Below are 114,712 nucleotides of genomic sequence, written 5' to 3'. Positions count from 1 at the left end.
GAAGCTCGGCTGTTGGCCCGCTTAAGAAATCCTCGATGGACTCGGCGGCCCCGGCTCGGCAGATTGGTGATCAGCAAGATCGGCCGGATCGTCCGCATGTGCAAGATCATCCGTCGGATCCGCCCCTTCCTCAGCCCGTACGTCCGGCCACCGATCCGTGGCCGGCCGCCCCTCTCCGTACGCCGGGAGCTCCGCCCATGAAGGCACTTGTCAAGCAGCACGCCGAACCCGGACTGTGGCTCATGGACGTTCCCGAGCCGGAGACCGGGCCCGGCGATGTGCTGATCAAGGTCCTTCGCACCGGCATCTGCGGCACCGACCTGCACATCCGCTCCTGGGACGGCTGGGCGCAGGGCGCGGTCAAGACCCCGCTGATCCTGGGCCACGAGTTCGTCGGCGAGGTCGCGGCGGTCGGCGCGGACGTCCAGGACATCGCGGTCGGCGACCTGGTCAGCGGCGAGGGCCACCTGGTCTGCGGAAAGTGCCGCAACTGTCTGGCCGGGCGCCGCCACCTGTGCCGCTCCACCATCGGTCTCGGTGTCGGCCGCAACGGTGCGTTCGCCGAGTACGTGGCGCTGCCCGCCTCCAACGTGTGGGTGCACCGCACCCACGTCGACCTCGACGTGGCGGCGATCTTCGACCCGTTCGGCAACGCCGTGCACACCGCGCTGTCGTTCCCGCTGGTCGGCGAGGACGTGCTGATCACCGGCGCGGGCCCGATCGGCATCATGGCCGCCGCCGTCGCCAAGCACGCCGGCGCCCGCAACGTCGTCATCACCGATGTCAGCGAGTCCCGCCTGGAGATCGCCCGCAAGGCCGGTGCCACCCTCGCGCTGAACGTCGCCGAGTACGACATCGCGCACGCCCAGAAGCAGCTCGGCCTCAAGGAGGGCTTCGACATCGGCCTGGAGATGTCGGGCCGCCCCGAGGCGATGCGCGACATGGTCGCGAACATGACGCACGGCGGCCGCATCGCGATGCTCGGCCTGCCCGCTCAGGAGTTCGCCGTGGACTGGGCGAAGATCGTCACCTCGATGATCACGATCAAGGGCATCTACGGCCGCGAGATGTTCGAGACCTGGTACGCCATGACGGTGCTGCTCGAAGGCGGTCTCGACCTCAGCCCCGTGATCACCGGCAAGTACGGCTACCAGGACTTCGACGCGGCCTTCGACGAGGCCGCCACCGCCCGCAGCGGCAAGATCATCCTCGACTGGACCGTCTGAATCCCGGACCGGCCGGACACCCCCTAGGAGCCCCGAGCATGTACGCGAACGTCCGCGACGACCTCCAGAAGACCCTCGACGAGATCAAGGAAGCCGGTCTCTTCAAGCCCGAGCGCGTGATCTCCACCCCGCAGAGCGCCTCCGTCTCCGTGCCGTCGGGCGACGTACTCAACTTCTGCGCCAACAACTACCTCGGCCTCGCCGACCACCCCGAGGTCATCGCCGCCGCCAAGGACGCCCTGGACCGCTGGGGCTACGGCATGGCCTCGGTCCGCTTCATCTGCGGCACCCAGGACGTCCACAAGGAGCTGGAGGGCCGCCTGTCGGCATTCCTCGGCCAGGAGGACACGATCCTCTACTCGTCCTGCTTCGACGCCAACGGCGGCGTCTTCGAGACCCTGCTCGACGCGCAGGACGCGGTCATCTCCGACGCTCTGAACCACGCCTCGATCATCGACGGCATCCGCCTGTCCAAGGCGGCCCGCTTCCGCTACGCCAACCGCGACATGGCGGACCTGGAGGCCAAGCTCAAGGAGGCGTCCGGGGCCCGGCGCCGCCTGATCGTCACCGACGGCGTGTTCTCCATGGACGGCTACATCGCCCCGCTCCAGGAGATCTGCGACCTCGCCGACCGCTACGACGCCATGGTCATGGTCGACGACTCGCACGCCGTCGGCTTCACCGGCCCCGGCGGCGCCGGCACCCCCGCGCTACACGGCGTGAGCGACCGCGTCGACATCATCACCGGCACCCTCGGCAAGGCCCTGGGCGGCGCCTCCGGCGGCTACGTCGCGGCCCGCGCCGAGATCGTCGCTCTGCTGCGTCAGCGCTCCCGCCCGTACCTGTTCTCGAACTCGCTCGCCCCGGTCATCGCCGCCGCGTCCCTGAAGGTCCTCGACCTCCTGGAGTCGGCCGGTGACCTGCGCGAGAAGCTCGCCGCCAACACCACGCTCTTCCGTACGAGGATGACCGAGGCGGGCTTCGAGATCCTGCCCGGCGAGCACCCCATCGCGCCCGTCATGATCGGCGACGCCGCCGAGGCGGCCCGCATGGCCGAGCTTCTCCTGGAGCGCGGCGTGTACGTGATCGGCTTCTCGTACCCGGTGGTCCCGATGGGCGCGGCCCGTATCCGCGTCCAGCTCTCGGCGGCGCACTCCACCGAGGACATCGAGAAGACCGTGGCCGCATTCGTCGACGCGCGAGCGGCGATGAGGGCCTGACGCGCGCGCGTCGATGGAGGGCTGACGCCCGCGCGACAATGGCTGGGTGATCGACCCCCGCCGGCTCCGCATCCTGCGTGCCGCGGCGGACCACCGTACGGTGACCGCCGCGGCAGCAGCGCTGTATCTGACCCCCTCCGCCGTCTCGCAGCAGCTCGCCGCCCTGGAGCAGGAGACCGGGCATATCCTGCTCACCCGCAGTGGCAAGGGCGTACGGCTCACGGCCGCCGGCGAGATCCTCCTGGAGCACGCCAACGCCGTCCTGGCCCAGCTGGAGCGGGCCGAGGCGGAGCTGGCCGCCTACGCGGGCGGCGCGGCCGGAGAGGTCACCGCGGCGGCCTTCGCGACGGGTATCGCGGAGGTCCTCGCGCCCGCGATCACGCGGCTGCGCGCCAGCCACCCCGCGATCCGGGTCCGGGTCCGCGACGCTGAGGGCGACGAGGCGCTGCCGCTCGTCCTGGACGGCGAGGCCGATCTGGCGCTCGCCGTCGAATACCGGGGCGCGCCCCGCGAGGACGACAGCCGCCTCTCGCGCGTCCCGCTGTACGCCGAGCCCTTCGACGCGGTTCTGCACGCGGCGCATCCCCTCGCCCAGTCCCCGCAGGTGCCCCTGTCCGCCCTCGCGGACGACGACTGGATCGGCCCCTACCCGGGCAACCCCTGCCACGACGTGATGCTGCTGGCCTGTGAACTCGCGGGATTCCAGCCCAAGTTGGTGCACTCCTCGGACGACTTCCGGGCGGTGGTCGCGCTGGCGGGCGCGGGCGCCGGGGTGGCTCTGGTGCCGCGTTCCGCGCTGCGCGGCATGGAGCAGAAGGACACGGTGGTACGCCCCGTGGAGGGTCCGGCGGCGACCCGCAGGGTGTTCGCTGCGGTACGCAGAGGAGCGGAGAGTCACCCGCTGTTCCGCCCGGTCCTGGAGGCACTGGCGGAGGCGGCGCGGGGACTGCCCACGGAGTAGGGGCTAGGCCCAGGCGGGCGCGGTCCCCGTCAGCTGGCAGACCACCAGGTACAGCGGGATCGGCGGGGTGTAGGGCGTCGTGCCCTCCGGGAAGTTGATCAGGCGCGGCCGGTCGGCGTCCGGGACCACGGCCCCGGGTGCGTAGCGCACCGGCCGGGGCCAGGGCAGATCCTGGTCGGAGCCGGCCGGCACGATCCACCACCACCAGTCGGCGGAGGCGAAGACACAGCCGGACCGGGGCAGCCGGGAAAGCAGCCGGAAACCGTGCACGGCGGGCACCCCCACCGCGTCCCGCCCCAGTGTGGCGGGCCGTATCGCGGGCAGAAGGACCCCGCCGCCCCTTTGAGCGGCGGAGCCGCCGGGCCCGGGCACTCCGTGCGCACCCCCACTGCGCACGGGGCCACGGGGCCCGGCGGTTCCGGACCCATCGGGTCGCGGGCCCTGTCGCCCGGACCTGGGTCCCCAGGGAAGCATTTCTCTCAGCACGGCCGGCCCGGCCCGCCGTGCGCGAGCTCGGCCCAGACGATCCGGCCGGGCCCGTACGGGGCGTCGTGCGCGCCCCACGCGCTGCTCACCGCGTCCACGAGCAGCAGCCCGCGTCCGCGCTCCTCGTCGTCGTCCGAATAGCACAGGCGCGGGCCCGCGGAGCCACCGCCCAGGTCCCTGACCGCTATCCGCAACGCCCGCTGGAGATCGGTGAGTTCGCACAGTATGTGGTCGCCCGCCGTGTGCACGACGGCGTTGGTGACGAGCTCCGAGATCACCAGGGCGGCGGTCTCGTGCAGGTCCTCGTGGTGCCCCCAGCCGGTCAGCATGTCCGTGCTGCGCCGCCGGGCGAGAGACACCGAATCGGTACGGGCCGGCACGTCGAAGGCGTACCGCCGCACAGCGGTCCCGGAAGGTGCGCCTGTCAGCTGCGGGATGAGCGCGTTACCAGGAGCCACGACCGGAATCCTCACAGTGGGGAAGCGGTACCCGGCACGGCCTCCCCCGAGGCTGCACACGAACACCGCGTGTGAACTGGTTCACCGACCTACCTTGTACCCGCGGCGGACACTTGGCAAGGGGCACTCTGAAAATTGCAGAGTGCCGTTCTCCTCTCTGCAACGACATGGCACACTGCTCGCAACAGCGCGTGGGGAGGTCTGAAGTGAGTGAACCCCGGTCCGCCCCGACCGTGGGCCAGGTCGTGCTGGGCAGACGCCTGCAGGACCTGCGCGAGCGGGCCGGCCTCAGGCGCGAGGAGGCGGCCAAGGTGCTGCGGGTGGCCGCGGCCACAGTCCGGCGCATGGAGATGGCCGAGGTTTCCCTCAAAATCCCTTACGTGGTCCTGCTGTTGAAGGCGTACGGGATCGGCGACGGGGAGGCGGAAGGTTTCATCGCCCTGGCCGAGGAGGCCAACAAGCCGGGCTGGTGGCAGCGCTTCCACGACATCCTGCCCGACTGGTTCAGCATGTACGTCAGCCTGGAGGGCGCGGCCTCGCTGATCAGATCGTACGAGCCGCACTTCGTGCCCGGGCTGCTGCAGACCGAGGAGTACGCCCGCCACGTCATGCGCAGCGGCGCGCTCGGCGCGACCAGCGAGGCCGACATCGACCGGCACGTGGCGCTGCGCATGGAGCGCCAGTCGCTGCTCACCCGCAAGGACGCCCCGCGGCTGTGGGTCGTCCTGGACGAGACGGTGCTGCGCCGCCCGGTCGGCTCGCCGCAGGTGATGCGGGACCAGATCGACCGCCTCCTGGAGGCGTCGGCGCTGCCCAACGTCACCGTGCAACTGGCCGAGTTCGCCACTGGGCACCACCCGGGGACGTACGGGCCCTTCGTCCTCTTCCGCTTCGCCGTGCCCGAACTGCCGGACATGGTCTACAGCGAGTACCTGACCGGAGCCGTCTACCTGGACGCGCGCCCCGAGGTGGCCACCCATCTGGAGGTCATGGACCGCATGGCGGCTCAGGCCGCGACTGCACAACGCACGAAGGAGATCCTCAAGGATCTCCGCAAGGAGCTGTGAATGGATCACATATACGACGGCGGGCCGGCGGACGGGCGCATCTACAACGGCATGCCCGCCACCGAACTCGGCGCCGAGGGCTGGCACAAGCCGTGGAGCGGGGGCAACGGCGGCAACTGCTTCGAGGCCATGAAGCTGGCCGACGGCAGGGTCGCGGTGCGCCAGTCCGCCGATCCCGAGGGTCCCGCGCTGATCTACACCCCCGGTGAGATCGCCGCCTTCATCCAGGGCGCGAAGTCGGGCCAGGCCGACTTCCTGCTGACGTGATCCCCTGCTCGACCTCTCAACCGCCTTGATTCCCCCACCTGTTCGCTGACCTTCATCCCCATGGAGCGCACATGACCGGGCAAGACCGCACTGCCGTGACGATCGACACCAGCAAGCCCCATCCGGCCCGGGTGTACGACTGGTTCCTCGGCGGCAAGGACAACTACCCGGTCGATGAGGCGCTCGCCGAGCAGCTGCTCGCCCTCGACTCGCGCGGCCGCGACATCGCACGGGTCAACCGGGCCTTCATGCACCGCGCCACGCGCTGGCTCGCCGAGCAGGGCGTACGCCAGTTCCTGGACATCGGCACCGGCATCCCCACCGAGCCCAACCTCCACCAGGTCGCCCAGCGCACCGCGCCGGATGCCCGCATCGTGTACGCGGACAACGACCCGATCGTGCTGCGGCACGCGGAGGCGCTGCTGCGCTCCACCCCCGAAGGCGTCACGGAGTACATCCAGGCCGACGTCCGCGAACCCGAGCGCATCCTCGAACTCGCCCGGGGAACCCTGGACTTCGCGCGTCCGGTCGCCCTCTCCCTCATCGCCCTGACCCACTTCATCGGGGACGACGACGATGTGTACGGCATCGTCGACCGCCTCCTCGGCGTGCTCGCACCGGGCAGCCATCTGGTGCTCTCGCAGATCACCGGCGACTTCGACCCGGAGAGCGCGGCCCGTGCCGTGGAGCTCTACAAGGGCGGCGGCGTCACCCTGCGCCCGCGGACCAAGGCCGAGGTCACCCGCTTCTTCGACGGCCGCGAACTGATCGCCCCGGGCGTCGGCCTGGCTGCCGCCTGGCACCCCGAGCTCGGCGAGCCGGCGGCCGAGGGCGACGCGACGATCCCGGTGTACTCGGGCGTGGCCCGCAAGGGCTGAGGGCGCGGGGCGGGCCCGCGCCCGCCCCGCCCACCCCCTGTGTCTCACCCCACGTCGAAGACGTTCGGCAGGCCGAGCCGGTGGCGCAGCCGGTCGCTGCCCTTCAGGAAGTCGAGCTCCGGAGCGCTGTACAGCGGGGTCACCGTGCAGCGGGGCGCGGACGAACCCACCCGGTCCAGAAGGGCGTTGGCGGCCAGGCGTCCCGAGGTGTTGGCGCCCTCCATCGTGGCCAGGTCGATGGGGACGGCCACGTAGTCACCCGCCAGATAGAAGTTCGGGATCTTGGTGGCGGCCGACGGGCGGTTGTGGAAGGTGCCCGTGGGGTGGATGAGCAGCTCGTCCTCGTTCTGCGGGTTCGGCGTCCCGATGCCGGAGACGCCCGGGTCCAGGAACCAGGAGTGCAGTTTGGAGTCGCTGAGGGCCGTCTTGCCGGTGTCGTTGAGCGCGGCCTTCAGCTGCGCCCACACCTCGCGCGCCACTTCCTCCCGGGTGCACTGCTTGGCTGTCTTGCCGTACAGGATCCCGGGCTTGTCCCATTCGGAGATGTCGACGGAGAGGCAGTCGACGACCGTCCCGTCGCCGTAGTCGGCGGCGAACGGGCGCCGCGGCCAGTGCTCGGCCTGCGCTATGGCCGTCAGCGACCACTGCGAGTCGATGCAGTCGACGTGCCCGTGCACGATGTCGGGCCGCTCGGTCAGATAGAACTGAATGCCCGTCATCCAGTCCGTGCGCAGCTGGTCGCAGCGCGCCAGCTGCGGGTCGGCCGCACGCATCGCCGCACTCCAGGTCGGCCGCGCGTGCTCCACGGGAAGCGCCGAGACGTAGTGATCCGCGGTCACGGTCCGAACACTTCCGTCGGAGTCCTCGACCTGAACACCCGTCACCTTGCCTCCGTCGTACGTGACTTCGCGTACGGTCCAGCCCACCTTGAACTCGACGCCCAGGGAACGGAGTTGGGTGACCCAGGGGTCGATCCACGCCTCGTTGGTCGGCGCGTTGAGGATGCGGTCGAGCGGGCCGTCCGCACCCCGGCCCAGCGCGTTGAATATGAAGGCTTCGAGCAGGCTGCCCACCGTGCGGGTGCTGGCCTCCTCCGCCTTGGTCGCCACGATGTTGCGGGTGACACCGACGGCGAGGATGCGCTGGTAGTCGTAGCTCATCTGCGCGGCCCGGGTGAACGTCCACCAGGGCGTGGACTCCCACTGGTTGTCGCGGCGCTCCTGGCAGCTGGTGAGGAAGACCGCGAGCCGGTCCACGAAGTAGGCGACCTCGCGCGCGGGCAGCCGCTGGAAGGTGCCGAGCACCCCGGTCAGGGCGCGGCGGATGTCGTCGAGGGTGAGCGGCTGGGGCGTGCCGGCCCCCGGCATCGGCAGGCGCAGATCCTCCTGGCCGGTGCGCGCGAACATCATTTCCTTCGGCGCCACCAGGTTGTCCCAGACGCCGTGCTGGTTGCCGGGGAACGGTATCCGCCGCATCGTGTCCGGCAGGTTGTGATAGATGCCGGGGATGAACCGGAATCCGTGCTCGGCGGGCAGCGGCTTGCGCCCGCCCTTCGCGCTGTCCGGTACGTCCATGGAGCGGGCCTTCCCGCCGAGCGCCCGGCGCTCGAAGAGCGTCACCCGGAACCCGCGCTCGGCGAGCTCATGGGCGGCCGTGAGCCCGGCGACCCCGCCACCGAGCACGGCGACGCTCTGGCTGCCCGCGGTCGATGTGCCCGGAGCGGCGGAGGCGGGGGGCGCCTCGACCCCGAGGGCGGCCAGAGCGCCCGCCGCCGCCGTACCCGCGACAAAAGTCCGTCTCGTACTGCCCGTGCGCGCCACAGTGCTCCCTATTACCGGTGGTAACGGTCACGTCCGGCGCAGGAGCATACGGTCGCCTCGTCGATCCCGGAAGATGGAACGGCGCTCAACCAACGGCGATTAAGAGACGAATTCCTCGTCCCCGTAACGGACTTGGGCCTTCGCCCAGTCGACGCCCAGTGACGTGGTGAACTTCTGGGCCAGCGGCAGGTCGGCGAGCGGGGCGATGAGGGTGAGCCGGCCGTCGAGGGAGACCGACCCGCCGCCGAGCTCGTCGCGAGCCTCGGGGTCCGCGACCAGCGCGTCATGGAGCTGGGTCGCGGAGACGCCGGGCGCCTGGATCTCGACCGCGTCGGTCTCCGGCGACGTACGCGGCAGGCAGCGGAAGGTCAGCACGGACTCCTGGTGGTACTGCTTGGCGATGACCCCGGCGATGTGGTGCAGGCCGTCGCGGCCGACCCTGTTGACGTCGAACTCGCGTGAGCGCTCATAGGTGGTCTGCTTCAGGTCGCCGGACCAGAAGACGCCGTCGAGCAGCTTCGAGGTGCCGGGCCGGGCCCCGTTGGCGCGGATGATGCCGCGCACTTCGTGGTCGAAGCGGGTGAGACGGTTCTTGAGTCGCGGGTCGGCCGGATCGGTGATGATCGCGGTGTTGTTCGTGGCGAAGATCTCCGCCGTGGGGCAGTCCCGCCCCGTCGTGGCGGCCTGTGCGGTGCCCGCTCCCACCACTCCCAGCGTCAGGGCCCCGACCGCGACCAGGACGCGCAACCTCTGCTTCATGCCTCAACTCCCTGCCCCATGGCTCACGTTGCTGCGCCGATGGCGCATCTGGATCACCGTAGGGCCCTGGCGCAGGGTTAACCGCGGTAACTCCACGTATGGCCGATATCGAGTGGTCGTACCGGAGGGTGAAGGGGGCGGGCGACGCGCGACGTCCGCCCGGGGCCGGGTCACCGGCGGGTCACTGGCCTCGCCAGACGTTGTCGAAGGCCGCGTCCTCGATGCTGCGCCGCTGGCGTACGGCCGCCAGTTCCGTCACCGCGTCGTCGACGGCGGCCAGCACGGTCACGACCGCGTCGCCCGTGCGGTCGGCGAACTCCTCGGGCGGCTCGTCGCGGAGCCGGGCGGCGGCCGCGAGGCCGGTGAGAACGGGCTCGCCCGAGGCCCACCGCTCCACCGCGCGACGCTTCTCCGGTGAGTCGGCCACCGCGGTGCGACCGGTGCGCAGCGGAATCCAGCGCCGGTGCTGCCGGGTGACACCGCCTTCCGTCTCCAGGGCGCCGAGGTAGCTCGCATACAGGCCGCGTCCCCGGCGCCATAGCCAGTCCTCTACGGACTCGTACGGTGTCCGGCGGGCGAGGGCCGCCGCCGCTTCGGTCAGCTGCCGGTCATCCAGCTCGCGCGGCAGACCGGGGACGATGCGGTCGCCGTCCAGGGTGAGGATCCCGGCTTCGGCGAGATCGAGCAGCTCGGCTCCGGCGAGGGCCAGCGAGAGGTCGCCCTGCTCGACGGTGCGGTGGGCGGCGGTGCCATCCATGCTGACGAGCAGCAGGTCCCGTGCTGTGGTCATGCGCGGATCCTAGTGAGCCGGGGACGGCGCCGGGAGTGGGGCTCACCGTCGGCGCCCGCCCCGGTGAGGGGCGCGCCGGCCGGTCACCGGGCCGTCAGATGGCGTACTGCCAGCTGGTGAGCATGTACGCGCCGTACCAGGAGCCGAACAGGGAGGCCGCGGTCAGGACGATGACCGTGGTGCGTGGGCGGGCGTGGCTCAGGGCGCGGGCGAGGGGGATCAGGAAGATCAGGGCGGGGACCACCAGGCGGAGCTTGGAGTGGTAGTAGTTGCTCTGTCCGAGGGTGAGGACGAGGATCGCGGTGCCGTAGATCAGGAGCGGCGGCCAGGTGCCGCGCTGCCAGGCGAGAGCGGTGGCGACGATGAGGGCGAGGAGCAGCACGGCGGTGCTGACCGGGACCCAGCCGTCGGCCTCGGTGAACGCGTAGCCGAGGAAGTGCCAGAACGAGCTGCCGTTGTCCCAGCGGGTGTCCCAGCCGGCCTGCTGGATGGTGAACCAGGCGTCGGTCTGATGGAGGCGCCGGCCCACCCACCACAGGTAGGCCGGGGTTCCGGCACAGGCCAGGGCGATGGCGGCGAGGGGGCGCCACGTCACGCGGCGCTCGCGCATCAGGTGCAGCACGACGGCCGCGACCAGGGCCGCGGCCACGGCCGCGGCGGCGGGCCGGGCCAGCCCCGTGAGGAGGGCAAAGGTTCCGGCGGTGAGCCAGGCCTTGCGGTGGGCGGCCACGAGGGTGGCGGCCGCCAGGGCCAGGAACAGGGACTCGCTGTACGCCATGAGGAAGGCCAGTGCCATCGGCTGGGCGCAGGCCAGCAGGATGGTGGCGACGGTGGCGGTGCGGCGGTCGTAGAGCCGGCTCACGAGGAGGTGGACGGCGACGAGCGCGGCGATCATCGCGAGATGAGCGGCGACCAGCGCGGCGGTGCCGTAGCCGAGCCCGGTCAGGGCGTGGACGGTGCGGATCAGCGCGGGGTAGGCGGGGAAGAACGCCAGGTTGTTGCCGACGAGTTTGCCGGAAGCGTCATGGGTGAAGCTGTCGGGATAGCCGTTCTGGGCGATGGACCGGTAGAGGTCGCCGTCCCAGGAGAGCAGCTTGTCGTGGACGCCGGGTGCCCCCGGCGGGCTCATGGCCGCGAGCAGGACGAGGTGGAGGACGGCGGAGGTCGCGTAGACCGCCAGCGCGGGCCATGCCGCGTACCAGGCTCTGTGCGGCCAGGTGGTCTTGGCCGGTGCGCGGGGTGTGCCGTCGGGCGGATGGGTGGTCGTGGCGGCGGGAGCGGAGTGCTGGGCCTGCGCCGGTATTCGGTGGGCGCCGATCGCCGTGGTTGTCGAAGTCTTCATGGGGCTTTCTCGGTAGGCGGTCAGCGTGGTCGGGCGTCGAGGGCTGCGGGCGGGCCGCTCCCGCAGTACGGCGTGCCGCACGGCCGCGGCCATCGGGCGAGCGGGCTCCGGCCCGAGGTCTCGATGCCGGTCACGGCGAACCGCCCTCCGGCAGGCCGGGGGACCGGGGCGGTCCAGCGCTCGGTGAACTCCTCCTCGGTCAACTGCAGCCCCACTCCTCGCGTGATCGGTCCTTTGACATGCCTACGCCTGGGAGGGCGAGTTTGGTTGACGCGCGAGACGCACATCACACCCGGCGGCCGTGCGCTTCCGTCCCGGCGGCGGCTGCCAGGAGCCGGCCCGAGACGCCTCTCGCGCCGGGGCGACACCGACGTGCCGGACCGCATCACCGCCCGGCCCCCGGGAGCGCCGGATGCGGCCGACGAGACACGGGCAGGCCCCTGTGCCGACCCCCACCACGCCTAGATCATCCCATTGCCCCTTTTGGGGACTCACTCCGGCCGAGTCCACGTGGACGCCGGGGCGGCCTCGGGCGACCCGGCGGGCGATGCGGCGGAGGCGGCCCCCTGTGATCAGATAAGGGCATGTCCCGTCGCACCAAGCGCCCCGCACGCCCCGCCGTCCCCACGTCCTGCCCCTGCGGGCTGCCCGCCTCCTATGCCGAGTGCTGTGGCCGCTATCACTCGGGCGCTGCCGCCGCCCCCACCGCAGAGGCGCTGATGCGCTCGCGGTTCAGCGCCTTCGCGGTTCAGGACGGGCCGTACCTGCTGCGCAGCTGGCACCCGGACACCCGGCCCGCCGGGATCGACTTCGACCCCGGCATGCGCTGGACCCGCCTGGAGATCCTGGACACCACCGACGGCAGCGCCTTCCACGCCACCGGCACGGTCACCTTCCGGGCGCACTACACCCATGACGGCGAAGCCGGCTCCCTGCACGAGCAGAGCCGGTTCTCGCGCGTCGACGGCGCCTGGGTCTACCTCGACGCGGTCTTCACCGAGTGACCCCGAGCGGGCCGAAGATGAACCCGAACTCGGCCTCCCGCGCCCGCAGTTGATACTCCGTCAGCACGCCAGGACCGCATGAGGCCGAGCCGATTCCCTGCATGCCGTGGTCCAGGTTGAGCCAGACGCGGTCACCGGGGGCCAGGTCGGGCAGATGGCGGGCCGCGGCCAGCTCCTCGCCGGCCCAGCGCCGGGCGGTGAACCAGAACTCCGGGTCGCCCTCGATTCTCAACCCCCTTTGCCCGTCGCGGAGTTCGGCCCACCGGACCTCCGCGCGGGCCCCGTTCTCCTGCGGCCGCACGTACGGCGTCTGCATCGCCTCGACGGGCATGCTCCAGCGTCCGACGCGCGCGGCCCGCCGGGTGTCCGGATAGGCCTCGCCGGGCCCCGCGCCGAACCACTCGGCCTGCCCGTACGCGCCCGGCAGTCCCATCCGTACGCCGAGCCGTGGCAGCGGCAGCGTCCAAGGGCCCTCGGGGGTGACCGACACCGTGAGCCGCGCCCGCTCCCCGTCGGCGCTCCACGTGTACGTCACCCGCAGTCCCAGATCCGAGGCGGCGGGCGCCACCCGCGAGCGCGTCACGAAGTGACCATCCGTCAACTCGATCTCGTCCAGGCGGTGTTGCATGCGGTCGAGGCCGAGCTCGCGCCACCGGCGGGCGTACTGCTCCTCGGGCGCCCACGTCGCCCCCGCGTCGTTGTCGGTCGGCGCCCGCCAGACATCGAGCCGTGGCCCGTCCACCGGGATGCCGCCGAGTTCCGTGAGCAGACCGGTCCGGCAGTCGAACGCAGCCGGGCCGAGCGTGACCCGATGGCCCTCGCGGACCGGAGCGATCCCGGCGACGGGCGCCGGCGCGGGACGCGGGACCACCGGAAGCTGGCTCCAGGCGACCTCGTGCCCGCGCGGCGCCCAGGGCGTGTCGTGCGCGAGCACCGCCCGAACCGTCCAGTACGCCTCGCGCGAGGCGTCGGCGACCGGCGGCGGGTCCAGTTTCAGCTCCGCGCTGCGGCCGGGTGCGAGGTCGGGAACGGCGAGGGGTCCCGAGGCCACCGCCTTGCCCTCCACCTCGTACGACCAGTCGAAGGAGAGGTGCGAAAGCCCGCTGAAATCATGGCAGTTGGTGATGTGCAGCGTGCCCGCCGCGCCGTCCCCGGCGAACCTGACCGGCTCGGTCACCTTCTTGTACTCGGCGAGGCCGGGGGAGGGGGTGCGGTCGGGGAACAGGAGCCCGTCGCAGACGAAGTTGCCGTCGTGCAGCTCCTCGCCGAAGTCGCCGCCGTAGGCGTGGCCCAGCTCGGGGTGGGCGAGGCCGTGGTCGATCCACTCCCAGACGAACCCGCCCTGGCAGCGCTCGTACGTCTCGAACAGGTCCTGGTACTCGGTGAGACCGCCGGGCCCATTGCCCATGGCGTGCCCGTACTCGCAGAGAATGAAGGGGAGCCGGGCCCGCTCGCCCGGCCCGTCCGTGTCCTCGTGGCGGCCGATCCGGCCGGTCTCCTCCTGCGAGGCGTACATGCGGGAGTACACATCGGTGTCCCGGCACGAACGGTCGCCCTCGTAGTGGATCGGGCGGTCCGGGTCGCGCTCGCGCATCCAGTCGGCCATCGCGCTCAGGCCCTGCCCGGTGCCGCACTCGTTGCCGAGCGACCAGAGCACCACCGAGGGATGGTTCTTGTCGCGCTCGACCATGCGGGCCGCGCGGTCCAGGAGCGCGGGCGTCCAGCGCGGGTCGTCGACCGGGTTGCCGCGCCAGCCCACCTCCTCGAAGCCGTGCGTCTCCAGATCGCACTCGTCGATCACCCAAAGACCCAGCTCGTCGCAGAGCTCCAGGAACGCGGGGTGCGGCGGATAGTGACTGGTGCGCACCGCGTTGATGTTGTGCCGCTTCATGAGGACCAGGTCCTCGCGCATGGTGGCGAGGCCGAGGGTGCGGCCCGTCTCGGTGTGGAACTCGTGGCGGTTGACCCCGCGGAACAGGATCCGGCGCCCGTTGACCTTGAGGAGCCCGTCCTCGACCACGACCGTACGGAATCCGACCCGCAACGGAACGCGCTCCCCGGGCGTGACCAGCTCGGCCGTGTACAGCCGGGGCGTCTCGGCCGTCCACGGCTCGACGGGGACGGGAGCGCTCTCACCGGTGGCGAGGTCGAGCCCCAGCTCCGGGACGAGCACACGCCCCGGGACCGCGCTCTCGACGCGCAGCGTGCCCCGGCCGGTGCGGTGGTCGTACGGGGAGTGCACGAAGAAGTCGCCGGCCGCGCCCGGGGGCCGGTGCAGCAGGGTCACCTCACGGAAGATGCCCGGCATCCACCACTGGTCCTGGTCCTCCAGGTAGCTGCCGGCCGACCACTGGTGGACCCGCACGGCCAGGACGTTGCCGTGCGGCCGGAGCAGTGCGCCGACCTCGAACTCGTGCGGCAGCCGACTGCCCATGAAGGTGCCGAGCTCGGTGCCGTTCAGCCAGACCCGGGCGCAGGACTCGACCCCGTCGAACCGCAGGAGCACCTCGCCGTCGGCGCGCATCGCGTCCGGCACGTCGAAGGTGCGCAGATGGTCGCCGGTCGGGTTCTCGGTGGGCACGCGTGGGGGATCGACGGGGAAGGGGTAGCGGACGTTGGTGTAGGCCGGGCTGCCGTGCCCCTGGAGCACCCAGTGGCCCGGCACGGCGAGTTCGGCCCAGCCGGAGGCGTCGTACCCGGGCGCGGTGAACGAGGTGTCCTCGCAGTCGGCCCTCGGAGACAGCCGGAACCGCCACGTCCCGTCGAGCGAGAGGCGTGCCGCGTCGGAGGCGGCGGACCAGGCCCGCGGCGCCAACGAGCCGGTGCCGGGCGACGGTTCCTCGTACCAGGGTGCAGTGCTCATGAATCTCCTTCATGGGGACTTGGGGAAGATCCTCGGCCGTACCGGCGAGCCGAGGAACCCCTGTGACGGGGGATTTTCATCGACGGCCACACACGTGCTCCGGCGTAGCTGACTACCAAGCGGTCAGAGAACTGACCGATCGGTTAGAGTCGGTCCGGTCGCGTCACGGGAGAGGGAGTGGTGAACGTGGGAGCTGCTGAGTCTGTGCAGCGCACGACCTGTTGCATCGTCGGCGGGGGACCGGCGGGGATGATGCTCGGACTGCTGCTTGCGAGAGCCGGCGTCGACGTGACGGTCCTGGAAAAACACGGGGACTTCCTGCGCGACTTCAGGGGCGACACCGTCCACCCCTCGACCCTGCGGCTCCTGGACGAACTCGGCCTCTCAGAGCGCTTCGCGGCGCTGCCCGCGCGCAGGCTGGAGGAGATGCGGATGGAGATCGGCGGCACGACCGTCGTCATGGCCGACTTCCGCCGCATCCCCGGACCGCACAAATACATCGCGATGGTGCCGCAGTGGGACTTCCTCGGCCTGCTCGCCGAAGCGGCGGCCGAGGAGCCGTCGTTCACGCTGCGCATGCGCACCGCCGTGACCGGGCTGCGCACCGAGGGCGGCCGCATCACAGGAGTGCGCTACGTGGACGAGCGCGGCCGGCCCGGTGAACTGGCTGCCGGTCTCACGGTGGCCTGCGACGGACGGGATTCGGTGGTCGCCCGCGAAGCCGGTCTTTTCCAGGACGAGTTCGAGGTGCCGATGGACGTCTGGCAGGCGCGGGTGCCCGCGCCCAGGGGCGGCGTCAAGGAAGGCCGCGTCTTCGCGCGCTTCGGCGGCGGCCAGGCGGCCGTCACCATGGACCGGGGCGACTACTACCAGACCGCCTATCTGATCCCGAAGGGCCGGGACGCGGCCCTGCGCGGCCACGACATCCAGTGGCTGCGCGACCGCCTCGGCCAACTCTTCGGCTGGGACGCGGAAGCGACCGCCGCCATCCGGTCCTGGGACGACGTAAAACTGCTCGACGTGACGATGGGGCGGCTGCCCCGCTGGCACCGCGACGGACTGCTGTGCATCGGCGACGCCGCCCACACCATGTCCCCGGTGGGCGGCGTCGGCGTCAACCTGGCCGTCCAGGACGCGGTCGCCGCCGCCCGCATCCTTGCCCGCCCACTACGCCGACGAAGCGTCACCACACGGGAGTTGGCGCGCGTTCAACGCCGACGTGGGCTTCCCGTGACCGTCGTGCAGAAGCAGCAGCGCGGCGAGCACGACCTGCTCCTGAAGCCCGCACTCGACGGGACGCTGCGGAGCGACCGGCTACCCCTGCCGCTGCGCCTGGTCCGGCGGATTCCGGCGCTGAGCGGCGTGACCGCATACCTGGGCGGCGTTGGCATACGGCCCGAGCACGCGCCCCGATTCGCCCGCAGATACGGCTGGTGGGGGAGCCTCAGCGCTCCACGGCGAGCAGCGTGAAGGCCACCAGCTCGGCCGCGGCCGCGTCCAGGTCGAGCTCGGGGTGGACGAGCCAGTGCGCGATCACCCCGTCGATCGCCCCGCCGATGGCCAACGCCACCGTACGGGTGTCGAACTCGCGGAAGTCGCCGGACTCCTGACCCTTCATCAGCAGACCTGCCAGGCCCTGCCAGCGGCCGGCGGTGTCGTGCGAGCCCGGCGTCTTCAGCTTCGTGCCGCCCTGGTCGTCGAGCAGCATCTCGACGATCACCCGCACATGGCGCCGGTTGGCCTGCTGGTAGCCGATCATCGCCCGCACATAGGCGACGAGGGCCGCCTTCGGGTCGGCCTCGCGCTCGACGCGTTCGCCGACGTACGCCATGAACCGGCCCAGCACATGCGCCAGCGTCGCCTCGGTCAGCTTGTCCTTGGAGGCGTAGTGGTAGAGGACGGCCGCCTTGGAGACCCCGGCCTGTTCGGCGATGGCGGCGAGTGAGGTGGCCGGGTAGCCGCGGGTGGCGATCGAGTCGATGGTGGCCTCGACGAGCTGCCGGCGGCGGGCCTGTTCGGTGAAGGTGGGCCGGTCCGGATCGCCACTCCGACGAGTCGGCATTCCGCCACCATCCCTTGCTCCGAACTCCCTGACCTGCCGGTTCCCGACCGTATCAGGGACCGCGGGGGCGCGGACCGCGAGCTCAGGAGGGGCCGGCGGCGGCCACCTTCTCGCGGACGGAGGGCAGTCCGTTCGCGAGGTCCTCGGCCATCAGGCGCTTGGCGATGGTGTCCGCGGCGGCGCGCAGTTCCGCACTGCGCGGGCGTCCGCGGTCCTTCTCCAACTGCTCGTTCAGCCACGCCGACCACGAGTCGGTGATGGCCGCGACCTCGCGCTCGCCGGCCGGGGTGTGCGAGAAGTAGCTGCCCTCGCGGCTGAGGAATCCCTCGTCGACCATCCGCTGGAACACCGGCACGAGGACCTCCGGCGGCACATGGCGCCGCGACGCGATCAGGCCGAGGCTCGCGTGCCCGACCATGCGCGTGTGCTGCTCGACCTGCATGACCGCCCAGGCCCCGGCCACGTCGAGCCGCGTGTCGGAGGCCGCGACGATCCGTCGCGCGGTGTTCATGTCCGCGCCCCGCACGATCTTGCCGACGGCGAGTTCGAGCACTTTCGCGGGGTCGCCCGTCGTCGGCTGCGCGAAGCCCTCGCCCATGTCGGTGGAGGCGGCCCGGGCGGTGTCGCGCAGCTCGACCTGTTTGAGGAAGAGCGCCACCAGGAAGCCCACCGCGGCGACCGGCACCGTCCACAGGAAGACGGTGTGGAGGCTTTCGGAGTAGGCCCGCACGATGGGGGCGGCTGTCGACGGAGGCAGTCGGTGCAGCCCGGCCGGGGACTGCGCGGCCTGCGCGAGCTGCGCCGGATTCGCGCCGCCGAGCTTCGCCGCCGCGGCCACCCCGTCCTGGAGGTTCGGCTTGAGGGTGTTGGCGTAGATGGTGCCGAAGACGGCGGTGCCGAACGAGCTGCCCAGCGTACGGAAGAAGGTGACACCGGACGTCGCCGTGCCCAGGTCTGCGTAGTCGACGGTGTTCTGCACGGCGATGGTGAGTACCTGCATGCACAGCCCGATACCGAGGCCGAGCACCAGCATGTAGAGCGATTCCAGCCACGCGCTGACGTCGGGTCCCATCAGCGAGAGCAGGTAGAGGCCCACCCCCATGACCAGGGCGCCGACGATGGGGAAGATCCGGTACCGGCCGGTCTTGCTCACCACGTTGCCGCTGAAGATCGACGCGATGAGCAGGCCGATGACCATGGGCAGGGTGCGCACGCCGGAGACGGTGGCCGAGTCGCCGTCGACGTACTGGAGATAGGTCGGCAGGAACGTCATCGCGCCGAGCATCGCGAAGCCCACGATGAAGCTCAGCACCGAACACACCGTGAAGACGGGGTTGCGGAACAGGCGCATCGGCAGCATCGGCTCGACGGCTCGGGTCTCCACCCAGCAGAACAGCGCCAGGGCGATCAGACCGCCCGCGAACAGCGCGATGATCGTCGGCGAGCCCCAGGCGAACTCGTTGCCGCCCCAGCTCGTCGCGAGGATCAGGGCGCTGGCCCCGGCCGCGACCAGACCGATGCCGAGGTAGTCGATGACGGGCTGGGCGACCGAGCGGACCGAGGGGATGGTGCGGGCCGCCGCGATCACCACGAGGATGGCGACGGGAACATTCACGTAGAACGCCCAGCGCCAGCTCAGATGGTCGGTGAAGAGCCCGCCCAGCAGCGGCCCGATGACGGTCGAGACGCCGAACACGGCGCCGATCGCACCCTGGTACTTGCCCCGTTCGCGCAGCGGGATCACATCGGCGATCAACGCCATCGCGGTCACCATCAGGCCGCCCGCGCCGATGCCCTGGAGCGCCCGCCAGGCGATGAGGAGCGACATGTTCGTCGCGAGGCCGCACAGGAACGAGCCGGTGATGAAGGTGATCGCCGAGACCTGGAAGACGACCTTGCGTCCGAAGAGGTCGCCGAACTTGCCGACCAGGGCGGTCGCGACGGTCTCCGCCAGGAGGTAGGAGGTGACCACCCACGACATGTGGGCGGCGCCGCCGAGGTCCGAGACGATCGTGGGGAGCGCGGTGCCGACGATGGTCTGGTCGAGCGCGGCAAGCAGCATCCCGAGCATGATCGTCCCGAACACGATGTTCCGCTGCCGGACATCCAGCACGGGCGGCGCGGACACGGGTGCCGTATCGCTGGCGGTGGTCACACTGGCACCCTCACACCGCCCCAGGTGACACGCATGCGGTGTAGGCCGTGCGAGTGAAGAGGCGGAGGGCTCTCCCGGGCGTCCCCGAGGACCTCCCTCAGGCCCCGAGCACGACGCCGGAACCGACCGGCTCGGTGAGCGGCCGGACGGCCGGCGGCCCGGTGCGGTGGAGCCTCGGCAGCGCGGGCACCGAGGCGACGAACACCAGGGTGGTGAGAACGAACGGCCAGGTGAAGGAGTGCCCGCCGGCCGGTGCGAAGAGCGCGTTCAGGGCGGGCCCGAGCACGGTGGCCGCTGCTGCCCCGACCACTGCGAAGCCGAGGCTCCAGCGGTCGGCCGCGAGCAGCACCCCGCACAGCGCCATCGCGACGAGCACGGCGTTGTAGCCCATCGTGCCGTCCACGATCCTGGCGGTGGGGGCGCCGAGCGCCCAGGCGGTCACCACGCCGACGGCGCTTCCGACGCAGGCCATGGCCCCCGCCGTCCGGCTGGCCGCGAAGATGCCGACCAGGAGGATCAGGCCGACGTACCACTGCGGCATGAGGAAGATCTGCGCGATGTTCGCGAAGAACGCGCGAGCCACGTCGTCGACGGCCAGGGCGACCGTCCCCTCCGCGGCACGGCTCAGCCCGGCCGTCGCCGGGCCGCCGTGCCACACCCGCTCGAAGCCGGGCGCCGCGATCGTCATGGCGCTCGCCATCAGGCAGAAGGGCAGCGTCAGGGCGGGCAGTCCCCAGCCGCGCAGCAGGGTCGTGGCGGCCGCGGTCACCACGGTGACCACCGCGCAGCCGCCCGCCGCGAGCACCATCGTGGACGGATGCCCGGGCCCGAGGAACACCGCGAAGCCGACCGCGACGAGACAGGCATTGAATCCTTCGAGCCCGGCGGACACCCTGCTCCGGTCCACCCCGAGCAGCTGGGCGGTGCCGGTCCCTATGGCGGTGCCGACCAGCCCGTAGAGGCCGTACTGCCAGCCGGCGGTGAACAGCGCGACCGTGAAGATCACCCCGGTGAGCGCGCTCGGCATGAAGTGCACCTGCGCCTGTCCGCGCAGCACGTGCACCGCGAACAGCCCACCTTGTCGCGCCCGCGGCATCCGCACGTGACCCTCCCCGTACCTACCAAGAAATCGGCCCGTAACAGCCAAGCGCACAGTAAGGGGTGGCATAGGGGACTTAGCAAGGGGCATACATCGGCAGAATGAGGCATAAATCCGTCCGGAACCCGCGCGGCCGGAAAGGTTTGTATACGACGACAGCCCAGAGCGGGCGTATACGGACGATGGAACGAGCAAGGTCCCGGCCGGCCCCGCCGGCCCCGCCGGGCCCCTTCGCCCGGGGTCCGGCGGCACGCGGTGGTGGCCGCGTACGCGCCGGAGACGGGGACTCCTGCCAGAAGTGACGTGCCGTCAATTCGCCATCTGTGCGGGCAGGTCCGGGAGCCTCCTGTCGTAGAGCCAGGCCTGGAGCAGCGGCCGCACCGCCTCCGTGGCCGTGGTCTCGGCGTGGGCGATGAACGTGGCGGTGTCGCCGATCCGGCCGCGCCGCGCCGCGTGCCACCCGCGCAGCACCGCGAAGAACCGCTCGTCGCCCAGCGTCAGGCGCAGCGCGTGCAGGGTGCAGGCGCCCCGGTTGTAGAGCCGGTCGTCGAAGATGCGGCGCGGGCCCGGCTCGGCGAGCCGCAGGTTCTGGGGGCGCTTGGCCAGGCTCCGCCACTCGCGCCGCGCGATCTCGTCGGCGCTGTCCTCGCCGATGTGCTCCGACCACAGCCACTCGGCGTACGTCGCGAAGCCCTCGTTGAGCCAGATGTGCCGCCACTCGCGGATGCCCACGCTGTTGCCGAACCACTGGTGCGCCAGCTCGTGGGCCACCAGCGTCTCCCAGCCTCGCTGCCCGTCGATGTGGTTGCGCCCGAACACCGCGCGGGTCTGGTTCTCGACGGGCGCGCCGAGGTCCGCGTCGACCACCACCGCGCCGTACGCCTCGAAGGGGTAGGGCCCGAACAGCTCCGAGAAGTGCCGCAGCATGTCCGGCTGGCGGCCGAGGTCGTGCCGGGCCGCCTCGGCGATGCGGGACGGGTAGGCGTTGTGCACCGGGATCGGCTTGCCGCCGGGCGGCCCCGGCGCGAGCACGCTGTCGTGCTGGAAGCGGCCGGTGTAGAGCGCGGCCAGGTAGGTGGCCATGGGGCCGGGGTGGTGGTAGGTCCACACCTCGGTGGAGCCCTCGCTGCGGCACTCGGTGAGCGTGCCGTTCGCGAGTGCCTGCCGGTCGCGCGGCACCGTGACCCGGAAGGTGTACGCGGCCTTGTCGTCGGGCCGGTCGTTGCACGGGAACCAGGACGGCGCCCCCAGCGGCTGGGAGGCGACCAGGGTGCCGTCGTGACTGTCGCCGGTACGGTCCCAGCCGATGCTGCCGAACGGCGAACGGATCGGCGCGGGCCGCCCGCCGTACCGCACCTTGGCGGTGAACAGCTCGCCCGCCGCGACGGGTTGACTGGGCGTCACATACAGCTTCCCCTGCCGCTGGCGGATGCGGGCGGCCCTGCCGTCGACGTGCGCCGCGTGTGCGCTGAGCCGGGACAGGTCGAGCTCGATCCGCTCCAGCGGCCGCAGGGCGACGGCCTGGATGAGCGCCGTGCCCGCCAGCCGGCCGCTGACCGAGTCGTACGCGATCCGCAGGTCGTAGGCGAGCGTGTCATGACCGTACGAGCCGTGCTGCGGGAAGTAGCGGTCCCGGCGGCCGGTGGCCTCCTGGTCCGCCACGGCAAGGCCGCCGAGCGCGGACAGGGCGGCGACCCGGACGAGCGACCGCCGCGTGCACCGGGTCATGCGGCGCTCCCTTCCCGCGATGATCCCTGATGAATCGTCACCAAAGGCTGCGTAAGGGGGAGTTGCGCCTCAGGGGACTGCTCGCCCGCGATGGGGTTGCCCGCCCAGCGGGTGTCCGGCGGCACGCTCTCACCGCGCATCACCAGCGAGGCGGCGCCCACCGACGCCCGGGCGCCGACGTCGGTGCCCGGCAGCGCGATGCTGTGCGGGCCGAGCGACGCGCCCTCGGCGAGCCGCACGGTGTCCAGGCGCATGATCCGGTCGTGGAAGAGATGGGTCTGGAGCACGCACCCGCGGTTCACGCTCGCCCCGTCCCCCAGCGTGATCAGATCCGTCTCCGGCAGCCAGTACGTCTCCAGCCACACCCCGCGCCCGATGTGCGCGCCGAGGCTGCGCAGCCACCAGTTCAGGAACGGAGTGCCGGTGAACGATCCCGCCATCCACGGCACCGCGAGGGACTCGACGAAGGTGTCGTACAGCTCGTTGCGCCACACGAAGGACGACCACAGCGGATGCTCGCCCGGCTCGAACCGGCCGACCAGGATCCACTTCGCGGCGGTCGCCGTGAGCCCCGCGACCGCGGCCGCGGCCACGAGCAGCACCGTCCCCGTCAGCGCGGCCAGCGGAAGGCCGCCCCGGTTGAGGGCGCTCTGCTCGCCGATCAGCACCGCCTCGGCGAGCAGCACCGAGCACATCAGCGGCAGCACCCGGCACAGCTCGACCGCGGAACGGGCGAGCACCAGCCCCCGCGGCGGTTCGAAGGTGCGGCCGGGGTCGGCCGCGGTCGGCACCCTGGGCAGCGGAAGCGCGGGCCGGCCGAGCCATGAACTGCCCGGCTCGCTCTGCGCGGGCGCGTCGCACAGCACGCCGATCAGCGCCCCGTCGGGCACCCGGCGGTCCGGGCCGACGATCCCCGAGTTGCCGACGAAGGCCCTGCGCCCGACGGTCGCCGTCCCCAACCGCAGCCAGCCGCCCCGCATTTCGTACGGCGCGACCAGGGTGTCGTCGGCGAGGAACGCGCCGTCCTCGACCGTCAGGAGCGAGGGCAGCGGAAGCACCGTCGAGATCTCGGCGCGCCGCCCCACCCTGGCGCCGAGCAGCCGCAGCCACACCGGGGTCGCGAGGCTCGCGTACAGCGGGAAGAGGCTGCCGCGGGCGCCGCTGAGCAGCCGGGTCACCAGCCAGGCGCGCCAGGCGACGCCGCCGCACACCGGATGGAAGCCGGGCTTCAGGCCCCGCCCGAGGATCCGGACAAGCGCGGCGAGCGTCAGCGCCGAGCACAGGGTGGTGACCACCGCGACGGGCGGCGCCGCGAGCAGCAGGCGCACGGCGACCGCCGAGAGCGTGTCGCAGGAGCGCACCAGGTAGTACACGCCGACCAGCGCGGGCACCGTGGACAGCACCGTAAGGAGCGGCAGGCCGATGAGGGAGAGCGCGTACGCCGCGGCCCAGCGGCGCGAACGCTCCGGACGCGGGGCGGGCCATCCGGTGCCGGCGACGCGCTCGTACGATTCGGCCTGCCGCGCCGGTGAGCCGAGCCAGCGCCGGCCGGGCGGGACCTCCCCGTCCAGGCAGGCGCCCGGCTCCAGTTCGGCGTCCGCGCCGAGGGCGGCGCCGGGCATCAGGGTGCTGCGGTGGCCGACCCGGGCGCCGTCGCCGATACGGACCGCGCCGATGTGCAGGGTTGCCCCGTCCAGCCACCAGCCGCTGATGTCGGCCTCCGGCTCCACGCTCGCACCCCGGCCGATCGTCGCGAGACCGGTCACCGGAGGCATGGCGTGCAGGGCGACGCCCGGCCCGACCCGGCAGCCCAGCGAGCGGGCGTACAGCCGGGCCCAGGGCGTGCCGAGCAGGGAGGAGACGCCGAACGCGGCCACGATGCGCTCGGCCGTCCACAGCCGCAGATGCACGCGGCCGCCACGCGGATACGCGCCCGGCAGCACACCCCGGGTCAGCAGGCGCGCCGACGCACCGCCGATCACGAAGCGGGCGGGCGCGCTCATCAGGACCAGCGCGGCGACGAGGACGAGCCACCAGGACGTGTGCGGCGCCCAGGCCTGCGGGGCGAGCCACCCCACCATGTTGTCGAGCGTCGCCAGGCCGACGAGCCCGCGCAGTCCCGCGATCCCGAACAGGCCTGCTGTAACGAGGAGTTGGACCACTCCTGCGCCGTACGGCACCGGCTGTACGGGCCGGGCCTCGGCGGCCGGGCCCTCAAGGGATTCGAGGTGCTGGGCCATGTCGCGCAGGACGGGGCGGCGGTAGAGGTCGGCGACGGAGACGCCTGGGTAGTGCTCGCGCAGCTCGGAGGCGAGGCGTGCCGCGCTCAGGCTGGACCCGCCGAGCGCGAAGAAGTCGCTGTCCGGCTCGGGGCACACGCCCAGCATCCGCTCCCACGCCCCGGCGAGGCGGGCCACGGTGGAGCCGTCCTGTGCGGCGTCGACGGCCGGGCCGCGCTGCGAGGGCAGCGGCCAGGGCAGGGCGTCCCGGTCGACCTTGCCCGAGGTGCGCGTGGGCAGTTCGGTGACCTCGACGAGCAGCGGTACGAGGGCGGCCGGCAGGCGTTCGGCGAGGAAGCCGCGGGCCTGGTCGGCGCGGAAGCCGCCCCGCTCGGGCACCACGTAGCCGACCAGGATCTGGCCGCCGGCCGGGGTGCCGCGCACCGCGCCGGCCGCCGCGCGCACGCCCGGCAGGGCCCGCAACATGGCGTCGATCTCGCCGAGTTCGATGCGCCGCCCGCCCACCTTGACCTGGTCGTCGGCCCGCCCCAGATGGATGAGCCCGGCCGCCTCCGCCCGTACGAGATCGCCGGTGCGATAGGCGCGCCGGGTGTCGAGGAGGGACAGCGGGGCGAACCGTTCGGCGTCCTTGGCGTCGTCGAGGTAGCGCGCCGTGCCCACGCCCGCGATGACCAGCTCGCCCTCGCCGCCGTAGGGAACGGGGTCGCCGGCCGCGTCCAGGACCGCCAACTCCCATCCGGCCAGGGGGAGTCCGATGCGTACCGGCTCGCCCGGCAGCATGCGCGCGGCGGTCGCCACCACCGTCGTCTCCGTGGGGCCGTAGGTGTTCCACATCTCGCGGCCCTTGACCGCGAACCGGTCCGCGAGGGCGCCCGGGCAGGCCTCGCCGCCGACGATCAGGAGCCGGACCTCGTCGAGCGCCTCGTCCGGCCACAGGGCCGCGAGCGTGGGCACCGTGGAGACCACCGTGATGCCGCGTTCGATCAGCCAGGGCCCGAGCTCGTGGCCCGCCCGCACCAGCGCGCGGGGCGCCGGGACCAGGCAGCCGCCGTGCCGCCAGGCCAGCCACATCTCCTCGCACGAGGCGTCGAAGGCCACCGAGAGCCCGGCGAGTACCCGGTCGCCCGGGCCCAACGGCCGTTCGCTGAGGAAGAGTTGCGCCTCGGCGTCCACGAACGCGGCCGCCGAACGATGGGTGACCGCCACGCCCTTGGGCAGCCCGGTCGAACCGGACGTGAAGATGATCCAGGCGTCGTCGTCGGGCGACGCGGGCCGCCAGCGCTCGGCCAGCGGCGCCACGGGCCCCGGCAGTATGCGCTCGTCGGCCTCGATCACGGCGCACACCCCCGCCTCGCGGAAGACGGTCGCCGCGCGCTCCTCGGGATCGTCCGCGTCGACCGGCACGTACGCCGCGCCGCACAGCAGGACCGCCAGGATGGCGAGGTAGAGGTCGCAGGTGCCGGACGGGATCCGGACGCCGACCCGGTCGCCGGGGCCGATGCCGTGGCGGGTGAGCCGCACGGCGCGTTCGGTGATCCGGTCGCAGAGGTCTTGGTAGGTGAGCCTCTCGCCGCCCGCGTCGAGTGCGGGCGCGCCCGGGTGGGCGGCCGCCGTCGCGTCCAGTACGTCGAGCAGGGTGCGGGGGTGCGGGGCGGTGGCGCCGCGGAATACGGCCGGCAGATGCGAAGACATACGGTATGCCTCTGGCGTAGTGCGGGTGGTACGGACATCCTTCGGACATCCGCCCACTCAGACGGGCATATCCAGCGGCGGGTTCGCTCCGGCCTTCGGACTTGACGATATTTATCCGTTGTTTTCGAAGTGAATCGGATGATTATGGCGCCGATCGGGGCAAGTTCAGTGCCGATCGCGGTGGCCGAGGTCCCTTGCGCGTAGCACAAGTTCGGTGGCGAACCGGTGTTCGGGATCGGTGAGCCGCTCGCCGAAGATGGACTCCAGGGTGCGCATCCGGTAGCGCACGGTTTGCGGGTGCACGTCAAGCAGTTCGCCCATCTGGGCGGCCGTGCCACGCGTTGCGAGCCAGGTCCGCAGGGTTTCGAGGAGCCGGTCGCGCCGCCCGGGGGTGAGCGCGTCGAGCGGCGCGAGCTCGCGGCGGCCGAGGTGTTCGAGGAGCGCAGGGTCGGAGCGCAGCCACAGCGTGACGAGGTGCTCCTCGCAGTACAGCGTGCCGGAGTCGCTGTCGATGACCCCCGACCGGGCGAGTTCGAGGACCTGACGGGCCCAGCGCAGGGAATCGGACGCATCGCCGATGGGGACCTCCAAACCGACCGCCGCCCAGGACCCGTGCAGGGCCGCGTCCAGCATCCGTCTTCGTACCTCGTCGACCGGGCCCGGCACCAGGAGATGGGGCAGCGGCTCGCCGGGATCGAGCAGGACATCGTTGTCCAGCGCCGCCCGCGTGAGACCCGCCCCGGACCGGAGCGCGACCAGCGTGACCCGCTCGGGCAGCGGCCAGTGGGCCCGGTCGGCGAGCTCCGCGATCGCCGCGCGCGGCACCGGGGACCCGGCCAGGATCAGATGCAGCAGCCGTCTTCGCAGCGCGTCCGAGCGCTCCCCGGAGAACGAGGTGACCTCCAGATAGCCCTCCCGTGAGAGCGCTTCCAGCTCCTCGACGTAGGTGAAGAGCGCGTCCGCGAAGCTGAGCATCAGGGCGGGGGAGAGGTTGTAGCGCCGGCCGATCTTCTTCGCCCGGCGCAGCGCCACCCGGGCGCCGAGCCGGTACGCGCCCTGGAGGGTCTCCAGGCTCCGGCCCTCGTACGCCTCGAACCGGCCGAAGCGGCGGCACATCTCGTCGCGCAGGGTGGAGGGGGCGCTGGGGGAGGCCACCTGGTCGACGAAGACGGCGAGGTTCTGCTCGACGCCGACCCGGATCGCCTCGCCGTAGGGGCCGTCGAGCAGCCGGGCGTACTCGGGGTAGGCGCGGGTGATCTCGGCGCCGATCTCCTTGAGCAGGCCCGGCAGTTCGGGCCGCATGATCGCGGCGAACTCCTGTGGGAGCGGTCCCAACGGCTCCTGGGTGTCCGGTGAATGCGCGGCTGCGGGCATCTCACTCCCCTTGCACTACGGCGCCCGGTGGGGGGAGGGCCGATGGAGAAAGCGCTCCCACCGACCGTCAGGTGCGTACCTTTCGCGGACTGCCGAACCTAGAACAACTCCCGTGTGATGGACAACACTTGGGGCGGTGTTCGATTCATGGGGCATCGGTTGTCGGCCGATTCCGGGGCGGCCCGGCAGGAGCGCGCACGGGCCGCCGTCGGGCGGGTCGGCGAAGGCTACTGCACTGCTGAATGCCAGTACTGGGAGAGCAGTTTGCCGTTGTTCGGGACTACGGTGCCGGGGGCGTTGAGGCCGGCGAGGTAGGTCGAGGCGTTGTCCAGTACGACGCTGTTGTTGCCGGCCGCCGAGGGCAGCCCGGTCTTGAGGTTCACTGCCCAGTCGAGCATCCCGGCGAGCCCGCAACCGCTTGCTCCCGGCACCGCGAACGTGGTGTCCGTCTGGCTCGCGCCGGTGAGGCTGAGCCGGTTCATGACACCGCTGGTGTTGGGCGTGCCGTTGCCGTCGAAGCGCTTGATGCCGAAGGCCGGGGCGGTGACGTTCTGCGGGCGCAGCACGATCGGGTGGGCGGCGGAGCCGATGTAGCAGGAGCCGCCGAGGAACGGGTTCTGGAGGTGGATGCGGACCGGGATCGAGAGGATCGGCCTCCCGGAGGTGGCGCCCGCGGTCAGGTCGAAGCCGGTGGGCGCGCCCGCCGATTCGACGGTCGCGGTGACCCGGTTGAGGGTGCTGTTGGTGATCTGGCGGCAGATCTCTGAGATGACGGGGATGTCGCTCGGGCACATCAGGCCGAGCAGGCCGCCCGGGATGTCGGCGGAGTCGGCGATCAGGGCGCCGCCCGCCGGTGCGACCAGGGTGGGCGCGCCGCCGGTGTGCTGCACCACGCCGGCCTGCAGATCGCTGGCGCCGGTGACGACCTCGGTGCTGCCGAGCTTGATGGAGCCGCTCGCCGCGTGCGAGGCGATGCACTGCACGATCTCGGCGCGCCCGTCGGCGGCCAGCATCGCCGGGTCGTCCACCGGGCAGCGGGTGAACGGGGCCCAGTTTCCCCCGAGTTGGGCGGCCGCGGCGGAATCGGCGGAGGCCGGTCCCACGGTCACCAGCACGGTCAGAGCCGTGCACGTGGCAAGCAGCCCCGCGCGCAGACGGGTGGATACGGGTCTCATGAGGTCGTCCCCTCTCGACGTCTCGACTCTCGACGTCCTGTACGGATATGGGTGGGTGCGACAACAGCCGCGCGGAGTACGGGAGTTGGCTTGATTCGCACGGCGTGCGCTCAACGCAGCGGCAGCGGTACGTTCGTCGGCTGCTTGTCGGGGGTGCAGAGCTTGGCGGGGTCGTCCGGGATGCCGGACGCGCACGGCGCTCCCTGGTTCTGCTTGACCGTGTTGGCGGGCCCGGACACGGACGCGGTGAACAGCGGGCTCAGGTCCTCGCCCACCCCGCAGCCGGTGAACGGCGGAATGGTCACCGAACCGTCGAGCGGTCCTCCCCGCGAGAGCGAGTAGCCGCGCCAGACCGTGTCGGTGCCCTTCTTGAGCCTGCCGAGCAGGACCAAGTGGTCCTTGGTGTTCTTCGCCGGGTCCGGGTCGTCGGAGTAGACGGAGCCGGTGGTACGGCAGTTGGGGCCGACATCGAGCGGTGTCCCGTTGACCTGGACGTCGCTCAGGCGCAGGGTCAGCGGAATCCTGATGTAGGTCTCGCCGTGTCCCGCGGTGTTGTTGAGGTCGGAGTCGATGGCCATGGGTCCGGTCTGTTCCAGCGTCATCGTGGCGGTGGTCGGCATGAACCCGAACGTCAGGAACGTCGCGGGGGCGGGCGGGGTCTGGGTGCGGCCCCGGTAGTCGAGACGGCCGACCGAGCTCTGGAACAAATGGAGTTCGAAGACGCCCGGCCGGACCTCGATCCGCTTGAGCTGGCTGGGACCCTGGACGATCTTGGCGCAGTAGACGGGGATCAGCGAGGCGCCGCCCAGCTTGGTGACGTTCGAGTACCCGGTGACGTACGCCGAGAGCGCGAGCGGCTGGGTGGTGTCGCCCCGGCACTCGGGTGCGGTGGCGGGCGGGGCTCCCCGGGTCTTCGGGGGGACGACCTCGGGTGCGGAGGGCGAGGGCTGTCGCGGACCGTCGGTCGCGAGGCCCGTCGCCGAGGTGCTGGGGGTCGGGGCGGGGGAGGAACTGGCCGCCGTTACGGGCACTTTGGCGAGCAGGGCCGAACCGCCGGGGGTGAGCGTGCAGGCCACCGAGACGGTGGCCGGATCGGTCGCGGCGCCCTCGGCGGTGACCGGGCTGAAGTCGATGGTGAGGGCCGCCGCCGTCACGGTCAGGTCGCCGGGGCTGTTCGCGGTGATGGTCGGGACCTCTCCGGTCGCCTGGAGCGTGGCGCCGCCCGTCGAGGCGAGCGGCACGGAGGGGGCGGCGCCCTGCCAGAGGGCCTCGGCCGCGGCGCCGTTCTGGGCCACCTCGGTCGTGAGGCGGGTGGTGGCGCCCGTCCTGGCCGCGTGAAGTTTCGTGAGATCGGCGACCGCGGCATCGGGCAGGGCCACCGACGTGCTGACCTCGGTGGGCTGGATGGCCGCGCCCGCCGCCGCCCGGTCGGGGAACCTGGCGCCGACCCCGACCTTCACCGGCCGGGCCCCGCCCGGGAAGGCGCAGCTGTAGGCGAGTTCGGTGCTGATCTGCTGGTCGCCGCGGGCCACGTCCGCGCCCGGCACGATCCCGGCCAGGACCACGGCTGCCGCCGCGACCGCGCCCCGCCCGCGCATGCTCCGCCATCGCCCGGCCGGGCTCAGGGTCCCTGTCACGTCGCCTTCAGCTCCACTCGCTCAGCTCCTCGAAACGGCCTGCGCCGCGGCTGGGGGACCGCCCGGCCGGCCACGGGCGCCGGCCGGGCGGTCCCGGGTGTACGCGCCGCGTCATAGGCGTTACGAGCCGACGATGGTGGGGTGCGTGCTGGTGCCGCTGACCACCGCGAAGAAGTCGCCGTTGAACGACGGGTGGTCACCGGCCGACACCACACCCGAGCAGCCGGCCGTCGGGTCGGAGACCGTCAGTTCGGTGGCGTTGGTCGCGATGGCCAGGTCGCCGGTCGCATTGGTGTAGGTGCCGTGCGCGGTTCCGGTCACGGTGAAGGCACAAGTCGCCACGGACACACGGGCGTTGATGCCCGAGATGTAGCCCTGCGAGACGCCGCTGCCGGCGTCGTAGTCGGTCACGTTCAGCGTCCAGGGAGTGTTCGCCACCGTGTCGACCGCACCGAGGAAACTGGTGCACGGCTCACCGGATCTGCCGAAGTGCACCGGGTCGATGCTGCCGACCGCCGCCGGGTTGCCCGTGGCGCTCTGCAGGGAACCCCCGGCGTCCGAGTAGGTGCACGTCATGTCGATGCCGTTGATGGAGAGCACGACATTGCTGGACGTGGCGGTGAAACTCTCGGGCGAGTTAGGGCCGATCACCCAGTTCGTGGGCGACGCGGCCATGGCGGGCGCGGTCGCCAGGGTGAAGGCGGCCGTCGCGGCGCCGCATACCAGCGCAAGCTTTCCAAGGGTGCTTCGCACAGTAAATTCCTCCGATTTCACCAGCTGCGGGTACGGATTCGGCCACGTACGATCCGTGACGAGGCGGACGTTACTTGCGAGAAACATCGGCGCACAATCCTGGCGTTGAAGATTGTGCCGAGCAAGACCCTTCCTTGTGCCCCGGTGAGCAACCGGCCGGTTTTTCTTGTCGATCGGTGCGCAATCCCATCGGTGGCGTCAGGTCATTCGTGCCGAAGTTCCCGCTTCTCTCCCCATAAGGATGGGCCGGGCGGCCAGTTACAGGTGCAACCCCTCACCTTGTGACAAGTTCCGGAGGGAAAGCACTGCTGTGATGACAAGTTGGCTGACGGCCGGGCGCGGGCTCGCGGAAACTTCCGGAACCGGTATTGCAGAGCGAGGTTACCCGGTCGTAGCGTCCGGTGTGCGGTCGGTCCGGTCCGCTCACCCGGCATCCGGTCACCGGCGTCCACACTCCCGGCCGCGCCCCCGAAGGCCGGGAGCCGCGCGGGCGAAGCCCCAGGCCCGTCCCTGATTCCGGGCCCGGGCTCGCCGCCCGGGGCGGGGGCGCCACGGTCGAGCTCCCCTCGGCCGCGGCGCTCCCGCCCTTTCGTGCGGTCGCCCACAACTGCTCAATTGCTGCACAGTCGTCCGCCAGGCCGACTTGGAAACTTGTCAACGAGTGACAAGGAAAAGGGATTTCACCGATGTGGCCGTCCCGGATCTTGTTTCGGTGCCGCCGCGCAACTTACCGTGCGCCCCTCGGTGCCCTCGCGTCACTCCGTATGTGCCTGCTGGAGGTGGGATGGGAATTGAAGTCGTGGTCGAAGGTCTGACGAAGTCCTTCGGCAAGCAGAACATCTGGCAGGACGTCACCCTCACCCTGCCCGCGGGAGAAGTCAGCGTCATGCTGGGGCCCTCCGGAACCGGAAAGACGGTCTTCCTCAAGTCGCTCATCGGGCTGCTCAAACCGGAGCAGGGCCGGGTCCTCATCAATGGCGTCGACATGGTGAGCAGCCCCGAGCGGGACATCTACGAGACCCGGAAACTCTTCGGCCTGATGTTCCAGGACGGTGCCCTGTTCGGCTCGATGTCCCTTTTCGACAACATCGCCTTTCCGCTGCGCGAGCACACCCGCAAGAAGGAGTCCGAGATCCGCCGCATCGTCATGGAGCGGGTGGACATGGTCGGCCTGCTCGGCGCCGAGGAGAAGCTGCCCGGGGAGATTTCCGGCGGGATGCGCAAACGCGCCGGGCTCGCCCGCGCCCTGGTGCTCGACCCGCAGATCATCCTGTGCGACGAACCGGACTCGGGGCTCGACCCGGTCCGTACGGCCTTCATCTCGCAGCTCCTGATCGACCTGAACGCGCAGATCGACGCGACGATGCTGATCGTCACCCACAACCTCGACATCGCCTCGACCGTGCCCGACAACATGGGCATGCTCTTCCGCCGCAACCTCGTCACCTTCGGCCCGCGCGAGGTGCTCCTCACCAGCGAGGAGCCCGTCGTCGCCCAGTTCCTCAGCGGGCGCCGCGAGGGCCCCATCGGCATGTCCGAGGAGAAGGACGCCGCGACGCTCGCCATGGAACAGCTCAACTCACCCCAGGAGTACGACAGTTCACCGCGCCGCATCCCCGCGCAACTGGAACCCTCGCCCGGCCTGCCCGCCCGGCAGGCGGTGCTGCGCCGCAAGCTGCGAGTGATGGCCATGCTCGACCGGCTGCCGCCCGCGGCCCGCCGGGCCATCGAGAACGGCATGGCGCCGGCCCAGGAGGCGACGCCGTGACGACGGAGGCCGAGAGAAACCCGCCGGCCCCGGCGCCGCCCCGGCCGGCCCGCCCGCCGCGTCGCCCGCTCCCCGGGCTCGGCGCGTTCCGCCAGACCGGGCAGCTCTTCGCGCTCGCCGCCGCCGTCACCCGGGCGGTCTTCAAAGGTCCCTTCCAACTGCGGGAATTCATCGAGCAGTTCTGGTTCATCGCCAGTGTCACCATCCTGCCCGCGGCCCTCGTCTCCATCCCGTTCGGCGCCGTCATCGCGCTCCAGGTGGGCTCGCTCACCCAGCAGCTCGGGGCCCAGTCCTTCACCGGCGGCGCCAGCGTCCTCGCCGTCATCCAGCAGGCGAGCCCCCTCATCGTGGCGCTGCTGATCGCGGGCGCCGGCGGCTCCGCGATCTGCGCCGACCTGGGCTCCCGTACGATCCGTGAAGAGCTCGACGCCATGGAGGTCATGGGCGTCTCGCCCGTCCAACGACTCGTCGTACCAAGGGTGTTGGCGACCATGTTCGTCGCCGTGCTGCTCAACGGGATGGTCTCCGTCGTCGGCACCCTCGGCGGCTATTTCTTCAATGTGATCATGCAGGGCGGCACCCCGGGCGCCTACCTCTCCAGCTTCTCCGCGCTCGCCCAGCTTCCCGACCTGTACGTGAGCGAGATCAAGGCGCTGATCTTCGGGTTCATCGCCGGGATCGTGGCCGCGTACCGCGGGCTCCACCCGCGCGGCGGCCCCAAGGGCGTCGGCGACGCCGTCAACCAGTCCGTCGTCATCACGTTCCTGCTGCTCTTCTTCGTGAACATGGTCCTCACCGGGATCTACCTCCAGATCGTCCCCCCGAAGGGCGGCTGACCCGATGGCCCTCTTCGCCCTCCTCGACCGCTCCGGCGACCAACTGGGCTTCTATGTACGGGCGTTGCTGTGGATCCCGCGCACGCTGCGGCGCTACACGAAGGAGGTGCAGCGGCTGCTCGCCGAGGTCGCCTTCGGCAGCGGCGGGCTCGGGGTCATCGGCGGCACCATCGGCGTGATGATCGCCATGACCCTGTTCACCGGAACCGTGGTCGGCCTCCAGGGGTATGCCGCGCTGAACCAGATCGGCACCGCCGCCTTCACGGGCTTCGTCTCCGCCTACTTCAACACCCGCGAGATCGCCCCGCTCGTCGCAGGTCTCGCCCTGTCCGCCACCGTGGGCGCCGGCTTCACCGCCCAGCTCGGCGCGATGCGCATCAACGAGGAGGTCGACGCCCTCGAAGGCATGGGCGTACGCAGCCTGCCGTACCTCGTCACCACCCGGATTATCGCCGGAGTCGTCGCGATCATCCCGCTGTACGCGATCGGGCTGCTCAGCTCCTACTTCGCGTCCCGGCTGACCACGGTGGTTTTCAAGGGCCAGTCGCGCGGCACCTTCGACCACTACTTCAACCTGTTCCTCTCGCCGACCGACGTGCTGCTCTCCGTGCTCAAAGTGCTCATCTTCAGCGTGATGGTGATCCTGGCCCACTGCTACTACGGCTTCCGCGCCACGGGCGGCCCGGCCGGAGTGGGCGTCGCGGTGGGACGCTCCGTCCGCAACGCGATCGTGCTCATCGCCGTCACCGACTTCTTCCTCTCACTGGCCATCTGGGGCGCCACCACGACCGTGAAGGTGGCCGGATGAACACCCCGACCGTCCGCCGCCGCCTCGCCGGAGTCGTCTTCCTCGTGGTCCCGGCGCTCCTCGTGTGGCTCTCGATCGCCGTCTACGACAAGGAGTTCACGCGCTCGGACACCATCACCGTGGAAACGAGCAGCGTCGGCAACGAGATGCACCCGGGCGCCGAGGTGAAGCTGCGCGGCGTCGTCGTCGGCGAGGTCCGCACCATCAGCGCCGACGGCGAGGGCGCGAAGCTCACCCTCGCCCTCCAGCCGGGAAAGCGCGGCCACATCCCGTCCGACGTACGCGCGCAGATGCTGCCGACCACGCTCTTCGGCGAACGGTTCGTCGCACTCGTACCGCCGCCGAACGCGTCCACGAGAGCGCTCTCGGCCGGCGCGACCATCCCGCAGGACCGGTCCCGCAACGCCATCGAGCTGGAGCAGGTCCTCGACAACGTCCTGCCGATGCTCACCGCGGTCAAGCCGGACAAGCTGTCGGCGACGCTCTCCGCCGTCGCCCAGGCGCTGCGCGGCCGCGGCTCCCAGCTCGGCGACACCTTCGTCACCCTGGACGCGCACCTGAAGAAGTTCAACCCGAACCTGCCCACCCTCAACGCCGACCTGAAGCAGCTCGTCAAGGTCTCCCAGACCTACAGCGACGCCGCCCCCGACATCCTGAAGGCGCTCACGGACGCCACGACCACCACCGGCACCCTCGTCGACCAGCAGACCCGACTCCTGGGGGTCTACGGGCAGACGACGAAGACCGCCCAGGACCTCACGGCCTTCCTCCAGCAGAACAAGGACAACATCATCCGGCTCAGCGAGGTGAGCCGCCCCACCCTGGAGCTCCTCGCCCAGTACTCCTCGTCCTTCCCCTGCACCCTGCGCACGCTCGCCGGGTTCGTCCCGGCGATGGACAAGGCGCTCGGCAAGGGCACGGACGAGCCCGGACTCCACGTCACCGTCAAGGCGGTGCCCTCGCTCGGCAAGTACGTGCCCGGCCGCGACACCCCCGCGTACACCGCGAGCGGCGGCCCGCACTGCTACCCGGTGCCGTACCTCGGCGCCCCGCTGCCCGCCGGGAGCGCTCTCACGAACACCGCGGCCGCCTCCGGCGCCGGGCTCGGTCCGGCGAACTCGCCGCAGGAGAACCAGCTGGTGAACGAGCTGATCGCACCCGGTCTGCGCCGGGCCCCGCAGTCCCTGCCGGACTGGAGCAGCCTGCTCGTCGGGCCCGCCCTGAGGGGGACGGAGGTGACCATCAAGTGAAGCGCCGCAGCATCGCGGGCCCGCTCGTGAAGTCGCTCGTCTTCGTCCTGGTGACCGCGCTCGCGACCACCGTGCTCGCCCTGTCCATCGCCAACACCGGGGTGGGCGACACCCGGACGTACAAGGCGCGCTTCTCCGACACCACCGGCCTGATCGAGGGTGACAGCGTTCGCATCGCCGGAGTGAAGGTGGGCCAGGTCGACAGCGTGGAGGTCGTGGACCGGCGGCTCGCCCAGGTCACGTTCTCCGTGCAGCGCAGCCGGACGCTGCCGGGCACGGCCACTGCCTCGATCAAGTACCTCAACATGGTCGGCCAGCGCTACATCGAACTCGGCCGGGGCACCGGCGCGGTCGGCGCCACACTCGCGCCCGGGGCGACCATCCCGCTGGAGCGCACCACCCCGGCCCTCGACCTCACCCAGCTCTTCAACGGGTTCCAGCCCCTCTTCGAAGGGCTCTCGCCCAAGGACGTCAACCAACTCGCCGGATCCATCGTGCAGGTCCTCCAGGGCGAGGGCGGCACCGTCGACAGCCTCCTGAAACACATCGGCTCGCTGACCACGACCGTCGCCGCCAAGGACAAGGTGATCGGCGAGGTCGTCACCAACCTGAACACCGTCCTGACCACCGTCAACGACCGCGAAGCGGGCTTCAACGACCTGGTGGTCACACTCCAGAAGCTCGTCTCCGGGTTCGCGGGCGACCGCAAGCCGCTCGGCGAGGCCATCGCCGCGATGGGCGACCTCACCACCGTCACCGCCGGACTGTTCGAGGACGGCCGGGCCCCGCTCAAGGACGACATCAAACAGCTCGGCCGGCTCTCCACCAACCTCGCCGACAGCGCCCCCCAGATCGAGGACTTCCTGCGCAAGACCCCCGACAAGATGCGGGCCATCACGCGGATGGCGTCGTACGGGTCCTGGCTCAACCTCTACCTCTGCGAGGCCAGGGTGTCCGGTGTGACCACCGAGGACGGCAGCCCCCCGCCCACCGGAATCCCGGTCAGCGATTCGAGGTGCCAGGGATGAGACTCCCCGTACCACGCCGGCCCCTTCGCCTGCCGCGCCCCGCCCTGAAGCGTCCGGCCTTCAGGCGCCCCCGCCTCAAGCCCGTCAAGGAGCGCAACCCCGTCGCGGTCAGCCTCGTGGGGCTGCTGCTCCTGGCCCTGATCGGCGTCGCCGCGTACAACGCGGACTCGCTGCCGCTCATCGGCGGGGGTACGACCTACAGCGCCGACTTCTCCGAGTCCGCCGGGCTGCGCGACGGTGACGAGGTCCGGATAGCCGGGGTCAAGGTCGGCGAGGTCAGCGGTGTATCGCTGGACGGCGCCAAGGTGAAGGTCACCTTCAAGGTGAAGTACGCCTGGATCGGCGACGCCTCGACCGCGGCCATCGCCATCAAGACCCTGCTCGGCGAGAAGTACCTGGCCATCGACCCGCTCGGCACCGCGAAGCAGGACCCCGGCAGCCGCATCCCGCTGGCCCGCACGACATCCCCGTACGACGTCACGCAGGCCTTCGAGGGGCTCAGCAACACGATCGGCGACATCGACACCGCGCAGCTCGCCAAGAGCTTCGAGACGATCTCCGACACCTTCAAGGACTCGCCCCCCGAGGTGCGCACCGCCGTCACCGGACTCTCGGCGCTGTCCAGGACCGTGTCGCAGCGCGACACGCAACTGGCCCAACTCCTCAAAGGAAGCGAGGAGTTGACGAAGACGCTGGCCAACAGGAAGAGCAGCTTCGAGACGCTCATCGACGACGGCGGACTACTGCTCGGTGAACTCAGGCAGCGCCGCGACGCCATTCAGGCGCTTCTCACCGGAACCCGCAGCCTCGGCACCCAGCTCACCGGCCTGGTCAAGGACAACTCGGCCCAGCTGAAGCCCACGCTCACGGCATTGGGCCGCGTCACCGACGTTCTCATGAAGAACCAGCAGGGCCTCGACCGCACACTGGCGCTTGCCGGTCCTTACTACCGGCTCGTCGGCAACACCCTCGGAAACGGCCGCTGGTTCGACACCTACATCTGCGGTCTCGTCCCCAGGAACTACCTGCCGGCGAAGTCGCTTCCGGACCACGGCTGCATGCCGCCGAAGAACGGAGGCTACTCATGAGCCGGCGACGCGCTCTCACGATCGTCCTGGCCCTCGCGGTGATCGCCGCGACCGTGGCCGGCGGCCTCCGCGTGTTCGCCGGCCCGGGCGGCAAGCGGATCACCGCCTACTTCGACCACGCCGTCGGCATCTACCCCGGGTCCGACCTGCGGATCCTCGGCGTCAAGGTCGGCGAGGTCGACTCGGTGACGCCGCAGGGCCGGCAGGTCGAGGTGGTGGTGACGCTCGACCGGGGCGTACGGGTGCCCAAGGACGCGCGGGCCGCCATCGTCTCGCCCAGCGTCGTCGCCGACCGGTACGTCCAGCTCACCCCGGCCTACACCGGCGGCCCCGAGATCACCGACCGGGCGGAACTCCCGGCCTCGCGCAACGCCACTCCCGTCGAGGTCGACCAGCTGTACGCCTCCATCACCGAGCTCGGCAAATCGCTCGGCCCCAGCGGCGCGAACGCCTCGGGAGCGCTCTCGGGGCTGCTCGACACCGGGGCCAGGAACCTCGACGGCAACGGCGCCGCGATCGGCGACTCCGTCGAGCAGTTCGGCAAGGCGGCCAAGACACTGGACGGCAGCAGCGAGCACCTCTTCGCCACGCTGTCCTACCTGCAGACGTTCACCACCATGCTGAAGAACAAGGACGGCGCGGTGCGCGACGCACAGAACCAGCTCGCCGACGTGACCTCGTTCTTCGCCGACAACAAGGACAACCTGGCAGGCGCCCTCAAGGAACTCGGCACCGCCCTCGGCAACGTCAAGACCTTCATCCAGGACAACCGGGGCGCCCTCAAGACCGAGGTCGACAAGCTCGCCCCGCTCACCCAGATCCTCGTCGACCAGCGGGCCTCGCTCGCGGAAGCCCTGGACACCGCGCCTCTGGCCGCCGGAAACGCGCTCAACGCCTACGACCCCGCGCACCGCACCCTCGACGGCCGCGGCAACATCAACGAGATCAGCATGGGCGGCGCCATCGTGTTCCCGCCCAACCCGGCGGTCGCGGGTGGCGCGGGGCTCGTGCCGGTCCCGGAGGCGCGCCTGAAAGCGCTCCCCACGCTGGTGCTGCCCCCGGTCGGCACCGTGTACGGGACGGCGGCCGACCCCGCCGAAGGCGCCGCCGCGACGAAGAAGGGGGGCCAGGGATGAGGGCCCGCATCACGCGCCGTACCGGAGCCGCAGTGGGCGCGGGCGTCGCCGTCGTCGTCGCCCTGACCCTCACTCTCGGCAGCTGCTCGATGCCGTCGTTCTCCGGGATCGACCAGCTCCCACTGCCCGGCGGCGCCGACCTGGGCAGCCACCCGTACGACATCACCGCCGACTTCGCCGACGTACTGAGCCTGGTGCCGCAGGCGGCGGTGAAGGTCAACGATGTCGCCGTCGGCCGGGTCACCAAGGTGTCGCTCGCCTCCGACGGCTGGTCCGCCAAGGTCACCATGCGGATCAGGGGAGACGTGAAGCTGCCCGCCAACGCGTACGCCCAGCTGGAACAGTCCAGCCTGCTGGGCGAGAAGTTCGTCCAGCTCTCCGGGCCCGCGAAGGAGTCCAAGGAGACGGCCCAGGGGCGCCTCGGCCCCGGCGCCGCGATCCCGATCGCGCGGACCAACCGCAACCCCGAGGTCGAGGAGGTCCTGGGAGCGCTCTCCATGCTGCTCAACGGCGGCGGCGTCAACCAGCTCAAGACCATCACGACCGAGCTCAACAAGGCGATCGGCGGCCGCGAGCCCGAGGTGCGCTCCCTGCTCCAGCGCGTCAACACGCTGGTCACCGACCTGGACGGGCACCGCAGCGACATCACGGACGCGCTCGACGGTGTCAACCGGCTCTCCGCCACCCTCGCCACCCGTAAACAGCAGGTCGGCACGGTACTCACCGGACTGTCTCCTGGCCTCAAGGTCCTGGAGAACCAGCGGGGTTCACTCCTCACCATGCTCAAGTCGCTCGACACCCTCTCCACCGTCGCCGTGTCGACGATCAACAAGAGCAAGGACGACATGGTGGCCGATCTGAAGGCGCTCGCACCGACGCTGAAGGCGCTGGCGGACTCCGGCAAGGACCTGCCGGACTCGCTCCAGGTCCTCGTCACCTATCCGTTCACGGACGAGGTGCTGCGCGGGGTGAAGGGCGACTACCTCAACGTCTACCTCGATGTGACGGCCGCCCCCGGCACCCGGGTCATCCCGCCGCTCACCACACCGCCGACGTCGACGGCCTCGGGCGGGCAGAAGGCGCCGCTCGGCCTGCCGTCCGTCGGCGGCGCGGGAGGGGCGCGCTGATGCTGACCCTCGCGACGAAGCTCAAGAACCTCGCGTTCCTCGTGATCGGGGTGCTGGTACTCGGCTACACCGGGTTCCGGTACGCGGACGTCGGCCACTACGTCGGCATTCGCGACTACTACACGGTGAAGGTCCATCTCGCCGAGACCGGTGGTCTGTTCACCCACTCCAACGTCACCTACCGGGGCGTGTCGGTGGGCCGGGTCGGACCCATCGGGCTCACCGACGACGGGGTCGTCGCCGAACTGCACATCGACAACTCGGCCCCGCCCATCCCGACCGCGCTGAAGGCGGTGGTGGCCAACCTGTCCGCCGTCGGCGAGCAGTACATCGACCTGCGGCCCACCTCCGGCGGGGCGCCGTATCTGGGCGACGGAGGCGAGATCGACCAGTACGACACCGCCACCCCGGCGCCCGTCACGACCGTGCTCAGCAGCGTCAACAGCCTTGCGGCGTCAGTGCCGTTGGACTCGTTGCGCACGGTTGTCGACGAGTTCGGCAAGGCCTTCGAAGGGCGCGGCGACGACCTCCAGGTGCTCCTCGACAACGGCACCGACTTCGTGAAGGCGGCCGACAAGGCGCTGCCCACCACGACCACGCTGCTCGCGGCCGGCCGGACCGTACTGAGCACGCAGGCCGAGGAGGGCCGGGCCATCAAGACCTTCGCCTCAGGGGCGCAGCAGTTGGCTGCCACGCTCAAGGGCTCGGACACCGATCTGCGCCGCCTCATCGCCGCCGCGCCCGACGCGGCCGGGCAGATCAGCGGGCTGCTCCGGGATCTGAACCCGGGGATCAGCGTGGTGCTCGCCAACCTCCTCACGACCGCCGATGTGGCCGTGACCCGGCAGCGCGGAATCGAGGAACTCCTGGTGAAACTGCCGCCGTTGGCAGCGGCCGGAGCAACGGCCATCGACGCCAAGGGCGCCAACCTGGGCATGGCGGTCACCTTCTTCGCGCCGCTTCCCTGCACCGACGGATACGGCGGCACGGTCTACCGCAACGGTCTCGACACCCTCGACACGCCGAGCCTCAACACCAGGGCGCGATGCGCCGCGCCCGCGAGCAGCGGCACCGACGTGCGCGGCTCGGCCCATGCCCCGAGCGGCGGCCCGGTCCCAACTCCCGCTCAGCCAGGTGCACTTCCTCCGGCACAGCAAGCCGCGCCCGTAGCCCCTCGGCCGGCGCTCCCGGGAGCCCTGGCTCTGCCCGCGCTGCCGAGCGGCGGCCCCTGTGACCTGGCGGGGCTGCTCGGCCTGAACGCCGCCGCCGACGGAAAGGAGGCGCGCCCGTGATCAGCCTCCCCAGCCGGCCCCGGCTCCGCCGCGCCCTCGTGGTGGCCGCACTCACCGCCTCGCTCGCCTTCGCCGCCTTCGCGGGGTGGGCGTACCTGGAGGCGCGGGACGATTCCACAGCCGCGTACGCCGCCTCGCGCGACGCCGCCCTGAAGGCGGGCCGGACGCAGATCGCCGCGCTCTCCACGCTGGACGCGGCCCACCCCGATGCGGCCCTGCGCTCCTGGCTCGACGCCTCGACGGGCCCCCTGCATGACGAGCTCCGGCGCACGGGAGCAGGGAAGCCGACGGCCTCGGCGCGCGGCAGCGTCACCGACGCCGCCGTCACCGAACTCGACGACCGCTCCGGCACGGCGAAGCTCATCGCGACGGTGCAGGTCCAGCTCACCCCGGCGGGCGGCGCAGCCACCACCACCGACCGCAAACGCTTCGAGGCGACGCTCGAACGCACCGGCTCCGGCTGGAAGTTGAAGGCACTCGGCGCGGTCCCGGTCGCAGCCCCCTGACCCCGGACCGATAGGGAGAAGCAGCGTGAGTACAGCAGAGCTGAAGGCGGCTTCGGAGCCGGGCCCGGAACCGGAGCGGGACCCGCAACCGGAACCGGAACCGAACCCCGGGGGTGCTGCGGGCGGCGGGGCCGACGTGGCGGTCCTCGATGGTCGCCCCGTCGACTCCGCCGAAGCCGAAGCGGCGAGCCCCGATCGTCACCCCGGCGGCCCCGCCGAAGCCGACGCGTCGACCCCCGGCGCTCACGTCGACGGCCCCGCCGAGTCGACACCCCCCACCAGTCGCCTCCGCCGCTCCCTCACCCTCGCCTGCGTGCTCGCCCTTCTCCTCGCCGGTGCCGGACTCCTCTTCCACGCACGGCAGTTGACCGACACCCCCGCCACCCGCAACCACGCGCTCACCGACACGTCAGCCACCACCCGCGTCATCGGTGACGTCAGCAACACCCTCGGCAAGGTCTTCTCGTACGTGCCCCAGGACACCCGCGCCACCGAGGACGCGGCGAAGGAACTGCTCGGCGGGCGGGCCGCCGGTCAATACGCCGCGCTGTTCGGCGAGCTGAAGCAACGGGTCGCCGACCAGAAGCTCAGCCTCACCACCCATGTCGTACGGGCCGGCGTCACCCGGCTGACCCACGACACGGCGGAGCTGCTCGTCTTCCTCGATCAGCGGGCCCAGCGCGACGGGAAGCCCGCCACCTCAGCCGCCGCCCAGCTGTCCATCACGGCCCAACTCGCCGACGGGCACTGGCAGATCACCGATATCCGAGCCCGTTAGGACGCGCCCGCTGCCGCCGGGCCCCGCGAGAGGGATCACGAAGAACATGGCACGCATGACGATCCAGCCCCTGCTCATCGCCGCGATGGTGCTCACCCTGCTGGCAGGCGGTTTCGCGGTGTGGGCGGGCTGGTCCTGGTACGGCGCGGCGCACGACGACTCCGCCGCCTACGCCGCCTCCCGCGACAAGGTCCTCGCGGCCGGCGAACAGGCCGTGCAGAACCTCTCCACCCTGGACCACAAGGACCTGGCCCACGGCCTCGACATGTGGCAGGACTCCACCACCGGCGACCTCCACCAGCAACTGGCCGATGGGCGGAGCGAGTTCGAGAAACAAGTGCGGCAGGCGCAGACCGTCACCAGCGCCAAGGTGCTCGACGGTGCGGTCACCGAACTCGACGACCGGGCGGGCCGGGCCAGGGTGATGGTGGCGCTGCGGATCACCGTGCAGGCGCCGAAGGAGAAGCCCGCCGCCAAGGACAGCCGGATGCTCGGCGAACTCACCCGTACGCCCGCCGGCTGGAAGCTCAGCGCCCTCGGCCAGGCGCCGGTCGGCAACAGCGCGGCCAACTGACCCCCCACTCGCCCCGGACAGGAGCCGCACATGTCGACGACCCGCCACCTGGTCAACCGTCAGCGCCGTCTCGCGAACGCGAGCGCGAGCGCCGCCCGTGTCGCCGCCGCAGAGACACCGCCGGAGCGCGGGAAGCGCCCCTCCAACGCGTCCAAGGGCACCAACTCCCTCAAAGGGAAGGTCGGTTCGGAGATCAGGTCCCCCTCGCTGCCGACCAGGGCACGCCCCGCCCCCCTCCGGTCGGCCGCCAAGCGGTCGCTCGGCGGCCTTCGCCGCCTGGTCTCCGTCCGAGCCCCCGTTGTCCTGTGCGTATGCGTCGTCCTGCTCGGGGCCTTCGGGGCGCTCGCCGCCACCCGGGCCGATTCGCTGCGCTCCGATCCGGCCGCGCGGAACGCCGCCCTCACCGACCCGGCCCGCACCAGCGAGGTCAAGGGGCAGACGGCCAAGGCCGTCGCCGCGCTGTTCTCGTACAACTACGCCGACACCGCGCCCGCCGACAAGGCGGCCTCGACTCTTCTCACCGGCAAGGCGGTTCAGCAGCACCACGACATGCTGGCCGCGGTGCGGGCCCAGGCCAAGGACCAGAAGCTGGTGCTGACGACCACCGTGACCGAGAGCGGCGTGGAGATGATCGACGGCTCTCGCGCCCGGGTCCTCGTCTACGCCGACCAGAGCAGCACGCGAACGGCGGGCAAGAGGCCCGAAACCACCTACGCGGCCGCGATGTTCACCGTCGACATGGTGCGGGGGAGCGGCGCCACCTGGCAGATCTCCGACATCGACACCTTCGGGCAGGGATCGTGAAGGCCCCGGAGCTCCACCTCGTCGCGCGGCTTCCGGGCGGCAAGCGCTTACGGCGCGGGCTCGCCGGTACGGCGGTCGCGGCCGTCGCGATGGCCGCGCTCACCGCCTCGCAGGCCCCGGGCCTCCTGCACGCGGCGCCGCCCCGCCCGGACGATCCCGTGGCCGGCCCCTCCGTCGCCGTACGCGAACAGCCTCCGGCCGACGGTTCGTACCACACCGAGCTCCCGCCGCTGGTCTCGCCACGGCCTCCGAGCGCGCCACCCGCCGTGGGCGTGATCGACCCGGTGTGGACGCAGGAAGGCATCCCGGCCACCGTCCTCGCCGCGTATCAGAAGGCGGAGGCGCGGCTGGCGAACTCCCAACCCCGCTGCCATCTGCCCTGGCAGCTCCTTGCCGCCCTGGGCAAGGTGGAGTCGGGGCACGCGGGTGGCGGCCGGGTCGACGCCCACGGCACGACCCTCACGCCGATCCTCGGACCGGTGCTCAACGGCGCGGGCTTCGCCGACATCGCCGACACCGACCACGGCGCCCTGGACGGGGACACCCGCCACGACCGTGCGGTGGGGCCGATGCAGTTCATTCCGTCGACTTGGTCGACCTGGGCCCAGGACGGCAATGGTGACGGGCGGAAGGATCCCAACAACGTCTTCGACGCGGCGCTCGCTGCCGGGGTGTACCTGTGCGCGGACTCCCGCGACCTCGCGATCCCGGCCGACCTGGACCGCGCGGTGCTGAGCTACAACCACTCGGCCGACTATCTCCGTACGGTCCTGTCGTGGCTGGAGTTCTACCGCCGGGGCACCCACGCCGTGCCGGACGGGAAGGGCGTGCTGCCGACCACGCCCGGCGCGGGCAGCGCCCAGCAGATCGACGCCGATCACGGCAAGAAGCAGGGCGGCGGCATCGTCATCGGGCCCCAGCCCAGCAGCGGGCCCACTGCCTCGGTCCCCGCGCATCCCGGCGGAAGCCCGTCCGCGTCGCCGCCTGGGCAGTCGCCGTCCCCTTCGCCCTCCCCGTCCGCCTCCGATTCGCCGAGTCCGTCGCCCTCGGACAGCACGAGTCCCGGGCCTTCGCCGTCGGGCAGCCCCGGCCTGCCGGGTTGCCCCACCGGATCACCCTCCGCGTCGCCGTCGCCGGACCCCACCGGCACCCCGACCGCACCGGCCTGTCCCTCACCCACCCCCTGACGAGAGCACCTCCGCGAGGTCGTACCGGACCGGCTCCTCCAGCTGTGCGTAGGTGCAGCTGTCGGGGGAGCGGTCCGGGCGCCAGCGGCGGAACTGCGCGGTGTGCCGGAACCGGTCGCCCTCCATGTGGTCGTACGCCACCTCCACCACCCGCTCGGGGCGCACCGCCACCCACGACAGGTCCTTCTTGCCGGTCCAGCGGCTGGTCGCTCCCGGAAGCCGGGCGCTTTCGTGCGCCGCCTCCTCGGCCCAGGCCGCCCACGGGTGGCCTTCGGCCGCCGGGTCGGCCATGAGCAGCGGCGCGAGCTCGTCGACGAGTTCCGCGCGGCGCTTCATCGGGAAGGCCGCGCACACGCCGACATGCTGGAGAGCGCCCTCGGCGTCGTACAGGCCGAGCAGGAGCGAGCCGACCACCGGGCCGCTCTTGTGGTGGCGGTATCCGGCCACCACCACATCCGCCGTGCGCTCGTGCTTGATCTTGTACATGAGGCGGGCGTCGGGCCGGTAGAGAAGGTCGAGCGGCTTGGCGACCACTCCGTCGAGCCCGGCGCCCTCGTACTGCTCGAACCACTGCCTGGCCACGTCGATGTCGGTGGTGGCGGGGGCGAGGTGCACGGGCGGTGTCACGCCCTTCAGGGCCTCGGACAGGAGCGAGCGGCGCTCGGCCAGCGGGGTGTCGAGGAGCGAGGTGTCGCCGAGGGCGAGCAGGTCGAAGGCGATGAAGCTCGCCGGGGTCTGCTCGGCGAGCAGTTTCACCCGGGACGCGGCGGGGTGGATGCGTTCGGTGAGCCGGTCGAAGTCGAGCCGGCCCTCGTGCGCGATGACGATCTCGCCGTCGACCACGCAGCGCTCGGGCAGGCGCTCCTCAAGGGCGGTCGCGAGCTCGGGAAAGTAGCGGGTCAGAGGCTTGCCGTTGCGGCTGCCGATGACGACCTCGGCGCCGTCGCGGTGCACGATCGCCCGGAATCCGTCCCACTTCGCCTCGTACTGCATGCCGGGCGGAATCGTCGCCACGGACTTGGCGAGCATCGGCTTCATGGGCGGCATCACCGGAAGATCCATACAACCGATTCTCACCGATATGCGCCATTGGTGCCCGCCGCCTACCGTGGCCTGCATGGGCAAGGGCGAGGCGATCGAGCTGGAGGCCGGCGGGCGGACCGTCCGGCTCTCCAATCCGGGCAAGGTCTATTTCCCGGAGTCCGGCTACACCAAGCTGGACGTGGCGAACTACTACCTGGCCGTAGCCGACGGCATCACGCGCGCCCTGCGCGACCGGCCCACCACCCTGGAGCGCTACCCCGACGGCGTCGACGGCGAGTCGTTCTTCCAGAAGCGGGCCCCGAAGAACCTCCCCGACTGGATCCCCACCGCCCGCATCGCCTTCCCCAGCGGGCGGCACGCCGACGAGATCTGCCCCACCGAACCCGCCGCCGTCCTGTGGGCCGCCCAGCTCGGCTGTCTGACCTTCCACCCCTGGCCGGTACGGCGCGAGGCCACCGACCACCCCGACGAACTCCGCATCGACCTGGACCCGCAGCCGGGCACCGACTTCGACGACGCGGTGCCCGTGGCCCACGAACTACGGGCATTGCTCGGCGAGTTGGGGATCACGGGGTGGCCCAAGACGTCCGGCGGCCGGGGCATTCACGTCTTCGTCCCGATCGAGCCCCGCTGGACGTTCACCGAGGTGCGGCGCTGCGCCATCGCGATCGGCCGTGAGCTGGAGCGCCGCATGGAGGGGAAGGTCACCACCGCCTGGTGGAAGGAGGAACGCGGCGAGCGGATCTTCGTGGACTACAACCAGACCGCCCGCGACCGCACCATCGCCTCCGCCTACTCGGTACGCCCCAAACCGCACGCCCCGGTCTCGGCGCCGCTGCGCTGGGACGAGCTCGACGATGTACACCCCAAGGACTTCGACCTCAGGACCATGCCCGCGCGCTATGCCGAACTCGGCGATCTGCATGCGGACATGGACACCCACGCCTTCGGCCTGGAGCCGCTCCTCGAACTCGCCGAGCGCGACGAACGCGACCACGCGCTGGGCGACATGCCTTACCCGCCGGACTACCCGAAGATGCCGGGGGAGCCCAAGCGGGTGCAGCCGAGCCGCGCCAAGGACAAGTAGCTCAGGCGACCGCGACCGGCGAGGCCAGTTCGAAGTCCGCCGCGTCGACACCGCCCTCCTTGGTGTCGTCGTTGGCGAACACGAACGACTCGATGGGCACGCCGCGTTCGTCGCTGAGCGCCGCCACCAGCTCCTGCACCACGACCGTCTCCAGGACGACCCGGGCGCTGGGGGCGCACTGGGGCAGGCGTACGACACCGAGGCTGTCGGCCACCTCGACGTCCTGGGCGGTGATCAGGAGGGTGAGATGGCCGGCCGCCGACAGGGAGCGGGCCAGTTCGACCTCGCGGCCGTCGCCGAACACGAGGTGCAGCGTGTTGCCCGCCGACTCCATCTCGCCGTGCAGGTAGTTGCGGGTGACCGAGGCCGCGGCCGGCATCCGGGGCACCTCGCGAAGGAGCAGGGCCGCCTCCTCGGCGCTGACCCGGGAGGCGCCGGAGGCCACGCAGTCGGCCGCCACGCACCGGGCCGCGCGCGAGCGGAGGGCGGCCACCACCTGGCCCGCGCGGGCGCGGACGCTCTCGGCGTGCGCGGCGATGCCGTCCCACGGGTCGCCCCGGCGGCCCGCGATGGCGCCGGCGATCAGATCGAGGGCGACGACCGTGGCGGTGAAGCCGACGGTCGAGGCGTACGAGTCGGGCTCGTTGCCCATGCCGACGGTCAGATCGGCGAGTTCGCCGAGCGGCGAGGGGGTGACATTGAGGACGGCGAGCGTCGGCACGCCCCGCGCCGCCTTGAACGCCGCGATCGTCTCCGAGCTGCGGCCGCCCTGCGAGACCCCGATCAGCAGATCGGTGTCGAACCCGCGCAGCCCGTCCTCGATCTCGCTGGCGAGCACCCGCTGGGCCGGCACACCGTGACCGCGCAGGACCTCGACCGGGACGGCGAGGGCCGCGTAGGAGGCGCCGATCCCGCCCAGGAGCGGACGCTCGGCCGTGTGCAGCCTGTCGAGCGTCGGGCCGTCGAGCTGCCGCCGCACCTGGGCGATCACGCGCTCAAGCGCCTGCGGCTGACCACTTTGGCCGTCGAGGAAGGTGATACGCGATCCGGACATGAAGGGATCCTTTCGTTGGTCCCGCCGCGTGCGGGCGGCGGGAGCGGGGAAGGGGAGGAGCGGGCGGAGCGTCAGGCCTTGGAGGCCGGATCGTCCTCCAGGGCGGCGCCCGGGGGAATGGCGTCAAGGGAGCGCACGGGAGTGTCCGCAGGTGCGTCGGCGGATATGTCGGCGGCACCTCCCTCGCCCGACTCGCCCTCCACGGGTTCGCGGCCCGGTGTCGGCAGGTTGAAGCGCACGATTGCGAACCGGAAGATCACGTAGTAGAGCGCCGCGAACGCCAGGCCTATCGGGATCAGGAGCCAGGGCTTGGTGGCGATGCCGTAGTTGACGACATAGTCGATCGCGCCGGAGGAGAAGCCGAAGCCGTCGCGGATGCCAAGGGCGTAGCAGACCGCCATGGAGACGCCGAAGAGCAGCGCATGGACGGCGTACAGGAGCGGGGCCACGAACATGAAGCTGAACTCGATGGGCTCGGTGACACCCGTGACGAACGCGGTGAGCGCGACCGAGATCATCATGCCCTTGACCATCTTGCGGTTCTCCGGCCGCGCGGTGTGCGCGATGGCCATGGCCGCGGCGGGCAGCGCGAACATGTAGATCGGGAAGCCGCCGGTCATGAACTGGCCGGCACTCGGGTCGCCCGCGAGGAAGCGCGCGATGTCGCCGTGGACCTCGGCGCCGGTGCGGGGGTTGACGAACGTGCCGGCCTCGAACCAGGGGAAGAACTGGAAGAAGTGGTGCATCCCGATCGGGATCAGCGCCCGGATCACCACGCCGAAGATGCCCGCGCCCCAGGCGCCGGTGCCCACGAGCCACTCACCGAAGTGGAAGAACCAGCCGCCGACGGTCGGCCAGACCACGCCGAACGCGATGCCCATGCCGACGCCGGAGAAGGCGCTGAGGATCGGCACCAGCCTGCGGCCGCCGAAGAATCCCAGCCATTCGGGGAGTTTGGTCCGGCTGAAGCGCTGATAGAGCAGCGCCGCGACGAGCCCCATGACGATGCCGCCGAGCACCTTCGCGTCCAGGGGCTCGCCGTCCACCCCCTTCGGGAAAGCGGGGCCGGCGAGGACCGCCTTGAAGACGAGGTAGCCGACCGCCGCCGCGAGCGCGGTGGAACCGTCGGCCTTCCTGGCGAAGCCGATGGCCACGCCGATGGCGAACAGGAGCGGCAGGTTGTCGAAGACGGTCTGGCCGCCGGCGGACAGGACCATGCCGAGCTTGCGGATCAGCTCGGGGAAGTTCTCCCGGCCCAGCAGGTCCGTGCCGCCGAGGCGGACCAGGAGCGCCGCCGCCGGCAGTGTCGCGACCGGGAGCATCAGGCTGCGCCCGATGCGCTGCAGGACCGCCATGACGCCACTGCCGCCGCGCTGCTTGCCGGCGGCCTTCGCTCGACCCGTACTCATCCGTTCTTCCTCCATCGTGCCAGCGGTCCCGAGGCCATCCAGGGCGTGGTCGTCGGGCCGGTCGGCCGCCGGGTCCCACCGGGCGCCGCGCCTCAAAGGTATGCAGTGGTATTCAAGTGGTCAATAGTGGTCCGCTCGGATTCTCGTACGGTGACCAAAGGCCCGGGGCTCTTGGCCCGCGGCCTGCGCCAGGCCGGTGGTATGCGGTGGTACGCTCCGAAGATCCCGCTGGAGGTTTTCGATGAGCGCCGACGCCACCCCCGCCCGCCCCGTCCGAATCAGCGGACCCGCCCCCCTGTGGGCGCAGACCGCCGAGCTCATCCAGGACGAGATCCAGCGCCGGGGTCTGGCCGCGGGCGCCCGGCTGCCCGCGGAGCGCGAACTCTGCGAACGGCTCGACATCTCCCGCGTGACGCTGCGCAAGGCGCTGGCGCACCTCGTCGACCAGGGTCTGGTGACGGCCTCGCACGGCCGGGGCTGGTTCGTCGCGGCACCGGTGGCGCCCCGCGAGTGGCCCAACGACCTGGAGTCCTTCACGACGACGGCCCGCCGCAAACACATGCGGCCGAGCTCCCTCGTGCTGCACCAGGAGCTGCGCCCCGCCACCCTCGACGACGGCGACCGCCTCGACGTACCGGCCGGTGCCCCGCTGCTTCGCCTGGAGCGCGTCCGGCTGCTCGACGACGTACGCATCGCCGTGGATCGCACCCTGCTCGTGGCCTCCCTCGCACCCGGCCTCGACGAGGTGGACTTCACCGCCGCCTCGCTCTTCGGGGAACTGCACGCCCGCGGCGTCGAGTTGGACCGCTCCGAGACCACCATCGAGGCGCGCGGCGCGGACGAGGCACTCGCCCGGCACCTCGGGATCGAGCCGGGTTCGCCCGTGCTCGCCCTGGACCAGACGATCTATGCCCGGGACCAGCGCCCCGTGCTCCTGTCGACGGTCGAGTACAGCGGCGACCGCTACCGCCTGCGCACCACACTCCAGCCACGCTGACAGGCGCGAACGGGCCGGGCCGCCGCCATGGGGCGCGAGAACGCGGGGGCCGTTTGTCACCGGCCGGCCCGAACGGCCCGAAGGTCCCGGACGTCCGGCCCGCGCCCGCGCACACCAGCACTCCTCCAAGGCGCCCCGGAGCGGCTCCGTCCCGAATTGTCAGTGCCCGGTGCAAGACTCAAGATGACAGGACAACGGGACACACGAAGGGGCTCACCATGCTCACCACCCGTTACGTCACGGGCTCTCCCAGCTGGTTCGACCTCGGCACACCCGACCTGGACGCGGCGGTCGCGTTCTACACCGGCGTCTTCGGCTGGACCTTCCGGCCGGGCGGCCCGGAGGTCGGCGGGTACGGCACGTTCCAGGCCGCAGGCAAGACCGTCGCGGGCGGCATGGCCATCACGGCCGAGCAGGGCGACCCCGCCTGGAACGTGTACTTCCGCACGCCGGACGCCGACGAAACGGCCAAGGCCGTGGAGCGGGACGGCGGCACTGTCGTTCTCCAGCCGATGGACGTCATGGAGCTCGGCCGCAGCGCGTACTTCCGGGACCCGGCGGGCGTGGGCTTCGCCGCCTGGCAGCCGAAACAGATGAGCGGCATGGAAGCCGCCGGCGAGGCGAACACGCTGTCCTGGGTCGAGCTGTACACCCCGGACGTCAAGGCGGCCACCGGCTTCTACCACGCCGTGTTCGGCTGGGAGACCTCCGAAGTGCCCTTCCCGGGCGGCACGTACACGACGGTCAACCCCGCGGCTGCCGGCCCCGACTCGATGTTCGGCGGCGTCGTCCCGCTCGACAGCGACCCGCTGGAGGCCGAGGCAGGGGCGTACTGGATGCCGTACATCGAAGTGGCCGACGTCGACGCGGTCGCCACCAAGGCGCAGGAGCTGGGCGGTACGGTCCGGATGGCCCCCATGGACATCGAGGGCGTGGGCCGCCTCGCCAAGCTCGCCGACCCGCACGGGGCGCGCATCGCGATCATCAAGGGGGCGACGGCGTAGGAGGGCGCCGTGAGCAGTGCCGGGCGCCGATCGGCTCGGGGCACGTGAGGAGGTCCGGGCGCCGATCAACTCCGGCGTTCAACATTCGTTGACCGGACGTTGATCAGTGCCCGGCAGCGTGGGAAGCATGCTGAACGACACCATCACCATCGGCCCGGAACTCACCTGGCAGGAGACCGCGTTGTGCGCCCAGGCGGGGCCCGAGTTCTTCTTCCCCGCCCCGGGCAGCTCCACCCGGGAGGCCAAGCAGCTCTGCGGAGCGTGCGAGCAACGCAAGGCTTGCCTCGAGTACGCCCTGGCCAACGACGAGCGGTTCGGCGTGTGGGGCGGCCTCTCCGAGAAGGAGCGGCTGAACCTGCAGCGCACCCGGCAGCGCTGACCGCGAGCGTCCGCGGCTCCGGACCCTCCGGCCCTGCCCGGGCCCGTCCGTTCCGATCGCGCCGGATCACTCGATGTCCCCTGGCGCCGCGCCGCCCGGGCGGTCCATGCTGGCCCCGCATCCACAACTGCGGGAAAAGGGGGCCGAGTTGAACACTCGGGGAACAGCGCGCGGCGGAACGTACGACTACATCGTGGTGGGCGCGGGATCCGCGGGGTGCGTCGTCGCGGCGCGGCTCTCCGAGGACCCCACCGTCCGGGTGGCCCTGGTCGAATCCGGCCCGCGCGACCGCAAGAGCGAGATCCGTATCCCGGCGGCTTTTCCCAAGCTCTTCAAAACCGCCTACGACTGGGACTTCACCACCGCCAAGCAGGAGGCGCTCGGCGGCCGGGAGCTGTACTGGCCGCGCGGCCACACCCTGGGCGGCTCGTCGTCGATGAACGCGATGATGTGGGTGCGGGGCCACCGCGACGACTACGACGCGTGGGGCATCGCGGCCGGCCCCGAGTGGTCCTACGACCGGCTGGTCCGCTACTTCCGCCGGGCCGAGCGCTGGACGGGCCCCACGGCCGACGGCACGGTGTACGGCACCGACGGCCCGCTCTTCATCTCCCCGCAGCGCGACCCGAATCCGACGACCGCCGCGTTTCTCGCCGCCTGCGCAGGGACGGGCCTGCCCGAACTGCCCGAGCTCAACGCCCCCGACCATTCGGGCTGTGCGATCACGCCGGTCAACCAGCGCGACGGCCGCCGCTGGAGTGCCGCCGACGGCTATCTGCGGCCCGCCGCGCGCCGGCTCAACCTGGACGTCCTCACCGACGTCCGGGTGAGCGGGCTGCGGTTCGACGGCTCCCGCGTCACCGGCATCACCGCCGAAGGGCTGCCGGATCCGCTCACCGCCCGCCGCGAGGTGATCCTCAGCGCGGGCGCCATCGGCTCGCCGCACCTGCTCATGCTGTCCGGCATCGGCGACCCGGCGCGGCTGAGCGCCGCGGGCGTCACCGTGCGGGCCGCGTCCCCGGAGGTCGGCCGCCACCTCCAGGACCATCTGTCGTACGCGGTCACCGTGCGCTGTGCGCAGCCCGTCAGCCTCACCGGCGCCGACTCGCTCGCCAACGTGGCCCGCTTCCTGCTGCGCGGCCGGGGCCCGCTCACCTCCAACGTCGGAGAGGCCGCGGCCTTCATCCGCACCGGGCCCCAGCTGGCCGCCCCGGACGTCGAGTTGGTGTACGCGCCGGGTCCGTTCGTCAACCACGGCCTGACCCCGGTCACCGAACACGGGCTCACCATCGGCGTGATCCTGCTGCAGCCCGCCAGCGAGGGCCGGATCGACCTGGCGGGCACCGATGTGTCCACCGCGCCCCGCATCGACCCCGGCTACCTCACCGCGGACCAGGACCTGCCCCGCCTGATGGCCGGGATCCGCAGGGCGGAGGAACTCTTCGCGCACCCGGCCCTCGCCCCGTACGTTTCGGGACCGATGGCGCCCTATCCGGGCCCGGTCGACGACGAGCGGCTCGCGCAGGGCGTACGGGAGGCGGCCGAGACGCTGTACCACCCGGTCGGCACCTGCCGGATGGGCAGCGACGAGGGCTCGGTCACCGACCCGCGGCTACGGGTGAGGGGAGTGGAGGGCCTGCGCGTCGTGGACGCCTCGGTCATGCCGCGCATCACCCGCGGCCACACCCACGCGCCCACGGTGGCGATCGCCGAGCAGGCCGCGGAAATGATCCGGCAGGACGCCCGCTGAGCACGACGGTGCGCCGAGCACGGCGATGCGGGGCGGGCGCAGTCCGGCACCCGTCCCGCATCACCCCGGTGGTCAGAGCCGGGCGGCCATGCGCGCCTTGCGCGCGGCGAGCTTCTCGTCGAACTTGGCCGCCTCGCTGTCGAGCCCGCCCATGTACAGGCCGAGCTCCTCCTGGGCCTTGAGGCCCTCGGGGCCGAGCCCGTCGATCTCCAGGACCTTGAGGTAGCGCAGGACCGGCTGGAGCACGTCGTCGTGGTGGATCCGCATGTTGTAGATCTCACCGATCGCCATCTGCGCCGCCGCCCGCTCGAAGCCCGGCATGCCGTGTCCGGGCATCCGGAAGTTCACGACGACGTCGCGCACCGACTGCATCGTCAGGTCCGGGGCGATCTCGAAGGCCGCGCCGAGCAGGTTGCGGTAGAAGACCATGTGCAGGTTCTCGTCGGTCGCGATCCGGGCCAGCATCCGGTCGCAGACCGGGTCGCCGGACTGGTGGCCGGTGTTGCGGTGCGAGACCCGGGTCGCCAGCTCCTGGAAGGCGACGTAGGCGACCGAGTGCAGCATCGAGTGCCGGTTGTCCGACTCGAAGCCCTCGCTCATGTGGGCCATCCGGAACTGCTCCAGCTTGTCCGGGTCCACCGCCCGGGAGGCGAGCAGGTAGTCGCGCATCACGATGCCGTGGCGGCCCTCCTCGGCGGTCCAGCGGTGCACCCAGGTGCCCCAGGCGCCGTCGCGGCCGAACAGCGAGGCGATCTCGTGGTGGTAGCTGGGCAGGTTGTCCTCGGTGAGCAGGTTGACCACCAGGGCGATCTTGCCGAGGTCGGTGACCTTGGACTGCTGCGGGTCCCAGGCCTCGCCGTCCTCGAAGAAACCGGGGAAGTTGCGCGCGTCCGACCACGGCACGTAGTCGTGCGGCATCCAGTCCTTGGCGACCTTGAGGTGCCGGTTGAGCTCCTTTTCGACTACCTCTTCCAGCGCGAACAGCAGCCGGGCGTCGGTCCACGCGTCCGAGCTGCCGAGGTGGGGAGAAGTGATCGTCACGGGGGTGCTCCAGGGGGACGGAAAAGGGGGACGGCAGGCGTACCTACGAGACCGTAGGTTACGAGACCGTAGGTTAAGGCGGTCGTAAGCCCAAGCCAAGCCCGCCTTCCCCTTCGTCCGGTTACGTTCTGTTATATGGGCAGGTCGTGGTGGCAGAACGAGAGGCATGTCACCTTGCCGGGCAGCAAAAGACAAGGGGTGGGGCCGGTCGGATCCGACCGGCCCCACCCCCTCGTGATGCGCCTACCGCACCCGCAGCCCGCCCCTGACCTCCTCCGCCGTGGTGTCGGCGAGCTCGCCGTCCAGGAGGAGCCAGCGGGTGACCCCGATCGACTCCAGGAACGGAACGTCGTGGCTCGCCACGATCAGCGCGCCCTCGTAGGCGTCGAGCGCGGCCTTGAGGGCGCGCACACTCGCCATGTCCAGATTGTTGGTGGGCTCGTCCAGCATCAGGAGCTGGGGCGCGGGCTCCGCGAGCAGCAGTGCCGCGAGCGCGGCCCGGAACCGTTCGCCGCCCGAGAGGGTCCCGGCCGGCTGAGCGGCCCGGGCCCCCTTGAACAGGAAGCGCGCGAGGCGGGCCCGGATGGCGTTGTCCGTCGCACCGGGTGCGTAGCGGGCCACGTTCTCCACCACGCTCAGCTCGTCGTCGAGCACATCCAGACGCTGCGGCAGAAACCGCAGCGGCACATGGGCGACCGCCTCGCCCGCCACCGGCGCCAGCTGTCCGGCGAGCGTCCTGAGCAGCGTCGTCTTGCCCGACCCGTTCCGCCCGACCAGCGCGATCCGTTCGGGTCCGCGCACATCGAGCTCGCCCTCCACCCGTGCCCCGTACGGGAGTCGGAGCTCCCGCAGGGTCAGTACGGAGCGGCCCGGATGCACCTTGGTGTACGGCAGCTCGATGCGGATCTCCTCGTCGTCGCGCACCAGCTCCACGGCCTGGTCGAGCCGCTCGCGCGCCTGGTCGAGGCGCTCGGTCTGCAGGATGCGGTGCTTGCCCGCCGACACCTGCGCCTCGCGCTTGCGGTTGTTGGCCACGATCCTCGGCACGACCTTGTTGTCGTAGCTCTTCTGCCCGTACCGCTGCCGCCGTGCCAACTTGACCTGGGCGTCGGACAGTTCGCGCTTCTGGCGCTGTACGTCCGCCTCGGCGACCCGCACCATCCGCTCGGCCGCGTCCTGCTCGGCCCGCAGCGTCTCCTCGTACGCCGTGAAGTTGCCGCCGTACCAGGCGAGTTGGCCCTCGCGCAGATCGGCGATGCGGTCCACGCGGTCGAGCAGCTCACGGTCGTGGCTGACCACCAGGAGCACCCCGCTCCACGCGTCGACGGTGCTGTAGAGGCGCTGCCGCGCGGGCAGGTCCAGGTTGTTCGTCGGCTCGTCGAGCAGCAGGACGTCCGGGCGCCGCAGGAGCAGCGCGGCCAGGCGCAGCAGCACCGACTCGCCGCCGGAGACCTCGCCGATGGTGCGGTCGAGTCCGATGCGGCCGAGACCGAGCTGGTCGAGGGTGGCGCGGGCCCGCTCCTCGACGTCCCAGTCGTCGCCCACCGTCTCGAAGTGCCGCTCGTCCGCGTCGCCGCCCTCGATGGCGTGCAGCGCGGCGCGGACGGCGTCGATGCCGAGCGCCTGGTCCACCCGCAGGGCGGTGTCCAGGACGAGGTTCTGCGGCAGGTAGCCGACCTCGCCGGCGATCTTGACGTTGCCGTCGGTCGGGGTGAGCTCACCGGCGATCAGCTTCAACAGGGTTGATTTCCCGGACCCGTTGAGGCCGACGAGGCCGGTGCGGCCGGGGCCGACGGCGAGCTGGAAGTCCTCGAAGACGGTGGTGCCGTCCGGCCACGCGAAGGACAGCGCGGCCGAGCTGATCTGAGGGGGGAAAGGTGACATACGGGTCTCCCGGTTGCAGGGAAGGAATGAGGGCAACGGGGGTTCTGAGACACCGCTCAGGGCAGGAAAAAGGCCCTGGTCGTGGTGGAGGACATGGCTCGGAGGCAGAGGTCACACCGGCAGCGCGCGACACGGAAGGGAGTGCGCGAAACGGTGTCTCAGGGGCCTCAGACGAGCAACGTCCTACTCCGTTCGACGACAACAGGGCCAGTCACGAACGTACGCCGCTGCCGCGCGGTCCCGCAAACGAATTAAATCCGGGATGTGGGACCGGCGGCGCGCAACGGCGCGTTGCACCGCCGCGACCGGGCAGGAGCGGAGGCGGTGCGGGAGGCGCTTGCCTCCTTGGGAGGGCGGAGTCAGCAGGCGTCGCGCAGCAGCGCGGCGAGGTCCCCGTCCATGTCGAGGTACTGGTGCTCGCGGCCCGTCGGCACCAGGAGCTGCGCCTGCTGGAGGAAGCGGCGCACCTCGGAGGTGCGGATGTGGACCATCGCGACGCCCTCGCGAGCGTGGAATTCGAGGACCGTACGGTCGTAGCCGTACGGACGCACCCGGACGTCGCCGACCCCGGCGGGCGCCTCGATGCCCACTTCGAGCAGTTCGCGGGCGAACTCCCAGGAGACCTCGGTGCCTTCGAGGGTGGCCGGCGCGGGGAACGCCATGTGCACGGCGAAGGGGTCCTCGGGGTCGTAGCGCAGCGTCGCGGGAACGGTCTCCATGCGGGGTGCGGACGCGATCAGGCGTACCTGGACGGGCTGCTCGATGACGGTGGACAAAGCCCTGCTCCCTCAGCCTCGGGGGTTCTCTCCTGCCGCCCTGAAGGACGTCGAAATTCAGCGTTCCGTGCACCCGAGGTTCACGTGACCTGCATCACTGCCGCCTGCCCGTGCCCCGGCGTACGACCCGTATTGCTCGCAATAGGACGGATTCCCGTTCTCACCACAGCCACACAACTTCCTGTCTGCCTCACACGGCACATCCTTTTCAGCCTGTTCTACGAGGTCGCTGTCCCGCATCGGACGGTGCCCGGCGTCTCTCGTCGTACGCCTTGGGGCCCGGCTTCTCGGGGCCGCTGACGTAGGCACCCTGGACGGGTGGGGTGGGCTGGGCTAGCTTCCGACGCCATGAGGTCCAAGGGGAAGACGAGACGCATGCTGTCGGTGGGGCTGGGCGGGATGGCGCTGGCGGCCGCCCTGGCCGTGCCGGCCCAGGCGCACGGGCACGGAACTCCGGCGTGGCAACTGAAGGACACCAGGACCGACGTGCGCTTTCGCGGGCTCGCCGCGGTCAGCCGGTCGACGGCGTGGGTCGCGGGGACGAAGGGCACGGTTCTGCGGACCTCCGACGGCGGCCGCAGCTGGCGGAACGTGTCGCCGGCCGGGGCGGCCGGCCTGGAGTTCCGCGACGTGGAGGCCTTCGACGGGCGGCGCGCGGTGGTTCTCGCGATCGGCGAGGGCGAGGCGTCCCGGGTCTACCGGACCGAGGACGGCGGAGCGACCTGGAGCGAGTCGTTCCGCAACACCGACCCGAAGGCGTTCTACGACTGCCTGACGTTCCTGGACCCGCGGCACGGCCTGGCGGTGAGCGACCCCGTCGACGGCAAGTACCGCATCCTGTCCACCGCGGACGGCGGCCGCTCCTGGAACGTCCTGCCCGACAAGGGCATGCCGGCCGCCCTGCCCGGCGAGGCCGGGTTCGCCGCGAGCGGCCAGTGCCTGGTGAGCTCCGGGCCGCGCGACGTCTGGCTCGCCACGGGCGGCGGCGCCACCGGCCGTGTGCTGCACTCCGCCGACCGGGGGCTCACCTGGACGGCCGCCGAGTCGACCATCCCGGCCGGCGACCCGGCCCGCGGGGTCTTCGGCCTCGCCTTCCGCGACCGTACGCACGGGCTCGCGGTCGGCGGCGACTACCGGGCCGGCCAGGCGTCACCGCGGGCGGCGGCCGCCACCGGGAACGGCGGCCGGGCCTGGCACCAGGCCGCCACCCCGGTCGCCGCCTACCGCTCCGGCGTCGCCTGGCTGCCCCACTCCCGCTCGTCCGCACTCGCCGTCGGCCCGACGGGCACGGACCTGACGCGCGACGGGGGCCGCACCTGGCGCACGGTGGACACCGGCTCGTACGACACCGTCGACTGCACGGCGGACGGCGGATGCTGGGCGGCGGGGGAGCAGGGCAGAGTGGCCCGGCTGGCCGACTAGCTCGGCAACTTCTGCTGGAACGCGGCCAGTTCGGGAGCCACCTTGGTCGCCAGGAACTCGGTGATCCGGTAGGTGGCGAAGTCATTCACGTTGAAGGGGTCGGTCGCGACGATCTCGTCGATCGCCGCGCGATCGTCCCCGACCGCCAGGACGACGCCGCCGTCGCGCGGCACCTTGCGCCCGGAGGCGATGAAAACGCCGGCGTCGTACTGCGCGTTGAGCCAGGCGACGTGGTCGGCGAGCAGTTCGTCGACCCGGTCGAGCGGGACGAGGTAGGTCAACTCGATGATGAACATGATCGCCAGGCTACTCCCGGGCAGCTTGAGGCTCCCCGGGGTCAGAACACGCGGGCCATGCCCACCGACTCGGGCGCGGTCTCGGCGAAGCCGAACTGCCCGTAGAGGCGGCGTGCTTCGCCGTCCGCGATCAGCGACACGTACGCGGTGGCGGGCGCCCTGCGCTCCAGCTCCGCCGTCAGCGCGGCCATGATCCGCTTGCCCAGGCCGCGGCCCTGGTGGGCGGGGTGGACGCAGATGTCGGTGACCTGGAACGCGGTGCCGCCGTCGCCGATGATCCGGCCCATCCCGACCGGCTCCCCATTCGCGTAAAGGATCACGCCGTACCAGGTGTTGGGCAGCGCCAGGGCGACCGCCTCGGCCGATCGGTCGGACAGGCCCGCGACGGTACGCAGATGGCGAAAGGTCTCGGGAGAGGGCACGCCCTCCCGAACTTCGTAATGGTCGGTCGCATCATCCATGCCTTACATGCTAAGCGCGGGGGGCCGCGATTCGCCAGCACTGGGTCCAGTTGAGGGGCGCGGCTTAGGGTGGCCCCCATGAAGATCACGGGGATTCCGGCGGCCTGGCCGGACAGTGAGGCGGCCGCCCTGGCCGTGCAGGACGAGCTGCGCGGCAAGGTCGTGCTCGACGAACCGGGGCCGGCGCCGGGCAGCGGGCTCGTCACGGGGGTCGATGTGGCGTACGACGACGAGCGGGACCTCGTCGTCGCGGCCGCCGTCGTGCTCGACGCGGCGACCCTGGAGGTGGTCGAGGAGGCCACCGCCGTCGGCCGGGTGGCCTTCCCCTACGTTCCCGGATTGCTCGCCTTCCGCGAGATCCCCACCGTGCTCGCCGTCCTCGAACGGCTCGACTCCGGCCCGGGGATGGTCATTTGCGACGGCTACGGACTCGCGCACCCGCGCCGCTTCGGCCTCGCCAGCCACCTCGGCGTACTCACCGGGCTCCCCGTGATCGGCGTCGCCAAGAACCCGTTCACATTCACCTACGAGCAGCCCGGCCCGCGCCGCGGAGACAGCGCGCCGCTGCTCGCCGACGACGGGGCCGAGGTCGGCCGCGCCCTGCGCACCCAGAACGGCACCAAGCCCGTGTTCGTCTCGGTCGGCCACCGGGTGAGCCTCGACGGCGCGTGTGCCCACACCCTCGGACTCGCCCGCCGCTACCGCCTCCCCGAGTCCACCCGGCACGCCGACTCCCTGTGCCGCCGCGCGCTCAAGGAAGCCCAACAGGCCTCTGCCTAGGGCCAGTTGACGGGCTCAGCGCGTGTCCGCCACCCGGAAGCGCATCCCGGCCGCCTGGAGCCGCTCGGTCAGGGCCGGACCCATCGCGGTCGCGGGCGTCAACTGGCCCGCCAGTTCGGGGAGTTTGTCGAAGGCCAGGCTGAGCGCGCCCTCGGCCAGGATCTTCGCCGTCTCGTCGTAGCCGGGGTCGCCGCCCGACACCTCGGTGAAGACCCGGCGGCCCCCGCCCTCGCCGACGAAGCGGACCGTGAACCAGCTGCGCCTCCGCCGTGCCTCGTCCGGGCCGTTGCCCGCTTCGTAACGGCTCATCAACCACGCACGTGCGGGCGGGAGCTGGGTGACCGCGGCGACGGCGCCCACCGCGGCCACCCCGCCGATCGCGACCGGGAGGTGCTTCACCGCGGCGAAGTGCCGGTAGCGGAAGTCGGGCCCGTAGCGTTCGTCGGCCGCCGCCGATCGGGCGATGACCTGCGGGTCGATGGTGGGCATGGGCAGCGCCCAGGTGCCGGTCTCCTTGCTGAAGTGCGGGGCGCCGAGCGGGGCGCGGGCCCGCCGGCCCACCAGGCGCGGCTCGTGCAGCCGGCGCTCCTTGGCCGCCCGCGCGGTCTGCGCGCCGCGCCCGAGCGCGGTCAGCGCGGAGGCCAGCGTCCCGCCGGAGAACGTCGCATTCGTCCGTACGAAGCCGTCGATCCGCAGCGGCACTCCGGTCGGGAGCTGCTGCACGGTGAACAGGACGCCGAGGTCGTGCGGTGCCGAGTCGAAGCCGCACGCGTGCACCAGGCGGGCGCCGCGCTCGCGGGCTCGCGCGTCGTGGCGTACGTACATGGTGTCCACGAACTCCGGCTCGCCGGTCAGGTCGAGGTAGTCGGTGCCCGCCTCGGCGCACGCCTCGACCAGGCCTTCGCCGTACCAGACGTAGGGGCCCACCGTGGTGGCGACGACGCGCGCCGACTCGGCGAGCGCGCGCAGCGAGGCCGGGTCGGTGGAGTCCGCGGTGACCAGGGGCAGCCTGGCGCACGCCGGGTTGAGTTCCGCGAGCCGCTCGCGCAGCCGCTCCAGCTTGGTGCGGTTGCGGCCCGCGATCGCCCAGCGGCAGTCGTCGGGGGCGTGGGTCGCGAGGTATTGGGCGGTCAGCGACCCGACGAAACCCGTCGCGCCGAACAGCACGATGTCGTAAGTCCGCTTCGAGGGTTCCACCGTGTGCCTCCGCACTTGAGCTGCCTGGTGACGCCGTGGCTGATGCCGGGTTGTGAGGCTAGCGTGCGGTCGGCGATCTGGGCAGTCGCCCCTGAGAGTGCGGTGATCAGTGGGGGGAGCGGTGCGGGTCAAGCCCGGCGTATCGGGGCAACGGCGCCCGAGCGGCGGCCGCACATGCTGAGCGGTTGCTCATGGGGGCTTGTGCGGAGTGGAACGTGTTCTTAGCATCATTGATGTTACATCAGTTGTGTCACAGTGCTGGGGGCTTGATGACAGCGACAGGAACCGGCCCGCTCGCCGGGGTGCGCGTGGTCGAGCTGGCGGGCATCGGGCCGGGCCCGTTCGCCGCCATGCTCCTCGCCGACCTCGGTGCCGACGTGGTGCGCGTGGACCGTCCCGGCGGTGCCGGCCTCGGCATCGACCCGGCGTACGACCTGACCAACCGCAACAAGCGCTCCGTGATCATCGACCTCAAAGCGCCCGAAGGCCCCGGCCTGGTCCTCGACCTCGTCGAGCGCGCCGACATCCTCATCGAGGGCTACCGGCCCGGCGTCGCCGAGCGCCTCGGCGTCGGGCCCGAGGACTGCCTGGCCCGCAACCCCGGGCTCGTCTACGGGCGGATGACCGGCTGGGGCCAGGACGGGCCGCTCGCCCAGCGGGCCGGGCACGACATCGCGTACATCGCCATCACCGGCACCCTCGGCATGATCGGCAGCCCGGACCAGGGCCCGACCGTCCCGGCCAACCTCGTCGGCGACTACGCCGGCGGCTCGCTCTACCTCGTCATCGGCGTGCTCGCCGCCCTCCAGCACGCGCGCGGCGGGGGAGCGGGCCAGGTCGTGGACGCGGCGATCGTCGACGGCGCCGCCCACCTCGCCACGATGATCCACGGCATGCTGGCGGCCGGCGGCTGGCAGGACCGGCGCGGCGCCAACCTCCTCGACGGCGGCTGCCCCTTCTACGGCACGTACGAGACCTCGGACGGCCAGTACATGGCGGTCGGCTCCCTGGAGCAGCAGTTCTACGACGAGTTCATCCGGCTCCTCGGCATCGAGGACGCGGCCCCCGCCCGCAAGGACCTCGCCCGCTGGGCCGAACTGCGCACCACCATCGCCGACCGGTTCCGCACCAGGACCCGCGAGGAGTGGACGGCCGTCTTCGAGGGCTCGGACGCCTGCGTGGCGCCGGTCCTGTCCCTGAAGGAGGCGCCGCACCACCCGCACCTCGCGGCCCGCGCCACGTTCACCGCGCACGGCGGCATCACCCAGCCCGCGCCCGCACCCCGCTTCTCCGTCACCCCCGGATCCGTCCGGAGGCCCCCCGCGATGCCGGGCGCCCACACGGCGGATGTCGCCCGCGACTGGGACCTGCCGGGGCTCTCGGCGGGCCCGGCATCAACTCCCGTACAGGAGGCTTGAGTTGAAACGGCAGATCTTCACCGCCGAGCACGAGGCGTTCCGCGAGACCGTCCGCACCTTCCTCGCCAAGGAGGTCCTGCCGCACTACGAGCAGTGGGAGAAGGACGGCATCGTCTCGCGGGGGGCCTGGCTCGCGGCCGGAAAGCAGGGGCTGCTCGGGCTCGCCGTGCCCGAGGAGTACGGGGGCGGCGGCAACGACGACTTCCGCTACAGCGCGGTCCTCGCCGAGGAGTTCACCCGCGCCGGGGCGGCGGGCCTCGCGCTCGGCCTGCACAACGACATCATCGGGCCCTATCTGACCGGGCTCGCCACCGAGGAGCAGAAGCGGCGCTGGCTGCCCGGCTTCTGCGACGGCTCCCTGATCACCGCCATCGCCATGACGGAACCCGGCGCGGGCTCCGACCTCCAGGGCATCCGCACCACCGCCGAGGACAAGGGCGACCACTGGCTCCTGAACGGCTCCAAGACGTTCATCTCCAACGGCATCCTGGCCGACCTGGTCGTGGTGGTCGCCAAGACCACCCCCGAGGGCGGCGCCAAGGGCCTGTCCCTGATCGTCGTCGAGCGCGGCGCCGAGGGTTTCGAGCGCGGCCGCAACCTCGACAAGATCGGGCAGAAGTCGCAGGACACGGCCGAGCTGTTCTTCCACGACGTACGCGTCCCGAAGGGCAATCTCCTCGGCGAGCTCAACGGCGCCTTCATCCATCTGATGACCAACCTCGCCCAGGAACGGATGGGCATCGCGGTCGCCGGGATCGCCGCGGCCGAGTACCTCCTGGAGATCACCACGAATTACGTCAAGGAGCGCGAGGCCTTCGGCCGGCCGCTGTCCAAGCTCCAGCACATCCGGTTCGAGATCGCCGAGATGGCCACCGAGTGCGCCGTCACCCGCACCTTCCTCGACCGCTGCATCGTCGACCACGCAGACGGGGAGCTCGACGCCGTGCACGCCTCCATGGCCAAGTGGTGGGCCACCGAACTGCAAAAACGCGTCGCCGACCGCTGTCTCCAGCTGCACGGCGGCTACGGCTACATGACCGAGTACCGGGTCGCCAGGGCCTTCACGGACGGCCGTATCCAGACGATCTACGGCGGCACGACCGAGATCATGAAGGAGATCATCGGCCGTTCCCTGCTCGGCTGACCACGCCGAGCCGGCCGCCTGGCTGCCGGGCCCACCGCGGCTCCCCAGAACCACCCTCATCCGAAAGGCTTGACGTTGAGCACCGAAGCGTACGTATACGACGCGATCCGCACCCCGCGCGGCCGCGGCAAGGCCAACGGGGCCCTGCACGGCACCAAGCCGATCGACCTCGTCGTCGGCCTGATCCACGAGATCCAGGCACGCTTCCCGGGCCTGGATCCGGCCGCCATCGACGACATCGTGCTCGGCGTCGTCGGCCCGGTCGGCGACCAGGGCTCCGACATCGCCCGCATCGCGGCGATCGCCGCCGGGCTGCCCGACACCGTCGCCGGCGTCCAGGAGAACCGCTTCTGTGCCTCCGGCCTCGAAGCGGTCAACATGGCTGCCATGAAGGTCCGTTCAGGCTGGGAGGACCTCGTCCTCGCGGGTGGCGTCGAGTCCATGTCGCGCGTGCCGATGGCCTCCGACGGCGGTGCCTGGTTCGCCGACCCGATGACCAACTTCGACACCAACTTCGCCCCGCAGGGCATCGGAGCCGACCTCATCGCCACCGTCGAGGGCTACTCGCGCCGCGACGTCGACGAGTACGCCGAGCTGTCCCAGGAGCGGGCCGCCGAGGCGTGGAAGGACGGCCGGTTCGCGCGGTCCGTCGTCCCCGTCAAGGACCGCAACGGCCTCGTCGTCCTCGACCACGACGAGCACATGCGCCCCGGCACCACCGCGGACTCGCTGGCGTCCCTCAAGCCCTCGTTCGCCGGGATCGGCGAGATGGGCGGCTTCGACGCCGTCGCGCTGCAGAAGTACCACTGGGTCGAGGAGATCAACCACGTCCACCACGCGGGCAACTCCTCCGGCATCGTGGACGGTTCGGCCCTCGTCGCCATCGGCTCCAAGGCCGTCGGCGAGCGGTACGGCATGACCCCGCGGGCCCGCATCGTCTCCGCGGCAGTCTCCGGCTCCGAGCCCACCATCATGCTGACCGGCCCCGCGCCCGCCAGCCGCAAGGCGCTCGCCAAGGCGGGCCTGACCATCGACGACATCGACCTCGTCGAGATCAACGAGGCGTTCGCCGCGGTCGTGCTCCGCTTCGTCAGGGACATGGGCCTCAGCCTCGACAAGGTCAACGTCAACGGCGGCGCCATCGCCATGGGCCACCCGCTCGGCGCGACCGGCGCGATGATCCTGGGCACCCTCGTCGACGAGCTGGAGCGCCGGGACCTGCGCTACGGGCTCGCCACGCTGTGCGTCGGCGGCGGCATGGGCATCGCCACCGTCGTCGAGCGTCTCTGACCGTCCTGTCCCGGCACCCCCTCATACGGAGATTTCAGCAATGACCGAGAGCACGACCATCCGCTGGGAACAGGACGAGACCGGCGTCGTCACCCTCGTACTCGACGACCCCAACCAGTCCGCCAACACCATGAACCAGGCCTTCAAGGACTCCATCGCGGCCGTCGCGGACCGCGCCGAGGCCGAGAAGGACTCCATCCGGGGCATCATCTACACCTCCGCCAAGAAGACCTTCTTCGCGGGCGGCGACCTCAAGGACATGATCCAGGTCGGCCCCGAACTCGCCCAGCAGGCCTTCGACACCGGCACCGCCATCAAGGCCTCGCTGCGCCGCATCGAGACCCTGGGCAAGCCGGTCGTCGCCGCCATCAACGGCGCGGCCCTGGGCGGCGGTTACGAAATCGCGCTGGCCTCCCACCACCGCGTCGCGCTCGACGCGCCCGGCTCCAAGATCGGCCTGCCCGAGGTCACGCTCGGCCTGCTCCCGGCCGGCGGCGGCGTGACCCGCACCGTACGCCTCATGGGCATCACGGACGCCCTGCTCAAGGTGCTGCTCCAGGGCACCCAGTACTCCCCGCGGCGCGCCCTGGAGAACGGCCTCGTGCACGAGGTCGCGGCCACGCCCGAGGAGATGCTGGCCAAGGCGCGCGCGTTCATCGACGCGCACCCCGAGTCCCAGCAGCCCTGGGACGTCAAGGGCTACAAGATCCCCGGCGGCACCCCGTCCAACCCGCGCTTCGCGGCCAACCTGCCCGCCTTCCCGGCCAACCTGAAGAAGCAGCTCCAGGGCGCCCCCTACCCGGCGCCGCGCAACATCCTGGCGGCCGCCGTCGAGGGCTCCCAGGTCGACTTCGAGACCGCGCTCACCATCGAGGCCCGCTACTTCACCGAGCTGGTCACCGGGCAGACCTCGAAGAACATGATCCAGGCGTTCTTCTTCGATCTTCAGGCCGTCAACTCCGGTGTCAGCCGTCCCCAGGGCATCGAGTCGCGCCCCGTCCGCAAGGTCGCGGTCCTCGGCGCCGGAATGATGGGTGCGGGCATCGCGTACTCGTGCGCGCGGGCCGGCATCGAGGTCGTCCTGAAGGACGTGTCGCTCGAAGCCGCCCAGAAGGGCAAGGCGTACTCCGAGAAGCTGCTCGCGAAAGCGCTCTCACGGGGCCGCACGACCGAGGCCGAGCGCGACGCGCTGCTCGCCCTGATCACGCCCACCGCCGACCCGCGGGATCTGGCCGGCTGCGACGCCGTCATCGAGGCGGTCTTCGAGGACACCGCTCTCAAGCACAAGGTGTTCCAGGAGATCCAGGACATCGTCGAGCCGGACGCGCTGCTGTGCTCCAACACCTCGACGCTGCCGATCACCGGTCTCGCCGAAGGCGTCTCGCGCCAGGCCGACTTCATCGGCCTGCACTTCTTCTCGCCGGTCGACAAGATGCCGCTTGTCGAGATCATCAAGGGCGAGCGCACCGGCGACGAGGCGCTGGCCCGCGCCTTCGACCTCGTACGCCAGATCAAGAAGACGCCGATCGTCGTGAACGACTCGCGCGGCTTCTTCACCTCGCGCGTCATCGGGCACTTCATCAACGAGGGCGTCGCGATGGTCGGTGAGGGCATCGAGCCCGCGTCCATCGAGCAGGCGGCGGGCCAGGCCGGCTACCCGGCCAAGGTCCTGTCCCTGATGGACGAGCTGACGCTGACCCTGCCGCGCAAGATCCGCAACGAGACCAAGCGCGCGGTCGAGGAGGCGGGCGGCGTCTGGCCCGGCCACCCCTCGGACGCGGTCATCGACCGCATGGTCGACGAGTTCGGCCGCACCGGCCGCAGCGGCGGAGCAGGGTTCTACGAGTACGGCGAGGACGGCAAGCGGGGCAGGCTGTGGCCCGGTCTGCGCGAGCACTTCACGCAGGCGGGCGCCGAGATCCCGTTCGAGGACATGAAGGAGCGGATGCTCTTCTCGGAGTCCCTGGACACCGTCCGCCTCTTCGAGGAGGGCGTGCTCACCTCGGTCGCCGACGCCAACATCGGCTCGATCATGGGCATCGGCTTCCCGGCCTGGACCGGCGGCGTCATCCAGTACATCAACGGGTACAAGGGCGGCCTGCCCGGCTTCGTGGCCCGCGCCCGCGAGCTCGCCGAGCGCTACGGCGACCGCTTCCAGCCGCCGGCGCTCCTTGTGGAGAAGGCGCTGAGGGGCGAGACGTTCAAGGACGTGTAGCCCGCGCGGGGGCGCCTGGGGGAGCTACTCCCCGGGGCGTCCCTCCGCCGATCCGAACGCCGCCCTGAGCTCCTCCTTGAGCGACCGCTGGAACGCGGTGACCAGGGCTTGCAGGACCATCGGCTGCATGTGCGCCGAGAGGGACTTCATCGCCTCGACGTGATCGGGGTCCGACTCCCGCTCGCGGTACGGGTTCCAGACCTCGTCGCGGAAGAGCCGGGTCAGCTCGTGCGCGGCCGAGCGGGTGTGCTCCATGAGCACGGTTCGGGCCGCCAGGATCGTCTCGTGCGCGATCGGTACGTCCAGGAGCTGGACGCCGAGCGCGAGGAGACCGGGGTCGACGCGGAAGGTCTGGGGGGACCCCGGGATCCGCTCCAGGACGTTCATCGCGGCGAGCCGGTCGATGTCGTCGCAGGACAGCGGCCGCCCGGCCCGCCGCTCCAGTTCGGCAAGGCTCGCGTCGTCCGCCGAGTCGGGCGCCCAGGAGGCGACGACGGCCCGGTGGATGGCCAGGTCGTGGGCGCTCAGATCGTCCGGCAGCTGCTGGAGATAGCGCTCGATCGCGGCCAGCGTCATCCCGTGGTGCTGCAACTCCTCGATCAGCGCGAGCCGGGACAGGTGGGCGGGCCCGTAGTGCCCGACCCGGCGCGGCCCGATCACGGGCGGCGGGAGCAGCCCCCGGGTGCTGTAGAACCGGATGGTCCGCACGGTGACACCGGCCCGCGCGGCCAGCTCGTCAACCGTGAGTGTCGGCTCCTCGGTCTCCGTAGCCATGGCAGTGCCTCGCCTCCCCGGTGTCCCCGGCCGCCCCCGGTGTGCGTCCGATCTGGTGTAACAGTATTGCTGTCTCACCGGGAGGTGCATAGGGACCGTGGCGGGCGGCGACCGTCGCCAAGGTGGATCTGGGGGGGGGCGAGGTCGCGCCACACCGGCCGTACGCCACTCGCAGGGCACGAGAAGCCGCTCTTGCCTGGAAAAAACACGCAGTGCGCTTCCGTCTCGGATCCGAGGGCGCGGGCAAACAGCGCCGCTCACCTCCCTGGCCCCCGCCCCGGGCTGCGACCTCGCTCCAAGTGGGCTGGCAGACTGGCCAGTTATGAGTGATCATGACATTGACCGGTGCGGCGTCGGCGTGACGTTCGGGCTGCTGGCCGCGTGGGCGCTGCACGACGCCGAGGAAGTCGTCACGGTGCCGCGCTGGACGCGTGACGGGGTGCCCGAGCTCCGCGGACGGTTTCCGCGGGTGCCGGATCGGATATGGCGGCGACTGGAGACCATCGACCGGCGCGAGTTCGCGACGGCCGTCGCGGGGATGGCCGTCGTGGTCGCCGCTGCGGCCGCCGACGGATACCGCACCGGCGGCCGGTCCGCCTTCTACCAGGGGACCCTCAACGGATTCGGGCTGCACGGGCTGGTGCACCTGGCGCAGGCCGCGGTGGTCCGCGGATACGCACCCGGCTCGGTCACCTCGCCCCTGCTGGTCATCCCCTTCACGCTCTGGGCCCGCGGCCGACTGCGCCGGTCCGGAGTGCTGCGCCCCACGCGCCCCCGCGACGCGGTACAGGGCCTCGCGATCGCTGCGGCGGCCACGGTCGGATCGCACCTGATGGCGCGACGCGTTCTCGGCCGGAGCTGAATGCGGGAGCGCCCCGGTCGCCCGGCACCAGCCGGTCGACCGGGGCGCTGAGGGCCCCCGTCGGCTACGGCGTGCGGCCGGCCTGGAGGGGGTAGTGGTCGCTCAGGTTCGTGTACGTGTAGTCCGTGCCCCAACTGCTCACGGTCCAGGGCGCGGTGGACTCCTGCACCACGTTGTTGTTCCAGCCGGACGGGCGCGCGTGGCCCGCGAGGTGCAGGACGTAGTCCAGGTCCTCGCTCGGGTCGGTGGGGTAGCGGTAGTGCGCGATCGAGTTCTCGGCGGTGTCGAAGGAGTACGCGTGTCCCGTCCGTGAATCGGCGCCCACCAGACCGCTGTTGGCGAGCATCGAGGCGTACTCGGGACCGTGCGAGTCCACGTTGAAGTCGCCCGCGACCATGACCTCCTCGCTCGCCGGGATGTTCTTCGCGTCGAGGAAGGACTTGATCGCCTTGAACTGGAGGGCACGGTCCTTGACGGCCTCGCCCGCGCCGCACCCGGAGTCCGTCGACTGGGTGTGGGTGCCGACGATGTGCACCTTGGTGCCGTTCACGTCCAGCACGGCATAGACGAAGCCCTTGTTGGACCACCAGTCCGAGCCGCAGGCGTCCTTGTAGACGTACTGCTCCTTGTGCAGGATCGGCCACTTGCTGAGCAGGGTGACGCCGCCGTCCTCGGGCGTGGTCGAGGAGTACGAACCCCCGGTCGCGTCCCAGCCGTCCTTGCCGCGGCCCACGACGGGCGTCTGGTACGGGTACTGGGCGGAGGCGTTCCGCTTCAGCGCGTCCGAGGCGGAGTTGTCGAACGCCTCCTGGAGCACGACGACGTCGTTGCCCTGGAAGAAGGGTGCGGCGGGTATCGCCTGGGACCGGTGGTCCTGGCCCCAGTTCGGGTACAGGTTCTGGCTCATGAGGAACGTGTTGTACGTCAGCACCTTCAGCCGGGGCGGCTCGGCTGCGGCGGCAGGAGCGGGGGTGGCCGCCGCCAGCGTGACGGCTGCGAGCGCGGCGGCGAGGACCGCCCCGGGGGCTCGGCGGAGCGAGGAGTGCGGCACGTGAACTCCTGTGTCTGGAGTGGGGATTTGGACCGGCGCGCACATCAAAGCAGCTGCGGTTACCTAGAGGTAACCTCCGTGCGCCCCCTGTCTTACCCCTGTCGTACGATCAGACGTACGAACGCTCGGACAACACCAGCCACGGGCGTGTGCGCGAGAGAAGGTGCCAAGGCGTGAAGCTTCTCCCCATGAATGTGGGCCCCCTCAATCCCACGGTTCCCGATCTCCTGATCGGGTTCGTCCTCTTCCTGCTCTGCTTCTGGATGATGGCCGGCGTGCTGCTGCCCCGCATCAAGCGGACGCTGGAGCAGCGCGAGGCGCTGACGACGGGCCGCTCGCGCGAGGCCGAGGCCATCCTCTCCGAGGCCGCCGAGGTGCGAGCGCGGTACGAGGCGGAGCTCGCCGGGGCGCGGCACGATGCGGCCCGCATCAGGCAGCAGGCCAAGGAGGAGGGCGCCGCGGCGATAGCCGCGGCCCGCGCCGAGGGCAACCGCGAGCGCGACGAGATCCTCGCGGCCGGCACCGCGCAGATAGCCGCCGCCCGCGTGGCGGCCGAGGCCGAACTGCGGCCGTACGCCGAAGAGCTGGCCGCCGAACTGGCCGGCCGCATCCTCGGCGAGCCACTGCCGACCCCGGCCGGCCGCTGAGCCGATCCGCGGAGCGCCCCCGGTGAGCGGGCCTCACCGGGGGCGCTGGTGGACCGCGCGCTGGAGGTCTGTGGCCTCGGCGGGACGGCGCTCCGGAGCGGCCTGAGTGCGGGAGTGACTCCAGTAGGGCTGCTCCCGGAGCGATCCCGTATGCCGCCCAATCCTCGGCACATCTGCTCCCTCGACGGCCCCTGTGTGCCGCCGTGACCTGCGGGATTGCATACTGGAATCCCTAGAGACACGGCAGTGCACCACCGACCCGTCAGCCCCAGGGAGCCCAGAGCCATGAGCCGCCGCGACGTCGCGCCCGTGCCGCCTCCGCCCGGCGGTGTGCTGTGGAGCCTGGCCGGAGACATCAGGATGCTGCTCACCCTGCCCGCGGCTCTCACCATGCAGGTGGCGCACCCCGCGGTCGGGGCGGGCGTGGACGAGCACTCGGTGTTCCGCACCGACCCATGGGGCCGCGGAGAGCGCTCGCTGCGTTCGCTCCAGCTCTGGGTGTACGGAGGTGAGCAGGCGGCCGAGGAGGGGCGCCGGCTCCGGGAACTGCACAAGACCATCCAGGGCACGGACGCCACCGGCCGCCGCTACCACGCGCTCACCCCCGCCTACTACGCGTGGGTGCACGCCACCGGATACCCCGTCTACGCACATGCCCAGCAGTACCTCGGCCGCCCCTTCACCGACGCCCAGCACCGCAAGCTGTACGCGGAGTGGCTCCAGGTCGGCCGGATCCTAGGGATCAACGACCGGGACATGCCGGCGACCATCGAGGAGTTCTGGCCCTACTACCGCAAGGTCCTCGCCGACGAGATCCGTACCAACGTCGTGGTCGAGGAACTGGTCGCCATCGACCGCCCGGTCCCGCCCCCCGACCGTGGCCCGCTGCTCCTGCGCCTCCTCCTGAGGGCGCTCTGGCCAGTGCTGTTGCCGCCGCTCGCACGCTTCCGCCGGTTCGTCACCATCGGCTTCATGCCGCCGGACGCACGCGAGGCGATCGGCCTCGACTGGACGGACGAGCAGGAGCGGAAGCTGCGCCGCTTCGGCCGGGTGGTGCGTGCGGTCGTGCCGGTACTGCCCGAGCGACTGCGCTATCTGCCGCTCGCGCGCAAGGCGCGGGCGGAGTTCAGGCGCTCGGTGCAGCGCTGAAACGGCGCCCCGTCGCAGAGCTCGCCACCTTTTAAATCCCCTGATCCTGGGGCATGTTGGGTGATTTCCACGTCGATGCCGGACAGTGCTCCGCGTCGGTGCGGACAACCCCTTGCCCAATGGTCAAGAATCGTTGACCATTGGGTCCATGCCTGCCGACGATCTTCCCGAGACGCTTCACGTCACTACTGACGAGCAGCTGCGCGCCGTCTCCAACCTCACACGCCACCGCATCATGGCCGTACTCCGCTTCGAGCCCGCGACGATTACTCAGATCGCCGAGCGCGTGGGCCTCGCGAAGGGGAGTTCCAGCTATCACGTACGGCTCCTTGAGCGGGCCGGCCTGGTGAAGGTGGTGCGGACGCGGAAGGTGCGGGGAGTCACCGAGCGGTACTACGCGATGGCCGCACGGGCGATCGTGCTGCCCGATCCGGGCGAGGGAGGACCGGATGTGCTGATGCGGCACGCGGTGGCAGACCTGGAGGCATCGCCGGCGGACGCCGAGCGGTACGTGCGGATGGCGCATCTGCGGCTCACCGAGGAGCGGTTCGCGGAGCTGGGGGCCCGGCTTGAGGCGCTGGCGGACGAGTACCGGGAGCTGTCCGATCCGTCGCTGCCGGACGTGTCGCTCACCTTCGCGCTGTTCCGGCCGGCCCGGCACGAGCAGGCCGAAGGAGACTCCAAGTGACACAGGAGACAGGGAAGTTGACGGACGGGTTCGCGCGGCTGTGGACCGCGCAGACGATCTCCTCGCTCGGTGACGGGGTGACACACGCCGCGCTGCCCCTGCTCGCCCTGACGCTGACGCGCGATCCGATGGCGCTCGCCGTCGTCACGGCCGCCGGGACGCTGCCGTGGCTGCTGTTCGGGGTGCTCGGCGGCGCGCTGGTGGACCGCTGGGACCGGCGGCGCACGATGTGGGCCGCGGACGCTGCGCGTGCGGTGCTGCTCGCAACACCCGCGGCGGCGGCCGCGCTCGACCTGCTGAGCATTGCGCTGCTCGCGGTCGTCGCTTTCCTGCTCGGCCTCGGCGGTCTCTTCTTCGACACCGCCGCCACCGCCTATCTGCCGGATCTGCTCGGCCGCGACCCCGCACTCCTGGAGCGGGCCAACTCCCGTCTGCGTGGCGCCCAGACCGCCGCGTCCGGCTTCGCGGGGCCGCCCGCGGGCAGTGCGCTGCTCGCGCTCGGGCGGGCCGTGCCGCTGCTCGCCGACGCCGTGTCGTTCGCGCTCTCCGCACTGCTCGTGCGGTCATTGCCCGCCGCTCCCCGGCCCGTACCGCAGTCCCGCGAGTCACTGCTCCGGCAGGCGAGGGCGGGGGCCGCCCACGTCTTCCGGGACCGGTTGCTGCTCGGGCTCGCGCTCCGTCCGGCGGTCGGGAACATCGCCTTCCTCGCCGTGGAGACCGTGCTTGCCCTCTTCGCGCACGACCGCCTCGGCATCTCCGCCTTCGGCTTCGGCCTGCTCCTCACGGCGGAGGCCACCGGCGGCCTGCTCGGCGCGGCCATCGCCTCCCTCCTCGGCCGACGACTCGGCACCGGCACCGCGCTGACCTGCACAGCCGCGGTCGAGGGACTCGCCATCCTGGGCCTTGCCACCGCCCCGGACCCGTACGTCGCCGGGCTCGCGCTCGCCGTCTGCGGAGCGGCCATGGGGGCCACCATGGTGCTCGGCCCCTCCCTGCGGCAGGCGATCGTCCCCGCCCACCTGATGGGCCGGGTCGCCTCCACCTCCCGCATGCTCGCCATGTGCGCGGCTCCGTTCGGGGCCTTTCTCGGCGGCTGGCTGGCCACCACCTACGACGTACGCACCCCGCTCTACGCCGCCGCCGGGCTCCTTCTCGCCATGACCGTCGTCACGGCGACCATGACCAGCAACCGCCGCGTCGAGGCGGCGCTGCGGGCCGCCGCCCCGGCCGGTGGTCCGGATCACCCGGAATTCAGCGCAGCGACGTAGGACCGAGCGCCCGATCAGGCAGTGGCGCGCCGCACCAGCACCGTCGGGGTGATCACCGAGGCGGGCGGGACCCCTTCGGTGCCGCCCTGGTCGAGCCCGCGCAGCAGCAGGCGCGCCATCAGCCGGCCCATCTCCTCGACCTCCTGGCGCACGGTCGTCAGGGGCGGGTCGGTGGCCTCCGCGACCGAGGCCATGTCGTCGAACCCGACCAGCGCGACATCCTCCGGCACGCGCCGCCCGCGCTCGCGCAGCACCCGCAGCGCGCCCGAGGCCATCAGGTCGTTGGCGGCGAACACGGCGTCCAGGTCCGGTCGGCGCGCGAGCAGTTCGGCCATGGCGTGGGCCCCGCTCTCCACGGTGAACGCGCCCTCCGCCACCAGCGCCGGATCGGCGTGTGGGAGTACGTCGCGGTAGCCGTCGAGCCGGTCGGCCGAGGCGGTCTGATCCAGCGGGCCCGCGATGTGGGCGATGCGCCCGCGTCCGATGGAGAGCAGATGGCGCACGGCCTCACGCGCCCCACCCCGGTTGTCGGCATCGACGTAGGGAACTGCCGTCGGGAAGCCGGGCCGGCCGCCGAAGACCGTCAGCATGCCGGCGCCGCGCGTGATCGCGGGCAGCGGGTCCTCGTCGTGCAGCGAGAACGCGAGCGCTCCGTCGACATGACCACCCGTCAGATAGCGGGAGATCCGCCCGTAGTCGTCCGGCCCCTCGACGAGAAGCAGCACCAACTGGGTGTCGTGGGCGGCGAGTTCCTTGCTGATGCCGCGGATCTGCCGGGAGAAGAAGGGATCCGAGAAGAACCGCGTCTCCGGCTCGGCCACGATCACGGCGACCGCGCCGGTACGCCGGGTCACGAGCGAACGGGCCGCCTGATTGGGGATGTATCCGAGCTCCTCGACGGCCTGGCGCACCTTGTCGACCAGGGGCGGCCGCACCCCCGTGCCGCCATTGACGACGCGGGACGCCGTCGCCCGGGACACCCCGGCCCGCGCCGCGACGGCCTCGAGCGTGGGCCGTGCCCCGAAGTACTGCTCGGTCAAGGCAGGTTCTCCTCATCGGCGGATCGCTCGACGACCCCTCGGCGGAACTGCGTTGCCGGGCAGCGTATCGGGGCGGGGATCGCCGGGCGAGAGCGCTTTGCGATCCGCGGCAAAGGGCCCCTGGCTCACCCGGGGCCCGGGGCCCGGGGGCAGGAGGAAATCGTCCGCCTGCCCCCGCCCCGCCCGCTCAGTGCGCCGAGTGCGACGCCGCGATCTGCTTCCACGACTTCGGCTCGACCGGCTTCGCCGTCACGGCCGACGGGGACGACGCGACCCCGGCCCGCGGCCCGAACCCGGCCTTCGCCGCAGCAGAGTTGGACGGCTTCGACGGCTGGAAGAGCCAGGTGTCGAAGAGCTCCGCCAGTGGCTTGCCCGAGATCTTCTCGGCGTACTTCACGAAGTCGCCGACCGCCGCGTTGCCGTAGGCGTGCTCCGCCGGCCAGCCCTTGAGGATCTTGAAGAAGGACGCGTCGCCGACCGTGTTGCGCAGCGCCTGGATGGCGACGGCGCCGCGGTCGTAGACGGCGCCGTCGAACTGGTTGTCCGGGCCCGGGTCGCCCGGCTTCACCTTCCAGAATGGGTCGTCGGCCGGGTGCTGCGCGTACACCCAGTCCGCCAGCTGCTGCGCGGTGCCGTCGCCCTCCTTCTCCGACCAGAGCCACTGGGCGTAGGACGCGAAGCCCTCGTTGTCCCAGATGTCCTTCCAGCCCTTGACCGAGACGTCGTCGCCGTACCACTGGTGCGCCAGCTCATGGACGACCACGGACACGTTGGCGCCGTTCGCGAACTGGGCCGGGCTGTAGAACGGCCGCGTCTGCGTTTCGAGGGCGAAGTGGCTCGGCACGTTCGGGACGTAGCCGCCGACCGCGTTGAAGGGGTACGTCCCGAAGACGCTTTCCAGCCACTCCGTGACGTCCTTGGAGCGCTCGATGCTGGCGCGTGCGGCGTCGCCGTTGTCGCCGAGGTCCTTGCTGTACGCGTTCAGGACCGGCAGCCCGCTCGCGGTCTTGTCCGTGGTGATGTCGAACTTGCCCACCGCGAGCGTCGTCAGGTAGGAGGCCTGCGGCTTGTTGGACCGCCAGTTGTACGTCGTCCAGCCCAGCTTCGAACTCTGCGACTGCAGAACGCCGTTGCTGATCGCCTGGGTGCCGTCGGGAACCTTGACGGAGATGTCGTACGTCGCCTTGTCCAGCGGGTGGTCGTTGGACGGGAACCACCACACGGCCGAGTCCGGCTCCTGGGCGGCCACGCCGCCGTCCGGGGTGCGCTGCCAGGCCGTCCAGCCGTCGACCTTCAGCTCGGACGGCTTGCCCGCGTACTTGACGACCACGGTGACGGACTTGCCCTTGGGCAGCGGCGTGGCCGGGGTGATCTCCAGCTCGTGGCTGCCCGACGTGGCGAACGTCGCCCTGGTGCCGTTCACCCGCACCTCGCTGACGGCGAGCCCGAAGTCCAGGTTGAAGCGGGAGAGGTCCTGCTGAGTGGTGGCGAGCAGCGTGGCCGTGCCCTCGAGGAGGTCGGTGGCGGGCTGGTACCTGAGCTTCAGGTCGTAGTGCGAGACGTCGTAGCCGCCGTTGCCGCTGGCCGGGTAGTAGGGGTCGCCGATGCCCGGGGCACCCGGAGTGAAGTCCGCGGCCGATGCCGGGATCACCAGCAGCAGGGAGGCGGCGAGCACGCTCGGGGCGATGATTCTGCGGTGCACAAAAAGCTCCAAGTCGTCATGGTCGTCGTGGGGTGAACGATGGTGAACGATCTCTTCGGACCCTATTCAGCCCCTGCCGTCCCGGTCATGTCCATGGCTCCTCCTGTCACACGATCGCCATTCGGCCGACATGTTGACTTGTGCGGCTTCGTTCGCTCAAGTGCCTCGACTGCCCTCTTTTGCGCGGGAGTTGACCGGAGTAGCTTCCGCCCCATGCCGATACGCGCGCGGGGCACCCGCCACAGGTCAAGATCCCTCAAATCGCTCGTCCTCGCGGCCGTCGCCGCCCTGGCGGCGGTGCTCCTCGCGCCGGCGGGCGCCCAGGCGGCCCACGCCAGGGAGAGCCGGCCGGTCTACTCGTACGAGAACGCCATACGCGAGGCCGTCTGGGTCGACACCGGCCTGGACGGCGACGGGGACGGGAAGAACGACCGGGTCGCGGTGGACATAGTCCGGCCGCGCGAACCCGCGCAGCAGGGCCGCAAGGTGCCGGTCATCATGGACGCCAGCCCCTACTACTCGTGCTGCGGCCGCGGCAACGAGAGCCAGCTCAAGACGTACGACGCCAAGGGCGACGTCGTCCAGATGCCGCTGTACTACGATAACTACTTCGTGCCGCGCGGCTACGCCTTCGTCGGTGTGGACCTGGCCGGAACCAATCGCTCGGACGGCTGTGTCGACGTCGGCGGCCCCTCCGACGTCCTGTCGGCGAAGGCGGTCGTCGACTGGCTGAACGGCCGGGCCCGCGCCTACACGACACGTACCGGCGGACAGCGCGCCACCGCCGGGTGGACCAACGGCCGCACCGGCATGATCGGCAAGAGCTGGGACGGCACCATCGCCAACGGGGTCGCCGCCACCGGCGTCGAGGGCCTCAGGACGATCGTGCCGATCAGCTCGATCTCGTCCTGGTACGACTACTACTTCGCGAAGGGTGCCGCGCTCTACGACGGCGGCCCGGCCGATCTCGCCGGCTATGTCGACAGCCCGGACGCACAGGCCCGCTGCGCCGCGGTGCAGCAGAAGCTCGTCGACGGGTCTCCGCGCAACGGGGACTGGACGAAGCTCTGGACCGACCGCGACTACGCGAGCCACGCCGACAACGTGAGGGCGAGCGTCTTCGTCGTGCACGGCATGCAGGACCTCAATGTGCGGACGAAGAACTTCGGCCAGTGGTGGGACGGGCTCGCCAGATCCGGGGTCGAGCGGAAGATCTGGCTGTCGCAGACCGGACACGTCGACCCGTTCGACTACCGGCGCCCCGAGTGGGTGGACACCCTGCACCAGTGGTTCGACCACTACCTCCTCGGCTACGACAACGGCATCGAGCGGCAGCCCATGGCCGACATCGAGCGCCACCCCGACCAGTGGAGCACCGACAAGTCGTGGCCGCCGTCCGGCACCGCGGCGACGACGGTGCACCCGGTGAGCGGCCCGGCTCCGGGCGTCGGCGGACTCTCGCTGAAGTCCGCTCCGGCCGGAACGACCTCCACATTCACCGACAACCCGTCGCTGGACGAGACGAGTTGGGCCACACAGATCGACAAGTCCACGCCCGACAAGGCGGGTTTCGTCACCCAGCCGCTGACCAAGGACCTGCGGGTGTCCGGCTCGTCCAGGGTGACCGTCACCGCGACGCCCACCACGAGCAGCGCCCACCTCTCGGCGGTCCTCGTCGACCTCGGGCCCGACACCATCCGCAACTACGCGGGCTCCGGCGAAGGCATCCTCACCGGCACCGACCGCACCTGCTGGGGGGCGAGCACGGCCGGTGACAGCTCCTGCTACCTGACGACCTCGGTGGACAAGACCGATGTCGGCTACACCGTCTTCAGCCGCGGCTGGGCCGACCTCGGTCACTACGCCTCCGCCAGCACGGGAGTCCCGCTCACGCCCGGCAAGCCGTACACGATCACGCTCGACCTGGCGGCCACCGACCACGTCGTACCGGCCGGGCACCGACTCGCGCTGATCGTCGCGGGCACCGACAATGGCCTCATCGAGCCTCCGACGAGCAAGCCGACGCTCACCGTGGACCTCGCGCGAACGGGCGCCACGGTGCCGTTCGTCGGTGGCGCCGGGGCGTTCGTACGGGCCACGTCCGGTACGCATCCGCGGGTCAGCGGCGGTGCGACGGCGCCCGAGGGTGTTCCGGTGCCGCGCATGGCGCAGCGCCTTCCCGGGGACGTCCTCCGGTGAGGGCGCGGCTGCTGGTGCTCGGGGTGACGGCGGCCGCGCTCGCCGTCCCCCTGGCCACCGCGCCCGCCGTGGCCGGCTCCACCGAGCCCCGCACCGGCTTCGAGGTCAGTGACGGGGCGCGCTGGACCAGCCAGCCGGAGGAGGAGACGTTCCTCGCCGACGTCGACCGGCTCAGCGAGCGGACCTCGATACGCCGGATAGGCACCACCCGCCAGGGCCGCCCCCTGCAAGAGGTGCGCATCGGCGGCCGGCACACGTCCAGCACCATACTTCTCGTCTGCAGTCAGCACGGTAACGAACCGTCAGGCCGCGAGGCCTGCCTCACCACCGTCCGCGACCTCGCCCTGGCCAAGGACCGGGCCACGCTCCGCTTCCTGGAGCGCACCACCGTCCTGGTCATCCCGACCGCCAACCCGGACGGCCGGGCCGCCGACACCCGCGAGAACTCCGAAGGCGTCGACATCAACCGCGACCACATCGCGCTGAAGACGGCGGAGGCGCGGGCCACGGCGTCGGTTGTGCGCGATGAGCACCCCGATGTCGTCTACGACTTGCACGAGTATGCCGCCACACCCAAGTTCTACGACAAGGACCTGTTCGACCTGTGGCCGCGCAACCCCAACACCGATCCGGTGGTGCACGAGGAGTCGCGGACGCTGTCCGGCGACTACGTCCGCGATGCCGCGCGGGATGAGGGCTACCGCACCGGTACCTACGGCATCTGGACCGACCCGGTCACCGACGAGCCCGTCAAGCAGGTCGCCGGGGACGGCCAGGAACGCATCCTGCGCAACACGGCGGGCATCAAGCACGCCGTCGCCCTGCTCATAGAGAGCCGGCTGGATCCGATGACGGACGCGGAGAAAGCCGACCCGGCCGTCAACAACAGGCGCCGCGTCGATTCCCAACTGACGGGCCTGAGTGGCCTGTTGGACTTCGTCACGGAACGTCGCGGACGCATCGAGGCGGCCACGGGGGCGGCACGCGCCGCCGGATTCCGCGACCAGGGGCCCGTCTATCTCGGCGGCGCGGACAACATGCCGCCGACCCCGGCGGAGATCCTCCGCGACCCGCCGTGCGGCTACCGACTGAGCCCCGCCCAATACGGAGAGGTGAAGAACCAACTCGCCCTGCACGGAGTTCAGTTGAGGCAGTTGGCCGACGGGGGAGTCTTCGTCCCGCTGCGTCAGTCGTTGCGCAACCTGGTGCCCCTGCTGCTCGACGGCCGTGCCCCGTACCGCCTGACGGCCGCCGTGCCCGTCGAACGCTGCTGAATCAGCCGGAGGGGGTCGTGGCGAGCGCCGCGGCCTCCTCCGCGCAGCCCCACGCCACCGTCACCCCGGCCCCGCCGTGCCCGTAGTTGTGCACCAACGCCCCACCTGTGGGGCTGAGTTGGCGCTCGATCCGCACGCCGGATTCGCGCACCGGACGCAGTCCCACGCGATGGCCGAGCACGCGCGCCTCCGCTATCTCGGGGTGGATCAGGGCGCAGCGGGCGATGATCCGCTCGGCCGTCGCCGGGTCGGGCGCAAGGTTCCAGTCGTCCTCCTGCGCGGTGCCGCCGAGGAGCAGCCCGTACGGCTGGGGCATGAAGTACGTCGACTCCTCGCCCTCGTCCTCCACGGAGGTGTACCACTCGCGGATCCCCGGATTCTCGACTACCACCAACTGGCCCCGCACCGGCCGTACTTGGGGATCGGGTACCAGGCCGCGCGCCCCGAGTCCGGTGCAGTTGACCACGAGCGGCGCGTCCGGAAGGCGCTCGGCATCCCGGATCTCCACGGTTCCGCCCGCTTCCACGAGGCGCCGCTCCAGCCAGCCCAGATGTGTCGGCATGTCGATCAGGGGCAGCCTCGCCCGCAGCCCCTCCGGGCCTTCGCGGAGCCCGGGCACCTCGGCCGCCCACGGCCCGAGGCCGCCGAGCCGGGCCCCCGCGTGGAGCCCGTCGACCAGGCGCACCCCGGTCTCCTCGGGCTTGAGCGTCAGCTCCTCGTACACCCGCAGTGAGGTGAGCGCCCAGTCGCCGACGCGTTCCTCGGGCTCGATGCGGTACGGCCACCACAGCCCGCCCGCCACGGCCGACGTCGACTCCTGCGGCGGCTGCCGGCACCACACCCGGACCCGGCGGCCCGACTCCGCCAGGACGATCGCCGTCGTCAACCCGATGACCCCGCCGCCCACCACGATCACGTCGTTGCTCATGCCCGGACGGTAACCCACCGGTGCGAGCCAGGGGTCTGCCCGCGGGTCAGGGTGCGCCGACGTCCCGCAGTGCCGCTGCCAGTGCGCGCAGCACGGGAGCAGGCTCCTCGCGCAAGTAGAAGTGCCCGCCCGGAAATTGACGTACCGTCACATCGGCCGTGGTGTGCTGCCGCCAGGCGTCGACCTGCTCCCGGGGGTGGTCGGCACTTCCGCCGAACACCGTGATCGGCACGGGCAGCGGCTCGCTCTCCCGCCAGGTGTACGTCTCCAGGACGCGGTAGTCGTCCCGCAGGGCGCCCACGACCAGCTCGCGCAGCTCCGGCGAGTCCAGGACCTCCCGCGGGATCCCGCCGTGGATCTCCGCGACCCGGTCGATGAGCTCGTCGTCGGGCAGGTGGTGCAGCGGATCGTCGACGCGCACGTGGCGCAGGTGCGGCGCCGGGTAGCCGGAGAGGACCAGCCGGGCGGGCAGCGGGCGGCCCGCGTCCCGCAGGGCGCGGGTGATCTCGTACGCGATGAGGGAGCCCAGGCTGTGCCCGAAGAAGGCGAACGGCGCCGGGCTCAGCGGCACCTCGTCGAGGAACGCGGCCACCAGCGCCTCCATCGAGGCGAACCCCGGCTCCCCGAACCGCGAGCCGCGGCCCGGCAGCTGCACGGCCTGGAACTCGGCGCCCGGCATGTCGCGGCCCCAGCGCAGGTACTCCGTGGCCGAACCGCCCCCGTGCGCGAAGCAGTAGAGCTTGGGGGCGCCGGGGCGCGGCTCCCCGGCGATGAGCCAACGGGGCGACACGGCGGTGTTCATGGTGCGGAAACCTCCAGAGGGAGCGGGCCGGTGAAATGCCGCAGCGAGACGAGTCTCGCACCTCGCACCGTGCCCGGAAACGTGCGCCCTGTTCCGGCCATCGGCTCATGATCCGGAGGTGGTGTCGGCGTGCGGGCCCACCGCCGGGGCGTGGGGCGGGACCGGGGCCGGGCTGGGGGACGGCTCACTACGGGACCGAAGACGGACCGACACCGGACCGGGAGACGGCTCGGGACCGGCGCGGAGGACGGCTTAAGATCGGTCACCTCATGACTGCAACTCTCGTCGCCAAGGACCTCGCCGCCGGCCACGGCGACCGCACCCTGTTCGCCGGGCTCGACCTGGTGGTCGCCCCCGGTGACGTCATCGGCCTCGTCGGACCCAACGGCGCCGGCAAGTCCTCCCTGCTCCGCCTGCTCGCCGGGCTCGACACCCCCGAACAGGGCGAGCTGCGCCTCTCCCCGCCGGGCGCGAGCGTCGGCCACCTTCCGCAGGAGCCCGACCGGCGCCCCGGCGAGACGATCCGCGCCTTCCTCGCCCGGCGTACCGGAGTGGCCGCCGCCCAGGAGGCGATGGACGCCGCGACCCAGGCCCTGGTCGACTCGGCCCCCGGCGCCGACGACGCGTACGCCGACAGCCTGGAGCGCTGGCTCGCGCTCGGCGGCGCCGACCTCGACGAGCGGGCCGAGGAGGTCGCCGCCTCGCTCGGCCTGACCACCGGCCTCGACCAGCCCATGACCGCGCTCTCCGGCGGCCAGGCCGCCCGCGCCGGACTCGCCTCGCTGCTCCTGTCCCGCTACGACGTCTTCCTGCTCGACGAGCCGACCAACGACCTCGACCTGGACGGTCTGGAGCGGCTCGAAGCCTTCGTGAAGGGACTGCGGGCCGGCACGGTCGTGGTCAGCCACGACCGCGAGTTCCTCGCCCGCACCGTCACCAAGGTGCTCGAACTCGACCTCGCCCAGCAGCAGATCAACCTGTACGGCGGCGGCTACGAGGCCTACCTCGAAGAGCGCGCGACCGCCCGCCGGCACGCCCGCGAGGACTACGAGGAGTACGCGGACAAGCGCTCCGCCCTCGAAGGCCGCGCCCAGATGCAGCGCTCCTGGATGGACAAGGGCGTCAAGAACGCCCGCCGCAAGGCCACCGACAGCGACAAGCTCGGCAAGAAATTCCGCAGCGAGTCCAGCGAGAAGCAGGCCGCCAAGGCCCGCCAGACCCAGCGCATGATCGAACGCCTCGACGTGGTGGACGAGCCCCGCAAGGAGTGGGAGCTGCGCATGGAGATCGCCGCCGCGCCCCGCTCGGGCGCGGTCGTCGCGACCCTGAACGGCGCCGAGGTGCACCGCGAGGGCTTCACCTTCGGTCCCGTCTCGCTCCAGATCGACTGGGCCGACCGCGTCGCGATCACCGGCGCCAACGGCTCCGGCAAGTCGACCCTGCTCGCGGCGCTCCTCGGCCGGCTGCCGCTGGACGCGGGCCAGGCCACGCTCGGCTCCGGTGTCGTGGTCGGCGAGGTCGACCAGGCGCGCGGCCTGTTCCTGGGCGAGGAGTCGCTGCTCGACGCGTTCTGCGCGGCGGTCCCCGACACGGAACCCGCCGAGGTGCGCACCCTGCTCGCCAAGTTCGGCCTCAAGGCGCACCACGTCCTTCGCCCGGCCGGTTCGCTCTCCCCGGGCGAGCGCACCCGCGCCGCCCTGGCGCTGCTCCAGGGCCGGGGTGTCAACCTGCTCGTCCTCGACGAGCCGACCAACCACCTCGACCTGCCCGCCATCGAGCAGCTGGAGTCCGCGCTCGACTCGTACACCGGCACCCTGCTCCTGGTCACCCACGACCGCCGGATGCTCGACGCCGTGCACACGACCCGCCGCCTGGAAGTCGCGGACGGGAAGGTCGCCGAGCACTGACACCGCCCGGGCCGACGGGCTCCGGGCACTCCGGTTCGCGACCGCGATTCGCGGCGGCCCGAGCGTACGGTGGTCGGGTGCACCGCGACCGACTGCAGGCCGTCCTGGAAGCACTGCCCAGGGCGGCCATCGTTCAAGGCGGCGACGACATCGTGATCGCCGTCAACCGGCGATTCACCGACATGTTCGCCCTCGAAGGCCGGGTCGAGACCACCCCGGGCGCGCCGCTCGGCCCGGTCGTCGACGCCGTGTGCGACACCTTCTCCGAACGGCCCTCCTGGGTCGTCGACACCACCCACGCGATCGCCGCCCGGCACATCCACCGGGCCGCCGAGATCCCGCTCACCGACGGCCGCGTGATCCGGCGCGACGTGGAGCCGCTGTACGACGCGGACGGCGAGCCCTTCGGCTCGCTGTGGACGGCCGAGGACATCACCGAGGACAAGCGCCGCGAGCACGCCCTGGAGCGCGACAACGCCGCCCTCGCCGAGCTCGCCGGGCAGCGCAACGAATTCCTCGCCCTCGCCTCGCACAGCCTGCGCACCCCGCTCACCTCCATCCTCAGCTTCTGCGAGCTGCTCGCCGACCCGGCGTCCGGCCCGCTCGACGCCGACCAGCGCGCCCTCCTGGCCGCGATCAGGCGCAACGCCGCACGCATGGAGGGCGTCATGACCACCCTCATGAACACGGCCCGGCTGCGCACCCCCCAGCTGAAGCTGGAATTCGACCGGGTGGACATCGCGCGGATGCTCCGGCACGCGGTCCTCGACCGGATGTCCACCACCGCGCGGGCCGGAGTGTTCGTGGCGCTGCGCTGCGCCGAGGGCCCGCCGCTCCACGGCGACGAGCACCGCCTGGAGCACGTGCTCGCCAACCTCCTTGAGAATGCCGCCAAGTTCACCCCGCCCGGCGGCCGCATCGACATCGACGCCGCCCCGCACGGCGACCAGTGGCACATCGATGTCGCCGACACCGGGATCGGCGTCCCCGAGCAGTACCGCGAAGAGATCTTTTCCGGTTTCGTCCGCGCCCCCAACGCCGAGACCGGCGGCTTCCCCGGCACCGGCCTCGGCCTCACCATCAGCCGCGAGATCGTGCGCCGGCACGGCGGCGAACTCACCGTCTCGGCCGCCGAGAGCGGGGGAGCGGTCTTCGGCATCCGGCTGCCCGTCGCCGGACCGCCCGCCGAAGGAGCCGGGCGGTGACGCGGATCCTGGTCGTCGAGGACGACCCCGACGTGGCCATGGCCCTGCGCATCCTGTTCACCCGGGCCGGGTACGAGGTCGTGCCCGCCGCGGACGGCCGCGAGGGGCTGCGCCGGCTCTTCGCGGACAGCCCCGACCTGATGGTCCTCGACGTCGGCCTGCCGGAACTCGACGGCTGGCAGGTCCTGGAGCGCACCCGGGACATGACCGACCTGCCCGTCCTGCTGCTCACCGCCCGCGGCGCCGAGAGCGACCGGGTACGCGGCCTGCGCGGCGGGGCCGACGACTATCTGCCCAAACCGTTCGGCAACGAGGAACTGCTCGCCCGCGTCGAGGCCCTGCTGCGCCGCGCCTCGCCCGCCCGCTGGGCCGGCGCCTCCCACGACGAGGCCCTGCGGCTCGTGCCCGAGCGGCGCTCGGCGGTCTGGCGCGGCGAAGAGGTGCGGCTCAGCGACATCGAGTACCGGCTGCTCCAGGTCCTGGTCCGCAACCGGGGCCGCGTCGTCAGCACCGACCAGCTGCTCGACCAGGTCTGGGACGACCCCCACGGCATCGGCCGCGAGCGGGTGAAATTCGCGGTCCTGCGCGTACGCCGCAAGCTCCAGCAGGCGGCGGGCAGTCTCGAATCCGACCCCCTTGAGGCGGTGCGCGGGCTGGGCTACCGGTACCGGGGGGATCAGGACGCCTGAGCGGCCGTCTCCGAACGCCATACGGGTCGAAGGTCCCGGCCGCGCGGGGGCCGAAAGGTCCGGGTATGTTCGGTCGGCGGCTTCGCAACCGTCGGGCAACCGAAAGCCATCCGGGTGCGCAACGGACACGGGGCAGCCTCGGGACGTCCTTGCCGGCCCGCCCCCGGAGGCCCCGTGTCCGCCCTGCCGCCCCGCAGCATCGCCGTCGTGCTCGGCACCCGCCCCGAACTGGTGAAGCTGACCGAGCTGATCCGGCTCCTCGGGCCCGCCGCGCACGTCGTGCACACCGGGCAGCACTACGACGAGGAGCTCTCCGGCCGCTTCCTGAGCGACCTGGGCATCCCTGAGCCGACCTACCTCACCGGCATCGGCGGCCGGCCCCGCGCGCTCCAGATCTCCGCGGCCCTTGCCCAGCTCGACGCGGTGTTCGCAGCGGAGCCGCCGCGTGCGGTCGTCGTCCAGGGCGACACCAACGCGGCTCTTTCCGGCGCGCTCGCCGCCAACGCGCGCGCCATCCCGCTCGTCCATGTCGAGGCGGGGCTGCGCAGCCACGACCGGAACATGCCGGAGGAGCACAACCGGGTCCTGATCGACCGGATCGCGGACGTGCTGTGCGCGGCGACCCCGGAGAACCGCGACAACCTGCTGGCCGAGGGGATCCCCGCGGGGCGCATCGAAGTCACCGGCAACACGGTTGTCGAAGCGGTACGGAGCCAACTCCCCACCAGCGCGCAGCGGTTCGCCGAGCTGGAGCGGATGGGGGTGGCGAGTGACGCGTACGTCCTGGCCACCGTCCACCGGCCGGAGAACACGGACGACCCCCTCGCCCTGCGGGCCGTCCTCACCGAGCTCGCCTCGCTCGCGGCCGAACTGCCGGTGGTCCTTCCGCTGCACCCCCGCACGCGGGCCTGCATCGAGGGAGCCGGTCTGGCCGGGCTCCTCGATCCCCTCCTCGTCACCCAGCCGCTCGGCTATCGGACCTTCCTCGCCCTGGCCCAGCACGCGGCGCTGCTGGTGTCCGACTCCGGGGGAGTCCAGGAGGAGGTCACGGTGCTCGGCCGTCCCCTCGTCGTCGTACGCAATTCGACGGAGCGGCCGGAGGCGATGCCCGACTTCGCCGAACTGGTCGGCCCTGGACGGGAGTTGGGGGAGGCGGCACGGCGACGACTCGCCTCCGGCGCGGAGGACCGGGCGCGGCTCGCCTCGCTGCCGAGCCCTTTCGGAGACGGGTTGGCTTCACGTCGGGTGGTCGAGTTGCTGGTCGGCCTCGCGGCGCGGGGTTCCTGTGCGGCCGTCGCCTGAGGGGGATGGGTTGTCGAGTGCGGGGTGGCTGGTCGCGCAGTTCCCCGCGGCCCTCGGCGGCATGGTGTCGCGCCGCACCAGCCCCCTTGGCCCGCTCTCGTGCTCCCTGCGCAGCCGCACATGTCACAGCGCCATGCCCCTCCACAGGGGGCTGACCATAAACGATCTTCAAGGACCCCACCCCCATGCCCACCACCCTCCTCGTCTTCCTCTTCCCCTTCCTTCTCCTCGGGTGCTTCCTGCTCTACTGGGCCGGGGCCCGGCACGCCTACCTGCGGCGGGCGAGTACCGAAGCAGGTGATCCCGGGGTGCTCGACTGGCACTTCTTCGTGCCCTGCCGGGATGAGGAGGCTGTCGTCGGGGACACCGTCGCGCAGCTGCGCGGGGACTTTCCCTCGGCGCATGTCTGGGTGATCGACGACGACAGTGACGACCGGACCGGGGTCATCGTCGCCGCGCTCGCCGAGGACGACCGGCGGGTCCACCTCGTGCGCCGGGTGCGGCCCGACGCGCGGACCGGCAAGGGGGACGCCCTGAACGCCGCCCATGAGCAGCTCGGGGACTTCCTGCCGGGCGGGGCGGACCGGGAGCGGACCGTCGTGTGCGTGGTCGACGCCGACGGACGGCTCGACCCCCGCGCCCTCGCACTCGTCTCGGGACCGGCCGCGTTCGGGGATCCGGAGGTCGGCGGAGTGCAGGTCGGCGTGCGGATGCGCAACGTCGGCGACAAGCGACCGCTGCCCGGGCGGGGGCGCCCGGCGAACGCCTTCGCACGACTCCTGGTGCGCGTCCAGGACATGGAGTTCGCCGTGTCCAACGCGGGCATGCAGCTGCTGCGCGGCCGTACCGGCTCGGTCGGACTCGGAGGCAACGGCCAGTTCACCCGGCTTTCCGCGCTCGACCGGATCGCCGCCGCCGAGCGGCGCCCATGGCAGCGCGGCGCGCTCCTGGAGGACTACGAGCTGGGCCTCCAGATGATCCTCGCCGGCTACCGCATCACGCATGTCGCCGACACCTGGGTCTCCCAGGAGGGTCTCCCGCATGCCCGCCGGCTGCTCACCCAGCGCACCCGCTGGGCCCAGGGCAACCTCCAGTGCGTGCGCTACGCGGGCCGGATCCTCTCCTCGCGCCAGTACACGGGCGCGGGCGTCCTGGAGACGCTGTACACGTTCTTCCAGCCCGTAGCGCATCTCCTCACGCTGGTGCTGTGCGCCGCGATGCTGGTACTCGGAGGGCTCGGCTCACTCGCGCTCTGGCCGCTGACCCTGGTGCTCGCGGCGCTCTCCATCGGCCCGTTCGTCCTGTGGGGCCCGGTCTACCGGCGCGACCACGCCCCGGATGCCTCGCGGATCACCGCCGTGCTGTGGGGCTTCGCGCTGTGGCTGTACGCGTACCACCTGTTCGTCGTCTCGGCGCGCGGCTTCGTACGCAGCCTGCGCGGCCGCACCGGCTGGGCCAAGACCCGCCGCAACGCCGAGCCGGTCACGGCGGGACCGGTCGCCCTGGAGGGCTGATGCCACGTCAATGAGGGGCGGGCGTACGGCAGTTGATGCGGTGGGCCCGCCCCTCGATGCTGCCTCAGCGTCCGCCGCGGCCCTTCGGGTCAAGCAGGCCGGCCTTGCGCAGGGCGTCCGCCATCGCGCTGTTCGCGGGGGCCGGTGCCGAGGCGCGGCCCTGGCCGGCGCCCTGCCGGTTGCCGCCACGGGCCTCGCCGCCACCGCCGTTGCCCCGGCGCTGCTGGCCCTGGCGCTGCTGCGGAGGCCGGTTGCCCTGGCCTTGACCCTGGCCGCCCCGCTCGCCGCGCTCACGCTTGGGTGCGCCGCCCGGCGCGGACGCGTCGTCCTCAAGCCGCAGGGTCAGCGAGATCCGCTTGCGCGGCACGTCCACGTCGAGGACCTTCACCCGGACGATGTCGCCCGGCTTCACCACGTCGCGCGGGTCCTTCACGAACGTCTTCGACAGCGCCGAGACATGCGCGAGCCCGTCCTGGTGCACGCCGATGTCGATGAACGCGCCGAACGCCGCCACGTTCGTGACCACGCCCTCCAGGAGCATCCCGGGCTCCAGATCGCCGATCTTCTCCACGCCCTCCTTGAAGGTGGCCGTCTTGAACGCCGGGCGGGGGTCGCGGCCCGGCTTCTCCAGCTCGCGCAGAATGTCGGTGACCGTGGGCAGACCGAAGGTCTCGTCCACGAAGTCGTCGGGCCGCAGCGAGCGCAGCACCGCCGTGTTGCCGATGAGCGAGGCGACCTCGCTGCCCGCCGTCTTCACCATCCGCCGCACCACCGGGTACGCCTCGGGGTGCACGCTGGACGCGTCCAGCGGGTCCTCGCCGTCGCGGATCCGCAGGAAGCCCGCGCACTGCTCGTACGCCTTCGGGCCGAGCCGCGCCACGTCCTTCAGGGCCCGGCGGGAGCGGAAGGGGCCGTTGCTGTCGCGGTGCGCCACGATGTTCTCGGCGAGGGTCGAGCCGATGCCCGACACCCGGGAAAGCAACGGCGCGGAGGCGGTGTTGACGTCCACGCCCACGCCGTTCACACAGTCCTCGACCACCGCGTCGAGCGAGCGCGACAGCTTCACCTCGGACAGGTCGTGCTGGTACTGGCCCACGCCGATGGACTTCGGGTCGATCTTCACCAGCTCGGCGAGCGGGTCCTGCAGGCGGCGGGCGATGGAGACCGCGCCACGCAGCGACACGTCCATGTCCGGGAACTCCTGCGAGGCGAACGCGGAGGCCGAGTACACCGAAGCGCCCGCCTCGGACACCATCACCTTGGCGAGGGCCAACTCCGGGTGCTTGGCGATGAGTTCACCGGCGAGCTTGTCGGTCTCGCGGGACGCCGTGCCGTTGCCGATGGCGATCAGCTCGACCGCGTGCTCCTTGCAGAGCCCGGCGAGCTTCGCCAGCGCCTGGTCCCACTTGTTCGCGGGCACGTGCGGGTGGATCACGTCCGTCGCCACGACCTTGCCGGTCGCGTCGATGACGGCCACCTTCACGCCCGTACGGAAACCGGGGTCGAGGCCGAGCGTGGCCCGGGTGCCGGCCGGGGCGGCGAGCAGCAGGTCGCGCAGGTTGGAGGCGAAGACGCGGACCGCTTCGTCCTCGGCGGCCGTGCGCAGCCGAAGGCGCAGGTCGATGCCGAGGTGGACGAGGATGCGGGTGCGCCAGGCCCAGCGGACCGTGTCACCGAGCCACTTGTCGCCGGGGCGCCCCCGGTCGGCGACGCCGAAGCGCCGCGCCACCATGTTCTCGTACGTCGAGGGGCCCGGCTCCGCCGACGGCTCCTCGGGCTCCAGGACGAGGTCGAGGACGTCCTCCTTCTCGCCGCGCAGCATCGCGAGCACCCGGTGCGAGGGCAGCGCGGTGAACGGCTCGGTGAAGTCGAAGTAGTCGGCGAACTTGGCGCCCGCCTCCTCCTTGCCGTCCCGCACCTTCGCCGCGAGGCGGCCCCTGGTCCACATGCGCTCGCGCAGCTCGCCGATCAGGTCGGCGTCCTCGGAGAAGCGCTCGGCGAGAATGGCGCGGGCGCCCTCCAGGGCGGCCGCCGGATCGGCGACGCCCTTGTCCGCGTCGACGAACGCGGCGGCCGCGGCGAGCGGCTCCACCGACGGGTCGCCGAGCAGGCCGTCGGCGAGCGGCTCCAGGCCGGCCTCGCGCGCGATCTGCGCCTTGGTGCGCCGCTTCGGCTTGAAGGGCAGGTAGATGTCCTCCAGGCGAGCCTTGGTGTCGGCGGCCCGGATCTGCGCCTCAAGGGCCTCGGTGAGCTTGCCCTGCTCCCGTACGGACTCCAGGACCGCGGTGCGCCGCTCCTCCAGCTCCCGCAGATAGCGCAGCCGCTCCTCGAGGGTGCGCAGCTGGGCATCGTCCAGCATCTCGGTCGCTTCCTTGCGGTAGCGCGCGATGAACGGGACGGTGGACCCGCCGTCGAGCAGCTCGACGGCGGCCTTCACCTGCCGCTCCCGTACGCCGAGTTCCTCGGCGATCCTGCCTTCGATGGACGTCGTCACGTTGCCGTACCGCCTTCTCGCTGAGCCTGAGGCGCCATTGTGGCAGGCGGCACCGACAATCGACGATCAGCCCTTGCCGACGAGGTCGGCCGGGAAGCCGCCCGCCAGGGCCGCCGCCACCAGGAATCCCTTGGCGAGTTCGGTGAGCCGGGCCACGCCCTGCGCGCCGAGGAGTTCGTAGGGGGCGAGGTCGAGGCGGTCGGTACGGTCTTCGAGGTCGGCGCGCAGGGCCACGCCCGCCTCGGTCAACTCGCCCTCGCCGTCGAGCAGTCCGCGCTCGCGGAGCCGCTCGGCCGCCGCGTCCCAGTCCGACTGCTCCCAGCCGCGGGTGGCCATGACCCACTTGCGTGCCATGCCCTTGCCGGTCGCGGTGTGGCTGACCAGCGCCTCCAGCGGGTCGAGCTCCAGGTCGAGCAGCGCGGTGAGGTGGCCGTCGCCGCGGTGCTCGCGCAGCAGCGTCGTCGCGTGCCAGTAGGCCAGGTGCGGCTCCTCGGGCACGGGCAGGTCGGCGTGCGCGGCGTACAGGGGCCGGGCGTGCCGGGTGCAGCCCTCGGCGGCGCGCAGCGCGAGCCGGGCCGCCTCCGCCATCTCGTCGGAGGCGATGGCCTCCTCGCCGAGCAGCCTGCGCAGCGTGCTGTCGACGGCCCTCAGGCGCGCGGCGAGCACGGCCTCGGGGGAGGCGGTGCGCCACACGGCGGGAAGGTGCCGGGCGATCAGGTCGTGCCGGAAGTTGTAGAACGTGGCCGCCACGACTCCGGGGCCCACGGCTCCCATCGCGGCCGCCCGCCCCGCGAAGTAGGCGGCGCTGCGGTCCTCGACTCCGAGCCCGGCGAGCTCCTTGGTGAAGTCCGGCGAGAAGTAGACCGTGGCGTGCAGCGAGTTGAGCGGGTTGTGGCAGTGGCGCCCGGCGCGCGGGGGGAGAGAACTCATACCCAGCACGTTACCGACTGGTCGGTACGCCGTGAAGGGGTGGGCCGGGCTCAGTGGCGGATGGCAGGAAAGGTGGGGTTCTTGTCATTGCGGCCATCGCGGCTCGGACGAAGGATGGGGGCATGACGCAGCACTCCGTTCTGGTCGTCCTCTTCGACGACGTCCAGAGTCTCGATGTGACCGGGCCGGCCGAGGTGTTCGCCGGGGTGGGCCGCGTCGTCGGGGACCCCGACGCCTACCGGCTGCGCTTCGCCTCGCTCGACGGGGCCCCGGTCACCGCGCACAGCGGTCTTCGCCTCATGGCCGACTGTGCGCTCGCGGACGCCGCACCGGCCGACATCCTGCTCGTCCCGGGCGGCGACGGCACCCGCGGCGCCGATCCCCGCCTGATCAACTGGCTGCGCGCGCACGGCCCGCGCGCCCCGCGCCTCGTCTCCGTGTGCTCGGGCTCGATGCTGCTCGCCGAGGCCGGGCTGCTCGACGGGCGCCGGGCCACGACGCACTGGGCCCACTGCGCCGAGATGGCCCGCCGCTACCCGGCGGTCCGGGTCGAGCCGGATCCGATCTTCGTGAGGGACGGCAACACAGCCACCTCGGCCGGGGTCACCGCGGGCATCGACCTGGCCCTCGCCCTGGTGGAGGAGGACCACGGCAGGGCCGCGGCCCTGGGCCTCGCCCGCAACATGGTGGTGTTCCTGCGCCGGCCGGGCAACCAGGCCCAGTTCAGCGCCCAGCTCGCCGTGCAGACCGCCCGGCGCGAGCCGTTGCGCGAACTTCAGCAGTGGATCACCGAGCACCCGGACGGCGACCTGTCCGTCGAGGCCCTCGCCCAGCGCGCCAGCCTCTCGCCGCGCCACTTCGCCCGCGCCTTCCACGCCGAGACCGGCACGACGCCCGGCCGCTATGTCGAGCGCGTCCGCCTGGAACACGCCCGCCGCCTCCTCGAAGAGACTCCGAGCGGCGTCCAGGAGGTCTCCCGCGCGGCCGGCTACGGCACCCCCGAGGCGATGCGGCGCGCCTTCGTCAAAACGCTGGGCACGGCCCCGGCCGAGTACCGCCGCCGCTTCCGCCCCACGCCCGCGTAACCCTCCGTAAGAAGGCAGCCACCATGCAGATCGCGATCCTGCTCTACGACCGGTTCACCGCCCTGGACGCCGTCGGCCCGTACGAGATCCTGGGGCGGACGCCCGGCGCCGAGACCGTGTTCGTGGCCGAGCGGGCCGGGCTCGTACGCAACGACAACCAGGGCAGCCTCGGCCTCGCCGCCGACCGCACGCTCGGCGAGGTGACGCGGCCGGACATCGTGGTGGTCCCGGGCGGCCCCGGCCAGACCGAGCAGATGGACAACCCGGCGGTCCTCGACTGGCTCCGTGCCGTCGACGCCACGACCACCTGGACGACCTCGGTGTGCACGGGCTCGCTGCTGCTCGGTGCGGCCGGGCTCCTCGACGGGCGCCGCGCGACCTCGCACTGGCTCGCCCTCGACCACCTCGCGACGTTCGGCGCGCGGCCCACCGGGGAGCGGGTCGTGTTCGACGGCAAGTACGTCACGGCCGCCGGCGTCTCCTCCGGCATCGACATGGGGCTCGCCCTGCTCGGCCGGATCGCCGGCGACGAGCGCGCCCAGGCCGTCCAGCTCCTCACCGAGTACGACCCCCAGCCGCCCTACGACGCGGGCTCGCCGGACAAGGCCCCGGCTCATCTCGTCGAGCAGTTCCGCGCCGCGAGCCGCTTCGGCTCCGCAGACCGGACATGACCGAACCCGCAACCTCCTGAGAAGGACAATCCATGCAGATTGCCGTCGTCCTGTACCCCGGCTTCACCGCCCTGGACGCGATCGGCCCGTACGAGACGCTCGGCCCGCTCCCCGGTGCCGAGACGGTGTTCGTCGCCGAGCAGGCCGGGCCCGTTCGCAACGACCGGGGGAACCTCGCCCTGGTCGCCGAGAAGTCGTTCGCGGAGGTGACCCGGCCGGACATCGTGATCGTGCCGGGCGCCCCGCCGGTGGCCGTCGAGCCGCACCTGGGAGGCGGGCCGCTCCTCGACTGGCTGCGCACCGCCGACGTCGCGACGACGTGGACGACCTCGGTGTGCACGGGCTCCCTGATGCTCGGCGCGGCCGGGCTGCTGAAGGGCCGGCGGGCGACCTCGCACTGGCTCTCCCTGGACCACCTCGCGAGCTTCGGTGTGACACCGACCGGGGACCGGGTCGTCTTCGACCACAAGTACGTCACCGCGGCCGGGGTCTCCTCCGGCATCGACATGGGCCTGACCCTGGCCGGAATGATCGCCGGAGACCGGCACGCCCAGGCTGTACAGCTCCTCATCGAGTACGACCCGCAGCCGCCCTACGACGCGGGCTCGCCCGACAAGGCGCCGGCCGACCTGGTGGAGCACTTCAGGACGCAGGGCCTTCCTTCGAGCTCACCCGCCAGGTGAAACGAGGAGCCCGGCGCTCCAGGAAAGCGGCGACGCCCTCCGCGGTGTCGCCGCTTTCGCGCTCCTGCTCGGCCCAGTGCGCGTCCCGGTCGGTCCGCCCGTCCGCGAACTCCTTCGCCGCCGCCTGCGTGAGCTGCGAGCGCGACACCAGGACGCGGGTGAACTCGGCCACCCGCTCGGCGAGTTCGCCCTCCGGCAGCACCTCGTCCACCAGACCGGTCCGCAGCGCCCGCTCGCTGTCGATCAACTCCCCCGAGAACAACAGGTACTTGGCGGTCGCGGGCCCCACCAGGGCGGCAAGGCGCCGGGTGGAGGACGCCGGGTAGACGATGCCGAGCTTCGCGGGGGTGACGCCGAAGAGCGCGCCCTCCTCGGCGAACCGCAGATCGCACGCGGCCGCGAGCTGGCTGCCGCCGCCCACGCAGTGACCGCGCACCGCCGCAAGGGTCGGCTTGGGAAAGGCCGCCAGCGCCTCCTCGGCCCGTACCGCGAGCATCTTGGGGTCGTCGCCGGGCTCCCGCAGCGTCGAGATGTCGGCGCCCGCGCAGAACGTGTCCCCGGCCCCGGTCAGCACCAGGGCCCGTACGTCCGGATCGGCGGCCAGGGATTCGAGCAGCGGCGGCAGTGCCCGCCACATCGCGGACGTCATCGCATTGCGCTTGGCGGGGTTGCCGATGACGACGGTGGCGACGCCTTCGGTGAGGCTCTGCTCCAGCTGCGGCTGCATGCGCCGGATGCTATCCGGGCGGCCGAAACCTATGATCACAAGGGGGGTCGTCGCACGCGGACCGTGAGGAGACGCTGATGACCGGACCCACCAAGGATGTCGGCCGTGAGGGCCGGAAACTGAGCCGGAGCTTCGGTCTGCTCGCCCTGCTCGGGGCGATCCTGGTCGTGGCCGGTCTGGTGGGCCTCGGCTACACCGAGTTCGCCACCCTCACCACCATGCTGCTGTTCGGCTGGCTGCTGCTCGTCGGCGGCGTCGTGGGCCTCGCGCACGCGATCCAGTCGCGCGGCTCCAGCTTCTTCTGGCTCGGCGTCGTGGTCGCCGCGCTGAACCTCGCCGCGGGCGTCGTCATCATCCGCCGCCCCGAGGGCAGCGCCGAGGCGCTCACCATGTTCGCCGCCCTGCTGTTCCTGACCGGCGGGGTCTTCCGCCTGGCGGGCAGCGTGGTGGTGCGCGGACCGCAGTTCGGCTGGACGCTGGTGCAAGGAGCGTTCGGGGTGCTCCTGGGCGTCCTTGTGCTCGCGAACTGGCCGAGCAACAGCCGGTACGTCATCGGCTGTTTCTTCTCCCTGGCTCTGTTCGACGGCCTCGGCCTGATCGCCATCGGATTGAGCGGACGCAGAATCGTCACTCTTGTGAGTGACGCCGTGACCCCCGCGGAGACCGGGGGAGGCACACCTCCGATGTCTCCGACACCCCCGCAAGCCATGGCAAAGCCCTCGGAGGAAGATCAGAACCCGACGGAGCGATGACCTTCTCTTGCATCGGGGAGCAAAAAGCGGCGATAGATGCTGACTTCTGTTCAGTCGGCCGGTCCGGACCAACACACTCCACACACTCGTGAGCAGACGGGTGTGCTGTCGAGCCGCGAGGGTGGGTGCCGGAACATGGAGATCCGCGGGAGCCTCCCGCCCGAACCCGCAGCTTTGGCCAGGCAGCAGTCGTACGAGGGAGTGTGGCGCTTCACCGCGCCCGCCGTCGACGTCTCGGTGCCGCAGGCCCGGCATGCGGTGCGCGACCTGCTGCGGCGGCAGCGCGTGCCGGCCCACGAGGACCTCGTCCAGGGCCTGCTCCTGATCGTCTCGGAGCTGGTCACCAACGCGGTCAGACACGCGGCCCTGCTCTCGCCGCAGGTCGCCGTCGAGGTGGCGATCGGCGCCGAGTGGATCCGGGTGTCCGTCGAGGACAACCACCCCTACCGGCCCAGGGCCCTGGAGACCGACTGCGGCCAGACCGGCGGCAGGGGGCTGCTCCTGGTGCGCGAGATCACCGAGGAGGCCGGCGGGGTGTGCGACGTCGAGCAGACCGCGAACGGCGGAAAGATCGTCTGGGCCGCACTCCCGCTGGCCCCGCTGCCCGGGATCACCAGCCCGCGTCGGGCCCCGTGAGCTCCTTGACCGCGGGCCGCGCCGCGTCGAGCACCGTCATGAACCACGCCGAGAACGGGGCGCGGGCGTGCCGCTCGGTCAGCTCCTCGGGCGTGACGAACGCCGTCTCGCCGACCTCCTCCGGGTCCGGCCGCAGCGGCGACTGCACCAGGCCCACGAAGAGGTGGTTGTACTCCTGCTCCACCAGGCCCGAGTCCGGGTCCGGGTGGTTGTAGCGCACCGTGCCCGCCTCGGCGAGCAGCGACGGCGAGATCCCCAGCTCCTCGTAGGTGCGCCGGGCGGCCGCCGCGAACGGGGACTCGCCGGGGTACGGGTGGCCGCAGCAGGTGTTGGACCAGACGCCGGGGGAGTGGTACTTGCCGAGCGCGCGGCGCTGGAGCAGCAGCCGGCCCGCCGGGTCGAAGAGGAAGACGGAGAACGCCCGGTGCAGCTGCCCGGGCGCCTGGTGGGCGGAGAGCTTCTCCGCGGTTCCGATGGTGTTGCCGCTCTCGTCGACGAGTTCGAGCAAGATCTCTGGTGCGGCGCCCGTGGTCCCGTTCGACGAGTTGTTCGCCGTGGTGGCTGGTGTGCTCGGCATAACCATCCTTCGCTTCGGTCCTCGGCTGCCCAGTCTGCCGTACAAAAGCGGCGTGTCCGCCATTGACCGGCATCCGCATGTCCTGCCCCACACGGGGCCCCGGGAACCGTGCGTGTCAGTGGCAGAGCTTCGCCTCGTGCTCGGCGTGGCCGCCCGGCTCCAGCTGGAAGGTGCAGTGCTCGACATCGAAGTGATCCCCCAGGCACCCCTGCAACTCGTGCAGCAGCTTCTCGTGCCCCACCGAGTCGAGCACGCCCTGGCTGACCACCACGTGCGCCGAGAGCACCGGCATCCCCGAGGTGATCGTCCAGGCGTGCAGATCGTGTACGTCCTCGACGCCCGGCAGCTCCACTATGTGCGCCCGCACCTCGGCCATGTCGACGCCCTTGGGTGCCGATTCGAGCAGCACGTTGAGGGTCTCGCGCAGCAGCTTGACGGTCCTGGGCACGATCATCAGGCCGATCACGAGCGAGGCGATCGGGTCGGCCGCCTGCCAGCCGGTGGTCATGATGACCAGACCGGCGATCACGACGGCCGCCGAGCCGAGCGCGTCGGAGAGGACCTCCAGGAACGCGCCACGCACGTTCAGGCTGTCCTGCTGCCCCTTCATGAGGAGGGACAGCGAGACCGAGTTCGCGACCAGACCGATCAGGCCGAAGATCACGGCCGTACCGCCCGCCGTGTCGGCCGGCTCGACGAACCGCGACACCGCCTCGAACAGGACGTAGCCGCCCACCCCGAGCAGCAGCAGACAGTTGGCGAGCGCCGCGAGTATCTCGGCGCGGGCGTACCCGAAGGTGCGGTTGCCCCCGGCCGGGCGGTTGGCGAAGTGGATGGCGAGCAGCGCCATCGCGAGCCCGAGGCCGTCCGTCGCCATGTGCGCCGCGTCCGCGACGAGCGCCAGCGAGTCCGCGAGCAGGCCCCCGACGATCTCCACGACCATCACGGTCAGTGTGATGCCGAGTGCGATGCGCAGCCGTCCCCGGTAGGCGGCGGCCGCGGTGCCGGCCGGCGGCGGCCCGCCGTGCGTGTGTCCGTGGTCGTGCCCAGCCCCCATGAAGGCCCTCCCGCATCCGTTCGCGATCAATCCCGACGTCTGTGTACGAGGGGTCAGTGAACTACGGGTAGGGGGTATGTGCAACACGGGACTGAACACCGTTGTCATGTGCTCTGACCTGCGGAAATGCTTGCAGGTCAGAGCGTCGGAGAGATCGCCGGACCCGCCCTGGGAGGCCGACGCCGGGATCGTGCGGGCGGCGCTGTCCGAACGCGGTTTGTGGGCTGCGCCCTTGATCGACGATGATGATCGCGGCGTCCCCGCACCGGGCGCCGCCGGGCCCATCGGCGTAAGACCCAGGCTCCGAACGGCCAGTGAATTCCCGGTTCCGTGCATCCGATAGCCTCTGCCGACGTGCCGCCCGCCCCCGTGCCGGGCCGGGTCGTCGCACTTCAGCCATGTCAGTCGCAAGGAGTGAGTTCGTCTGTCGACCGCCATCCTTACCGGTCCGCCGGTGCCCGGCTCGCAGCTCGGACCCGATCTGCGCACGCTGGGTTTCGACGTGCAGCAGGCCTTCCTCCCCGATGATCTGCCCCGCCTCCTCGCCGAGGTGCCGGCCGGTGAACGCGTCGCCCTGGTCGACCCGCGCTTCGTCGGGCATGTCCACGCGCTGCGCCTCGCGCTGACCGACCCCCGTTTCCCGGCCGCCTCGGTGCCCGGCGCGCTCACCGTCCAGGCCGAGGCCCGCCCGGCGCTCACCCGCGCCCTGGCCGGCGGCACTCGGGCGCCCGCGGCCCAGGTCGGTACGGCCTCCGTGCTCGCCGACGACATCGCCGCGGCCATCGAGGCGGACGGCGTGGCGGTGCACCACCCGGAGCTCGGCTCGCTCGTCGCGACCGTCCCCGCGGACGAAGTCGCCGCGGTCGCGGCGGCCCAGGCCGTCGCCGCCGTCGACGACGAGGCCGTCCGCCTGCGCAACGCCGTGAAGTCCCGCGACGGGTTCTTCACCACCCACTTCATCAGCCCGTACTCCCGCTACATCGCGCGCTGGTGCGCCCGCCGGGGGCTCACCCCCAACCAGGTCACCACCGCCTCGCTGATCACCGCACTGATCGCGGCGGGCTGCGCGGCGACCGGGACGCGCGGCGGCTATGTCGCGGCCGGAGTGCTGCTGATCCTCTCCTTCGTCCTGGACTGCACCGACGGGCAGCTCGCCCGCTACTCGCTCCAGTACTCGACGATGGGCGCCTGGCTCGACGCCACCTTCGACCGCGCCAAGGAGTACGCCTACTACGCGGGCCTCGCCCTCGGCGCGGCCCGGGGCGGCGACGACGTATGGGCGCTCGCGCTCGGCGCGATGGTGCTCCAGACCTGCCGCCACGTCGTGGACTTCTCGTTCAACGAGGCGCACGTCGTGGGCACGGACGCCACCGCCAACACCAGCCCCACCGCAGCCCTCTCCGACAAGCTCGACTCGGTCGGCTGGACGGTGTGGGTTCGGCGCATGATCGTGCTGCCGATCGGCGAGCGCTGGGCCATGATCGCCGTGCTGACCGCCGCCACCACGCCCCGCATCGTCTTCTACGCGCTGCTCATCGGCTGCGCCTTCGCGGCCTGCTACACCACCGCGGGCCGCGTCCTTCGCTCGCTGACCCGGCACGCCACCCGCACCGACCGCGCGGCCCTAGCGCTCGCCGAGCTCGCGGACAGCGGGCCCGTCGCGCAGCTGGTCGCCGCCAGGGCACCCCGGATCCCGGGCGCCCCCGTGGTCGCGGCCGTCGGCGCGGTCGCGCTGATCGCCGCGGCGCTGACACAGCCGGTCGGCAGCGGCCAGATGATCGTCGCGGCCGCCTTCTACGCGGTCCTGTCGGGCCTGGCGGTCGCGCGTCCCCTGAAGGGCGCCCTCGACTGGCTCGTGCCGCCACTCTTCCGGGTGGCCGAATACTGCACGGTCCTGATCCTGGCGGCCCGCTCGGACGTGAACGGGGCCCTTCCCGCGGCCTTCGGGCTGGTGGCCGCGGTCGCCTACCATCACTACGACACGGTCTACCGCATCAAGGGCGGCTCGGGCGCGCCGCCGAAGTGGCTGGTGCGGCTGATCGGCGGCCACGAGGGCCGCACGCTCGTGGTGACCGTGCTCGCCGCCGTCCTCGCCACGCGGGACACAGACTTCACCCTGGCGCTCACCGCCCTCGCGGCGGCCATCGCGCTCGTGGTGCTCGTGGAGTCCATCCGCTTCTGGGTGTCCTCCGGAGCACCTGCCGTACATGACGAAGGAGAAACAGCATGATTGGCCTCGTACTGGCAGCCGGTGCCGGACGGCGTCTGCGCCCCTACACCGACACGCTCCCGAAGGCCCTCGTGCCTGTCGACGGTGACACCACCGTCCTGGACATCGCGCTGAAGAACTTCGCCGAGGTCGGCCTCACCGAGGTCGCCATTGTCGTCGGCTACCGCAAGGAAGCCGTGTACGCGCGCAAGGAGGCCCTGGAGGCCAAGTACGGCGTCGCGATCACGCTGATCGACAACGACAAGGCCGAGGAGTGGAACAACGCCTACTCCCTGTGGTGCGCGCGTGAGGTCCTCAAGCGCGGTGTGATCCTTGCCAACGGCGACACGGTCCACCCCGTCTCCGTCGAGAAGACCCTGCTGGCCGCGCGCGGCCAGGGCCAGAAGATCATCCTCGCCCTCGACACGGTGAAGAACCTCGCCGACGAGGAGATGAAGGTCATCACCGCCGAGGGCAAGGGCGTCCAGCGCATCACCAAGCTGATGGACCCGGCGACCGCCACCGGCGAGTACATCGGCGTCACGCTGATCGAGGCCGAGGCCGCCGAGGAGCTCGCCGACGCCCTGAAGACCACCTTCGAGCGCGACCCCGACCTCTACTACGAGGACGGCTACCAGGAGCTCGTGAACCGCGGCTTCACCGTCGACGTGGCCCCCATCGGCGAGGTGTCGTGGGTCGAGATCGACAACCACGACGACCTGGCGAAGGGCCGTGAGATCGCGTGCCAGTACTGACGAGGCTCATCCCGTCCCCGGTTGTCGTCGACATCCGGGCCGGGGCGCTGGATGATCTGGCCGGCGTCCTCGCCGACCAGCGCATCTCGGCGTCGGGCAAACTCGCGGTGGCCATCAGCGGCGGCTCCGGGGCGGTGCTGCGCGAGCGGCTCGCCCCGGCGCTGCCCGGCGCCGACTGGTACGAGGTCGGCGGCGGCACGCTCGACAACGCGATCAAGCTCGCCGACGCGATGAAGTCGGGTCACTACGACGCGGTCGTCGGCCTCGGCGGCGGCAAGATCATCGACTGTGCCAAGTACGCCGCGGCGCGCATCGGCCTCCCGCTGGTCGCCGTCCCGACGAACCTGGCGCACGACGGCCTGTGCTCGCCCGTCGCCACCCTCGACAACGACGCGGGCCGCGGCTCCTACGGGGTGCCCACGCCGATCGCCGTCGTCATCGACCTGGACGTCATCCGCGAGGCCCCGGCCCGCTTCGTACGGTCCGGCATCGGCGACGCCGTCTCGAACATCTCCTGCATCGCGGACTGGGAGCTGTCCAACCGCGAGACCGGCGAGTCCATCGACGGCCTGGCCGCGGCCATGGCCCGCCAGGCCGGTGAGGCCGTGCTGCGCCACCCCGGCAGCGTCGAGGACGACGGCTTCCTCCAGGTGCTCGCCGAGGGCCTGGTCCTCACCGGCATCTCCATGTCGATCTCCGGCGACTCGCGCCCCGCGTCGGGCGCCTGCCACGAGATCAACCACGCCTTCGACATCCTCTTCCCGAAGCGGGCCGCGAGCCACGGTGAACAGGTGGCCCTCGGCGCGGCCTTCGCCATGCACCTGCGCGGCGCGGTGGAGGAGTCCGCGCTGATGGCGAGCGTGCTGAGGCGGCACCGGCTGCCGGTCACCCCGGAGGAAATCGGCTTCACCGTCGAGGAGTTCGTCCGCGCCGTCGAGTTCGCGCCGCAGACCCGCCCCGGCCGCTACACCATCCTCGAGCACCTCGACCTGTCCACCGACCAGATCAGGGACGCGTACGCCGACTATGCCAAGACCATCCGTAGCTGAGCTCCGCCCGGTCGTGCACCCCGCGGGTGTCAAGGACCGGGTCAGCGGAGAACACTGGGGCGGCCGCCTGTACATGCGCGAGATCTCCCTGCGCATCACCCGCCTCCTGGTCACCACCAAGGTCACGCCGAACCAGCTGACCTACCTGATGACCCTCAGCGGTGTCCTCGCCGCCCCGGCCCTGCTCATCCCGGGCATCTGGGGCGCGGTGCTCGGCGTCGTGGCCGTCCAGGGCTATTTGCTGCTCGACTGCGTCGACGGTGAAGTCGCCCGCTGGAAGAAGCAGTTCTCGCTGTCCGGGGTGTACCTGGACCGCGTCGGCGCCTACCTGTGCGACGCGGCGGTCCTGGTCGGCTTCGGCCTGCGCGCCGCCGACCTGTGGGGCGGCGGCCGCATCGACTGGCTGTGGGCCTTCCTCGGTACGCTCGCGGCCCTCGGCGCCATCCTGATCAAGGCGGAGACCGACCTCGTCGGCGTCGCCCGGCACCAGGCCGGCCTGCCGCAGGTCAAGGACGCGGCGGCCACGCCACGCTCCTCCGGCATGGCGCTGGCCCGCCGGGCCGCCGCCGCGCTGAAGTTCCACCGCCTGGTCCTCGGCATCGAGGCGTCCCTGCTGATCCTGGTCCTCGCGGTCGTGGACCACGTCCGGGGCGACCTGTACTTCTCGCGCCTGGGCGTCGCGGTGCTCGCCGGCATCGCGCTCCTCCAGACGCTCCTCCACCTCGTGTCGATCCTCGCCTCCAGCAGGCTGAAATGAGCGCCCCCATGAAGGTCGGCGCGGTCGTCATCACCATGGGCAACCGGCCCGCCGAGCTGCGGGCCCTGCTCGACTCGGTCGCCAAGCAGGACGGCGCCCCGGTCGAGGTCGTCGTCGTCGGCAACGGCGCCCCGGTCCCGGACGTCCCCGAGGGCGTACGCACCGTGGAGGTGCCCGAGAACCTGGGCATCCCGGGCGGCCGCAACGTCGGCATCGAGGCGTTCGGCCCCTCGGGCACGGAGGTCGACGTGCTGCTCTTCCTCGACGACGACGGGCTGCTCGCCAACCCGGACACCGCCGAGCTGTGCCGCAAGGCCTTCGCCGCCGACCCGGAGCTCGGCATCATCAGCTTCCGGATCGCCGACCCGGAGACCGGCGTCACCCAGCGCCGCCACGTTCCGAGGCTGCGCGCCGCCGACCCGATGCGCTCCTCGCGCGTGACGACCTTCCTCGGCGGCGCCAACGCCGTGCGGACCCGGGTGTTCGCGGAGGTCGGCGGGCTGCCGGACGAGTTCTTCTACGCCCACGAGGAGACCGACCTGGCCTGGCGGGCGCTCGACGCCGGCTGGATGATCGACTACCGCGCGGACATGGTCCTGCACCACCCGACGACCGCCCCGTCCCGGCACGCGGTCTACCACCGGATGGTGGCCCGCAACCGGGTCTGGCTGGCCCGGCGCAACCTGCCCGCCCCGCTCGTCCCGGTCTACCTGGGGGTCTGGCTGCTCCTGACCCTGGCCCGCAAGCCCTCGGGCCCGGCGCTGAAGGCCTGGTTCGGCGGGTTCAAGGAGGGCTGGGCGACGCCCTGCGGACCGCGCCGTCCCATGAAGTGGCGTACGGTCTTCAAGCTCACCCGGCTGGGCCGTCCCCCCGTCATCTGAGAGTCTCGGCTCTGAGACCATCGGGCGTACTTCTTGAACACGAAAGTTTTCACTTGTGAGTGACACAACCCTGTCCCCGGCGGACCTCGCCGCCAAGCACGGGCTGTCGGTGAGCGGAGCCCGTCCCGGGCTCTCCGCTTACATCAAGCAGCTGTGGGGCCGGCGCCACTTCATCCTGTCGTTCTCGTCGGCCAAACTGACTGCCCAGTACAGCGAGGCGAAGCTCGGCCAGATCTGGCAGGTGGCGACGCCCCTGCTGAACGCGCTGGTCTACTACTTCATCTTCGGCGTCCTGATGAACGCGAAGCGGGGCATCGACTCGGACGCGTACATCCCGTTCCTGGTCACCGGCGTGTTCCTGTTCACGTTCACGCAGAACTCGCTGATGGCCGGCGTGCGGGCGATCTCGGGCAACCTCGGCCTGGTGCGGGCCCTGCACTTCCCGCGCGCCTCGCTGCCCGTCTCCTTCGCGCTGCAGCAGCTTCAGCAGCTGCTCTTCTCGATGATCGTCCTGATGATCGTGGTCGTTTCCTCCGGCTTCATGCCGAGCATGACCTGGCCGCTGATCATCCCGGTGCTCGCGCTGCAGTTCGTGTTCAACACCGGCCTGGCGCTGATCTTCGCGCGGCTCGGCTCGAAGACGCCGGACCTCGCGCAGCTGATGCCGTTCATCATGCGTACCTGGATGTACTCGTCCGGCGTGATGTTCAGCCTCAGCACCGTGCTCAAGGGCAAACCGCACTGGCTGAAGGACATCCTTCAGTGCAACCCCGCCGCGGTCTACATGGACCTGGCGCGCTACGCCCTGATGGACGGCTACGGCGGCCACGCGCTGCCCCCGCACGTGTGGGCCCTCGCGGCCGGCTGGGCGGTCGTCGTCGGTGGGCTGGGCTTCGTGTACTTCTGGAAGGCTGAGGAGCGGTACGGCCGTGGCTGAGGACATCAAGGACCGCATCGCGGTCGAGACGCGGATTCCGACCGTCATCTGCGACGACGTGCACATCGTGTACACCGTCAACGGCGGCGGCGGAGGCAAGGGCAGCGCCACTGCCGCCCTGAGCCGCATAGTCAAGAGGGACAAGACCGGCGGCGCCGGACGCGGCATGCGGCGGGTGCACGCGGTCAAGGGCGTGTCGTTCACCGCGTACCGCGGCGAGGCGATCGGCCTGATCGGCTCCAACGGCTCCGGCAAGTCGACGCTGCTGCGGGCGATCGCCGGCCTGCTGCCGCCCGAGAGCGGCCGGGTCTACACCGACGGCCAGCCCTCGCTGCTCGGCGTGAACGCGGCGCTCATGAACGACCTGACCGGCGAGCGCAACGTGATCCTGGGCGGTCTCGCCATGGGCATGTCGCGCGAGGAGGTCAAGGAGCGCTACGAGGAGATCGTCGACTTCTCCGGCATCAACGACAAGGGCGACTTCATCTCGCTGCCGATGCGGACGTACTCCTCCGGCATGGCGGCCCGGCTGCGGTTCTCCATCGCAGCGGCCAAGGACCACGACGTCCTCATGATCGACGAGGCGCTCGCCACCGGTGACCGTCAGTTCCAGATCCGCTCCGAGGAGCGCATCCGGGAACTGCGCAAGCACGCCGGAACCGTCTTCCTGGTGAGCCACAGCATCGGCTCCATCCGGGACACCTGCGACCGCGTGCTCTGGCTGGAGCGCGGCGAGCTGCTCATGGACGGTCCGACGGACGAGGTCGTAAAGGCCTACCAGAAGGAGTCCGGCCGCTGACATTTGGTCATCCGGCGGACAGCGGAACCCGCGGCCCCTGTCGATCAACCCCGGCAGGGGCTTCCGCGTCCTATGGTGTGGTCGGACAGTCAAGATCCCGTCAAGTTGCCAGTGTGCGGGGAAGGTTGGGCCGGATTGGAGTGTTCTTGTAATGCTCGCAACACCCCGACGTGTTGTCGGCCGTTGTACAACGTAAGCTGTACCGGTGCTGATTCGCGGCAAGTGGGGTAATACGCCCCCGGCTCCTCGCGAGACGGGTCGCCCCGTCCGGGGAGGTCAGGCGGCGTGTCCGAAATAGGATGTTTTGGGTCGGCGGTGTAGAACGGGAGATGTGACGGCCATGGCTACGGAAAATCTCCAGCTCCGAGGGACGGCCGCCGTTCCCGTGCCGGGCGGTACCCGGTGACCCCAGTCCGGGATGTGCGCACCGGATCCTCCTCGCACAGCACGCTCGACAAGGCCACGGAAGAGAACTTCCCGGTGGCCCCGTTCTTCCTGCCGCGCGCCTGGCGCGACGACCTGATGGCCGTCTACGGCTTCGCCCGGCTCGTCGACGACATCGGTGACGGCGACCTCGCCCCCGGCGGCGCCGACGCCCGCCACCTGGGCGTCGCCCCCGCCGACGCGGACGACCGGCCGCTCATGCTCGACGCCTTCGAGACGGACCTGCGCCGCGTCTTCGACGGAACGCCGCACCACCCGCTCCTCAAGGCCCTGCAGCCCACCGTGCGGCGCTGCTCGCTGACCCCCGAGCCGTTCCTCGGGCTGATCGCGGCCAACCGCCAGGACCAGCGCGTCGCACGCTACGAGACGTACGAGGAACTGCTCGCCTACTGCGAGCTTTCGGCCAACCCCGTGGGGCGGCTCGTCCTCGCCATCACCGGCACCGCGAGCCCGGAGCGCATCCGCCGCTCCGACGCGATCTGCACGGCGCTGCAGATCGTCGAACACCTCCAGGACGTGAAGGAGGACCTCGGGCGGAACCGGATCTATCTGCCCGCCGAGGACATGGCGCGGTTCCATGTCACGCAGGCCGATCTGGCCGCCCCCCGAGGGAGCGCCTCGGTGCGTGCCCTGGTCGCGTTCGAAGCGGAACGCGCCGGGTCGTTGCTGAATGAAGGCACCCCTCTGGTGGGTAGCGTCCACGGCAGACTCAAGCTGCTGCTGGCCGGATTCGTGGCCGGAGGACGCGCCGCGCTCGACGCGGTCGCTGCCGCCGGCCACGACGTACTCCCGGGGCCGCCCAAGCCCACCAAGGCAAGGCTGATGCGCGAGGTGGGAGCCGTCTTGCGAAGAGCGCGTAGAGAGGGGTGAGCCGGACAGTGGAGGCACAGGCACCCGTGTCCGCACCGGTACAGGCCGCATACAGCTATTGCGAGGCCGTGACCGGGCAGCAGGCGCGCAATTTCGCGTACGGCATCAGGCTGCTGCCCGCCGACAAGCGGCAGGCGATGTCGGCGCTGTACGCGTTCTCGCGCCGGGTCGACGACATCGGCGACGGCGCACTGGCCGACGACGCCAAGGAAGTGCGCCTGGAGGAGACCCGGGCGCTGCTCGGGCGCATCCGCGACGGCCGCGTCGACGAGGACGACACCGACCCGGTCGCGGTCGCGCTCGCGGACGCGGCGCGCCGGTTCCCGATCCCGCTCGGCGGGCTCGACGAACTCATCGACGGCGTCCTCATGGACGTGCACGGCGAGAGCTACGAGACCTGGGACGACCTGAAGGTCTACTGCCGGTGTGTCGCCGGCGCCATCGGCCGGCTCTCGCTGGGCGTGTTCGGTACGCAGCCGGGCGCACCGGGCATCGAACGCGCCGGGGAGTACGCCGACACGCTGGGGCTCGCGCTCCAACTCACCAACATCCTCAGGGACGTTCGCGAGGACGCCGGAAACGGGCGGACCTACCTGCCCTCCGACGACCTCGCCAAGTTCGGCTGCTCGACGGGTTTCAACAGCCCCGTGCCGCCGCCCGGCTCCGACTTCGCCGGTCTCGTCCACTTCGAAGTGCGGCGCGCCCGGGCCCTGTTCGCCGAGGGCTACCGGCTCCTTCCCATGCTGGACCGGCGCAGCGGCGCCTGCGTGGCCGCCATGGCCGGCATCTACCGGCGCCTGCTCGACCGCATCGAGCGCGACCCGGAAGCGGTGCTGCGCGGGCGGGTCTCGCTGCCCGGGCGGGAGAAGGCGTACGTCGCGGTACGCGGACTGTCCGGCCTCGACACGCGGCACGTCTCCCGGCAGACCGCCAGGAGGCGCGCCTGATGCACCACGCGCACCCGGACGAAGGGCTGAGCACCATTACGCAGGCCCGACGTGCAACTTCCCGGCTCCTTGATGCGTCCCTGACTGCATCGGCCCGCCGTGCCCGCCACGCCGGCGCGGCCGGAGGGGAGGGCGCATGAACGACGCGCAGCCCAAACGCGCCGTGGTGATCGGCGGCGGACTCGCCGGAATCACCGCGGCGCTCGAACTCGCCGACGCGGGCCTGGCCGTGACCCTCGTCGAGGGCCGCCCGCGCCTGGGCGGTCTCGCGTTCTCCTTCCGGCGCGGCGAGCTCACCGTGGACAACGGCCAGCACGTCTACCTGCGCTGCTGCACCGCCTACCGGTGGTTCCTCGACCGGGTCGGCGGGGCCGAACTCGCCCCGGTGCAGGCCAAGTTGGACGTCCCCGTCCTCGACGTGGCGCACCCCCGGGGCCCCCGGCTCGGCCGGCTGCGCCGCGACGCGCTGCCCGTACCACTGCACCTGGCCAGGAGCCTGGCGACCTACCCGCACCTCTCGCTCGCCGAGCGGGCCTCCGTCGGGCGCGCCGCGCTCGCGCTCAAGAAGCTCGACCCGGCCGACCCGGCCCTGGACGGCGTGGACTTCGCGACATGGCTGAGCCGGCACGGCCAGTCGGACCGCACCATCGAGGCCCTGTGGGACCTGGTGGGCGTCGCGACCCTGAACGCCACCGCGCCGCACGCCTCGCTCGGCCTGGCCGCCATGGTCTTCAAGACCGGGCTGCTCTCCGAGCCGGGCGCCGCCGACATCGGCTGGGCCCGCGTGCCGCTCGGCGAACTGCACGACACGCTGGCCCGCAAGGCCCTCGACGCGGCGGGGGTGCGCACCGGGACGCGCACCAAGGCCGAGGCCATCTCCCGTGGGGACAACGGCGGTTGGCGGGTCGAGGTGGCCGGCGAGACGCTGGACGCCGAGGTCGTCGTGCTCGCCGTACCGCAGAAGGAGACGCACGACCTGCTGCCCGACGGGGTGCTCGACGAGCCGGGCAGGCTGCTCGGCATCGGCACCGCGCCGATCCTCAACGTCCATGTCGTCTACGACCGCAAGGTGCTGCGGCAGCCCTTCTTCGCGGCGCTCGGCAGCCCGGTGCAGTGGGTCTTCGACCGGACGGACTCCTCGGGGCTGAAGGGCCAGGGGCAGTATCTGGCCATCTCCCAGTCGGCCGCCGAGGACGAGATCGAGCTGCCCGTGGCCGAACTGCGCGCGCGCTATCTCCCGGAGCTGGAAAAGCTGTTGCCCGCGGCGCGCGGCGCGGAGATCCTCGACTTCTTCGTCACCCGGGAGCGGACAGCGACGTTCGCCCCCACCCCCGGCGTCGGACGGCTGCGGCCCTCGGCGCGGACCCGCGCGGACGGCCTGTACCTGGCCGGCGCGTGGACCGCGACCGGCTGGCCCGCGACCATGGAGGGAGCCGTGCGCAGCGGTTTCAGCGCCGCAGGCGCCGCTCTCTCCACCCTCGGCCGCCCCCATGTTCATCCGCTTCAGGAGGCGGCATGACTGTTAGCAGTACTGGAACAAGAGGAGAGACTGTGCCGACTGTGCCTTCGGCTTCGGCGAATCCGGCTGTGGACACCGTGGACGTCAACGCCCTGCTGGAGCGGGGGCGCGCGCTGTCGACTCCGGAGCTGCGCGCGGCCGTCGACCGGCTCGCGGCTCCCATGGACACCGTCGCCGCCTACCACTTCGGGTGGATCGACGCCCAGGGCCGCCCGGCGGCCGGCGACGGCGGCAAGGCCATCCGGCCCGCGCTCGCCCTGCTCTCCGCGGAGGCGGCCGGCGCCAGTGCCGAGGTCGGCGTGCCGGGGGCGGTCGCCGTGGAGCTCGTGCACAACTTCTCGCTCCTGCACGACGACCTCATGGACGGCGACGAGCAGCGTCGCCACCGCGACACGGTGTGGAAGGTGCACGGCCCCGCGCAGGCGATCCTCGTCGGCGACGCCCTGTTCGCCCTCGCCAACGAGGTGCTCCTGGAGCTCGGCACCGTCGAAGCGGGCCGCGCGACCCGCCGACTCACCACCGCCACGCGGAAGTTGATCGACGGTCAGGCCCAGGACATCTCCTACGAGCACCGCGAGCGGGTCACCGTCGAGGAGTGCCTGGAGATGGAGGGCAACAAGACGGGCGCGCTGCTCGCCTGCGCCGTCTCCATCGGCGCGGTCCTCGGCGGAGCCGACGACAGGACCGCCGACACCCTGGAGGCGTACGGCTACCACCTCGGGCTCGCCTTCCAGGCCGTCGACGACCTGCTCGGCATCTGGGGCGACCCGGATGCCACGGGCAAGCAGACCTGGAGCGATCTGCGCCAGCGCAAGAAGTCGCTGCCGGTCGTCGCGGCCCTGGCCGCGGGCGGCCCCGCCTCCACGCGGCTCGGCGAGCTGCTCGCCGCCGACGCCAAGAGCAATGACTTCGACAGCTTCTCCGAGGCCGAGTTCGCCACCCGCGCGGCTCTGATCGAGGAGGCCGGCGGCCGCGAGTGGACCTCCCAGGAGGCCCGCAGGCAGCACACCATCGCGATCGAGGCGCTCAGCGCCGTCGACATGCCGGAGAAGGTCCGCGCCCAGCTCACCGCCCTCGCGGACTTCGTCGTCGTACGAAAGAGATGATTGCCATTCCCATATGACTCGCAGTCGACGGAAGGGCCGGTTAGCGCGGGCCCCGCCGACGGAGACCCCAGCACAGCAGAAGTAGCAACTGCACTTGCATTAAGGGGAAGCCATGACAGCGACGACCGACGGAAGCACCGGGGCCCCGCGGCCCCGGGCCGCCGCGGCCAGTGCAACAACCGGGGTCGCCCCCGGCGCGGACGCGGTACTCGACGCCGCCCGGCAGGCCGCCGAGCGCGGCGTCGGGCATCTGCTCGCGCGGCAGGACGCCCAGGGCTGGTGGAAGGGCGACCTGGAGACCAACGTCACCATGGACGCCGAGGACCTGATGCTGCGTCAGTTCCTGGGCATCCAGGACGAGAAGACCCTCAGGGCGGCCGGTCTCTTCATCCGGGGCGAGCAGCGCGACGACGGTACCTGGGCCACCTTCTACGGCGGCCCCGGCGAGCTCTCCACCACCATCGAGGCCTACGTCGCGCTCAGGCTGGCCGGAGACCGGCCCGAGGACGCGCACATGGCCCGCGCCTCCGCCTGGATCAGGGCGCAGGGAGGGATCGCCGCCGCCCGGGTCTTCACCCGCATCTGGCTGGCCCTGTTCGGCTGGTGGAAGTGGGACGACCTGCCCGAGCTGCCGCCCGAGCTGATCTTCCTGCCCAAGTGGGTCCCGCTCAACATCTACGACTTCGGCTGCTGGGCCCGGCAGACCATCGTGCCGCTCACGGTGGTCTCGGCCAAGCGGCCGGTACGGCCCGCCCCCTTCGCGCTCGACGAGCTGCACACCGATGCCCGGTGCCCCAATCCGGTCAAACCCCTTGCTCCGGTGTCGAGTTGGGACGGCGCGTTCCAGCGGCTCGACAAGGTGCTGCACGCCTACCAGAAGGTGGCCCCCCGCAAGCTGCGCCGGGCCGCGATGCGCAGCGCCGCCCGCTGGATCGTCGAACGCCAGGAGAACGACGGCTGCTGGGGCGGCATCCAGCCCCCCGCCGTGTACTCGGTGATCGCCCTGCACCTGCTGGGCTACGACCTCCAGCACCCCGTCATGCGGGCCGGGCTGGAGTCGTTGGACCGGTTCGCGGTGTGGCGCGAGGACGGTGCCCGGATGATCGAGGCCTGCCAGTCCCCGGTGTGGGACACCTGCCTGGCCGCCATCGCGCTCGCCGACGCGGGCGTGCCGGCCGACCACCCCGCCCTCGTCAAGGCCGTCGACTGGATGCTGGACGAGGAGATCACCCGGCCCGGCGACTGGGCCGTGCGCCGCCCCGAACTTCCGCCGGGCGGCTGGGCGTTCGAGTTCCACAACGACAACTACCCGGACATCGACGACACCGCCGAAGTGATCCTGGCGCTGCGCCGCGTCAAGCACCCGCAGCCGGAGAAGGTCGAGGCGGCCATCGCGCGCGGGGTGCGCTGGAACCTCGGCATGCAGTCGAAGAACGGCGCCTGGGGCGCGTTCGACGCCGACAACACCAGCGCCTTCCCCAACCGGCTGCCCTTCTGCGACTTCGGCGAGGTCATCGACCCGCCGTCGGCCGACGTCACCGCGCACGTCGTGGAGATGCTCGCCTACGAGGGCAAGTCGCACGACCCGCGCACCCGGCGCGGCATCGAGTGGCTGCTTGCCGAACAGGAGGCCAACGGCGCCTGGTTCGGGCGCTGGGGGGTCAACTACGTATACGGCACAGGGTCGGTGGTGCCCGCCCTGACCGCGGCCGGGATCCCCGCCTCGCACCCCGCGATCCGCCGCGCGGTCGGCTGGCTGGAGTCCGTGCAGAACGACGACGGCGGCTGGGGCGAGGACCTGCGCTCGTACGGCGAGACCGAATGGGTGGGCCGCGGGCCCTCCACCGCCTCGCAGACGGCCTGGGCGCTGCTCGCGCTGCTCGCGGCGGGGGAGCGGGACGGCAAGGCCGTCGAGCGCGGCATCGCCTGGCTGGCCGAGACCCAGCGCGAGGACGGCTCCTGGGACGAGCCGTACTTCACCGGCACGGGATTCCCCCGGGACTTCTCGATCAACTACCACCTCTACCGGCAGGTCTTCCCGCTGACCGCGCTCGGCCGCTACGTCCATGGAGAACCGTTCTCTCCCAACAGCACCAAGGGGAGTTGATGGACACACCCCAGGCCCCGCAGCCCGTGCCGCTGGTGATCGCCTGTGCGCTCACCATCGAGCGGTTCGCGCTGCGCGGCGCCCGCGGCGGCTCGGCCGGGCCCGTCTCCGTGCTGCGTAGCGGCATGGGCCCCCGGGCCGCGGAGCGCGCCCTCGTCCGGGCCCTCGACGGGGACCGGATGGGTGACGCGGCGGTCATCGCCTCAGGCTTCTGCGCCGGCCTCGTCCCCGGGATGCACCCCGGGGACCTGGTCGTCGCCGAGGAAACCCGCGACCCGCGGGGCACCACGGTGTGCACCGACATCGAGGTGCTCGCCAAGGCGCTCGCCGAGGCGCTGCCGGGCCGCACCGTCCACACCGGCCCCCTCACCGGGTCCGACCACGTCGTACGGGGCCCCGAGCGGGCCGATCTGCGGGCGACCGGGGCGATCGCGGTGGACATGGAGTCCGCCGCCACGCTGTGGGCCGCCCAGCGGGCCGGACCGCGCCCGGTTGCGGCCGTACGGGTGGTCGTGGACGCTCCAGAACATGAACTCGTCCGGATTGGCACGGTGCGCGGTGGAATATCAGCCTTCCGCGTTCTTCGTGCCGTCCTTCCCGCTTTCTTTGAATGGCACCGTTCTTTGCTGCTCCCCAGGAGGTGAGCCAGATGGCCATGCCGCTTCGTCAGTCCATCAGGGTCGGGACCTATCTCTTTGAACAGAAGTTGCGAAAGCGTGAGAAGTTCCCGCTGATCGTCGAGCTGGAACCGCTCTTCGCCTGCAACCTGAAATGCGAGGGCTGCGGAAAGATCCAGCATCCGGCCGGGATCCTGAAGCAGCGGATGCCGGTTGCGCAGGCCGTCGGAGCGGTCCTGGAATCCGGTGCGCCGATGGTCTCCATCGCGGGCGGCGAGCCTCTGATGCACCCTCAGATCGATGAGATCGTGCGTCAGTTGGTGGCCAAGAGGAAGTACGTCTTCCTGTGCACCAACGCGCTTTTGATGCGCAAGAAGCTGGAGAAGTTCAAGCCGTCGCCCTACTTCGCGTTCGCCGTGCACATCGACGGGCTGCGCGAGCGGCACGACGAATCCGTGGCGAAGGAGGGTGTGTTCGACGAGGCCGTGGAGGCGATCAAGGAGGCCAAGAGGCAGGGCTTCCGGGTCACCACCAACTCGACCTTCTTCAACACCGACACCCCGCAGACCATCATCGAGGTGCTCAACTTCCTCAACGACGACCTCAAGGTCGACGAGATGATGATCTCGCCCGCGTACGCCTACGAGAAGGCCCCCGACCAGGAGCACTTCCTGGGCGTCGAGCAGACCAGGGAGCTCTTCAAGAAGGCGTTCGCCGGCGGCAACCGGGCACGCTGGCGGCTCAACCACTCCCCGCTCTTCCTGGACTTCCTGGAGGGCAAGGCCGACTTCCCGTGCACGGCCTGGGCGATCCCCAACTACTCGCTCTTCGGCTGGCAGCGGCCCTGCTACCTGATGAGCGACGGGTATGTGCCGACGTACCGGCAGCTCGTCGAGGAGACCGACTGGGACAAGTACGGCCGCGGCAAGGACGAGCGGTGCGCGAACTGCATGGCGCACTGCGGCTACGAGCCGACCGCCGTGCTCGCGACCATGGGGTCCCTGAAGGAGTCGCTGCGGGCGGTCCGCGAGACCGTCCAGGGAAACCGCGGGTGATGTCGTGAGCCTCGGAGAGCCGGTCTCCCTGGGGCTCCCCGCGCTGCCGGCCCGGCCGCCGGCGGTGCGCCGTCTCTCGCGGCGCATCCAGGTCGGGTCGGTGGCGGTCGGCGGGGACGCACCCGTCTCGGTGCAGTCCATGACCACGACGAGGACGTCGG

At 71.5% G+C, this 114,712-nt stretch carries 101 protein-coding genes and 1 pseudogene; 65 read left to right on the top strand and 37 right to left on the bottom strand.

The window, feature by feature from the left end:
- The first annotated feature begins 197 nt into the window (after positions 1-197).
- From tdh to ABD346_RS32410, 3 genes are read left to right on the top strand one after another with little or no spacing between them, the layout of a single operon-like run.
- On the top strand, positions 198-1,226 hold the full coding sequence (gene tdh, locus ABD346_RS32420) for an L-threonine 3-dehydrogenase (protein ID WP_344379767.1): 1,029 nt from the start codon (positions 198-200) through the stop codon (positions 1,224-1,226).
- A gap of 38 nt (positions 1,227-1,264) precedes the next feature.
- The gene (locus ABD346_RS32415) at positions 1,265-2,446 is read left to right on the top strand and encodes a glycine C-acetyltransferase (RefSeq protein ID WP_053725641.1); all 1,182 of its coding nucleotides are present in this window, start codon (positions 1,265-1,267) and stop codon (positions 2,444-2,446) included.
- Between the two features lie 46 nt (positions 2,447-2,492).
- Positions 2,493-3,407, top strand: a complete 915-nt coding sequence (locus ABD346_RS32410) for a LysR family transcriptional regulator (RefSeq protein ID WP_344379765.1) — start codon at positions 2,493-2,495, stop codon at positions 3,405-3,407.
- A 3-nt stretch (positions 3,408-3,410) separates the two neighbouring features.
- Here ABD346_RS32410 and ABD346_RS32405 read toward each other — a convergent pair whose 3' ends face one another.
- A complete protein-coding gene (locus tag ABD346_RS32405; RefSeq protein WP_381227537.1) occupies positions 3,411-3,881 on the bottom strand; it encodes a hypothetical protein in 471 nt (156 codons plus the stop codon).
- A 5-nt stretch (positions 3,882-3,886) separates the two neighbouring features.
- On the bottom strand, positions 3,887-4,351 hold the full coding sequence (locus ABD346_RS32400) for an ATP-binding protein (protein WP_344379763.1): 465 nt from the start codon (positions 4,349-4,351) through the stop codon (positions 3,887-3,889).
- 206 nt (positions 4,352-4,557) lie between these two features.
- Here ABD346_RS32400 and ABD346_RS32395 point away from each other — a divergent pair, with 206 nt between their 5' ends.
- The 3 genes from ABD346_RS32395 (at position 4,558) to ABD346_RS32385 (ending at position 6,563) form a co-directional block, all read left to right on the top strand.
- Positions 4,558-5,418, top strand: a complete 861-nt coding sequence (locus tag ABD346_RS32395) for a helix-turn-helix domain-containing protein (protein WP_344379761.1) — start codon at positions 4,558-4,560, stop codon at positions 5,416-5,418.
- Positions 5,419-5,685 carry a DUF397 domain-containing protein gene (locus ABD346_RS32390; protein WP_344379760.1) on the top strand — a complete coding sequence of 89 codons (267 nt, stop codon included), beginning with the start codon at positions 5,419-5,421 and terminating at the stop codon, positions 5,683-5,685.
- A gap of 71 nt (positions 5,686-5,756) precedes the next feature.
- Positions 5,757-6,563, top strand: a complete 807-nt coding sequence (locus ABD346_RS32385; protein ID WP_344379758.1) for an SAM-dependent methyltransferase — start codon at positions 5,757-5,759, stop codon at positions 6,561-6,563.
- A 44-nt stretch (positions 6,564-6,607) separates the two neighbouring features.
- Here the strand turns inward: ABD346_RS32385 and ABD346_RS32380 are convergent, their stop codons facing one another.
- The 5 genes from ABD346_RS32380 to ABD346_RS32360 all read right to left on the bottom strand — a co-directional run bounded on the left by ABD346_RS32380 (position 6,608) and on the right by ABD346_RS32360 (position 11,477).
- Positions 6,608-8,383, bottom strand: coding sequence for a hydroxysqualene dehydroxylase (locus ABD346_RS32380; RefSeq protein WP_344379756.1), 1,776 nt, complete (start codon positions 8,381-8,383; stop codon positions 6,608-6,610).
- A gap of 99 nt (positions 8,384-8,482) precedes the next feature.
- Positions 8,483-9,142, bottom strand: coding sequence for a hypothetical protein (locus ABD346_RS32375; RefSeq protein WP_344379754.1), 660 nt, complete (start codon positions 9,140-9,142; stop codon positions 8,483-8,485).
- Between the two features lie 181 nt (positions 9,143-9,323).
- The gene (locus ABD346_RS32370; RefSeq protein ID WP_344379753.1) at positions 9,324-9,932 is read right to left on the bottom strand and encodes a GOLPH3/VPS74 family protein; all 609 of its coding nucleotides are present in this window, start codon (positions 9,930-9,932) and stop codon (positions 9,324-9,326) included.
- Positions 9,933-10,026: 94 nt separating this feature from the next.
- The gene (locus ABD346_RS32365) at positions 10,027-11,274 is read right to left on the bottom strand and encodes a hypothetical protein (protein WP_344379751.1); all 1,248 of its coding nucleotides are present in this window, start codon (positions 11,272-11,274) and stop codon (positions 10,027-10,029) included.
- Positions 11,275-11,294: 20 nt separating this feature from the next.
- Positions 11,295-11,477, bottom strand: coding sequence for a hypothetical protein (locus tag ABD346_RS32360; RefSeq protein ID WP_344379749.1), 183 nt, complete (start codon positions 11,475-11,477; stop codon positions 11,295-11,297).
- A gap of 381 nt (positions 11,478-11,858) precedes the next feature.
- On the opposite strand from ABD346_RS32360, the gene ABD346_RS32355 reads away from it, so the two are divergent.
- The gene (locus tag ABD346_RS32355) at positions 11,859-12,278 is read left to right on the top strand and encodes a YchJ family protein (protein ID WP_344379747.1); all 420 of its coding nucleotides are present in this window, start codon (positions 11,859-11,861) and stop codon (positions 12,276-12,278) included.
- Here ABD346_RS32355 and ABD346_RS32350 read toward each other — a convergent pair.
- Positions 12,268-15,141: a glycoside hydrolase family 2 TIM barrel-domain containing protein gene (locus tag ABD346_RS32350; protein ID WP_344379746.1), complete on the bottom strand. Its 2,874-nt coding sequence runs from the start codon at positions 15,139-15,141 to the stop codon at positions 12,268-12,270. The two genes, ABD346_RS32355 and ABD346_RS32350, sit on opposite strands and share 11 nt — an antisense overlap.
- A gap of 186 nt (positions 15,142-15,327) precedes the next feature.
- On the opposite strand from ABD346_RS32350, the gene ABD346_RS32345 reads away from it, so the two are divergent.
- Positions 15,328-16,611: an FAD-dependent oxidoreductase gene (locus tag ABD346_RS32345; RefSeq protein ID WP_344379744.1), complete on the top strand. Its 1,284-nt coding sequence runs from the start codon at positions 15,328-15,330 to the stop codon at positions 16,609-16,611.
- Here the strand turns inward: ABD346_RS32345 and ABD346_RS32340 are convergent.
- From ABD346_RS32340 to ABD346_RS32300, 9 genes are all read right to left on the bottom strand, one after another.
- Complete coding sequence (locus ABD346_RS32340) at positions 16,586-17,203, bottom strand: TetR/AcrR family transcriptional regulator (RefSeq protein WP_344379742.1); 618 nt, start codon at positions 17,201-17,203, stop codon at positions 16,586-16,588. The genes ABD346_RS32345 and ABD346_RS32340 overlap by 26 nt on opposite strands.
- Before the next feature lie 82 nt (positions 17,204-17,285).
- A complete protein-coding gene (locus ABD346_RS32335; protein ID WP_344379740.1) occupies positions 17,286-19,358 on the bottom strand; it encodes an MDR family MFS transporter in 2,073 nt (690 codons plus the stop codon).
- A 97-nt stretch (positions 19,359-19,455) separates the two neighbouring features.
- On the bottom strand, positions 19,456-20,454 hold the full coding sequence (locus tag ABD346_RS32330; RefSeq protein ID WP_344379822.1) for an urea transporter: 999 nt from the start codon (positions 20,452-20,454) through the stop codon (positions 19,456-19,458).
- A gap of 312 nt (positions 20,455-20,766) precedes the next feature.
- Positions 20,767-22,185, bottom strand: a complete 1,419-nt coding sequence (locus tag ABD346_RS32325) for a M1 family metallopeptidase (RefSeq protein ID WP_344379738.1) — start codon at positions 22,183-22,185, stop codon at positions 20,767-20,769.
- Positions 22,182-26,117: a Pls/PosA family non-ribosomal peptide synthetase gene (locus tag ABD346_RS32320; protein ID WP_344379736.1), complete on the bottom strand. Its 3,936-nt coding sequence runs from the start codon at positions 26,115-26,117 to the stop codon at positions 22,182-22,184. Before ABD346_RS32320 ends, ABD346_RS32325 begins: the two co-directional genes overlap by 4 nt.
- Positions 26,118-26,282: 165 nt before the next feature.
- Complete coding sequence (locus ABD346_RS32315) at positions 26,283-27,491, bottom strand: PucR-like N-terminal domain-containing protein (RefSeq protein ID WP_344379735.1); 1,209 nt, start codon at positions 27,489-27,491, stop codon at positions 26,283-26,285.
- A gap of 227 nt (positions 27,492-27,718) precedes the next feature.
- Positions 27,719-28,666, bottom strand: coding sequence for a hypothetical protein (locus tag ABD346_RS32310; RefSeq protein ID WP_344379733.1), 948 nt, complete (start codon positions 28,664-28,666; stop codon positions 27,719-27,721).
- 110 nt (positions 28,667-28,776) lie between these two features.
- Positions 28,777-30,303: a DUF6801 domain-containing protein gene (locus ABD346_RS32305; protein ID WP_344379731.1), complete on the bottom strand. Its 1,527-nt coding sequence runs from the start codon at positions 30,301-30,303 to the stop codon at positions 28,777-28,779.
- A 120-nt stretch (positions 30,304-30,423) separates the two neighbouring features.
- The gene (locus ABD346_RS32300) at positions 30,424-31,056 is read right to left on the bottom strand and encodes a hypothetical protein (RefSeq protein WP_344379729.1); all 633 of its coding nucleotides are present in this window, start codon (positions 31,054-31,056) and stop codon (positions 30,424-30,426) included.
- Positions 31,057-31,840: 784 nt separating this feature from the next.
- Here ABD346_RS32300 and ABD346_RS32295 point away from each other — a divergent pair.
- From ABD346_RS32295 to ABD346_RS32230, 14 genes are all read left to right on the top strand, one after another.
- The gene (locus ABD346_RS32295; protein ID WP_344379728.1) at positions 31,841-32,824 is read left to right on the top strand and encodes an ABC transporter ATP-binding protein; all 984 of its coding nucleotides are present in this window, start codon (positions 31,841-31,843) and stop codon (positions 32,822-32,824) included.
- On the top strand, positions 32,821-33,660 hold the full coding sequence (locus ABD346_RS32290; protein WP_344379726.1) for an MlaE family ABC transporter permease: 840 nt from the start codon (positions 32,821-32,823) through the stop codon (positions 33,658-33,660). The genes ABD346_RS32295 and ABD346_RS32290 overlap by 4 nt, the downstream gene beginning before the upstream one ends.
- A gap of 4 nt (positions 33,661-33,664) precedes the next feature.
- Entirely contained in the window at positions 33,665-34,468 is an 804-nt protein-coding gene (locus ABD346_RS32285; protein ID WP_344379725.1) for an MlaE family ABC transporter permease, read from the top strand.
- A complete protein-coding gene (locus ABD346_RS32280; protein ID WP_344379723.1) occupies positions 34,465-35,718 on the top strand; it encodes an MCE family protein in 1,254 nt (417 codons plus the stop codon). Before ABD346_RS32285 ends, ABD346_RS32280 begins: the two co-directional genes overlap by 4 nt.
- Positions 35,715-36,746, top strand: coding sequence for an MCE family protein (locus tag ABD346_RS32275; RefSeq protein WP_344379722.1), 1,032 nt, complete (start codon positions 35,715-35,717; stop codon positions 36,744-36,746). The genes ABD346_RS32280 and ABD346_RS32275 overlap by 4 nt, the downstream gene beginning before the upstream one ends.
- The gene (locus ABD346_RS32270) at positions 36,743-37,834 is read left to right on the top strand and encodes an MCE family protein (protein WP_344379721.1); all 1,092 of its coding nucleotides are present in this window, start codon (positions 36,743-36,745) and stop codon (positions 37,832-37,834) included. The genes ABD346_RS32275 and ABD346_RS32270 overlap by 4 nt, the downstream gene beginning before the upstream one ends.
- The gene (locus ABD346_RS32265; protein ID WP_344379719.1) at positions 37,831-38,970 is read left to right on the top strand and encodes an MCE family protein; all 1,140 of its coding nucleotides are present in this window, start codon (positions 37,831-37,833) and stop codon (positions 38,968-38,970) included. Before ABD346_RS32270 ends, ABD346_RS32265 begins: the two co-directional genes overlap by 4 nt.
- Positions 38,967-40,097, top strand: coding sequence for an MCE family protein (locus tag ABD346_RS32260; protein WP_344379717.1), 1,131 nt, complete (start codon positions 38,967-38,969; stop codon positions 40,095-40,097). The genes ABD346_RS32265 and ABD346_RS32260 overlap by 4 nt, the downstream gene beginning before the upstream one ends.
- Complete coding sequence (locus ABD346_RS32255) at positions 40,097-41,389, top strand: MCE family protein (protein WP_344379715.1); 1,293 nt, start codon at positions 40,097-40,099, stop codon at positions 41,387-41,389. The genes ABD346_RS32260 and ABD346_RS32255 overlap by 1 nt, the downstream gene beginning before the upstream one ends.
- Complete coding sequence (locus ABD346_RS32250; protein ID WP_381227519.1) at positions 41,386-41,895, top strand: hypothetical protein; 510 nt, start codon at positions 41,386-41,388, stop codon at positions 41,893-41,895. The genes ABD346_RS32255 and ABD346_RS32250 overlap by 4 nt, the downstream gene beginning before the upstream one ends.
- A gap of 25 nt (positions 41,896-41,920) precedes the next feature.
- On the top strand, positions 41,921-42,673 hold the full coding sequence (locus tag ABD346_RS32245) for a hypothetical protein (RefSeq protein WP_344379713.1): 753 nt from the start codon (positions 41,921-41,923) through the stop codon (positions 42,671-42,673).
- 46 nt (positions 42,674-42,719) lie between these two features.
- Entirely contained in the window at positions 42,720-43,247 is a 528-nt protein-coding gene (locus ABD346_RS32240) for a hypothetical protein (RefSeq protein ID WP_344379711.1), read from the top strand.
- Between the two features lie 30 nt (positions 43,248-43,277).
- The gene (locus tag ABD346_RS32235; protein WP_344379709.1) at positions 43,278-44,051 is read left to right on the top strand and encodes a hypothetical protein; all 774 of its coding nucleotides are present in this window, start codon (positions 43,278-43,280) and stop codon (positions 44,049-44,051) included.
- A gap of 89 nt (positions 44,052-44,140) precedes the next feature.
- On the top strand, positions 44,141-45,238 hold the full coding sequence (locus ABD346_RS32230) for a lytic transglycosylase domain-containing protein (RefSeq protein WP_344379818.1): 1,098 nt from the start codon (positions 44,141-44,143) through the stop codon (positions 45,236-45,238).
- On the opposite strand, the gene ABD346_RS32225 is transcribed toward ABD346_RS32230, so the two are convergent.
- On the bottom strand, positions 45,224-46,300 hold the full coding sequence (locus ABD346_RS32225; RefSeq protein ID WP_344379707.1) for an ATP-dependent DNA ligase: 1,077 nt from the start codon (positions 46,298-46,300) through the stop codon (positions 45,224-45,226). The genes ABD346_RS32230 and ABD346_RS32225 overlap by 15 nt on opposite strands.
- 55 nt (positions 46,301-46,355) lie before the next feature.
- Between ABD346_RS32225 and ligD the strand changes: the two genes are divergently transcribed.
- Positions 46,356-47,369 carry a non-homologous end-joining DNA ligase gene (gene ligD / locus ABD346_RS32220; RefSeq protein ID WP_344379705.1) on the top strand — a complete coding sequence of 338 codons (1,014 nt, stop codon included), beginning with the start codon at positions 46,356-46,358 and terminating at the stop codon, positions 47,367-47,369.
- 1 nt (position 47,370) lies between these two features.
- Here the strand turns inward: ligD and ABD346_RS32215 are convergent, their stop codons facing one another.
- Together ABD346_RS32215 and ABD346_RS32210 are read right to left on the bottom strand one after the other, a co-directional pair.
- Entirely contained in the window at positions 47,371-48,423 is a 1,053-nt protein-coding gene (locus ABD346_RS32215; protein ID WP_344379703.1) for an SIS domain-containing protein, read from the bottom strand.
- A gap of 71 nt (positions 48,424-48,494) precedes the next feature.
- A complete protein-coding gene (locus tag ABD346_RS32210) occupies positions 48,495-49,832 on the bottom strand; it encodes a PTS transporter subunit EIIC (RefSeq protein WP_344379701.1) in 1,338 nt (445 codons plus the stop codon).
- Positions 49,833-50,073: 241 nt separating this feature from the next.
- Between ABD346_RS32210 and ABD346_RS32205 the strand changes: the two genes are divergently transcribed.
- The 4 genes from ABD346_RS32205 (at position 50,074) to ABD346_RS32190 (ending at position 53,962) form a co-directional block, all read left to right on the top strand.
- A complete protein-coding gene (locus tag ABD346_RS32205) occupies positions 50,074-50,829 on the top strand; it encodes a GntR family transcriptional regulator (RefSeq protein WP_344379699.1) in 756 nt (251 codons plus the stop codon).
- Positions 50,830-51,047: 218 nt separating this feature from the next.
- Positions 51,048-51,833, top strand: a complete 786-nt coding sequence (locus tag ABD346_RS32200) for a VOC family protein (protein ID WP_344379697.1) — start codon at positions 51,048-51,050, stop codon at positions 51,831-51,833.
- A gap of 127 nt (positions 51,834-51,960) precedes the next feature.
- Positions 51,961-52,212 carry a WhiB family transcriptional regulator gene (locus ABD346_RS32195; protein ID WP_189966919.1) on the top strand — a complete coding sequence of 84 codons (252 nt, stop codon included), beginning with the start codon at positions 51,961-51,963 and terminating at the stop codon, positions 52,210-52,212.
- A 148-nt stretch (positions 52,213-52,360) separates the two neighbouring features.
- A complete protein-coding gene (locus tag ABD346_RS32190; RefSeq protein ID WP_344379694.1) occupies positions 52,361-53,962 on the top strand; it encodes a GMC family oxidoreductase in 1,602 nt (533 codons plus the stop codon).
- Positions 53,963-54,034: 72 nt separating this feature from the next.
- Here ABD346_RS32190 and ABD346_RS32185 read toward each other — a convergent pair whose 3' ends face one another.
- The 3 genes from ABD346_RS32185 to ssgD all read right to left on the bottom strand — a co-directional run bounded on the left by ABD346_RS32185 (position 54,035) and on the right by ssgD (position 57,663).
- Positions 54,035-55,003 (bottom strand): acyl-ACP desaturase, encoded by a 969-nt coding sequence (locus ABD346_RS32185; RefSeq protein WP_344379692.1) that lies wholly within the window; start codon positions 55,001-55,003, stop codon positions 54,035-54,037.
- Positions 55,004-55,246: 243 nt separating this feature from the next.
- Entirely contained in the window at positions 55,247-56,887 is a 1,641-nt protein-coding gene (locus tag ABD346_RS32180) for an ABC-F family ATP-binding cassette domain-containing protein (protein WP_344379690.1), read from the bottom strand.
- Positions 56,888-57,246: 359 nt separating this feature from the next.
- Positions 57,247-57,663 carry a spore wall synthesis regulator SsgD gene (ssgD, locus tag ABD346_RS32175; protein ID WP_344379688.1) on the bottom strand — a complete coding sequence of 139 codons (417 nt, stop codon included), beginning with the start codon at positions 57,661-57,663 and terminating at the stop codon, positions 57,247-57,249.
- Positions 57,664-58,011: 348 nt separating this feature from the next.
- Here ssgD and ABD346_RS32170 point away from each other — a divergent pair, with 348 nt between their 5' ends.
- On the top strand, positions 58,012-59,085 hold the full coding sequence (locus ABD346_RS32170) for a WD40/YVTN/BNR-like repeat-containing protein (protein ID WP_344379686.1): 1,074 nt from the start codon (positions 58,012-58,014) through the stop codon (positions 59,083-59,085).
- Here ABD346_RS32170 and ABD346_RS32165 read toward each other — a convergent pair.
- Together ABD346_RS32165 and ABD346_RS32160 are read right to left on the bottom strand one after the other, a co-directional pair.
- Positions 59,082-59,381, bottom strand: a complete 300-nt coding sequence (locus ABD346_RS32165) for a YciI family protein (protein WP_344379684.1) — start codon at positions 59,379-59,381, stop codon at positions 59,082-59,084. The genes ABD346_RS32170 and ABD346_RS32165 overlap by 4 nt on opposite strands.
- 41 nt (positions 59,382-59,422) lie before the next feature.
- Positions 59,423-59,842 carry a GNAT family N-acetyltransferase gene (locus ABD346_RS32160; RefSeq protein WP_344379682.1) on the bottom strand — a complete coding sequence of 140 codons (420 nt, stop codon included), beginning with the start codon at positions 59,840-59,842 and terminating at the stop codon, positions 59,423-59,425.
- 78 nt (positions 59,843-59,920) lie between these two features.
- On the opposite strand from ABD346_RS32160, the gene ABD346_RS32155 reads away from it, so the two are divergent.
- Positions 59,921-60,622, top strand: coding sequence for an endonuclease V (locus ABD346_RS32155; protein WP_344379680.1), 702 nt, complete (start codon positions 59,921-59,923; stop codon positions 60,620-60,622).
- A 15-nt stretch (positions 60,623-60,637) separates the two neighbouring features.
- On the opposite strand, the gene ABD346_RS32150 is transcribed toward ABD346_RS32155, so the two are convergent.
- A complete protein-coding gene (locus ABD346_RS32150) occupies positions 60,638-61,819 on the bottom strand; it encodes a saccharopine dehydrogenase family protein (RefSeq protein WP_344379678.1) in 1,182 nt (393 codons plus the stop codon).
- A 233-nt stretch (positions 61,820-62,052) separates the two neighbouring features.
- Here ABD346_RS32150 and ABD346_RS32145 point away from each other — a divergent pair, with 233 nt between their 5' ends.
- From ABD346_RS32145 to ABD346_RS32130, 4 genes are all read left to right on the top strand, one after another.
- Complete coding sequence (locus ABD346_RS32145; RefSeq protein ID WP_344379676.1) at positions 62,053-63,237, top strand: CaiB/BaiF CoA transferase family protein; 1,185 nt, start codon at positions 62,053-62,055, stop codon at positions 63,235-63,237.
- A gap of 1 nt (position 63,238) precedes the next feature.
- A complete protein-coding gene (locus tag ABD346_RS32140; RefSeq protein ID WP_344379675.1) occupies positions 63,239-64,381 on the top strand; it encodes an acyl-CoA dehydrogenase family protein in 1,143 nt (380 codons plus the stop codon).
- A 75-nt stretch (positions 64,382-64,456) separates the two neighbouring features.
- Positions 64,457-65,671 carry an acetyl-CoA C-acetyltransferase gene (locus ABD346_RS32135; RefSeq protein ID WP_344379673.1) on the top strand — a complete coding sequence of 405 codons (1,215 nt, stop codon included), beginning with the start codon at positions 64,457-64,459 and terminating at the stop codon, positions 65,669-65,671.
- Between the two features lie 40 nt (positions 65,672-65,711).
- Complete coding sequence (locus ABD346_RS32130; RefSeq protein ID WP_344379671.1) at positions 65,712-67,886, top strand: 3-hydroxyacyl-CoA dehydrogenase NAD-binding domain-containing protein; 2,175 nt, start codon at positions 65,712-65,714, stop codon at positions 67,884-67,886.
- 24 nt (positions 67,887-67,910) lie between these two features.
- On the opposite strand, the gene ABD346_RS32125 is transcribed toward ABD346_RS32130, so the two are convergent.
- Positions 67,911-68,660: a MerR family transcriptional regulator gene (locus ABD346_RS32125; RefSeq protein WP_344379669.1), complete on the bottom strand. Its 750-nt coding sequence runs from the start codon at positions 68,658-68,660 to the stop codon at positions 67,911-67,913.
- 322 nt (positions 68,661-68,982) lie between these two features.
- Here ABD346_RS32125 and ABD346_RS32120 point away from each other — a divergent pair, with 322 nt between their 5' ends.
- Positions 68,983-69,522 (top strand): HXXEE domain-containing protein, encoded by a 540-nt coding sequence (locus ABD346_RS32120; protein WP_344379667.1) that lies wholly within the window; start codon positions 68,983-68,985, stop codon positions 69,520-69,522.
- A 64-nt stretch (positions 69,523-69,586) separates the two neighbouring features.
- On the opposite strand, the gene sph is transcribed toward ABD346_RS32120, so the two are convergent.
- Positions 69,587-70,573, bottom strand: a complete 987-nt coding sequence (sph, locus tag ABD346_RS32115) for a sphingomyelin phosphodiesterase (protein WP_344379665.1) — start codon at positions 70,571-70,573, stop codon at positions 69,587-69,589.
- A gap of 173 nt (positions 70,574-70,746) precedes the next feature.
- Here sph and ABD346_RS32110 point away from each other — a divergent pair, with 173 nt between their 5' ends.
- The 4 genes from ABD346_RS32110 to ABD346_RS32095 all read left to right on the top strand — a co-directional run bounded on the left by ABD346_RS32110 (position 70,747) and on the right by ABD346_RS32095 (position 74,325).
- Positions 70,747-71,220 (top strand): F0F1 ATP synthase subunit B, encoded by a 474-nt coding sequence (locus ABD346_RS32110; protein WP_344379663.1) that lies wholly within the window; start codon positions 70,747-70,749, stop codon positions 71,218-71,220.
- Positions 71,221-71,505: 285 nt separating this feature from the next.
- A complete protein-coding gene (locus ABD346_RS32105; protein WP_344379661.1) occupies positions 71,506-72,369 on the top strand; it encodes an oxygenase MpaB family protein in 864 nt (287 codons plus the stop codon).
- 148 nt (positions 72,370-72,517) lie between these two features.
- A complete protein-coding gene (locus ABD346_RS32100; protein WP_344379660.1) occupies positions 72,518-73,057 on the top strand; it encodes an ArsR/SmtB family transcription factor in 540 nt (179 codons plus the stop codon).
- Positions 73,058-73,074: 17 nt separating this feature from the next.
- A complete protein-coding gene (locus ABD346_RS32095) occupies positions 73,075-74,325 on the top strand; it encodes an MFS transporter (RefSeq protein WP_344379816.1) in 1,251 nt (416 codons plus the stop codon).
- A gap of 14 nt (positions 74,326-74,339) precedes the next feature.
- On the opposite strand, the gene ABD346_RS32090 is transcribed toward ABD346_RS32095, so the two are convergent.
- Both ABD346_RS32090 and ABD346_RS32085 read right to left on the bottom strand, forming a co-directional pair.
- Positions 74,340-75,365 (bottom strand): LacI family DNA-binding transcriptional regulator, encoded by a 1,026-nt coding sequence (locus ABD346_RS32090; protein WP_344379658.1) that lies wholly within the window; start codon positions 75,363-75,365, stop codon positions 74,340-74,342.
- 187 nt (positions 75,366-75,552) lie between these two features.
- Positions 75,553-77,067 (bottom strand): M1 family metallopeptidase, encoded by a 1,515-nt coding sequence (locus tag ABD346_RS32085; RefSeq protein WP_344379656.1) that lies wholly within the window; start codon positions 77,065-77,067, stop codon positions 75,553-75,555.
- Between the two features lie 213 nt (positions 77,068-77,280).
- Between ABD346_RS32085 and ABD346_RS32080 the strand changes: the two genes are divergently transcribed.
- Together ABD346_RS32080 and ABD346_RS32075 are read left to right on the top strand one after the other, a co-directional pair.
- Positions 77,281-79,266: a Xaa-Pro dipeptidyl-peptidase gene (locus tag ABD346_RS32080; RefSeq protein ID WP_344379654.1), complete on the top strand. Its 1,986-nt coding sequence runs from the start codon at positions 77,281-77,283 to the stop codon at positions 79,264-79,266.
- The gene (locus ABD346_RS32075; RefSeq protein ID WP_344379652.1) at positions 79,263-80,540 is read left to right on the top strand and encodes a M14 family metallopeptidase; all 1,278 of its coding nucleotides are present in this window, start codon (positions 79,263-79,265) and stop codon (positions 80,538-80,540) included. Before ABD346_RS32080 ends, ABD346_RS32075 begins: the two co-directional genes overlap by 4 nt.
- A gap of 1 nt (position 80,541) precedes the next feature.
- Here ABD346_RS32075 and ABD346_RS32070 read toward each other — a convergent pair whose 3' ends face one another.
- Positions 80,542-81,468: an FAD-dependent oxidoreductase gene (locus ABD346_RS32070; protein ID WP_344379650.1), complete on the bottom strand. Its 927-nt coding sequence runs from the start codon at positions 81,466-81,468 to the stop codon at positions 80,542-80,544.
- 46 nt (positions 81,469-81,514) lie between these two features.
- Positions 81,515-82,270: a thioesterase II family protein gene (locus tag ABD346_RS32065; RefSeq protein ID WP_344379648.1), complete on the bottom strand. Its 756-nt coding sequence runs from the start codon at positions 82,268-82,270 to the stop codon at positions 81,515-81,517.
- A 269-nt stretch (positions 82,271-82,539) separates the two neighbouring features.
- On the opposite strand from ABD346_RS32065, the gene ABD346_RS32060 reads away from it, so the two are divergent.
- The 5 genes from ABD346_RS32060 (at position 82,540) to ABD346_RS32040 (ending at position 88,887) form a co-directional block, all read left to right on the top strand.
- The gene (locus tag ABD346_RS32060) at positions 82,540-84,177 is read left to right on the top strand and encodes an ABC-F family ATP-binding cassette domain-containing protein (RefSeq protein ID WP_344379647.1); all 1,638 of its coding nucleotides are present in this window, start codon (positions 82,540-82,542) and stop codon (positions 84,175-84,177) included.
- A gap of 77 nt (positions 84,178-84,254) precedes the next feature.
- On the top strand, positions 84,255-85,382 hold the full coding sequence (locus ABD346_RS32055) for a PAS domain-containing sensor histidine kinase (protein WP_344379645.1): 1,128 nt from the start codon (positions 84,255-84,257) through the stop codon (positions 85,380-85,382).
- On the top strand, positions 85,379-86,071 hold the full coding sequence (locus ABD346_RS32050) for a response regulator transcription factor (protein WP_344379643.1): 693 nt from the start codon (positions 85,379-85,381) through the stop codon (positions 86,069-86,071). Before ABD346_RS32055 ends, ABD346_RS32050 begins: the two co-directional genes overlap by 4 nt.
- 174 nt (positions 86,072-86,245) lie before the next feature.
- Entirely contained in the window at positions 86,246-87,373 is a 1,128-nt protein-coding gene (wecB, locus tag ABD346_RS32045) for a non-hydrolyzing UDP-N-acetylglucosamine 2-epimerase (RefSeq protein WP_344379642.1), read from the top strand.
- Positions 87,374-87,558: 185 nt separating this feature from the next.
- Positions 87,559-88,887 carry an XrtP-associated glycosyltransferase gene (locus ABD346_RS32040; RefSeq protein ID WP_344379640.1) on the top strand — a complete coding sequence of 443 codons (1,329 nt, stop codon included), beginning with the start codon at positions 87,559-87,561 and terminating at the stop codon, positions 88,885-88,887.
- A gap of 64 nt (positions 88,888-88,951) precedes the next feature.
- Here the strand turns inward: ABD346_RS32040 and ABD346_RS32035 are convergent, their stop codons facing one another.
- Together ABD346_RS32035 and ABD346_RS32030 are read right to left on the bottom strand one after the other, a co-directional pair.
- A complete protein-coding gene (locus ABD346_RS32035; RefSeq protein ID WP_344379639.1) occupies positions 88,952-91,381 on the bottom strand; it encodes a Tex family protein in 2,430 nt (809 codons plus the stop codon).
- 66 nt (positions 91,382-91,447) lie between these two features.
- On the bottom strand, positions 91,448-92,311 hold the full coding sequence (locus tag ABD346_RS32030; protein ID WP_344379638.1) for an SCO6745 family protein: 864 nt from the start codon (positions 92,309-92,311) through the stop codon (positions 91,448-91,450).
- 122 nt (positions 92,312-92,433) lie between these two features.
- Here ABD346_RS32030 and ABD346_RS32025 point away from each other — a divergent pair, with 122 nt between their 5' ends.
- Genes ABD346_RS32025 through ABD346_RS32015 form a run of 3 tightly spaced genes read left to right on the top strand, consistent with a single transcriptional unit; the run spans position 92,434 to position 94,750 of the window.
- The gene (locus ABD346_RS32025; protein WP_344379637.1) at positions 92,434-93,396 is read left to right on the top strand and encodes a GlxA family transcriptional regulator; all 963 of its coding nucleotides are present in this window, start codon (positions 92,434-92,436) and stop codon (positions 93,394-93,396) included.
- Positions 93,397-93,419: 23 nt separating this feature from the next.
- Positions 93,420-94,067 carry a DJ-1/PfpI family protein gene (locus ABD346_RS32020; protein WP_344379635.1) on the top strand — a complete coding sequence of 216 codons (648 nt, stop codon included), beginning with the start codon at positions 93,420-93,422 and terminating at the stop codon, positions 94,065-94,067.
- A 32-nt stretch (positions 94,068-94,099) separates the two neighbouring features.
- Positions 94,100-94,750 (top strand): DJ-1/PfpI family protein, encoded by a 651-nt coding sequence (locus ABD346_RS32015; protein ID WP_344379634.1) that lies wholly within the window; start codon positions 94,100-94,102, stop codon positions 94,748-94,750.
- Here the strand turns inward: ABD346_RS32015 and ABD346_RS32010 are convergent.
- The gene (locus tag ABD346_RS32010; protein WP_344379632.1) at positions 94,710-95,477 is read right to left on the bottom strand and encodes an enoyl-CoA hydratase/isomerase family protein; all 768 of its coding nucleotides are present in this window, start codon (positions 95,475-95,477) and stop codon (positions 94,710-94,712) included. The two genes, ABD346_RS32015 and ABD346_RS32010, sit on opposite strands and share 41 nt — an antisense overlap.
- A 77-nt stretch (positions 95,478-95,554) precedes the next feature.
- Between ABD346_RS32010 and ABD346_RS32005 the strand changes: the two genes are divergently transcribed.
- Both ABD346_RS32005 and ABD346_RS32000 read left to right on the top strand, forming a co-directional pair.
- Positions 95,555-96,229 carry an HdeD family acid-resistance protein gene (locus ABD346_RS32005; RefSeq protein WP_344379630.1) on the top strand — a complete coding sequence of 225 codons (675 nt, stop codon included), beginning with the start codon at positions 95,555-95,557 and terminating at the stop codon, positions 96,227-96,229.
- Between the two features lie 135 nt (positions 96,230-96,364).
- Positions 96,365-96,865, top strand: a complete 501-nt coding sequence (locus ABD346_RS32000) for an ATP-binding protein (RefSeq protein ID WP_344379628.1) — start codon at positions 96,365-96,367, stop codon at positions 96,863-96,865.
- On the opposite strand, the gene idi is transcribed toward ABD346_RS32000, so the two are convergent.
- Positions 96,840-97,442, bottom strand: a complete 603-nt coding sequence (gene idi, locus ABD346_RS31995) for an isopentenyl-diphosphate Delta-isomerase (protein ID WP_344379627.1) — start codon at positions 97,440-97,442, stop codon at positions 96,840-96,842. The genes ABD346_RS32000 and idi overlap by 26 nt on opposite strands.
- A 115-nt stretch (positions 97,443-97,557) precedes the next feature.
- The gene (locus ABD346_RS31990; RefSeq protein WP_344379625.1) at positions 97,558-98,499 is read right to left on the bottom strand and encodes a cation diffusion facilitator family transporter; all 942 of its coding nucleotides are present in this window, start codon (positions 98,497-98,499) and stop codon (positions 97,558-97,560) included.
- 424 nt (positions 98,500-98,923) lie between these two features.
- Between ABD346_RS31990 and ABD346_RS31985 the strand changes: the two genes are divergently transcribed.
- The 15 genes and pseudogenes from ABD346_RS31985 to ABD346_RS31915 all read left to right on the top strand — a co-directional run.
- Positions 98,924-100,729, top strand: a complete 1,806-nt coding sequence (locus tag ABD346_RS31985; protein ID WP_344379815.1) for a DUF5941 domain-containing protein — start codon at positions 98,924-98,926, stop codon at positions 100,727-100,729.
- Complete coding sequence (locus ABD346_RS31980) at positions 100,726-101,463, top strand: phosphocholine cytidylyltransferase family protein (protein WP_344379623.1); 738 nt, start codon at positions 100,726-100,728, stop codon at positions 101,461-101,463. The genes ABD346_RS31985 and ABD346_RS31980 overlap by 4 nt, the downstream gene beginning before the upstream one ends.
- Complete coding sequence (locus tag ABD346_RS31975; RefSeq protein ID WP_344379621.1) at positions 101,451-102,512, top strand: iron-containing alcohol dehydrogenase family protein; 1,062 nt, start codon at positions 101,451-101,453, stop codon at positions 102,510-102,512. Before ABD346_RS31980 ends, ABD346_RS31975 begins: the two co-directional genes overlap by 13 nt.
- Positions 102,490-103,269 carry a CDP-alcohol phosphatidyltransferase family protein gene (locus ABD346_RS31970; RefSeq protein WP_344379620.1) on the top strand — a complete coding sequence of 260 codons (780 nt, stop codon included), beginning with the start codon at positions 102,490-102,492 and terminating at the stop codon, positions 103,267-103,269. The genes ABD346_RS31975 and ABD346_RS31970 overlap by 23 nt, the downstream gene beginning before the upstream one ends.
- Positions 103,266-104,150 (top strand): glycosyltransferase family 2 protein, encoded by an 885-nt coding sequence (locus ABD346_RS31965; protein ID WP_344379619.1) that lies wholly within the window; start codon positions 103,266-103,268, stop codon positions 104,148-104,150. The genes ABD346_RS31970 and ABD346_RS31965 overlap by 4 nt, the downstream gene beginning before the upstream one ends.
- 55 nt (positions 104,151-104,205) lie before the next feature.
- Positions 104,206-105,087: an ABC transporter permease gene (locus ABD346_RS31960; protein WP_344379617.1), complete on the top strand. Its 882-nt coding sequence runs from the start codon at positions 104,206-104,208 to the stop codon at positions 105,085-105,087.
- Positions 105,080-105,886: an ABC transporter ATP-binding protein gene (locus tag ABD346_RS31955; RefSeq protein WP_344379615.1), complete on the top strand. Its 807-nt coding sequence runs from the start codon at positions 105,080-105,082 to the stop codon at positions 105,884-105,886. The genes ABD346_RS31960 and ABD346_RS31955 overlap by 8 nt, the downstream gene beginning before the upstream one ends.
- Before the next feature lie 420 nt (positions 105,887-106,306).
- Positions 106,307-107,200 carry a squalene synthase HpnC gene (gene hpnC, locus ABD346_RS31950; protein ID WP_344379614.1) on the top strand — a complete coding sequence of 298 codons (894 nt, stop codon included), beginning with the start codon at positions 106,307-106,309 and terminating at the stop codon, positions 107,198-107,200.
- Positions 107,197-108,147: a presqualene diphosphate synthase HpnD gene (hpnD, locus tag ABD346_RS31945; RefSeq protein WP_344379612.1), complete on the top strand. Its 951-nt coding sequence runs from the start codon at positions 107,197-107,199 to the stop codon at positions 108,145-108,147. Before hpnC ends, hpnD begins: the two co-directional genes overlap by 4 nt.
- 136 nt (positions 108,148-108,283) lie before the next feature.
- A complete protein-coding gene (hpnE, locus tag ABD346_RS31940) occupies positions 108,284-109,666 on the top strand; it encodes a hydroxysqualene dehydroxylase HpnE (RefSeq protein WP_344379610.1) in 1,383 nt (460 codons plus the stop codon).
- Positions 109,663-110,772, top strand: coding sequence for a polyprenyl synthetase family protein (locus ABD346_RS31935; RefSeq protein ID WP_344379608.1), 1,110 nt, complete (start codon positions 109,663-109,665; stop codon positions 110,770-110,772). The genes hpnE and ABD346_RS31935 overlap by 4 nt, the downstream gene beginning before the upstream one ends.
- Before the next feature lie 112 nt (positions 110,773-110,884).
- The gene (gene shc / locus ABD346_RS31930; RefSeq protein WP_344379606.1) at positions 110,885-112,879 is read left to right on the top strand and encodes a squalene--hopene cyclase; all 1,995 of its coding nucleotides are present in this window, start codon (positions 110,885-110,887) and stop codon (positions 112,877-112,879) included.
- Positions 112,879-113,523 (top strand): phosphorylase family protein, encoded by a 645-nt coding sequence (locus tag ABD346_RS31925; RefSeq protein WP_344379604.1) that lies wholly within the window; start codon positions 112,879-112,881, stop codon positions 113,521-113,523. The genes shc and ABD346_RS31925 overlap by 1 nt, the downstream gene beginning before the upstream one ends.
- A gap of 5 nt (positions 113,524-113,528) precedes the next feature.
- Complete coding sequence (gene hpnH, locus ABD346_RS31920; protein ID WP_344379602.1) at positions 113,529-114,551, top strand: adenosyl-hopene transferase HpnH; 1,023 nt, start codon at positions 113,529-113,531, stop codon at positions 114,549-114,551.
- 4 nt (positions 114,552-114,555) lie between these two features.
- Positions 114,556-114,712: pseudogene (locus ABD346_RS31915) on the top strand (flavodoxin-dependent (E)-4-hydroxy-3-methylbut-2-enyl-diphosphate synthase); the annotation flags it as partial.

The sequence above is a fragment of the Streptomyces mauvecolor genome (assembly GCF_039532965.1).
In the GTDB taxonomy this organism is placed as follows: domain Bacteria; phylum Actinomycetota; class Actinomycetes; order Streptomycetales; family Streptomycetaceae; genus Streptomyces; species Streptomyces violascens.
Note: the sequence above shows the minus strand (reverse complement) of the source record. Positions and strands in the feature narration are given on the sequence as shown.

Bases quoted from the DNA above. Each gene is read 5' to 3' on its own strand.
- ABD346_RS32255 (WP_344379715.1), top strand. From the start codon at position 40,097: ATGCTGACCCTCGCGACGAAGCTCAAGAACCTCGCGTTCCTCGTGATC.
- ABD346_RS32020 (WP_344379635.1), top strand. From the start codon at position 93,420: ATGCAGATCGCGATCCTGCTCTACGACCGGTTCACCGCCCTGGACGCC.
- ABD346_RS32025 (WP_344379637.1), top strand. From the start codon at position 92,434: ATGACGCAGCACTCCGTTCTGGTCGTCCTCTTCGACGACGTCCAGAGT.
- ABD346_RS32170 (WP_344379686.1), top strand. From the start codon at position 58,012: ATGAGGTCCAAGGGGAAGACGAGACGCATGCTGTCGGTGGGGCTGGGC.
- ABD346_RS31935 (WP_344379608.1), top strand. From the start codon at position 109,663: ATGACTGTTAGCAGTACTGGAACAAGAGGAGAGACTGTGCCGACTGTG.
- ABD346_RS32015 (WP_344379634.1), top strand. From the start codon at position 94,100: ATGCAGATTGCCGTCGTCCTGTACCCCGGCTTCACCGCCCTGGACGCG.
- ABD346_RS32370 (WP_344379753.1), bottom strand. From the start codon at position 9,932: ATGACCACAGCACGGGACCTGCTGCTCGTCAGCATGGATGGCACCGCC.
- ABD346_RS32270 (WP_344379721.1), top strand. From the start codon at position 36,743: ATGAGACTCCCCGTACCACGCCGGCCCCTTCGCCTGCCGCGCCCCGCC.
- ABD346_RS32225 (WP_344379707.1), bottom strand. From the start codon at position 46,300: ATGGATCTTCCGGTGATGCCGCCCATGAAGCCGATGCTCGCCAAGTCC.
- hpnE (WP_344379610.1), top strand. From the start codon at position 108,284: ATGAACGACGCGCAGCCCAAACGCGCCGTGGTGATCGGCGGCGGACTC.
- shc (WP_344379606.1), top strand. From the start codon at position 110,885: ATGACAGCGACGACCGACGGAAGCACCGGGGCCCCGCGGCCCCGGGCC.
- ABD346_RS32200 (WP_344379697.1), top strand. From the start codon at position 51,048: ATGCTCACCACCCGTTACGTCACGGGCTCTCCCAGCTGGTTCGACCTC.
- ABD346_RS32240 (WP_344379711.1), top strand. From the start codon at position 42,720: ATGGCACGCATGACGATCCAGCCCCTGCTCATCGCCGCGATGGTGCTC.
- ABD346_RS32070 (WP_344379650.1), bottom strand. From the start codon at position 81,468: ATGAGCAACGACGTGATCGTGGTGGGCGGCGGGGTCATCGGGTTGACG.
- ABD346_RS32365 (WP_344379751.1), bottom strand. From the start codon at position 11,274: ATGAAGACTTCGACAACCACGGCGATCGGCGCCCACCGAATACCGGCG.
- ABD346_RS32215 (WP_344379703.1), bottom strand. From the start codon at position 48,423: ATGTCCGGATCGCGTATCACCTTCCTCGACGGCCAAAGTGGTCAGCCG.
- ABD346_RS32105 (WP_344379661.1), top strand. From the start codon at position 71,506: ATGAGCCGCCGCGACGTCGCGCCCGTGCCGCCTCCGCCCGGCGGTGTG.
- tdh (WP_344379767.1), top strand. From the start codon at position 198: ATGAAGGCACTTGTCAAGCAGCACGCCGAACCCGGACTGTGGCTCATG.
- ABD346_RS32285 (WP_344379725.1), top strand. From the start codon at position 33,665: ATGGCCCTCTTCGCCCTCCTCGACCGCTCCGGCGACCAACTGGGCTTC.
- ABD346_RS31970 (WP_344379620.1), top strand. From the start codon at position 102,490: ATGCCAAGACCATCCGTAGCTGAGCTCCGCCCGGTCGTGCACCCCGCG.
- ABD346_RS32260 (WP_344379717.1), top strand. From the start codon at position 38,967: ATGAGGGCCCGCATCACGCGCCGTACCGGAGCCGCAGTGGGCGCGGGC.
- ABD346_RS32155 (WP_344379680.1), top strand. From the start codon at position 59,921: ATGAAGATCACGGGGATTCCGGCGGCCTGGCCGGACAGTGAGGCGGCC.
- ABD346_RS32325 (WP_344379738.1), bottom strand. From the start codon at position 22,185: ATGACCCGGTGCACGCGGCGGTCGCTCGTCCGGGTCGCCGCCCTGTCC.
- ABD346_RS32320 (WP_344379736.1), bottom strand. From the start codon at position 26,117: ATGTCTTCGCATCTGCCGGCCGTATTCCGCGGCGCCACCGCCCCGCAC.
- ABD346_RS32280 (WP_344379723.1), top strand. From the start codon at position 34,465: ATGAACACCCCGACCGTCCGCCGCCGCCTCGCCGGAGTCGTCTTCCTC.
- ABD346_RS31990 (WP_344379625.1), bottom strand. From the start codon at position 98,499: ATGGGGGCTGGGCACGACCACGGACACACGCACGGCGGGCCGCCGCCG.
- ABD346_RS31965 (WP_344379619.1), top strand. From the start codon at position 103,266: ATGAGCGCCCCCATGAAGGTCGGCGCGGTCGTCATCACCATGGGCAAC.
- ABD346_RS32180 (WP_344379690.1), bottom strand. From the start codon at position 56,887: ATGTCACCTTTCCCCCCTCAGATCAGCTCGGCCGCGCTGTCCTTCGCG.
- ABD346_RS31980 (WP_344379623.1), top strand. From the start codon at position 100,726: ATGATTGGCCTCGTACTGGCAGCCGGTGCCGGACGGCGTCTGCGCCCC.
- ABD346_RS32415 (WP_053725641.1), top strand. From the start codon at position 1,265: ATGTACGCGAACGTCCGCGACGACCTCCAGAAGACCCTCGACGAGATC.
- ABD346_RS32165 (WP_344379684.1), bottom strand. From the start codon at position 59,381: ATGTTCATCATCGAGTTGACCTACCTCGTCCCGCTCGACCGGGTCGAC.
- ABD346_RS32355 (WP_344379747.1), top strand. From the start codon at position 11,859: ATGTCCCGTCGCACCAAGCGCCCCGCACGCCCCGCCGTCCCCACGTCC.
- ABD346_RS32145 (WP_344379676.1), top strand. From the start codon at position 62,053: ATGTTACATCAGTTGTGTCACAGTGCTGGGGGCTTGATGACAGCGACA.
- ABD346_RS32340 (WP_344379742.1), bottom strand. From the start codon at position 17,203: ATGCCGACTCGTCGGAGTGGCGATCCGGACCGGCCCACCTTCACCGAA.
- ABD346_RS32040 (WP_344379640.1), top strand. From the start codon at position 87,559: ATGCCCACCACCCTCCTCGTCTTCCTCTTCCCCTTCCTTCTCCTCGGG.
- ABD346_RS32385 (WP_344379758.1), top strand. From the start codon at position 5,757: ATGACCGGGCAAGACCGCACTGCCGTGACGATCGACACCAGCAAGCCC.
- idi (WP_344379627.1), bottom strand. From the start codon at position 97,442: ATGCCGAGCACACCAGCCACCACGGCGAACAACTCGTCGAACGGGACC.
- ABD346_RS32205 (WP_344379699.1), top strand. From the start codon at position 50,074: ATGAGCGCCGACGCCACCCCCGCCCGCCCCGTCCGAATCAGCGGACCC.
- ABD346_RS32005 (WP_344379630.1), top strand. From the start codon at position 95,555: ATGACCGGACCCACCAAGGATGTCGGCCGTGAGGGCCGGAAACTGAGC.
- ABD346_RS32130 (WP_344379671.1), top strand. From the start codon at position 65,712: ATGACCGAGAGCACGACCATCCGCTGGGAACAGGACGAGACCGGCGTC.
- ABD346_RS32100 (WP_344379660.1), top strand. From the start codon at position 72,518: ATGCCTGCCGACGATCTTCCCGAGACGCTTCACGTCACTACTGACGAG.
- ligD (WP_344379705.1), top strand. From the start codon at position 46,356: ATGGGCAAGGGCGAGGCGATCGAGCTGGAGGCCGGCGGGCGGACCGTC.
- ABD346_RS32010 (WP_344379632.1), bottom strand. From the start codon at position 95,477: ATGCAGCCGCAGCTGGAGCAGAGCCTCACCGAAGGCGTCGCCACCGTC.
- ABD346_RS32330 (WP_344379822.1), bottom strand. From the start codon at position 20,454: ATGCCGCGGGCGCGACAAGGTGGGCTGTTCGCGGTGCACGTGCTGCGC.
- ABD346_RS32080 (WP_344379654.1), top strand. From the start codon at position 77,281: ATGCCGATACGCGCGCGGGGCACCCGCCACAGGTCAAGATCCCTCAAA.
- ABD346_RS32030 (WP_344379638.1), bottom strand. From the start codon at position 92,311: ATGAGTTCTCTCCCCCCGCGCGCCGGGCGCCACTGCCACAACCCGCTC.
- ABD346_RS32295 (WP_344379728.1), top strand. From the start codon at position 31,841: ATGGGAATTGAAGTCGTGGTCGAAGGTCTGACGAAGTCCTTCGGCAAG.
- ABD346_RS32235 (WP_344379709.1), top strand. From the start codon at position 43,278: ATGTCGACGACCCGCCACCTGGTCAACCGTCAGCGCCGTCTCGCGAAC.
- ABD346_RS32230 (WP_344379818.1), top strand. From the start codon at position 44,141: ATGGCCGCGCTCACCGCCTCGCAGGCCCCGGGCCTCCTGCACGCGGCG.
- ABD346_RS32125 (WP_344379669.1), bottom strand. From the start codon at position 68,660: ATGGCTACGGAGACCGAGGAGCCGACACTCACGGTTGACGAGCTGGCC.
- ABD346_RS32210 (WP_344379701.1), bottom strand. From the start codon at position 49,832: ATGAGTACGGGTCGAGCGAAGGCCGCCGGCAAGCAGCGCGGCGGCAGT.
- ABD346_RS32310 (WP_344379733.1), bottom strand. From the start codon at position 28,666: ATGAGACCCGTATCCACCCGTCTGCGCGCGGGGCTGCTTGCCACGTGC.
- ABD346_RS32350 (WP_344379746.1), bottom strand. From the start codon at position 15,141: ATGAGCACTGCACCCTGGTACGAGGAACCGTCGCCCGGCACCGGCTCG.
- ABD346_RS32375 (WP_344379754.1), bottom strand. From the start codon at position 9,142: ATGAAGCAGAGGTTGCGCGTCCTGGTCGCGGTCGGGGCCCTGACGCTG.
- ABD346_RS32315 (WP_344379735.1), bottom strand. From the start codon at position 27,491: ATGCCCGCAGCCGCGCATTCACCGGACACCCAGGAGCCGTTGGGACCG.
- ABD346_RS32060 (WP_344379647.1), top strand. From the start codon at position 82,540: ATGACTGCAACTCTCGTCGCCAAGGACCTCGCCGCCGGCCACGGCGAC.
- ABD346_RS32390 (WP_344379760.1), top strand. From the start codon at position 5,419: ATGGATCACATATACGACGGCGGGCCGGCGGACGGGCGCATCTACAAC.
- ABD346_RS32195 (WP_189966919.1), top strand. From the start codon at position 51,961: ATGCTGAACGACACCATCACCATCGGCCCGGAACTCACCTGGCAGGAG.
- ABD346_RS32265 (WP_344379719.1), top strand. From the start codon at position 37,831: ATGAGCCGGCGACGCGCTCTCACGATCGTCCTGGCCCTCGCGGTGATC.
- ABD346_RS32065 (WP_344379648.1), bottom strand. From the start codon at position 82,270: ATGAACACCGCCGTGTCGCCCCGTTGGCTCATCGCCGGGGAGCCGCGC.
- hpnH (WP_344379602.1), top strand. From the start codon at position 113,529: ATGGCCATGCCGCTTCGTCAGTCCATCAGGGTCGGGACCTATCTCTTT.
- ABD346_RS32160 (WP_344379682.1), bottom strand. From the start codon at position 59,842: ATGGATGATGCGACCGACCATTACGAAGTTCGGGAGGGCGTGCCCTCT.
- ABD346_RS31925 (WP_344379604.1), top strand. From the start codon at position 112,879: ATGGACACACCCCAGGCCCCGCAGCCCGTGCCGCTGGTGATCGCCTGT.
- ABD346_RS32405 (WP_381227537.1), bottom strand. From the start codon at position 3,881: ATGCTTCCCTGGGGACCCAGGTCCGGGCGACAGGGCCCGCGACCCGAT.
- ABD346_RS32000 (WP_344379628.1), top strand. From the start codon at position 96,365: ATGGAGATCCGCGGGAGCCTCCCGCCCGAACCCGCAGCTTTGGCCAGG.
- ABD346_RS32120 (WP_344379667.1), top strand. From the start codon at position 68,983: ATGAGTGATCATGACATTGACCGGTGCGGCGTCGGCGTGACGTTCGGG.